General features: G+C 72.1%; 92 protein-coding genes and 1 pseudogene. 40 read left to right on the top strand and 53 right to left on the bottom strand.

What is annotated here, in order from left to right:
* Positions 1-375 precede the first annotated feature (375 nt).
* Complete coding sequence (locus AB0N03_RS38220; RefSeq protein ID WP_364382713.1) at positions 376-1,425, top strand: glycoside hydrolase family 43 protein; 1,050 nt, start codon at positions 376-378, stop codon at positions 1,423-1,425.
* An 18-nt stretch (positions 1,426-1,443) separates the two neighbouring features.
* Here AB0N03_RS38220 and AB0N03_RS38215 read toward each other — a convergent pair whose 3' ends face one another.
* The 5 genes from AB0N03_RS38215 to AB0N03_RS38195 all read right to left on the bottom strand — a co-directional run bounded on the left by AB0N03_RS38215 (position 1,444) and on the right by AB0N03_RS38195 (position 7,023).
* Positions 1,444-2,037: an LUD domain-containing protein gene (locus AB0N03_RS38215; protein ID WP_364382710.1), complete on the bottom strand. Its 594-nt coding sequence runs from the start codon at positions 2,035-2,037 to the stop codon at positions 1,444-1,446.
* Positions 2,034-3,485: a lactate utilization protein B gene (locus tag AB0N03_RS38210; RefSeq protein ID WP_364382725.1), complete on the bottom strand. Its 1,452-nt coding sequence runs from the start codon at positions 3,483-3,485 to the stop codon at positions 2,034-2,036. Before AB0N03_RS38210 ends, AB0N03_RS38215 begins: the two co-directional genes overlap by 4 nt.
* Before the next feature lie 17 nt (positions 3,486-3,502).
* Positions 3,503-4,228 carry a (Fe-S)-binding protein gene (locus AB0N03_RS38205; protein WP_364382707.1) on the bottom strand — a complete coding sequence of 242 codons (726 nt, stop codon included), beginning with the start codon at positions 4,226-4,228 and terminating at the stop codon, positions 3,503-3,505.
* Positions 4,229-4,375: 147 nt separating this feature from the next.
* Positions 4,376-5,725, bottom strand: a complete 1,350-nt coding sequence (locus AB0N03_RS38200; protein ID WP_364382704.1) for an alpha/beta hydrolase — start codon at positions 5,723-5,725, stop codon at positions 4,376-4,378.
* Positions 5,722-7,023, bottom strand: a complete 1,302-nt coding sequence (locus AB0N03_RS38195; RefSeq protein ID WP_364382701.1) for an MFS transporter — start codon at positions 7,021-7,023, stop codon at positions 5,722-5,724. Before AB0N03_RS38195 ends, AB0N03_RS38200 begins: the two co-directional genes overlap by 4 nt.
* A gap of 136 nt (positions 7,024-7,159) precedes the next feature.
* On the opposite strand from AB0N03_RS38195, the gene AB0N03_RS38190 reads away from it, so the two are divergent.
* Positions 7,160-8,017, top strand: a complete 858-nt coding sequence (locus tag AB0N03_RS38190; RefSeq protein ID WP_364382698.1) for a PaaX family transcriptional regulator C-terminal domain-containing protein — start codon at positions 7,160-7,162, stop codon at positions 8,015-8,017.
* A 16-nt stretch (positions 8,018-8,033) separates the two neighbouring features.
* On the opposite strand, the gene AB0N03_RS38185 is transcribed toward AB0N03_RS38190, so the two are convergent.
* Together AB0N03_RS38185 and AB0N03_RS38180 are read right to left on the bottom strand one after the other, a co-directional pair.
* A complete protein-coding gene (locus AB0N03_RS38185; RefSeq protein ID WP_364382695.1) occupies positions 8,034-9,161 on the bottom strand; it encodes an FHA domain-containing serine/threonine-protein kinase in 1,128 nt (375 codons plus the stop codon).
* Position 9,162: 1 nt separating this feature from the next.
* Entirely contained in the window at positions 9,163-9,807 is a 645-nt protein-coding gene (locus tag AB0N03_RS38180) for an SAVMC3_10250 family protein (RefSeq protein ID WP_364382692.1), read from the bottom strand.
* A gap of 133 nt (positions 9,808-9,940) precedes the next feature.
* Here AB0N03_RS38180 and AB0N03_RS38175 point away from each other — a divergent pair, with 133 nt between their 5' ends.
* From AB0N03_RS38175 to AB0N03_RS38160, 4 genes are all read left to right on the top strand, one after another.
* The gene (locus AB0N03_RS38175) at positions 9,941-10,573 is read left to right on the top strand and encodes a hypothetical protein (protein ID WP_364382689.1); all 633 of its coding nucleotides are present in this window, start codon (positions 9,941-9,943) and stop codon (positions 10,571-10,573) included.
* A 3-nt stretch (positions 10,574-10,576) separates the two neighbouring features.
* Entirely contained in the window at positions 10,577-13,858 is a 3,282-nt protein-coding gene (locus AB0N03_RS38170) for a protein kinase (RefSeq protein ID WP_364382686.1), read from the top strand.
* Positions 13,855-14,214: a hypothetical protein gene (locus AB0N03_RS38165; protein ID WP_364382683.1), complete on the top strand. Its 360-nt coding sequence runs from the start codon at positions 13,855-13,857 to the stop codon at positions 14,212-14,214. The genes AB0N03_RS38170 and AB0N03_RS38165 overlap by 4 nt, the downstream gene beginning before the upstream one ends.
* A 114-nt stretch (positions 14,215-14,328) precedes the next feature.
* On the top strand, positions 14,329-14,511 hold the full coding sequence (locus tag AB0N03_RS38160) for a DUF1508 domain-containing protein (RefSeq protein WP_364382680.1): 183 nt from the start codon (positions 14,329-14,331) through the stop codon (positions 14,509-14,511).
* Between the two features lie 64 nt (positions 14,512-14,575).
* Here the strand turns inward: AB0N03_RS38160 and AB0N03_RS38155 are convergent, their stop codons facing one another.
* The 3 genes from AB0N03_RS38155 to AB0N03_RS38145 form a co-directional block, all read right to left on the bottom strand.
* The gene (locus AB0N03_RS38155) at positions 14,576-15,769 is read right to left on the bottom strand and encodes a cysteine desulfurase family protein (RefSeq protein WP_364382677.1); all 1,194 of its coding nucleotides are present in this window, start codon (positions 15,767-15,769) and stop codon (positions 14,576-14,578) included.
* Positions 15,754-16,725, bottom strand: a complete 972-nt coding sequence (locus tag AB0N03_RS38150) for an RNA polymerase subunit sigma-70 (protein ID WP_364382674.1) — start codon at positions 16,723-16,725, stop codon at positions 15,754-15,756. The genes AB0N03_RS38155 and AB0N03_RS38150 overlap by 16 nt, the downstream gene beginning before the upstream one ends.
* A gap of 76 nt (positions 16,726-16,801) precedes the next feature.
* Positions 16,802-17,389: an isoprenylcysteine carboxylmethyltransferase family protein gene (locus tag AB0N03_RS38145; RefSeq protein WP_364382671.1), complete on the bottom strand. Its 588-nt coding sequence runs from the start codon at positions 17,387-17,389 to the stop codon at positions 16,802-16,804.
* Between the two features lie 61 nt (positions 17,390-17,450).
* On the opposite strand from AB0N03_RS38145, the gene AB0N03_RS38140 reads away from it, so the two are divergent.
* Positions 17,451-18,278, top strand: coding sequence for a phosphatase PAP2 family protein (locus AB0N03_RS38140; RefSeq protein WP_364382668.1), 828 nt, complete (start codon positions 17,451-17,453; stop codon positions 18,276-18,278).
* 4 nt (positions 18,279-18,282) lie between these two features.
* Here AB0N03_RS38140 and AB0N03_RS38135 read toward each other — a convergent pair whose 3' ends face one another.
* The 7 genes from AB0N03_RS38135 to AB0N03_RS38105 all read right to left on the bottom strand — a co-directional run bounded on the left by AB0N03_RS38135 (position 18,283) and on the right by AB0N03_RS38105 (position 27,325).
* Positions 18,283-20,661, bottom strand: a complete 2,379-nt coding sequence (locus tag AB0N03_RS38135; protein WP_364382666.1) for a penicillin acylase family protein — start codon at positions 20,659-20,661, stop codon at positions 18,283-18,285.
* A gap of 106 nt (positions 20,662-20,767) precedes the next feature.
* Positions 20,768-22,477: an ABC transporter ATP-binding protein gene (locus tag AB0N03_RS38130; RefSeq protein WP_364382663.1), complete on the bottom strand. Its 1,710-nt coding sequence runs from the start codon at positions 22,475-22,477 to the stop codon at positions 20,768-20,770.
* Positions 22,474-24,156 carry an ABC transporter substrate-binding protein gene (locus tag AB0N03_RS38125; protein ID WP_364382661.1) on the bottom strand — a complete coding sequence of 561 codons (1,683 nt, stop codon included), beginning with the start codon at positions 24,154-24,156 and terminating at the stop codon, positions 22,474-22,476. Before AB0N03_RS38125 ends, AB0N03_RS38130 begins: the two co-directional genes overlap by 4 nt.
* Positions 24,157-24,166: 10 nt before the next feature.
* Positions 24,167-25,162, bottom strand: a complete 996-nt coding sequence (locus AB0N03_RS38120) for an ABC transporter permease (protein WP_364382658.1) — start codon at positions 25,160-25,162, stop codon at positions 24,167-24,169.
* Positions 25,162-26,085, bottom strand: a complete 924-nt coding sequence (locus tag AB0N03_RS38115) for an ABC transporter permease (protein ID WP_364382655.1) — start codon at positions 26,083-26,085, stop codon at positions 25,162-25,164. The genes AB0N03_RS38120 and AB0N03_RS38115 overlap by 1 nt, the downstream gene beginning before the upstream one ends.
* Before the next feature lie 167 nt (positions 26,086-26,252).
* A complete protein-coding gene (locus tag AB0N03_RS38110) occupies positions 26,253-26,903 on the bottom strand; it encodes a hypothetical protein (RefSeq protein WP_364382652.1) in 651 nt (216 codons plus the stop codon).
* Entirely contained in the window at positions 26,792-27,325 is a 534-nt protein-coding gene (locus tag AB0N03_RS38105; RefSeq protein WP_364382649.1) for a hypothetical protein, read from the bottom strand. The genes AB0N03_RS38110 and AB0N03_RS38105 overlap by 112 nt, the downstream gene beginning before the upstream one ends.
* Before the next feature lie 109 nt (positions 27,326-27,434).
* Between AB0N03_RS38105 and AB0N03_RS38100 the strand changes: the two genes are divergently transcribed.
* On the top strand, positions 27,435-27,806 hold the full coding sequence (locus AB0N03_RS38100; protein WP_364382646.1) for a MerR family transcriptional regulator: 372 nt from the start codon (positions 27,435-27,437) through the stop codon (positions 27,804-27,806).
* A 4-nt stretch (positions 27,807-27,810) separates the two neighbouring features.
* Here AB0N03_RS38100 and AB0N03_RS38095 read toward each other — a convergent pair whose 3' ends face one another.
* The 5 genes from AB0N03_RS38095 to AB0N03_RS38075 all read right to left on the bottom strand — a co-directional run bounded on the left by AB0N03_RS38095 (position 27,811) and on the right by AB0N03_RS38075 (position 31,715).
* Positions 27,811-28,410 (bottom strand): TetR/AcrR family transcriptional regulator, encoded by a 600-nt coding sequence (locus AB0N03_RS38095; RefSeq protein WP_364382644.1) that lies wholly within the window; start codon positions 28,408-28,410, stop codon positions 27,811-27,813.
* Between the two features lie 28 nt (positions 28,411-28,438).
* Positions 28,439-29,473: a hypothetical protein gene (locus AB0N03_RS38090; protein ID WP_364382641.1), complete on the bottom strand. Its 1,035-nt coding sequence runs from the start codon at positions 29,471-29,473 to the stop codon at positions 28,439-28,441.
* Entirely contained in the window at positions 29,470-30,921 is a 1,452-nt protein-coding gene (locus tag AB0N03_RS38085) for an FAD-dependent monooxygenase (RefSeq protein WP_364382638.1), read from the bottom strand. Before AB0N03_RS38085 ends, AB0N03_RS38090 begins: the two co-directional genes overlap by 4 nt.
* Positions 30,922-31,012: 91 nt before the next feature.
* Complete coding sequence (locus AB0N03_RS38080; protein ID WP_364382635.1) at positions 31,013-31,153, bottom strand: hypothetical protein; 141 nt, start codon at positions 31,151-31,153, stop codon at positions 31,013-31,015.
* A gap of 58 nt (positions 31,154-31,211) precedes the next feature.
* Positions 31,212-31,715: a hypothetical protein gene (locus tag AB0N03_RS38075; RefSeq protein WP_364382632.1), complete on the bottom strand. Its 504-nt coding sequence runs from the start codon at positions 31,713-31,715 to the stop codon at positions 31,212-31,214.
* Between the two features lie 738 nt (positions 31,716-32,453).
* On the opposite strand from AB0N03_RS38075, the gene AB0N03_RS38070 reads away from it, so the two are divergent.
* On the top strand, positions 32,454-32,786 hold the full coding sequence (locus AB0N03_RS38070) for a MerR family transcriptional regulator (RefSeq protein WP_364382629.1): 333 nt from the start codon (positions 32,454-32,456) through the stop codon (positions 32,784-32,786).
* A 215-nt stretch (positions 32,787-33,001) separates the two neighbouring features.
* Here the strand turns inward: AB0N03_RS38070 and AB0N03_RS38065 are convergent, their stop codons facing one another.
* Positions 33,002-33,217 (bottom strand): hypothetical protein, encoded by a 216-nt coding sequence (locus tag AB0N03_RS38065; protein WP_364382626.1) that lies wholly within the window; start codon positions 33,215-33,217, stop codon positions 33,002-33,004.
* 56 nt (positions 33,218-33,273) lie between these two features.
* Positions 33,274-33,744 (bottom strand): DUF5994 family protein, encoded by a 471-nt coding sequence (locus AB0N03_RS38060; protein WP_364382623.1) that lies wholly within the window; start codon positions 33,742-33,744, stop codon positions 33,274-33,276.
* Positions 33,745-33,903: 159 nt separating this feature from the next.
* Here AB0N03_RS38060 and AB0N03_RS38055 point away from each other — a divergent pair, with 159 nt between their 5' ends.
* Positions 33,904-35,055 carry a N(5)-(carboxyethyl)ornithine synthase gene (locus AB0N03_RS38055; protein ID WP_364382620.1) on the top strand — a complete coding sequence of 384 codons (1,152 nt, stop codon included), beginning with the start codon at positions 33,904-33,906 and terminating at the stop codon, positions 35,053-35,055.
* A 49-nt stretch (positions 35,056-35,104) separates the two neighbouring features.
* Positions 35,105-36,493: a PLP-dependent aminotransferase family protein gene (locus tag AB0N03_RS38050; RefSeq protein ID WP_364382617.1), complete on the top strand. Its 1,389-nt coding sequence runs from the start codon at positions 35,105-35,107 to the stop codon at positions 36,491-36,493.
* 85 nt (positions 36,494-36,578) lie between these two features.
* Here the strand turns inward: AB0N03_RS38050 and AB0N03_RS38045 are convergent, their stop codons facing one another.
* Both AB0N03_RS38045 and AB0N03_RS38040 read right to left on the bottom strand, forming a co-directional pair.
* Positions 36,579-37,430, bottom strand: a complete 852-nt coding sequence (locus AB0N03_RS38045; RefSeq protein ID WP_364382614.1) for an NAD(P)-dependent oxidoreductase — start codon at positions 37,428-37,430, stop codon at positions 36,579-36,581.
* A 14-nt stretch (positions 37,431-37,444) separates the two neighbouring features.
* Positions 37,445-37,846: a cupin domain-containing protein gene (locus tag AB0N03_RS38040; RefSeq protein WP_364382611.1), complete on the bottom strand. Its 402-nt coding sequence runs from the start codon at positions 37,844-37,846 to the stop codon at positions 37,445-37,447.
* A gap of 150 nt (positions 37,847-37,996) precedes the next feature.
* Between AB0N03_RS38040 and AB0N03_RS38035 the strand changes: the two genes are divergently transcribed.
* From AB0N03_RS38035 to AB0N03_RS38025, 3 genes are all read left to right on the top strand, one after another.
* Positions 37,997-38,728 carry an NmrA family transcriptional regulator gene (locus AB0N03_RS38035; RefSeq protein WP_364382608.1) on the top strand — a complete coding sequence of 244 codons (732 nt, stop codon included), beginning with the start codon at positions 37,997-37,999 and terminating at the stop codon, positions 38,726-38,728.
* A 139-nt stretch (positions 38,729-38,867) separates the two neighbouring features.
* Complete coding sequence (locus AB0N03_RS38030) at positions 38,868-39,287, top strand: hypothetical protein (protein WP_364382605.1); 420 nt, start codon at positions 38,868-38,870, stop codon at positions 39,285-39,287.
* Complete coding sequence (locus AB0N03_RS38025) at positions 39,280-40,404, top strand: hypothetical protein (protein WP_364382602.1); 1,125 nt, start codon at positions 39,280-39,282, stop codon at positions 40,402-40,404. Before AB0N03_RS38030 ends, AB0N03_RS38025 begins: the two co-directional genes overlap by 8 nt.
* A 33-nt stretch (positions 40,405-40,437) precedes the next feature.
* Here the strand turns inward: AB0N03_RS38025 and AB0N03_RS38020 are convergent, their stop codons facing one another.
* From AB0N03_RS38020 to AB0N03_RS38000, 5 genes are all read right to left on the bottom strand, one after another.
* On the bottom strand, positions 40,438-42,879 hold the full coding sequence (locus AB0N03_RS38020) for a beta-L-arabinofuranosidase domain-containing protein (protein WP_364382599.1): 2,442 nt from the start codon (positions 42,877-42,879) through the stop codon (positions 40,438-40,440).
* The gene (locus tag AB0N03_RS38015; RefSeq protein ID WP_364382596.1) at positions 42,876-45,788 is read right to left on the bottom strand and encodes a glycosyl hydrolase; all 2,913 of its coding nucleotides are present in this window, start codon (positions 45,786-45,788) and stop codon (positions 42,876-42,878) included. The genes AB0N03_RS38020 and AB0N03_RS38015 overlap by 4 nt, the downstream gene beginning before the upstream one ends.
* The gene (locus tag AB0N03_RS38010; RefSeq protein WP_364382593.1) at positions 45,785-49,120 is read right to left on the bottom strand and encodes a glycosylhydrolase-like jelly roll fold domain-containing protein; all 3,336 of its coding nucleotides are present in this window, start codon (positions 49,118-49,120) and stop codon (positions 45,785-45,787) included. Before AB0N03_RS38010 ends, AB0N03_RS38015 begins: the two co-directional genes overlap by 4 nt.
* Before the next feature lie 11 nt (positions 49,121-49,131).
* On the bottom strand, positions 49,132-52,332 hold the full coding sequence (locus tag AB0N03_RS38005; protein WP_364382590.1) for a family 78 glycoside hydrolase catalytic domain: 3,201 nt from the start codon (positions 52,330-52,332) through the stop codon (positions 49,132-49,134).
* Between the two features lie 562 nt (positions 52,333-52,894).
* Positions 52,895-53,281 (bottom strand): STAS domain-containing protein, encoded by a 387-nt coding sequence (locus AB0N03_RS38000; RefSeq protein ID WP_364382588.1) that lies wholly within the window; start codon positions 53,279-53,281, stop codon positions 52,895-52,897.
* 152 nt (positions 53,282-53,433) lie between these two features.
* Here AB0N03_RS38000 and AB0N03_RS37995 point away from each other — a divergent pair, with 152 nt between their 5' ends.
* Together AB0N03_RS37995 and AB0N03_RS37990 are read left to right on the top strand one after the other, a co-directional pair.
* Entirely contained in the window at positions 53,434-53,811 is a 378-nt protein-coding gene (locus AB0N03_RS37995; protein WP_364382585.1) for a hypothetical protein, read from the top strand.
* Between the two features lie 82 nt (positions 53,812-53,893).
* The gene (locus tag AB0N03_RS37990; protein WP_364382582.1) at positions 53,894-54,568 is read left to right on the top strand and encodes a DUF6766 family protein; all 675 of its coding nucleotides are present in this window, start codon (positions 53,894-53,896) and stop codon (positions 54,566-54,568) included.
* 80 nt (positions 54,569-54,648) lie between these two features.
* Here the strand turns inward: AB0N03_RS37990 and AB0N03_RS37985 are convergent, their stop codons facing one another.
* Entirely contained in the window at positions 54,649-55,440 is a 792-nt protein-coding gene (locus tag AB0N03_RS37985; protein ID WP_364382722.1) for an SDR family oxidoreductase, read from the bottom strand.
* Between the two features lie 243 nt (positions 55,441-55,683).
* On the opposite strand from AB0N03_RS37985, the gene AB0N03_RS37980 reads away from it, so the two are divergent.
* The 3 genes from AB0N03_RS37980 to AB0N03_RS37970 all read left to right on the top strand — a co-directional run bounded on the left by AB0N03_RS37980 (position 55,684) and on the right by AB0N03_RS37970 (position 58,433).
* Positions 55,684-56,550 (top strand): hypothetical protein, encoded by an 867-nt coding sequence (locus AB0N03_RS37980; RefSeq protein WP_364382579.1) that lies wholly within the window; start codon positions 55,684-55,686, stop codon positions 56,548-56,550.
* Between the two features lie 26 nt (positions 56,551-56,576).
* Entirely contained in the window at positions 56,577-57,323 is a 747-nt protein-coding gene (locus AB0N03_RS37975; protein WP_364382576.1) for an SDR family NAD(P)-dependent oxidoreductase, read from the top strand.
* A gap of 117 nt (positions 57,324-57,440) precedes the next feature.
* Entirely contained in the window at positions 57,441-58,433 is a 993-nt protein-coding gene (locus tag AB0N03_RS37970) for a LuxR C-terminal-related transcriptional regulator (RefSeq protein WP_364382573.1), read from the top strand.
* Between the two features lie 130 nt (positions 58,434-58,563).
* Here the strand turns inward: AB0N03_RS37970 and AB0N03_RS37965 are convergent, their stop codons facing one another.
* The 3 genes from AB0N03_RS37965 to AB0N03_RS37955 all read right to left on the bottom strand — a co-directional run bounded on the left by AB0N03_RS37965 (position 58,564) and on the right by AB0N03_RS37955 (position 62,526).
* Positions 58,564-59,820: a protein kinase gene (locus AB0N03_RS37965; RefSeq protein ID WP_364382570.1), complete on the bottom strand. Its 1,257-nt coding sequence runs from the start codon at positions 59,818-59,820 to the stop codon at positions 58,564-58,566.
* A gap of 79 nt (positions 59,821-59,899) precedes the next feature.
* Entirely contained in the window at positions 59,900-61,084 is a 1,185-nt protein-coding gene (locus AB0N03_RS37960) for a cytochrome P450 (RefSeq protein WP_364382568.1), read from the bottom strand.
* Positions 61,081-62,526, bottom strand: a complete 1,446-nt coding sequence (locus AB0N03_RS37955; RefSeq protein WP_364382565.1) for an MFS transporter — start codon at positions 62,524-62,526, stop codon at positions 61,081-61,083. The genes AB0N03_RS37960 and AB0N03_RS37955 overlap by 4 nt, the downstream gene beginning before the upstream one ends.
* 151 nt (positions 62,527-62,677) lie before the next feature.
* Between AB0N03_RS37955 and AB0N03_RS37950 the strand changes: the two genes are divergently transcribed.
* Positions 62,678-63,247 carry a TetR family transcriptional regulator gene (locus AB0N03_RS37950; RefSeq protein WP_364382562.1) on the top strand — a complete coding sequence of 190 codons (570 nt, stop codon included), beginning with the start codon at positions 62,678-62,680 and terminating at the stop codon, positions 63,245-63,247.
* A 99-nt stretch (positions 63,248-63,346) separates the two neighbouring features.
* Complete coding sequence (locus AB0N03_RS37945; RefSeq protein WP_364382559.1) at positions 63,347-64,081, top strand: hypothetical protein; 735 nt, start codon at positions 63,347-63,349, stop codon at positions 64,079-64,081.
* Here the strand turns inward: AB0N03_RS37945 and AB0N03_RS37940 are convergent.
* The 4 genes from AB0N03_RS37940 to AB0N03_RS37925 all read right to left on the bottom strand — a co-directional run bounded on the left by AB0N03_RS37940 (position 64,060) and on the right by AB0N03_RS37925 (position 67,279).
* The gene (locus AB0N03_RS37940) at positions 64,060-64,440 is read right to left on the bottom strand and encodes a nuclear transport factor 2 family protein (protein WP_364382556.1); all 381 of its coding nucleotides are present in this window, start codon (positions 64,438-64,440) and stop codon (positions 64,060-64,062) included. The two genes, AB0N03_RS37945 and AB0N03_RS37940, sit on opposite strands and share 22 nt — an antisense overlap.
* Complete coding sequence (locus AB0N03_RS37935; protein WP_364382553.1) at positions 64,437-64,886, bottom strand: cupin domain-containing protein; 450 nt, start codon at positions 64,884-64,886, stop codon at positions 64,437-64,439. Before AB0N03_RS37935 ends, AB0N03_RS37940 begins: the two co-directional genes overlap by 4 nt.
* 14 nt (positions 64,887-64,900) lie before the next feature.
* Positions 64,901-66,400: an NAD(P)/FAD-dependent oxidoreductase gene (locus AB0N03_RS37930; RefSeq protein WP_364382550.1), complete on the bottom strand. Its 1,500-nt coding sequence runs from the start codon at positions 66,398-66,400 to the stop codon at positions 64,901-64,903.
* 99 nt (positions 66,401-66,499) lie between these two features.
* The gene (locus tag AB0N03_RS37925) at positions 66,500-67,279 is read right to left on the bottom strand and encodes an IclR family transcriptional regulator (RefSeq protein ID WP_364382547.1); all 780 of its coding nucleotides are present in this window, start codon (positions 67,277-67,279) and stop codon (positions 66,500-66,502) included.
* A 69-nt stretch (positions 67,280-67,348) separates the two neighbouring features.
* Here AB0N03_RS37925 and AB0N03_RS37920 point away from each other — a divergent pair, with 69 nt between their 5' ends.
* The 4 genes from AB0N03_RS37920 to AB0N03_RS37905 are packed head-to-tail and all read left to right on the top strand — an operon-like array spanning position 67,349 to position 70,480.
* Positions 67,349-68,140, top strand: a complete 792-nt coding sequence (locus AB0N03_RS37920) for an SDR family oxidoreductase (protein ID WP_364382544.1) — start codon at positions 67,349-67,351, stop codon at positions 68,138-68,140.
* Between the two features lie 14 nt (positions 68,141-68,154).
* Positions 68,155-68,661 (top strand): cupin domain-containing protein, encoded by a 507-nt coding sequence (locus tag AB0N03_RS37915; protein ID WP_364382541.1) that lies wholly within the window; start codon positions 68,155-68,157, stop codon positions 68,659-68,661.
* Complete coding sequence (locus AB0N03_RS37910; protein WP_364382538.1) at positions 68,658-69,551, top strand: alpha/beta fold hydrolase; 894 nt, start codon at positions 68,658-68,660, stop codon at positions 69,549-69,551. The genes AB0N03_RS37915 and AB0N03_RS37910 overlap by 4 nt, the downstream gene beginning before the upstream one ends.
* Positions 69,551-70,480 carry a 2,3-dihydroxyphenylpropionate 1,2-dioxygenase gene (locus AB0N03_RS37905; RefSeq protein ID WP_364382535.1) on the top strand — a complete coding sequence of 310 codons (930 nt, stop codon included), beginning with the start codon at positions 69,551-69,553 and terminating at the stop codon, positions 70,478-70,480. Before AB0N03_RS37910 ends, AB0N03_RS37905 begins: the two co-directional genes overlap by 1 nt.
* 72 nt (positions 70,481-70,552) lie before the next feature.
* On the opposite strand, the gene AB0N03_RS37900 is transcribed toward AB0N03_RS37905, so the two are convergent.
* The gene (locus AB0N03_RS37900) at positions 70,553-71,161 is read right to left on the bottom strand and encodes a hypothetical protein (protein WP_364382532.1); all 609 of its coding nucleotides are present in this window, start codon (positions 71,159-71,161) and stop codon (positions 70,553-70,555) included.
* Positions 71,162-71,782: 621 nt separating this feature from the next.
* On the opposite strand from AB0N03_RS37900, the gene AB0N03_RS37895 reads away from it, so the two are divergent.
* Both AB0N03_RS37895 and AB0N03_RS37890 read left to right on the top strand, forming a co-directional pair.
* Positions 71,783-72,628 (top strand): serine/threonine-protein kinase, encoded by an 846-nt coding sequence (locus AB0N03_RS37895; RefSeq protein WP_364382529.1) that lies wholly within the window; start codon positions 71,783-71,785, stop codon positions 72,626-72,628.
* A gap of 150 nt (positions 72,629-72,778) precedes the next feature.
* Complete coding sequence (locus AB0N03_RS37890; RefSeq protein ID WP_364382526.1) at positions 72,779-73,576, top strand: glycoside hydrolase family protein; 798 nt, start codon at positions 72,779-72,781, stop codon at positions 73,574-73,576.
* Here AB0N03_RS37890 and AB0N03_RS37885 read toward each other — a convergent pair.
* The 3 genes from AB0N03_RS37885 to AB0N03_RS37875 all read right to left on the bottom strand — a co-directional run bounded on the left by AB0N03_RS37885 (position 73,561) and on the right by AB0N03_RS37875 (position 75,702).
* The gene (locus tag AB0N03_RS37885) at positions 73,561-73,989 is read right to left on the bottom strand and encodes a VOC family protein (protein ID WP_364382524.1); all 429 of its coding nucleotides are present in this window, start codon (positions 73,987-73,989) and stop codon (positions 73,561-73,563) included. The genes AB0N03_RS37890 and AB0N03_RS37885 overlap by 16 nt on opposite strands.
* A 128-nt stretch (positions 73,990-74,117) precedes the next feature.
* A complete protein-coding gene (locus AB0N03_RS37880; protein ID WP_364382521.1) occupies positions 74,118-74,831 on the bottom strand; it encodes an SDR family oxidoreductase in 714 nt (237 codons plus the stop codon).
* A 1-nt stretch (position 74,832) separates the two neighbouring features.
* Positions 74,833-75,702 (bottom strand): DUF427 domain-containing protein, encoded by an 870-nt coding sequence (locus AB0N03_RS37875; RefSeq protein WP_364382518.1) that lies wholly within the window; start codon positions 75,700-75,702, stop codon positions 74,833-74,835.
* A 93-nt stretch (positions 75,703-75,795) separates the two neighbouring features.
* Between AB0N03_RS37875 and AB0N03_RS37870 the strand changes: the two genes are divergently transcribed.
* Both AB0N03_RS37870 and AB0N03_RS37865 read left to right on the top strand, forming a co-directional pair.
* Positions 75,796-76,296 (top strand): CGNR zinc finger domain-containing protein, encoded by a 501-nt coding sequence (locus tag AB0N03_RS37870; RefSeq protein WP_364382515.1) that lies wholly within the window; start codon positions 75,796-75,798, stop codon positions 76,294-76,296.
* Between the two features lie 13 nt (positions 76,297-76,309).
* A complete protein-coding gene (locus AB0N03_RS37865; protein ID WP_364382512.1) occupies positions 76,310-77,986 on the top strand; it encodes an MOSC and FAD-binding oxidoreductase domain-containing protein in 1,677 nt (558 codons plus the stop codon).
* A gap of 99 nt (positions 77,987-78,085) precedes the next feature.
* Here AB0N03_RS37865 and AB0N03_RS37860 read toward each other — a convergent pair whose 3' ends face one another.
* Entirely contained in the window at positions 78,086-78,565 is a 480-nt protein-coding gene (locus AB0N03_RS37860; protein ID WP_364382510.1) for a hypothetical protein, read from the bottom strand.
* A gap of 173 nt (positions 78,566-78,738) precedes the next feature.
* Here AB0N03_RS37860 and AB0N03_RS37855 point away from each other — a divergent pair, with 173 nt between their 5' ends.
* Entirely contained in the window at positions 78,739-81,843 is a 3,105-nt protein-coding gene (locus AB0N03_RS37855) for an AAA family ATPase (protein ID WP_364382507.1), read from the top strand.
* 5 nt (positions 81,844-81,848) lie between these two features.
* Here the strand turns inward: AB0N03_RS37855 and AB0N03_RS37850 are convergent, their stop codons facing one another.
* A complete protein-coding gene (locus AB0N03_RS37850) occupies positions 81,849-82,418 on the bottom strand; it encodes a GNAT family N-acetyltransferase (protein WP_364382504.1) in 570 nt (189 codons plus the stop codon).
* A 54-nt stretch (positions 82,419-82,472) separates the two neighbouring features.
* On the opposite strand from AB0N03_RS37850, the gene AB0N03_RS37845 reads away from it, so the two are divergent.
* Both AB0N03_RS37845 and AB0N03_RS37840 read left to right on the top strand, forming a co-directional pair.
* Positions 82,473-82,862, top strand: coding sequence for an HTH domain-containing protein (locus AB0N03_RS37845; RefSeq protein WP_364382501.1), 390 nt, complete (start codon positions 82,473-82,475; stop codon positions 82,860-82,862).
* A 51-nt stretch (positions 82,863-82,913) separates the two neighbouring features.
* Positions 82,914-83,375: a hypothetical protein gene (locus AB0N03_RS37840; RefSeq protein WP_364382498.1), complete on the top strand. Its 462-nt coding sequence runs from the start codon at positions 82,914-82,916 to the stop codon at positions 83,373-83,375.
* Here the strand turns inward: AB0N03_RS37840 and AB0N03_RS37835 are convergent.
* The 4 genes and pseudogenes from AB0N03_RS37835 to AB0N03_RS37820 all read right to left on the bottom strand — a co-directional run bounded on the left by AB0N03_RS37835 (position 83,338) and on the right by AB0N03_RS37820 (position 85,273).
* Entirely contained in the window at positions 83,338-83,733 is a 396-nt protein-coding gene (locus AB0N03_RS37835) for an NAD(P)H-dependent oxidoreductase (protein ID WP_364382719.1), read from the bottom strand. The genes AB0N03_RS37840 and AB0N03_RS37835 overlap by 38 nt on opposite strands.
* 142 nt (positions 83,734-83,875) lie before the next feature.
* Positions 83,876-83,986: pseudogene (locus tag AB0N03_RS37830) on the bottom strand (FMN-dependent NADH-azoreductase); the annotation flags it as partial.
* Between the two features lie 38 nt (positions 83,987-84,024).
* Positions 84,025-84,690, bottom strand: coding sequence for a nitroreductase (locus AB0N03_RS37825; protein WP_364382716.1), 666 nt, complete (start codon positions 84,688-84,690; stop codon positions 84,025-84,027).
* A 106-nt stretch (positions 84,691-84,796) separates the two neighbouring features.
* Positions 84,797-85,273: a MarR family transcriptional regulator gene (locus AB0N03_RS37820; RefSeq protein WP_364382495.1), complete on the bottom strand. Its 477-nt coding sequence runs from the start codon at positions 85,271-85,273 to the stop codon at positions 84,797-84,799.
* 505 nt (positions 85,274-85,778) lie between these two features.
* On the opposite strand from AB0N03_RS37820, the gene AB0N03_RS37815 reads away from it, so the two are divergent.
* The 3 genes from AB0N03_RS37815 to AB0N03_RS37805 are packed head-to-tail and all read left to right on the top strand — an operon-like array spanning position 85,779 to position 87,810.
* Positions 85,779-86,216 carry a helix-turn-helix domain-containing protein gene (locus tag AB0N03_RS37815; RefSeq protein ID WP_285481003.1) on the top strand — a complete coding sequence of 146 codons (438 nt, stop codon included), beginning with the start codon at positions 85,779-85,781 and terminating at the stop codon, positions 86,214-86,216.
* A complete protein-coding gene (locus AB0N03_RS37810; RefSeq protein ID WP_364382492.1) occupies positions 86,213-86,719 on the top strand; it encodes a hypothetical protein in 507 nt (168 codons plus the stop codon). Before AB0N03_RS37815 ends, AB0N03_RS37810 begins: the two co-directional genes overlap by 4 nt.
* A gap of 47 nt (positions 86,720-86,766) precedes the next feature.
* Entirely contained in the window at positions 86,767-87,810 is a 1,044-nt protein-coding gene (locus AB0N03_RS37805; RefSeq protein WP_364382489.1) for an MAB_1171c family putative transporter, read from the top strand.
* Here the strand turns inward: AB0N03_RS37805 and AB0N03_RS37800 are convergent, their stop codons facing one another.
* From AB0N03_RS37800 to AB0N03_RS37785, 4 genes are all read right to left on the bottom strand, one after another.
* Positions 87,811-88,767: a catechol 2,3-dioxygenase gene (locus AB0N03_RS37800; RefSeq protein WP_364382486.1), complete on the bottom strand. Its 957-nt coding sequence runs from the start codon at positions 88,765-88,767 to the stop codon at positions 87,811-87,813.
* 10 nt (positions 88,768-88,777) lie between these two features.
* The gene (locus tag AB0N03_RS37795) at positions 88,778-89,830 is read right to left on the bottom strand and encodes a 4-oxalomesaconate tautomerase (protein ID WP_364382484.1); all 1,053 of its coding nucleotides are present in this window, start codon (positions 89,828-89,830) and stop codon (positions 88,778-88,780) included.
* Positions 89,827-90,531 (bottom strand): 4-carboxy-4-hydroxy-2-oxoadipate aldolase/oxaloacetate decarboxylase, encoded by a 705-nt coding sequence (locus AB0N03_RS37790; protein WP_364382481.1) that lies wholly within the window; start codon positions 90,529-90,531, stop codon positions 89,827-89,829. The genes AB0N03_RS37795 and AB0N03_RS37790 overlap by 4 nt, the downstream gene beginning before the upstream one ends.
* Positions 90,532-90,904: 373 nt before the next feature.
* Entirely contained in the window at positions 90,905-91,582 is a 678-nt protein-coding gene (locus AB0N03_RS37785) for a GntR family transcriptional regulator (RefSeq protein WP_364382478.1), read from the bottom strand.
* A 93-nt stretch (positions 91,583-91,675) separates the two neighbouring features.
* Between AB0N03_RS37785 and AB0N03_RS37780 the strand changes: the two genes are divergently transcribed.
* The 5 genes from AB0N03_RS37780 to AB0N03_RS37760 all read left to right on the top strand — a co-directional run bounded on the left by AB0N03_RS37780 (position 91,676) and on the right by AB0N03_RS37760 (position 97,466).
* Entirely contained in the window at positions 91,676-92,461 is a 786-nt protein-coding gene (locus AB0N03_RS37780) for a DUF1932 domain-containing protein (protein WP_364382475.1), read from the top strand.
* Between the two features lie 74 nt (positions 92,462-92,535).
* On the top strand, positions 92,536-93,876 hold the full coding sequence (locus AB0N03_RS37775; RefSeq protein WP_364382472.1) for an aromatic acid/H+ symport family MFS transporter: 1,341 nt from the start codon (positions 92,536-92,538) through the stop codon (positions 93,874-93,876).
* 259 nt (positions 93,877-94,135) lie between these two features.
* Complete coding sequence (locus AB0N03_RS37770) at positions 94,136-95,161, top strand: amidohydrolase family protein (protein WP_364382469.1); 1,026 nt, start codon at positions 94,136-94,138, stop codon at positions 95,159-95,161.
* Positions 95,158-96,078: an amidohydrolase family protein gene (locus AB0N03_RS37765; RefSeq protein ID WP_364382466.1), complete on the top strand. Its 921-nt coding sequence runs from the start codon at positions 95,158-95,160 to the stop codon at positions 96,076-96,078. Before AB0N03_RS37770 ends, AB0N03_RS37765 begins: the two co-directional genes overlap by 4 nt.
* A gap of 29 nt (positions 96,079-96,107) precedes the next feature.
* Positions 96,108-97,466 carry an MFS transporter gene (locus AB0N03_RS37760; protein WP_364382463.1) on the top strand — a complete coding sequence of 453 codons (1,359 nt, stop codon included), beginning with the start codon at positions 96,108-96,110 and terminating at the stop codon, positions 97,464-97,466.
* Positions 97,467-97,609: the final 143 nt, after the last annotated feature.

The raw sequence follows: 97,609 nt of genomic DNA, 5'->3' as shown, positions 1-97,609 counted from the left end.
CCACCGCCGGGCCACCACCGACCCGCTGAGACCCCGTCCCGACGACCGGAGAACATGTGGACACGCTGGAGCGGCCAGCACGGTCCAGCACGCCCGCAACCACCACCAAGATCAACAAACCTAGGGCAAGATCACCCGAATTCACATCGGTGGATCCCGGCCAGACGCCATGAACGACCCTTTCATGACGTCCCGCCCGGCAACGCGACTTTGCCGGGCGTCGCCGAACCTCCGGATCCGCGGCCGGAAACTCACCGGTTCAGACCAATTTCACCCCGTCTGGATCGAGCAAGCCCCCGCGGCCCTACCGGCCGCGCCCGGCCGCGGGTGATCCTGCTGTCGGCACCCGGCCGTGATCGACCGAGGGACGTGGTCATGAAGCTCTCCCGGTTCTTCTTCCTCGTCGTCGTTTTCGCCCTGTTCGCCGCGGTGCCCGCGCCGGCCGCGCAGGCCGGGCAGACCGCTTTGCGGGCGGCCGATCCCAGCGTGCTCCGGGTCGGCTCGACCTACGTCGCCGTCCAGTCGTCCGGGGGCGGGATCGTGGTGCGCCAGGCCGCGTCGACCGACGGCCTGGCGAGCGCGCCCGCCCGGCGGATCTGGTCGGACAGCCGCGGTCTCGGCGAAGTCTGGGCCCCGGAGATCGTCACCGACGGCGGGCGCTTCTACGTCTACTTCTCGGCCGGAACCGGTGCGGCGCACCGGATGTACGTGATCAGCTCCGCCGTCGCCGACAGCGGCTACACGGCGGAGACCCAGCTCGCACTGCCCGACGGCAAGTGGGCCATCGACGGCACGATGTTCACCTTCGGCGGGCAGCGGTGGTTCGTCTGGTCGGGCTGGGCCGGGGACACCAACGTCGAGCAGAACCTCTACATCGCCCGGATGAGCACCCCGACGGCCCCGGCCGGCGCGAGGTACGTCATCTCCCAGCCGCGCGAAAGCTGGGAACGGGTCGTCGGAAACCCGTACATCAACGAAGCACCGGAAGCCGTCAAGGATCCGAACGGGCAGCTGCACGTCGTCTACTCGGCCAACGGCAGCTGGAGCGACCAGTACTGCGTCGCCGAGCTCCGCCTGCGCGCCGGCGGCGACCCGACGTACGTGTGGGACTGGTACAAGTCCAACGGGTGCCTGTTCGGGTCGAACCGCGCCACGATGATGACGGGCTGGGACCCGACGCTGCACGTCGACGGCCCGGGACACCACAGCTTCGTCCTGCTGAACGGCGACATCGCGACCAGCCCGCCCGCCGGGCCGAAGTTCCCGCTGATGTTCCACGCCGTCCCCAAGGGCACGCCGTACTCGTGGGCCAACCGCTACTGGTACACCGGAACGTTCTGCTGGTGGGGCGCGACGACCTACCGCCGCGCCAACGTCCCGGGCGCGACCACCGACACCGGCTGGAGCCTCAAGTTCTTCGAATGAACGACGGCGGGAACCGGTTCACCCCGCGACGACGATGACGTGCAGGGTTCTGGGCCCGTGCACGCCTTCCACCCGGGTCAGCTCGATGTCGCTGGTGGCGCTCGGCCCGCTGATCCACGTCTGCGGGCGCGCCGGGTCGAGGGCGGCGACGGCCTGCGGCACGCCCGCCACGATCCGGCTCTCGCGCAGCACGCACACGTGCACGTCGGGCACCAGGCTCAGCGCGCGCCGCCCCTGGCCGGGGCCGTGGTCGAGTACCAGGGTGCCGGTGGTCGCGATGCCCAGCGCGGCCGTGGTGACGACGGCCTCGAACCCGGCGAGGTCCGCCGTGGTCCCGGCCTGCGCGGCCCTCGCGCCGCCGACGTCGATCGGAAACCCTTCGGGCACCAGGACTTTCCGCGCCGGCCCCAGCGCGGCGCGAACGGCGCCGGGCAGTTCCGCGTCGGTGCACCGGGTGAGCGCCGCGCGGTAGTCGACCACGCGCTCGGCGAACAGCTCGACGACGTCCGCGGCCTCCACCGAGCGATATCCGCGCGGAACCACGACTTCGGCCGGGTTCGCGTCCCGCAGCGCACCCCGCACCGCGGCCAGGATCTCCTCGCGCGCCGTCATCGCCGGCCTTCCCGCCGCCACCACGCGCGGAACGACTCCCGCGGCGGCGCCGGCAGATCACCGGCGTTCGTCCACACCGAACCGGGCCAGGGCAGGCGAGACACCCCACGACGACCACCGGGCAGCACCCGCCGCCCGAACCGGGTCAGCGCCCGGCTCGCGAGCCCCAGCCCCCGTTCGGCGAACCCCAGCCGCCGGGCATCCGACAGCACCCAGGACGCCGATTTCATCGCCACCGCCTCGGGTTTCGGTGCGCCGCCGCGATGCGCGTCGACCACCCGCGCACGCAGGTGCACCAGCACCTCGGGAATGTCGATGCGCACCGGACAGGCCTCGAAGCACGCACCACACAGGCTGGAGGCGTAGGGCAGCGAGTCGGTCTGCTCGTCGACGCCGACACCCTTGAGCAGCGGGTTGAGGATCGCCCCGATCGGCCCGGGATACACCGACCCGTACGCGTGCCCGCCGGTCCGCTCGTACACCGGGCAGACGTTCAGGCACGCCGAACAGCGGATGCACCGCAACGCCTGCCGGCCGACCTCGTCGGCCAACGCCCGGCTGCGGCCGTTGTCCAGCAACACCACGTGCATCTCCCGCGGCCCGTCCCCGGCGGTGACACCCGACCACGTCGAGGTGTACGGGTTCATCCGCTCCCCCGTGCTGGACCGCGGCAGAAGCTGGAGGAACACGTCCAAATCGGTCCACGTCGGCACGACCTTTTCGATACCCACCACCGAAACGAGCACCTCGGGCAAGGTCAGGCACATGCGGCCGTTGCCTTCGGACTCGACGACCACCAGGGTGCCGCTCTCGGCGACGGCGAAGTTCGCCCCCGAGACGGCCATCTTCGCCCGCAGGAACTTCTCCCGCAGGTGCAACCGGGCCGCGCCGGCCAGCTCGGCCGGGTCGTCGGTCAAACCCTCGGGCGCCGGACGCCCCGCCGCGGCCATCTCGCGGCGGAAGATCTCCCGGATCTCCGCGCGGTTGCGGTGGATCGCCGGCACCAGGATGTGGCTGGGCAGATCGTCACCCAGCTGCACGATCAGCTCGGCCAGATCGGTCTCCCACGCCGTGACACCGTGCTCGGCGAGCGCCTCGTTGAGCCCGATCTCCTGCGTCGCCATCGACTTGACCTTCACGACCTCGTCCACGCCGTGCTCGCGCGCGATCCGGGCGACGATGTCGCAGGCCTCACGCGCGTCGCGGGCCCAGTGCACGATCGTGCCCTGCGCTTGCAGGGCAGCTTCGAGCGTCAGCAGGTGCTCGTCGAGGCGGCGCAACGTGTTGTCCTTGATCGCCGCGCCCGCCAAGCGCAGTTCCTCCCACTCGGCCACCTCGCCGACGACCGCCGCGCGCTTGGCGCGGATCGTGCCGGTGGCGTGGGCCAGGTTGCGGCGCAGCTGCGTGTCGGCGAGCGCTTCCCGCGCCGCCGCCGGGAACGCCGGCATGCCGACGAACGTGGCGCTCACGCGTCCTCCTCGGTCGAAGCCAGCACGTCGGCCAGGTGCAGCACGCGGACACCACTGCGTTGCCGCGAGAGCAGGCCGCCGACGTGCAGCAGGCACGAGTTGTCGCCCGCGACGAGCACCTCCGCCCCGGTGTCCCGGACGTGGCGGGCCTTGTCCGCGCCCATGGCGGTGGACGTGTCCGCGTTCTTGACCGCGAAGGTGCCGCCGAAGCCGCAGCATTCGTCGGCGGCGGGCAGCTCGACGAGGTCGAGCCCGCGTACTTCGCGCAGCAGCCGCAGCGGCTTGTCGCCGACGCCGAGCATGCGCAGCGAATGGCAGGTCGGGTGGTAGGTGACGCGGTGCGGGAAGTAGGCGCCGACGTCGGTGACGCCGAGGACGTCGACGAGGAACTCGCTCAGCTCATGGACCTTCGGGCCGCTCTCGGCCAGGCGGGGATCCCCCGCCCGCCGGGCGACGAGGCCGTGCTGGTGGCGCGCCGAACCCGCGCAGGAACCGGACGGCGTGACGATGTGGTCGTAGCCCGCGAACGCATGCGCGAAGGCGCGGACGACGGGCACGGCCTCGTCGAGGTAGCCGGTGTTGACCATCGGCTGGCCGCAGCAGGTCTGGGCTTCCGGGAAGTCCGCGTCCACGCCGAGGCGGCGCAGCAGCCGGAACACCGCCTTGCCCGTGTCCGGGAAGAGGGAGTCGTTGATGCAGGTGACGAGCACGGCGACCTTCATGCGTGCCCTCCGGATCAAAACGTTTCAACGCCTCGTCCCGCGACGCTACTACGGCGTGGTTGGTCGAGTCAACGCTAGACCGACACGGTGGATTTCTACGTTTCAACACCACGCGACCGCCCGGCCGGCGCGACTGACCTCGGCCGTTCAGCCTCCCCCGGCTCCGCGGCCCGCACTGATCGCGCCCACCAAATGGGGAACGGCGAACCGCAGGTAGCGTCCGGTGCCGGCGGCCGCGTTGAGCCGCTCGGGTTCGGCGGCGTCGCCCCAGCGGCCGGTCGAGACGCGGGCCTCGACGGCGTGCAGGGCGGCGATCGACTCCGCGGGCTGGAAGGCACAGTGCCCGGTGCCCTTGACGAAGGCCTGCCGCAGCAGGTGCCCCGCGCCCGCGGCGGCCACGCGCCGCGAGTACCAGTTCTCCTGCTCCACCGGCACGAGCTGGTCGGCGATGGTGTGGATGTCCAGTTCGGGCACCCGCAGGCGTCCCGTGGGTGTGGAGGTCCGGGCGAGCGCGGCGACCGCACCCGGGTCGGCCGTGATGTCCGCGTCACGGCCGAGCTTCGCCAGGTCGGCGCCGAGGTTCAGGCCCGCTTGCCGGTAGAGCGCCCGGACCTGCGCGGCGTGGCTGCTGTCGCCGAGCAGGGCCCGGTAGTCGGTGCCGCGGGTGGACGCGCTGTTGCCGCCCGCGGCGAGTTCGATCTGGTAGCGGCCCGTCATGACGAAGCCGAGCACGAACCCGGTGAGGGTCTGTTCCTGGTGCGCCTCTTGGGTTTCGTAGTCGCGAGGCGCGGGCGGTGCGGCGCCGGTGTACCAGGTGGGGACGTTCATCAGCGCGGCGGCGAGCGCGATGCGCGCCCGCCCGGCCGGCGTCGCCTGGGCGTCGCCCGTGACCTTCGTCAGGGTGGCGGCCGCGGCGGCGGCCTCGTCCTGGCTGCCGTAGCGGACCAGCTTGACCGCCTGCCCGGGGGCGAGCAGGTGCGCCAGGGCGTACTCGCCGTCGAGCTGGTACTCGTTGAGGTTCAGCGCACCCGCGACCAGGCCGCAGGTCGTCAGCGCGCCGTCGATGCGGCGGTGCGGGTCCTCCGCCTCCCGGGCGCTGACCAGCCCGCCCATCGACGTCCCCCACGCGATGGTGCGCTTCGCCGCGCCGATCTTCGCCTCGAGCGCGGCCAGCGCGGCGAACTGGTCGCCGACCGCGGATTCCAGCGCCCACCAGGACGGCCCCGAGTAGGACGAGCCGACGAGGGCGTAACCGTCGGCGAGCAGCGCCCCCGCCGTCGCCGCGTCCGGTGCGTCCTGCGGGACGAGCGGGCCAAAACCGTGGCTGTAGAGGATGATCGTGCCGTTCCACGACTCCGGCACGTCCGCCACCCAGGTCGCGCCGTCGGGCAGCTGCCCGGTGTGGTGCCCGGCTTCGGCGGCTTCCGCGGCCGGCACGAGGCCGGCCGCCAGGAGCGTCGTGATCGTCAGCAAAACCAGACCGGAACGCCACTTCATCGTTCGACCCCCACTACTCGCGTCTCGGCCGGATCCGTCAGATCGACCTGGTGGCTTTCGCGCAGGACGAGCACGCACAGCACGGTGACGAGGCAGCAGGCCGCGATCACCGCGGAGATCACGCCCGTGCCCGCGCCGGCGACGGCCGCGAACACCACCGGCGCGACCCCCGCGCCGAGCCCGGCGACCTGGTAGCCGAGCGACGCGCCGGTGTAGCGGGTCCGGGTGGCGAACAGCTCCGTGTACAGCGCCGCCAGCGGCCCGTACATCGCCGGGTGCGCGACCGACTGGCCCAGCACGACCGCCAGCGTCAACAGCACCGCCGAGCCGCTGTCGATCAGCGGGAACAGCAGGAATCCGACGACGGCGGTGGCCAGCGCCCCGGCCAGGACGACGGGACGGCGTCCGACGCGGTCGGACAGCGCCGAATAACCGATGATGGCGATCACCGCGCCGACCGACGACACGGTGATCGCGTTGAGCACGGTCTGGCGCGGGAAACCCGCGTGCACGGCGTAGGAAAGGAGGTACGTGGTGAGGGTGCCCTGCGCGACGAAGGCACCGAAGCCGACGCCGATCGCCAGCAGCAGGTCCTTCGGGTGGCGGCGCAGCACCTCCAGCAGCGGGGCGCCGGCGGACCGGCCGGCCGCGGCGAACACCGGCGTCTCGTCGACCTTCAACCGGATGAACAGGCCGATGGCCAGCAGCACGACGCTGAGCAGGAACGGCACCCGCCAGCCCCACGCGAGGAACTGCGCGTCGGTGGTCACCGCGCCCATGAACGTGAGCAGCAGCGTGGAAACCACCATCCCGCTGGGTGCCCCGGCGTTGGTGAAGCTCGCCCACAGCCCGCGGCGGCTGGTCGCGTGCTCGGCCGACATCAGTACCGCGCCGCCCCACTCCCCGCCGACGGCGATGCCCTGCAGCACGCGCAGCAGGATGAGCAGCGCCGGTGCCCACACCCCGATCTGCGCGTAGGTGGGCAAGACACCGATCAGCGTGCTCGCGATGCCCATCATCGACATCGTGATCACGAGCATCCGCTTGCGTCCCAGCAGATCGCCGAAGTGCCCGAAGACGATCCCCCCGATCGGCCGCGCCAGGTACCCGGTGGTGAACGTGCCCAGGCTGGCGATCGTGCCGAGCACCGGATCCAGGTTCGAGAAGAAGACCTTGTTGAACACCACCGCCGACGCGGTGGCGTAGAGCAGGAAGTCGTAGTACTCGATCACGCTGCCGAAGTAGCTGGACAGCACCGCGCGGCGCAGCTGCGCCCGCGATCGGAGGTTCTCTGCCATCGCGTCCTGCCTCGTCGCCGACCCCGCGTGACCCGCGTCACGCCGCGACGAACGTTAAGCACTCTGATGACTGCGGTCAAGACTCTGCCCAATAACAGACGTCGGCCCACCATCAGAGCGGGCTTATGCTCGCGGAGTGACCGACTTGGCCGTACCCGCCGCCGCCGAAGGCGTCGGCGCCGACACCCCGCGTCCCCAGACGCTGCTGATCGCGTTCCTCGGCGGTCACGTCCTCGACCGCGGGATCCACGTCGCCACCGCGAGCGTGCTCGACGTGCTGGAACGCGCCGGCGTCTCCGAGCACGCGACCCGCTCCACGCTGAGCCGCATGGCCCGGCGCGGCCTGCTGCACCGGGTGCGCCGCGGCCGCCACGTCTACGTCGGCCTCACCGAGCGGTCGCGGGCGATCCTGCACGACGGCGAGCGGCGCATCTGGCGGGCCGGCGCGGTCAACCGGCAGTGGGACGGCACCTGGACGCTGCTCGGCTTCTCGATGCCCGAGTCGTGGCAGCGCCAGCGCCACGCCCTGCGCTCACGGCTGCTGTGGGGCGGCTTCGGCAGCCTGCAGGGCGGCCTGTGGATCGCCCCGGGGCAGGTCGACACGATCCCGCTGCTCGAGGGCCTCGGCGCCGACGGCCACATCAAGGTCTTCCAGGCCCGCACGCTGGCGCCCACCGAGGTCGCCGAGATCGTCCGTGAGGCCTGGGACATCGACGGGCTGGCCGAGCACTACCGGGCGTTCCTGACCCGCTGGCAGGACCCGGCGGCGCAGGCGTCGGACAGCCTCGCCCGTGATCTGCTCCTGGAGTCCGACTGGCTGCAGACCATCCGCACCGACCCGCGGCTGCCCCGCGAACACCTGCCCGCCGACTGGCCGGCCGAGCCCGCCCAGGAGCTGTTCTACGCCCTCAGCGCCGAACTGAAGCCGGCGGCCCGCACCACGGCGGCCGGCCTCCTCGACACGATCACCGACGAACAAGCCGACGAGCGCTGAGCTCCCCCGCGCCCGCTCACCCCGCCGGTCCTGGCCCGACCGCGCCGAGCGTGGCCGCGAACTCCCCGGCGGACACCGGCGTCTCGTCGGCCAGGATCTCGTCGATCACCTCGGCCAGCGGGCCCGGTACCGCCGGCTCGCGCACCCGGATCGGGACCGGGTCCTCGCGCAGCACGACCGCGACCGGATCGGCACCCGGCGGGAAGTCCCGGGGCGCCCGGCCCGTCAGCATCCAGTACAGCGTCGCCGCCGCGGCCCAGACGTCCACCCACGGCGGGGCGTGGCGGTAGTTCAGCACCTGGGCGCGCGGAAGGAACTCCAGGCTGCCGCCCACCTCGCCGGTCCGGGTGTGCCCCGAAAGGCCCGCCAGGGCGAACGCCTTCGCCAGCCCGAAGTCCGCGACCCGCGCGACACCGCCGTCGAGCAGCACGTTGCGCGGCGTGACGTCCCGGTGCACGAGGCCGCGCGCGGTCGTCGTCGTGCGGTCGGCCAGCCGCACCTCCGGCAGCTCCGCGGCGTGGGCGTAGGCCAGGCCGGCGAGGACTCCGAGGGTGATCGGCACCGCTTCGCCGGCGGTCAGCCGGCCCCGGCGGTCGACGCTGCCGCCCGGGCAGTACGCGTTCACCAGGAACGGCACGGGATCACCGCCGGAACCGCGGAACTCCACGATGTTCGGGTGCCGCAGCGCGCGCACGTTCGCGATCTCGCGCAGGACCAGCTCGGTGGCGTCCGGCCGGATGTCGTGCAGCACCTTGAGCGCGACCGGTTCGCCGGTCGTGGTGTCCCGCGCCAGGAAAACCACCCCCTGGGCGCCGCGGCCGAGTTCGTGGCCGAGCGCGTAGCCGGGGAACTCGGCCGGCGCCACGGTGATCCGCAGGGTCGTCGAGCCGACGCGGACCTCGTCGCCGTCGGCCAGCTCGCGTTCGTCCACCACGACGCCGTTGACGCGGGTTCCGTTGCGGCTGCCCAGATCCCGCACCCCGACGTGCGGCGGCTCGATCGTGAACCGGCAGTGCGCGCGCGAGGCGTCCGGGTCGCGCACGCGCAGCCCGCACTCCTCGCCGCGCCCGGCCACCAGGGACCGAGCGTCGGTGAAGACGTGGCCCACGGCGTCGCCGGCGGTGATGCGGACGGCCCAGCGCACGTCAGTCCACGAGCGCCACGTAGAGCGGCGAACCCAGCAGCACGCTCTCGCCGTCCGCGGTTTTCCCGTGCAGCAACCGCTTCGCGATGAACTCCATGTTCTGCGCGGGCCCGCGCAGGTCCGTCGTGGCCCGGCGGACGTCCTGGCACGCCTCGGCGTCACCGTCGCCGTCGCCGGTGACCGCGGTGGCGATCCCGGGGCCCCGCGCGATCCCGTCGAGCAGGGACGGCAGCAACGACCGGCTCAGCGGCGGGTCGAGATCACCGGCGGGAAGGGCCCCGAAGACATGGCGGCGAGAGCCCCCGAGCCCGAGCACCGTCCGCTCGTCGCGCCCGCCGAAGTACACGAGCGAGAGCCCGTCCGCGCCGACGAGCGGCCCCCACCGCAACGGCAGCAGGCCCCAGAAGAACTGCCCCGGCTCGTCGACCGAGCCGAGGTCGCCGAAGTCGGTCAGGTACCGGACGACGCGCTCGAGCCGCTCGGTCCGGTCCGCGCCGACGGCGGCCTCCACGCCCCGTTTGCCCTTGAGCACCTTGAGGTCGACGCTCACCTCGGCCGTGCGCTTGCGCGTCGCGCCGGGATCGATCTGCTGCAGCAGCAGGTCGACCTTGCTGTCGCTGATGTAGACGAAGTACCGGAACGACATCCGCCCCCCTCGTGGCCCGCGGTGATCCTCCCACGAACCCGCCGATCTTTCACCCGCCTGGCCCATGCCCCGCGTCCGGGTGGTCGGGTAATCGTTGATCCGTGGCGCGCGACGACCGGGGAGGGAGGCCGCCGTGGTTCAGCTGACGCCGTCCGGGATCGCCGGCCTCCGCGCGGAGGTGACGAACCTGATGCGGGCCGGCGCCATCCTGCTCCCGGTCATGGACGAGGACGCCTCGACGCGGTTCGGCCGGGTGTGCGCCGCCCAGCTCGTCGACCTGGCCCTCCGGCGCCACCTGTGGTTCTCCTACGACGGCGAGCACGGTGGCGTCCCCGGGCTCCTGGCCCACCGCCGGCCGGACCCGGCGGACGCGGCGGATCCCGACGAGCAGCGCCTGCTGGACGTCGTGTTCGGCGGCGAGGACGTCGCGCGCATCGCGCGGCCGCAGCCCTGGGCGCGCTGGCGGGACATGGCCACGCTGGTGCGCAAAGGCGCGAAGGCGGACGGATTCGGCTGGCTCGGCCGCGAACGGTACCGCGTGCAGCGGCGGATGACCGACCTCCGGGCGGCGATGTCCGTCCACGCCCGGCGCACGCAGCGGAACTGGAGCGACGCGCCCGCGCTGTACCGCGCGGGGTGCTCCTTCGCCGTCCTCTTCAACCTCGACACCGCGGTCCCCCACTGGCCGATGCCGCCCGAAGAAGACCTCTTCGTGCCCTCGCGCCTCGCCGCGGCCTGCCACCTGGCCCACGTCGACGCGACCTGAACGATGCCGGACGACGCCACCCTCGACGGGTCCGCACCGGCCACGCCCGGGTGGCGCGTGGGCGACCGGATCGCCGGCCGGTACGAGATCACCGCGATCCACCGCGGCGGCATGGGCGTGGTCCACCGCGCCCACCACCTGGGCTGGGACGCCGACGTGGCGATCAAACGGCCGCGGCCCGAGCTGTTCCGCACCGACGCCGACCGCGAGCGGTTCGTCCGCGAGGCCCGGACCTGGATCGACCTGGGGCTGCACCCGCACGTGTGCAACTGCCACTACGTGCGCACGCTCGACGGCGTCCCCCACGTCGTCGCGGAGTACGTGCCGGGCGGCAGTCTCGCGGACCGGATCCGCGACCGGCGGCTGTACGCCGGTTCCGGGCGCGAGGTGCTCGCCCGGATCCTGGACGTCGCGGTCCAGGCCGCGTGGGGGCTGGCGCACGCCCACGCGCTCGGCGTGGTCCACCGCGATGTGAAGCCGGCCAACCTCCTCGTCGGCGACGACGTGAAGGTCACCGACTTCGGGCTGGCGGGCGCGGCCGCCGGCCCGTACCGCGGGACCCGCCACTACGCCTCCCCGGAACAGGCCGCCGGTGAGCACACCGGACCCGCCGGTGACGTCTGGAGCTTCGCCGTCAGCGTGCTCGAGATGCTGACCGGCGAGGTGACCTGGCTGGCCGGGCCGGCGGCGGGCGGGGCCTTGGCGGGCGCCGTCGCGACGGCGCCGCTCGACGGCGTGCCCCGCGACCTCGGCGAGCTGCTGGCCCGGTGCCTGGCGTGGGAACCCGCGGACCGGCCCGGCAGCATGGCCGGCGTCGCGACCGCGTTGATCGGCCTGTACGAGGCCGGGTTCGGGCCGTACCCGCGGGATCCGCCGGCCGCCGCCCGGCCGCGGGCCGCCGAGCTGAACAACCGCGCGCTGTCGCTGCTCGACCTCGGCCGGCACGACGAAGCCACGCGGCTCCTGGCCGAGGCGCTCGCCGCCGACCCGCGCCACCTCGAAGCGTCGTTCAACGCCGGGGTGCTGCGCTGGCGCGCCGGCGAGCTCACCGACGACGCGGTGCTCACCACCCTGGAATCGGCCCGGGAGAACCACGAGGAACCCGCGCGCGCCGATCGCCTGCTCGACCTGGTCCGCGTCGAACGCGGAGCCGCGGCACCCGCCTTCGTGCTCCCTGTCGGGCAACGCCGGACGGCGGCTCCCGTGTGCGTGACCCCGGACGGCGAACACCTGCTGGCCGCCGACGCCACGGGTGCGGTGCACGTCGTCGAGACGGCGACCGGCCGGAGCGTGCGCGTGCTGTCCGGCCACCGGGACGCCGTCGACGCGATCGCGGTCGGCTCCGACGGCCGGCGCGCGCTCACCGTCGGCGGAAGCGGGAAGTCGGTGCTGTGGGACCTGCGCACCGGTCGTCCGCTGCGCCGCCGGGCCGGCCGCGGTGACGTCTTCCTCATCGGCCTCGCCGCCGACGCCGGGCTGGTCCTCACGACGGCGCTGCTCGGGAACCCCGGCACCGTGCGGGTGTGGCGGCCGGGCCGGTGGCGCGGCCGCCGGCTCCGCGCGGGTGGGGAGGTGACGACGATCTGCGTGGCCGCGGACGGGCAGCGCGCGCTGATCGGCGACGCGCGCGGACAGGTGGGGCTGTGGAACCCGGCCACCGGCGCCGCGCTGCGCTCCTTCACCGGGCACACCCGCGCGCTCGGGGCGATGGCCATGGACTCCGCCGGGCGGCGCGCGGTCACCGTCGCCACGGATTTCGAAGACTTCGCTCCCCGGGTGCGGGACCTGGACACCGGCCGCCTCCTGAACCGGCTCGACGGCCACACCGGCCCGCTCACCTCGGTCCACGTGTCGCCGGACGGGCGGCGGGCGCTGACCGGGAGCGGCGACCGCACCGCGCGTCTCTGGGACCTGGACACCGGGCGGTGCCTGCGCGTCCTGTCCGGGCACACGCAGATCGTCCAGTCGGTCGCCTTCGCCGGCGAAGTCGCCGTGACCACCGAGCTGACCGGCGCGGTGCGGATCTGGGACCTGGCCGGCGGCCGGTGCCTGCGCACGATCACCGAAGACGCCGAATTCGGCGACACCGCGTGGCTCACCCCGGACGGCCGGACACTCGTGCACGCCGGCCGGACCGCGGTCCGGCTGTGGCCGGTGCCGGCTCCGGCACCCGCCCCGCTGCAGATCTCCCGGTCCCGCACGGCCGTCGAGCTGCTGTCGGCGAACGCGCGCGTGGACGACCTGCTGGCCCGCGCGGCCGAAAGCCCCGGCGAGGCCCTCGAGCTGGTGCGCCGGGCCCGCACCGTGCCGGGCCACGAACGGTCTCGCGAAGTCATGGACGCCTGGCGCCGCCTGGCGGCCGCCTCGGCGCACGGCGAGCTGAAAACCGTGTGGCTGAGCCAGGTTCTGGACGGCGGACCCCCGGGTTTGACGGCCGTGTGCGCGACCCCGGACGGCCACGTGCTGTCCGGCGGCCACGAGGACGGCACCGTGGGGAGGTGGGACCTCGCGTCCGGCCGGCGCGGCGCGGCGCTCACCGGCCACACCACCCCGGTGCTGTCGGTCGGCGCGACCGGGCAGGTCGCCGTGGCGGGAGCCGCGGACGGGACCACGAGGGTGTGGGCCCTCCCCGCCGGCCGTCCGATGTGGACACTGCGCGGACACGACGGCCCGGTGCGCGCGGTGGCCACGACGCCCGACGGCCGGTACGCCGTCACGGGCTCCGCGGACGGCACGGCCCGGGTCTGGGACCTGTCGTCCGGGCGTCCGGTGGCGGTGCTCACCGGCCACACCGGCGCGATCGGCGCCGTGGCGACGGACGGACGCTCCTGCTTCACCGTCGCCGACGGTTCGGTGCGGCAGTGGGACCTGCACAGCGGCCGCTGGACCGGCGTTCCGGAAACCACCACCGGAGCCGGCCTGACTTCGCTGTGCCTGACGCCGGACGGCCTCCTGCTGACCGTCGGCTTCCCGGCCCGGCACGGGGTCCGCGTCCGCGACGTGGCGACCGGCCGGTTCGTCCGGACCCTCGATCCCGAAGGCGCGCCGGGCAAGCAGTCCGTGTGCACCACGCCGGACGGCCGGATCGCGCTGGTCACCGAGCCGGCCGGGAGGGTGGGGCTCTGGGAGGTGGCCACCGGGCGGCCGCTCGGTCACCTCGAAGGACTCACCGGCGGGGTCGCCGGCGTCTGCGTGACCCCGGACGGCAACCACGTCGTCGTGGCGGGCCGCGACGGCGCGATCCGGATCTGGGACATCGACCGGGAATTGGGGGAACCGAGGTGATCGCTTTCCGGAAGACGTCGCTGATCCTGGCCGGCCTGGCGTTCTGGACCGGCGAGATCATGTCGCTCTTCGCGGCGACACCCGCGGTGCTGGGCTGGGGCGTCGGCCTGATCGTGGCCGCTCTCGTGGTGCTCCTGCTGATCACCGGCCGGGCGGCCACCTTCGCCGGAGTCGTCGCGGGGGTGCTCGCGGTGGTGCTGGGCAGGTCCCAGGGCAGCGACTTCGTGGCGTGGGTCTCCAGCGAGCGCTGGGTGGTCCTGCCGCCGGTCGTCGCGTTCGTCCTGCTGATGCGGACGGCGTTCTGGGCCATCGAACGCGGCGAGGACCGGTGGCGCATCGAGCACCGGCACGGGTGACCGGAACCGGCTTCTACACCACAGCTGATCGAAATGCCGCACTGAAACGGCAGAGACACCACCATCGGGTTAACGTCGGTCGACACTGAACGCTCGCGGGACAAGGAGGTCACCGTGGCCGGAAAGTTCGAGGTCTACACCGACAAGGGCGGCAAGTACCGATTCCGCCTCAAGGCCGCCAACGGCGAAGTCGTCGCCGGCGGCGAAGCCTACGAAAGCAAAGCAGGAGCGAAGGCGGGCTGCGAAGCCGTCCAGCGTGCCGCGGACGGCGCGGCGATCGTCGAAGCGGACTCCTGACCTATCCGTTTTTTCGCGCCCGGCGGATCGTTGCGCCGGGCGCGACCCGGCGGCACCGCGCGCGTCACCGCTGAACAGCCGCGGAGACGAGTGCGCGCACAGCGGCGGCGATGTCGTCCTCGGTACTCCAGCGCCCCAGGGACAGCCGGATCGCCGCCAGCGCCCGGCCGGCGTCGAAACCCATGGCCGTCAGCACCGGCGATGGCGCGTGCACACCGCTGTGGCAGGCGGAACCGGTGGAAGCGGCGACGGCGAGCGCGTTTTCCAGGACGTGGTGGCCGCGAACGCCGTCGATGCTGATGTTGAGCGTGTTCGGCAACCGCCGCTCGGCCGGGCCGTTGAGGCGGACGCGGCCCGGCAGCGCCGCGACCAGCTGCTCGTGCAACGCGTCGCGCAAGGCGGCGATCCGGTTCGCGGCGCCCGCTTCAAGGTCGTCGGCGGCGAGCTGGGCGGCCGTCCCCAGCGCGACCGCCAGCGCGACGTTCTCCGTGCCCGCGCGCAGCCCGCGCTCCTGCCCGCCGCCGTAGACGACGGGCTCCAGCGCCACGCCGTCGCGCACGAACAGCGCGGCCGCCCCGCGCGGCGCGTACATCTTGTGCCCGGCCACCGTCAGGAGGTCGACGCCGAGCCGCTCGACGTCGACCGGAATCTTCCCGCACGCCTGCGCGGCGTCGCAGTGCACGAGCGCCCCGTGCTCGTGCGCCAGCCCGGCGATCTCCGTGATCGGCTGCACCGCGCCGGTCTCGTTGTTCGCCGCCATGATCGACACGACCGTGCGGTCCGCGGTGGTCCGCAACGCCGCGTCCAGGGTGTCGAGAGCGACCAATCCGTGCTGGTCGACCGGCAACACCGTGACGCGGGCGCCGTGCAGCCGATCGAGCGCGCGGGCCGTTTCGAGGACGGCGGGGTGTTCGGTCGCCTGGACGATCAGGTGCGCCCGCCGGCCGCCCGGGGCGAGCACGGCACCGCGCAGAGCCAGCAGGTTCGCCTCCGACCCGGATCCGGTGAAGACGATCTCCCCCGCCCGCGCCGCGATCAGGTCCGCCACCCGCGCACGCGCGTCAGCCAGCGCACGGCGCGGCTCGACGGCGTAGGAGTGATCGCTGGAGGGGTTGCCGAAGAAGTCCGTCCAGTACGGCATGGCGGCCTCGGTGACCCGCGGGTCGACGGGCGTGGTGGCGTTGTAGTCGAGGTAAACGGGCCCGGCGCGCAGGCCGGCCGGTACGGGGAGGGCCGCTTCGGTCACGCTGTCGCCCACTCGAGGCGCTCCGGCAGCCCGAGCCGCGGGAACCGGTCGTCGTGGAACGTGACGATCTCCGTGATCACCCCGCCGGTGACGCGCAGGACGTCGATCGTCAGCGGCAAGTACGCGCCCTCCCCCTTCCGCCAGAGGTAGAAGGCGACGGCGGGCTGCCGGTTCACGGAGGTCACGACGGCGCGCAGCTTTTCCATGCTCTCGAAGCCGTCCTCGACCCAGTTGTTCACCACCGCGTCGCGGCCGACGTGCAGGCCCGGCGTGGGCGGCATCGAGCACCGGACGTCGTCACGCAGCAGCGCGGCCAGCGCGCCGACATCCGTGGCCACGCTGGCCTCGGTGAAGCGGCGCACCAGCTCGCGCGTCCCGGCGTCCTCCTCGCCGCCGGTCCAGTCCTGCCGCTCGGCGGGCAGGTGCTCCCGCATGCCGGCGCGGGCCCGCTGCAGCGCGCTGTTCACGGAGTTGACGGAGTCCCCGAGGAGCTCCCCGACGTCCTTCGCCGGCCAGCCGAGCACGTCCCGCAGGATCAGCACGGCCCGCGGGCGCGGCGCGAGGTGCTGGACGGCGACCAGGTACGCCAGCTCGATCGTCTCCCGCGCGACGGCGACGGTTTCCGGCTCGTCCGCGTCACCCGCGGGCAGCTCGTCGAGCAGCCGGTCCGGGTAGGGCTGCAACCACCGCACCTCGCCGCCGGTCGCCGGCTCCGGGCGGCACTTGGCCAGCAGGTCCAGGCAGGCGTTGGTGGCGATCCGGTACAGCCAGGCCCGCAACGTCGACCGCCCCGCGAAGGTCTCCCGCCGCCGCCAGGCACGCAGGAACGTCTCCTGCACGGTGTCCTCGGCGTCCTCGAACGATCCGAGCATCCGGTAGCAGTGCACGTGCAGCTCCCGCCGGTGCCGCTCTGCCAGCCCCGAAAACGCCGATCGGCCGACCTCGCCCAGCTCCGTGTCCGCACTCATGACGTCATCCTTCCGCCTCGTCGTGTCCCGTCACAGGTGAGACGGGTGCGGGCGCGACAACTCATCACCAGCGAGGTCACCACACGTACGGGATGAGCCGGGCGCGGTTCGCCGCGAACTGCCGGTAACGGCTGCCCAGCGCTTCCTCGAGGGCACGCTCCTCGATGCGGAGACGGTGGATCAGGGCGATCAGCAAGACAGCGACGGCGCCCGCCGCGCTGACCCAGTTCGCCGCGATCAGGCCGCCCCCGGTGAAGGCGAGCAGCAGGCCGGTGTAGCTCGGATGGCGCAGGACCCGGTAGGGGCCGCGGTCGACAACGGGCTGATCTTCGCTGGTCCGGACCGTCACCGTGAAGTACTTTCCCAGGCTGGCGACGGACCACCAGCGCAGCAGCAGGCCGAGCCACCCGAGCACGATCCCGAGCGTGAACAGCCCGGCACCTCCGCCCGTGCCGGCGGCCGGGACGACGGCCCGGCCGACCGGCCACAGCAGGATCGCGCCGAGGAACATCGCCCTGAAGACGACCTCCGCGCGCACGTCGACGAGTTTCGCGCCGCGGCGCATGCGGAACGTCTGGACGAGTTCGCCCGCCGCGAAGGCGCCGACGCTGATGACCAGGACGACACGGGCCGCGTTCGACGACTCTCCGAAAGGCGTGAGCACACCGCCATCATCCCGGCTTCGGCGACCGTCCCCGCCCGCCGTGGTCGGCTAGGGTGACCGCGTGCATCCGCCGCCGGACCGCGAACAGCCGCTCACCGAGGTCGGCGAGCACCCCGCGGCGGCCGCGCGCACCCGGGTGAGCGCGCTCTTCCGGGGTGTGGGCGGGCGTCCCGGCGTGCTCGTCGAACTGGTCTTCCTGCTGCTCTGGTTTCTGCTCTTCGCGCGTCTCGACGCCGCGGTCGGCAAAGACTTCGCGGCCGCCACCGCCAACGCGCTGACCCTCCAGTCCGCCGAACACGCGGTGCACCTCGACATCGAGCGGAGCGCGAACGAATGGCTGGCCGGGAATCCGGTCCTCGCTCACCTGGCGGTGTACCTGTACCGGCTGTACTACGTGGTGGTCGCCGGCACGCTGCTGTGGGTGTTCGTCCGGCACGCCGAGGTCTACCGCCGGGTCCGCCGGACGATGGTCGCGATGATGGTCCTCGTCCTGCCGGTCTACTGGGCGGTGCCGATGTCGCCACCGCGGTTCGCCCTGCCGGGTGCCGTCGACCTCGTGGCCAGGTACGACCTCCTGGACCAGGCGAGCTGGACGAGCCCCACCCACTACACGGCCATGCCCAGCATGCACGTGGGCTGGTCGCTGTGGTGCGCGTACGCCGCGTGGTCCGCGCTCCGGGGCGCGCGTCCCCGCCTGGCGCTGGCGTCGTGGTCGTTCCCGCTGCTCATGGTGGCGGTCGTGCTCACCACGGCGAACCACTACGTCCTCGACATCGCGGGCAGCGTCGCGCTGCTGGCCGTCGCCATCGTCACCGCGTCGCTGTGCGCCCGCCTCGCCGCGGGCCGGCGCCACGCCGGCGCCGGCCGTCCCGCACGCGCGGTCGGCTGAGTCCTCACCCGCCGGCCGGCTCCAGCCGGATCCGGACGTCGAGGTTCCGTTCGACCTCGCCGCGGCTGTACAGCAGGGGGAACGAGCCGCCCGAAGCCCACAGGGCGTTGAGGTCGCTGTAGTGCGGGCTGCGCGGGTCGCCGGACTGCCCCGGTGCGTTGATCGCCGCCGAGCCGTTCCAGTTGCCGACGTCCAGGGCCATCTTGAACGTCGCCCCGATGATCTGCGCGTAGGTCAGCGGGTGGAAGAACGACGGGTGGATCGTGTGGTACGAACCGCCGACCGGGTTCGGGCCGACGTTCGGGCTGCCCAGCGGGTGCTTGAACTCCTGGTGGTGCAGCGAACCCCAGCGCCACGTCGACGTGTCGGTGCCGAGCAGGCCGGCGACGTCGCGGAACGCCACCGGGAGCGTGTCCAGGATCAGCTTGTCGCGCACCGCCGCGCCGTCCGGGCCGAGCCACTTCGCCGGGTCCGCGAAGGAGGCGATGAGCAGGCTGACGTCGGGGTTGACGTTGCTCGCCAGCGCGTCCGCCGCGGCCTGCGGCAGCACCGTGTGCGCCCACGCGTTGTGCAGGTACTTCATGAGCCACGTCTCGAACAGCGGGGCCCCCGGCGAATCCACCGACGCGACGCCGTCGTAGCCGCGAAGCAGCTCCAGCGCCCGCGCGGTGTCCGGGTCCGACGAGGACAGACCCCGCACGAACTCCAGCAGCTGCGTGGCCACCAGCGACTTCTCGTCCTTCTGCAGTGCGAGCGAGTCGGCGACGGTCGCGCCCGGGTGGGATTCGATCAGCTCGTCGATGCGCTGCTTGCGGTAGGGCATCTGCCATTCGTAGTTGGACACCACCGGGTGGCCCGGCGGGATGTTGAAGTCGTTGGCCGAGGCGAAGTAGCCGGACGCCGGGTTGTACTGGCCCGGCAGCTCGCTGTTCGCGTAGAAGCCGTTCCACTCGTAGCGCCCGTCACCGGGGACGGGCAGCAGGCCGTCGTAGCCGGCGCCGGTGCGGCGCGGCGTCAACCCCGCCGGGACGTAGCCGATGTTGCCGCGCACGTCGGCGTAGATGAGGTTCGAGCCCGGCGCGCCCCACGTCCGCATGCCCGCGGTGAACTCGCGGAAGTTCGTGGCCCGCTGGAAGTTCAGGCTGCCCAGGTACGCCGCGCTGCCCGGCTGCGTCCACGCCGTGCGGATCGCGAACGCACGGTGCGCCGCCTCGTCGACCTGGACGACCGGGCCGTGCCGGGTGAAGGACAGCTTCCCGGCGGCCGGTGCGCCGCCGCGCACCGGGATGGACTCGGTGATCGTGGTCATCCGCTCCCAGCCGGAGCCGTAGCGGTAGCGGGTGGGGTCGTTCGGGTCGAGTTCGTAGACGTAGAGGTCGGTCTGGTCGATCGGCAGGTTGGTCAGGCCGAACGCGATGTCGTCGTTGTGCCCGATGGCGATCCCCGGGTTCCACGGCTCGCCGGCGCCGGCGAGGTTCAGCCCGGGCGCCGACAGCTGCGCGACGTACCGGCCCGAGGGCAGGGCGTCCGCGAAGCGGTGCGGGTCGTTGGCCAGGATCGGCCGGCCCGACGCGGTCCGGCCCGGCCCGATCGCCCAGGCGTTGCTGCCGGACGTCGCGTCGCCGATGGCCCGGGTCGTGTCCTGGGTCTGGAAGCCGCTGCCGGTGAATTTCACCGCGGCGGTCGCGAGGTAGTACACCTTGAGCACGTCGTCGGTCACCGAGCACGGGTCGAGCCCGGCGGGCACCGCCGCTTCGTGGTCCGGCTGGAGGGTGCGCAGGTAGCGGCTCGCGCCGGCGCCGGCCAGGCAGACCAGCTTCGCGCGGGAGACCTCCCACGCCAGGTTCTCCCCGATGGCGTGCGAGCGGATCCGCACCAGGTCCTGCGGGCGCCAGTGACCGGGCTGGTAGCCGAGCTTGCCGAACTCCGGCGGGACCGCGGAGGGGTTGCGGCCCAGCCAGTCGACGTAGGAGTTGATGCCTTCGGCGAACCGGGTGGCGGCCAGCTTGCTCTCCGGACCGTAGGACGCCCATTCGGCGTCCACGTCGCCGCGGTAGAGGAACAGCCGCGCGGCCCGGTCCTGCTCCACGTAGGACGGACCGAGCACCTCGCTGAGCGTCCCGAGCCCGCGGCGGCGCCACGTGTCGATCTGGAACAGCCGGTCACGCGCGATGTTGAAGCCCTGGGCGAAGAAGAGGTCGCTGGTGTCGGCCGCGTAGATGTGCGGCACGCCCCACTTGTCGACGAGCAGCTCGGCCGGCCGGTGCAGGCCGGCGACGGCGTACTTCGGGCCGGTCGCCGCCGCCACGGCCGGAACCGGCGCCAGGCAGAGCACGACCAGTGCGAAGATCAGGCCGCGGAAGACCTTCCGGCGTGTGGCCATGGTGCTCTCCTCGTTCGGGGCTCGGGACCGGGTTCGTCCGATATGTCTACCGGCCGCCGGTGCGGTTCCACGAGCCCCTTAAGGGGTGCCTGCCGGCCTCACGCCGTCACCGCAGCTGCCGCCAGGCTTCGCGGCGCCTGCGCTGCGCCGCCGGGTCCGCCACCGGCGCCGCCGACAGCAGCCGCCGGGTGTAGGGGTGGGCCGGGGCCGTCAGCACCTCCTTCGTCGGGCCCTGCTCGACGACGTGACCGCGGTGCATCACCGCCACCCGGTCGGCCAGCTGCTCGATCACCGCCAGGTCGTGGCTGATGAACAGGCACGCGAACCCGAACTCGCGCCGCAGGTCGCGGAGCAGGTCGAGGATCCGGGCCTGGATCGTGACGTCGAGCGCGCTCGTCGGCTCGTCGGCCACCAGCAGGTCCGGGCGCAGCGCCAGGGCGCGCGCGATGCACGCGCGCTGACGCTGGCCGCCCGACAGCTCGTGCGGGTAGCGCCCGGCCAGCGAAGGCGAGAGCTGGACCGCCGACAGCAGCTCGGCCACCCGGCCGTCCACTTCGGACGATCGCACGGCCTTGTGCAGCCGCAGCGGGGTCGCGACGCTCTCCCCCACCGTCGTGCGCGGGTTCAGCGAGGACAGCGGATCCTGGAACACCACGCCGATCCGGCGCCTCAGCGCCTTCGCCGCCCGGCCCCGCACGCGGGTGATGTCGGCGTCTCCGATGTGGACCGCACCCGCCGTGGGCGCGAGCAACCCCGTGACGGCCCGCGCGACGGTGCTCTTGCCCGACCCGGACTCCCCGACGAGCCCGAGCACCTCCCCCGCGTCGACGTGCAGGTTCACCCCTTCGGCGGCGCGGACGGCGATCGCGCGGAACCGCCCGCGGTAGGTCACGGACAGGTCGGCCACGCGCAGCAAGGGCGCCGCCGCGGGAACGTCCGGAACCGACGCCGTGGCGGGGTGTTCGGCCGCCGCGACGTGGCCCGGGGCCACCTCGATGTCCGCGGACAGCGCGCGTTCGAGCCCGGTCGTGGCCGTACCGGACAGCGAGACGACCGAGCCGAGCAGCTGCCGCGTGTAGTCCTCGGTGGGCGCCGAAAAGATCGAGCCGGCGGTGCCCTGCTCGACGACCCGGCCGTCGTGCATCACCACCACGCGGTCGGCCAGGTCGGCGACCACACCCATGTCGTGCGTGATGAGCAGGATCGCCGTGCCCAGCCGCGAGCGCAGGTCCCGCAGGAGCTCGAGGATCTCCGCCTGGACCGTGACGTCCAGTGCGGTGGTCGGCTCGTCGGCGATGAGCAGCTTCGGCTCGTTCGCCACCGCCATGGCGATCACGACGCGCTGCAGCTGCCCGCCGGACAGCTCGTGCGGGTACGCCCGGAAGCGGTCGCGGGACGCGGGCAGCCCGACCAGGCCGAGCAGCTCGATCGCCCGCTCGCGCGCCGCGGCCGCGGTCAGCTCCCGGTGGGTCCGGATCGCCTCGACGAGCTGGTCGCCGACCGTGAACACCGGGTTCAGCGCGCTCATCGGCTCCTGGAACACCATGCCGACCTCGCCGCCGCGGACCGCGCGCAGCTCGGCCGGGTTCATCGCGTAGAGGTCCCGCCCGGCCAGCTCCGCGCGTCCGGACACCTTCGCCGTGGACGGGAGCAGGCCGAGCAGGGACATCGCGGTGACCGTCTTGCCCGAGCCGGACTCCCCGACCACCGCGACGACCTCGCCCGCGCGGACCTCGTAGCCGACCCCGCGGACGGCTTCGACGTCCCCGAACGAGACCGCCACGTCGTGCAGCCGCAGGAGTCCGGCTCCGGTCACTGGACGATCCCGAACTGGCGGTAGTCGACGTAGGCCGGGAACCGCCCGATCCGGACGTCACCCACCTGCGACCCGTGCAGGAACGAGTTGCGGTTGTAGAGCAGCGGGACCACCGGCGAGTCGGCGAGGATCTTCTTGTCCAGCGCCGCCCACTTCTTGCCGGCCTCGGCCGGGTCGATGGTGGCCTGTGCCTCGGCGATCAGCCGGTCGACGTCGGGGTTGCTGTAGCGCGACTCGTTGTACCCGCCGTTGCCGATCTCGGTCGACTGGAACAGCGGCTGGATGTTCGCGTTGGCCGACGGGATGTCCGGCTGCCACGAGGTGAGCGTCAGGTCGTAGTCCGACAGGCCCTTGGTGTCCACTTCGGACGTGTAGGTGTCCTCGTCGAGCGGCTTGATCGTCACCTTGATGCCGGCCCGCGCCAGCGAGGCCTGGATCGCCGCGGCCTTCTCCGGGTAGCCGTTCTCGTTGTGCGTGGCCAGGACCAGGCCGTCGAGCCCGTTGGGCAGGCCCGCCTCGGCGAGCAGCTGCTTGGCCTTCGCCGGGTCACCCGACGGCGGCGCCGGGTAGAGGTCGTACTGTTCGCGGCCCTGCAGGCCGGGCGTGATCAGCGTCGTGGCGACGTCCCCGGCGAGCTGGGCGTTGCCCGCGCTGGCCACCTGGTAGGCGGCCTTGTCCACGGCGTACTGGAACGCCTGGCGCACCTTCGGGTCCACCAGCTTGCCGCGCTGGGTGTTGAGCGAAAGGTACGACAGCGCCCCGGATTCCGACGTGACCAGCCGGGCCTTGGCCGACGGGCTGCCCTGGATCTGCGCCAGCTGCGCGGGCGAGGCGAACGACATGCCGAAGGCGTCGCGGTCCTTGCCCGTGTCGTCGATCAGGCGCTTGGAGATGACGCTGGTGTCCTGGCCGAGCTCGAAGTCGATGGTGTCCGCGTACGCCTTGCGCGTGGTGTCCTCGTCGCGGCTCCAGTTCGGGTTGCGGACCAGCTTCGCCGACTTGCCGCGCTCGTAGCTCTGCAGCTGGTACGGCCCCGACGCGACCGGGTGGTCGTTGTAGTTCGCTTCGGCGCCCTTGCCCTTGGGCACCGGGGAGAACGCCGGGGTGCTGGCGACCCAGTTGAAGTCGCCGTACGCGCGGGCGAGGTGGAAGACGATCGTCTTCGCGTCGGGCGTCTGGATGGTGTCGAGTTCCTTGCCGCCGTCGAACGGGCCCTTGTACGCGAGCCCCGGCGAAAGGAGGTCCTTGTGGTAGGCCAGGCCGCCGGAGAACGCGGGCGCGAACGAGCGCTCCAGGCCCCACTTGACGTCCTCGCTCTTGATCGGCGTGCCGTCGGCGTACTTCAGGCCGTCCTTGAGGGTGAACGTCCAGGTCTTGCCGCCGTCGCTCGGCCGGCCGGTGTCGGTGGCCAGGTCGGGCACGATCGTGGTGTCCTTGCCCGGCGCGACGTCCCACGACGTCAGCCGCCGGTGGATCAGGCCCAGGGTGGTGACGACGAGGTTGGAGCTCTTCGCCGGGTCCCAGGTGATCGACGGCGCGTCGTCGAGCAGGACGAGGTTCCCGCCCGGCTTGACGGTGCCGCCCTGCCCGGCCGGTGTGTCGTTGGCGCCGCACGCCGTCAGCAGCAGGACGGCGGCCGACGTCCCGGCGGCCAGCCTCAGCCAGTGTCCCCGTTTCATCATTTCCCCTTCAGACGAGGCGAGCCCGCGGATCGAGCGCGCCATAACAAAGATCGACCAGGAAGTTCAGGACCGTGACCAGCAGGGCCGAGAACAGCGTCACGCCCAGCAGCACGGGCAGGTTGAGCGAGGAGATCGCGTCGATGAGCAGCCGGCCCACCCCGGCCATGCCGAAGATCCGCTCGGTGATCACCGTCCCCGCCAGCAGGCCGCCGAGGTCGACGCCGAAGACCGTGATCACCGGCAGCAGGACGTTGCGCAGGGCGTGGCGGCCCACCACTTTCCGCTCGGTGAGCCCCTTGGCCCGCGCGGTGCGGATGTAGTCCTCGCCGAGGGTTTCGAGCATCTGGCCACGCGTCAGCCGCGCGTAGATCGCCGCGTGCAGGAACGCCAGCACGAACCACGGCAGCACGAGGTGCCACGCCCACTGCGCGGGATCCTCGGTCAGCGGCACGTACCCGTTCTTCGGCACGACGTCGAGGGCGAACGCGAAGATCGTGATCCCGATCATCCCGGCCAGGTAGGCGGGCATGGACACCCCGGCCATCGCGGCGGCCATCGTGACCCGGTCGACAGCCGTGCCGCGGCGCAGCGCGGAGAGCACGCCGAGGCCGACGCCGGCGACGATCCAGATCGCCGCCGCGCCGAGCGCGACGGAGAAGCTGACCCCGACGCGGTCGCCGATTTCGCTCAGCACGTCGACGTTGTTCTGGAAGTCGTAGCCGAAGCACGGTGCGGTGCAGTGGATCGCGGCGGCGCCGGTGCCGAACGTGCGGCCGCCGAAGATCCCGCCGAGGAAGTCCAGGAACTGGTGGTACCACGGCACGTCGTAGCCCATGAACTCCCGCGCCAGCGCGAGGCTTTCCGGCGAGCACGGGCGGCCGCAGGCCATCCGTGCCGGGTCGGCGGGCAGGACGTAGAACACCACGAACGTCACGAAGGCGACGACGAGCAGGACCAGCAGCATCCCGGCGAAGCGGGTCGCGACGAAGCGGGCGGTGCGCATCAGGCGGCACTCCCCGACCGCGGGTCGAGCGTGTCGCGGATCGCGTCGCCGACGACGTTGAACGCGAGGGTGATCAGGAACAGCATCAGCCCGGGGAAGACCAGGTACATCGGGTCCGTCTCGAAGAAGTCGATGGCCGCGCTGATCGTGCGGCCCCAGCTGGGCGTCGGCGGCAGGACGCCGACGCCGAGGAAGGACAGCGCGGCCTCGTTGCCGATCATCGACGGGATGGACAGGCTGGCGACGACGATGATCGGCGCCCACAGGTTCGGCAGCAGCTCCTTCGTGAACACGTGCCACGGCCCGCCGCCGATGGCCCGGGCGGCGGCGACGAAGTCGCGCTTGGCCAGCGTCAGGGCCTGGGCCCGCACGATGCGGGCGACGCGCGGCCAGCCGAAGAGCCCGAGGACGACGATCAGCGTGATCTGCCGCGGGAAGTCCACCGGCAGGACCGCGCCGAGCGCGATCATGAAGATCAGGTACGGGAAGCCGAGGATGACGTCGGCGGTCCAGGTGACCAGGCGGTCCCACCAGCCGCCGAGGTAGCCGGCGCTCACCCCGATCACCACGCCGAGCGCGGTCGACAGCACGGTGGCGCCGAGCCCGACCAGCAGCGACGTCCGGGCGCCGTGGGCGACGAGCGCGAAGAGGTCGACGCCGGTGAGGGGCTCGACGCCGAACCAGTGCGCGCCGCTCACCCCGCCGAGCGTGCCCGCGGGCAGCCCGGTCGGGCCGAGCGTGGCGATGTCCGGGGCGAGGCTCTGCCCCTCGGCCAGCGCGAACAGGTCGGCACCGGCGGCGAGGAGCAGGATCAGGACGGCCAGCAGCGCGCAGGCGGACGTCCACCACCCGGACCGGACGGCGCGCCAGACGGCGGCGGGCAGGGAGCGCGCCGCGAGTGGCGGGAGGGAGGGGACGGTCACAGCACCTTCATGGTTCGGCCGATCGAGTGACGACCGGACCTTATGGAGTTTTCCGGTGATCGATCCACTGTCTCATCATGTGGACGGTAAGTACCAGCCAAGGCGGTACATTCATCCCGTTCGCCCCGGGTTTCCCCCAAAATGCGGACGCCCGCGCCGAGACGCACTCACGCCGTGTGCTGGTACGCCGGATAGGTCACGTAGCCGGCGTCGCCGCCCTGGTAGTACGTCGCCTCCTCGACCGGGGCGAGCGGAAGCCCGGTGCGCAGCCGCTCGACGAGGTCGGGGTTGGCGATGAAGGCCCGGCCGAAGCTGACGAGGTCCGCGCCGAGCCCGAGCCAGTGATCGGCCTCGGTGCGCCCGGTCTGCTTCGGCCCCATCGGGACCGTCGGGTTGACGACGAGCGTTCCCGGCCAGCGCCGGCGCAGCTCGAGCAGCACCTCTTCGTCCACAGTGGCCTCCAGGTGGACGTACGCCAGGTCGAGACCGGCCAGCTCGCGCAGCAGGGCCGTGTAGAGCTCGAGGACGCCGGTCTCCTCGACGCCCCAGAAGGTACCGCCCGGGGAAAGCCGGATGCCCGTCTTCGCGCCGCCGATCGCGTCCGCCGTCGCGGCGGTCGCCTCGACGGCGAACCGGATCCGGCCGGCCACCGGGCCGCCGTAGCGGTCGGAGCGCAGGTTCGCGTTCGACGACAGGAACTGCGAGATCAGGTACCCGTTGGCGCCGTGCAGTTCCACCCCGTCGAACCCGGCGTCGACCGCGCGGCGGGCGGCGGCGGCGTAGGACCGCGCGTGCTCGGGCACCTCGGCCGTCGCCAAGGCCCGCGGCACCGGCGCGGGCCGCGGGCCGGCCGGGGTGAACACGTCCCCGACCGCCGGCACCGCCGACGGGCCGACCGCCGGACACCGGTGGTGTCGGGGTGCGAAACCCGCCCGCCGTGCATGATCTGCGCGAAGACGCGGCCGCCGTTGGCGTGCACCGCGGCCGTCACCGGGCGCCACGCGGCGACCTGCTCGTCGGTGTGCAGCCCCGGCGTCCCCGGGTTCGACTGTCCGACCAGGCTCGGCTGCACCCCCTCGGTGACGATCAAGCCGGCCGTCGCGCGCTGGGCGTAGTAGGTCGCCATCGACGGCGTCGCCAGGCCGCCCGCGCCGGCGCGGACCCGGGTCATCGGGGCCATCACCACGCGGTTGGGCAGGACCAGGCCACCGACTTCGGGGCGGTCGAAGAGAGAAGTCACGTCAAGCTCCTTCGGAAGGATGCGCCCGCACCGGACGTGCCTCCTAAGCTAAAATCTGACATCAGTGTCAGGGGAAAGCCTTCGTGGCACGGGTCACAGAGGAGGCGGCATGCGGATCGGGGAACTGGCGGCACGGACCGAGGTGAGCGTCCGGTCCCTGCGCTACTACGAGCAGCAGGGCTTGCTGAGCAGCACGCGCAGCGCCGCCGGGCAGCGGCACTACACCACCGCGGAGATCGAGCGCGTCGGCATCATCCAGCGCATGTTCGCCGCCGGTCTCACCAGCCGCACGATCGCCGAGCTGCTTCCCTGCGTCGACTCCCCCGGGGAGGACACCTCCGACGCGGCCGTGGAACGGATGCTGCGGGAACGCGACCGGCTGACCGGCCACATCACGGACCTGATCCGCACCCGCGACTCCCTCGACGAGCTCATCGCCACCAACCGGGCCCACCGCGCCACCCTCCAGCCGGCGGACTGACTCCTCACCCGCGCAGGGCGGGTCCGATCCAGCGGCGGACGAGCGTCCGGATCCCGTCGTCGCTGAGCGCCGGGGTCGACGGGTACTGCAGGTACGACAGGAAGAGGCGCATCAGGACTTCGGCGAGCCCCTCGAAGTCGGCGTCGGTGGTCAAGCCGACGGCGGCCCAGTCCACCGGGACATTGCGCAGAATCCTTGCGCCGTAAGAGAAAGCCAACGGCGAGATGACGCCGACCGTGAAGAAGTCGGCTTCGCCCGCCCGCAGGAGCAGCCCCAGGTGCGGCTCGCCGGGCAACGTCCGGACCGCGAACACGACGGACTCCACGGCGACTTCGCCGGCACTGCCGAACGACGTCAGGTGGCGTTCCATTCGCCCCGCGAACTCCTCGACGCCGGCCAGGGCGACGGCGCGCAGGATGTCGTTCAGGCTCGGGAAGTAGCGGTAGACGGTCTGGCGCGTCACCCCGGCCTCGGCGGCGACGTCGGACAGGCTGGTCTTCGCGAGCCCGACGCGGTCGAGGCACGCCGTCGTCGCTTCGACGATCCGGCGGCGTGCCTCGTCTTCCGTGCCGGGCGGGTTGCCCCGCCATCCGTGGTGCCCCATGCGTCCCATCTTCCCCGACCGGGCGGGTTCAGACCGGGGCAGGGGCCCGCGCCTTCCGGTACAGCGCCACCAGCACCAGGCCGGCCGCGGCGAAGCAGGCGAGCGCGTAAGGCACGCTCCCGGGCGGGCCGCCGCCGTCCGCGGCGAGCCAGAACACCGCCAGCGCCCCCAGGTAGACGGCCGGGTAGATCCGCGCGAAGGCGGAAGGAGGTGGCCGGTCCGCCCGGTTCGTGCCGATGATCCACGCGCCCGCCACCCAGACCAGGGCCAGTTCGACGCCGAGGATCCACGCCTGGGCGGCGGTGTGGCCGTCGAAGAAGCTCGACGGGATGCCGGCCACCGCCATCGCCGGCGGGGTGAGCACCCCGGCGACCAGCGTCCGCCAGATCAGCGACCACCCGCGGCGCGGACCATTCGCGAGCCGCAAGACCAGGCAGGTCAGCGCCCCGAACGAAACGGACGCGAACAGCAGCATGCTCGTCATCGGCACCGACGCCAGCGCCGGGTGGTTGACGATCCGGTTGCCCGGGTTCCACGCCCACCACTTCAGCCGCGGGCCGAGCTGGTCGAAGACCTCGTAGAACACCTGGCAGACGAAGGCGACGGCCACCGAGCCGGCGAACAGGCCCCTCCCCCGGAAGATCCCGAGCGACCGCACGACCTCGTAGGCGAGCTGGCTGAACGCCGGGTAGAACGCCACGATGTAGAGCGGCAGCCGATCCGCCATGAACTGCACGGTGAACTGGTTGTGGGCGAAGATGAAGCCGTAGATGCGGTCGAGGCCGAACCACTCCGGGAAGTACAGCGGGGGCTCGGTGACGAAGAGGTAGACCAGCGAAGCCCACCACAGCGCCAGGTTGACCGGATCGCCTGCGCGGTACCGGCGGACGGCGTGGACCAGAGCGAAGACGGCCCCGCCGACGATGAGCAGTTCGAGCAGCGGCATCGTCCAGTGCGCGAGGACCCAGGGGAAACGGACCGACACGACCGGGGCGACGTCGTGGCAGTCGAAGCCGAGACCGCGGGCGAGGGCGTCGGCGTCGGGCCCACAGACCGCGGTCATCGCGCGGTCGCCGTCGAATAGTCCGTGGCCGGCGGCTCGGCCTGCGGGTCGAACCCGAACGGCACCCGGTGCCGGCCCAGCGCGGCGCGGACGCGGTAGCGCACGAGCCCCGCGAGCACCCGCGGGTTGCGCAGCATGTCCCCCAGCGACTCGTCGAGGTTGAACACCTTGGCGAAGTGCTCGTCGACGACCTCGTCCTCCCGGGCGGCGCCGACGATGAGACTGAACGCGGGCGCGGAGACGGCCGCGAGGATCCGGCGCTTCCACTCGCGTGGCTTCTCGGTGCCTTCCGCGCACTCGTACCCCTGGTCGCGGGCCATCGCCAGGCTCCACGGGACGTTGAGCAGCTTGCGTTGCGCGGCAAGGAACTTCGCGGAGAACCGAGCGTCGAGCCGCCGGGCGCGGGCGAGGTGCTCGCGCAGCAGCAAGGCCGAACCGGCCGCGGAGCTGATCCCCTGCGCGTAGAACGGGTTGAACGCGCAGATCGAGTCGCCGACGAAGACCAGGCCCGCCGGCGGGGTGCGCAGGCGGTCGTAGCGCCGCCACTTGTTGCCGGTCGAGCGGGTCAGGTGGACTTCCGAAGTGGGTTCGCACCGGTCCATCGCGGCGGCGAACATCGGCGTCCGCACGCGGCGGGCGGTCTCGACGAACGCGTCGGTCGTGCGCGGCATGTCCAGGCCCCACGAGCCCATGCAGGCGATGGCCCGGTTGCCTTCGACGGGGAAGAAGTTGACCAGGTACTCGTGTTCGGCGGGGTGCTCGCCCTTGTCCGGGGTCGGCATGATCACCAGGTGCCGCCACCACCAGGTCGCGGGCCGCGGCGCCGGCAGGTCGTACCAGCGCGAGGTGTAGGTGACCTTGGCGTCGAGCGTCTTCACCTCCGGCTCGGGCCAGCCCGCCGCGACCAGCCAGCCGCCGACGGAGGAGCCGCGGCCCATGGCGTCCACGACGAGGTCGGCGTCGACGTGCTCGGCGCCGTCCGCCGTGGTGAAGCCGACGCCGGTGATCCCGCCGTCCCGCGTGGTCAGGCCGGTGACCGCGGCGCCTTCGCGGATGACGACGCCGGCCAGCTCGCGCACCTGGTCGCGCAGGACGCGTTCGATGAGGATCCGCGAGCTGTAGACCATGGTCATCGCGCTGCGCTTGCGGGCCGACCAGCCTTCGCCGTCGAGGTAGGCGGCGTCCATGGACGGCATCAGGTGCAGCCCGCCGGCGGCGATCAGGTCGTCCTCGAAGCCGTCGAACAGCGCTCCGATCGCGCGCCGGCCGGAGTTGAGGAGGAAGTGGGGGTGCTTGCTCTGCGGCACGCCGCGGCGGTGCCCGGCTTCGGCGGGGAGCTCGTCGCGTTCGAGGACGAGGACCCGGTCGAAGTGCGGAGCGAGCGCACCGGCGGAGCACAGGCCGGCGGCGCTGCCCCCGAGGACGACGGCGGTCTTGCCGAGCCGCATGCGGATCAACTCCCCACGTCGAATCATACAAAGTGACGACGAATGTATGAATGAGTGGACGCGGGTGTCAAGGGGCCGATCGCGCGGCCGGTTACCGGGGCGCCGGGGTCGCCCCGCGCCAGTCGTCGGCCGGCAGGCCGAACAGGAAGTCGTCCGTCCACTCCCCCTTGAGCCAGGTGTGCCGGCGGCGATTCTCCGGCACCGGCGCGTCCCACCCCTGGTACCGGGCCACCTCGGGATCCGAGCGGTACGCGGCGAACGCGTCGACGTCCCCGGCGGCGGGGCGGCGCTCAGCCGGTGCGAGCCGAGCCGTGGGAGCCGCGGATCCGCAGGCCGTCCGACTCGATGATCAGCTCCGGCGGGTAGCCGTTCACGCCGACGCCGGCGAACCTGATCGGCGCGCGGCCGGCGCCGACCAGCGTGGTGGTGCCGTTCTTCTCCTCGAGCCGCACCGTCCGGGGACCGGACCGGGTGTCGAACACCTGCAGGCTCCCGAAGGACGCCTCGAGGTCCGGCCAGGCCGTCGCCTGGCGGGGACCGCCGTCCAGGACGACCGACGGCAGCGGTTGCGGTTCCCCGTCGAGGAAAACCTCCATCTTGCCGGACTCACCGGCGTCGATCCGCAGGCCGGTCTGTTCCTCGCTGTCGACCGTGAGCTCGACGTACCCGCCGCGCGGAGCCGTCTCGCGGATCTCGAGCTCACCGCCCGGCCGCACCAGGAATTCCACCGGATACCGGGCCACGACCGCCAGGAGCGGGTGGCGCAGGCCGTTGACGATGCGGATCGACTTCACCCGCTGCACTGTCGATTCGGTCAACGGAAAGGCCCTTCGGAGTAGCTGGGAACGGCCGATGCTACCGCCGCCGGTAAGGGCATCCCCGCTGCCCCGGGGTGCCCGAAAGGGGGATGGCCGGCCGCGTCGACCGGCGGGTCGCGCCCCCGGCCGCCAAGGCCAGAAAATCTATGTCAGCTGGAGTAGACATTCGGCGGCGAGTGTGTGTAGTGTTCTTCTCGTAGCAAGAGAGACAACGTCAAGCAGGCGCGGGAGAGAGCGCAACTACCCGCGAGCAGGACCGTGCAGAGAGCGGGCGGAGCGGCTGCGCCCGTGAAGATCAGCAGTAGTCGTTCGAGTAGTTGCAAGTGCAGGACCGGTCAGGTGGCCGGAGCCGATCGGTGAACGGGGCTCCGGGCAGTGACCAGCGGCGTCAGCGTGCTGGGACCGATCAGTGAAGGGGTCCCAGCGGTGACGCTCGCAGCAGTACCGGGTAAGTGGAAAACGCAGGAAAGAAGGGAACGGCACCATCATTGGATCGCCCGCAGCGGCTGGGTAACGCCGCGCGGGTGCCGCAGTCCCATCGAGTTCGGAGGTGGTGCTCGGTCACGAATGAGCGATCCCCGCACAGTCCGGCTTCCGGCCGGACGCGGGTGCAGGAAGCCGGCGGCCACGCCGGTCGACAATGGTGAAACCCAACCCTCGAGGACCCCGGGTGCCGTGAACGGCACCCGGGGTCCTTCGTGACGTGGAGGTGGAATGATCCCTGACCAAGAAGGACCGGCCACGCCGAGCGAGGCCGGCAAGTTCGACGACGAGCACTACCCCGCGTACACCATGGGCCGGGCCGCGGACATGCTCGGCACGACCCAAGGTTTCTTGCGCAGCCTCGGCGAAGCCGGCTTGATCACGCCGCAACGCTCCACCGGCGGGCACCGCCGGTACTCCCGGTACCAGCTGCGCCTGGCCACCCGGGCGCGGGAACTGGTCGACCAGGGCACCGCGGTCGACGCCGCCTGCCGCATCGTCAGCCTCGAGGACCAGCTCCACGAAGCCCAGCGCCTCAACACCGAACTCCGCGCGCCCGACTGAGCCAGCACCCGGCAGCGGCCGGTGCCGCGTTCGACGTCACCGGCCGTGAGTGGCTACCGCATTCGTTCCGGCGTGTGGTCCAGGGCCGCGGGGCCGGGTGCAATCACCGGCGGGGCGCAACGTCCGGACGGGTCGGGCGCCCACCTGCTCGCCGGACCGGCCTGGCGTTGCGGGGCCGGTTCGGGCGCGTCGTCGGAGTGCGGCGCCGGGCGCGATCACCGGCGGGCGCGACGTCCGGACGGGTCGGATGCCCACGTACTCGCCGGACCGGCCTGGCGTTGCAGGGCCGGTTCGGGCGCGTCGTCGGAGTGCGGCGCCGGGGTGTACGCCGGCTGGCGGAACAGGTTCCCGTACCGGTCGCCCTGGGGCGCGGTGAGCGCTTCCGGGCGGGGTTCCTCGGCGACGGGGTGGCTGAACAGCGAACTGTCCATTGTGGAAGCAGTGATCGGAAGATCCTTTCGTGGACGCCGGCGGAAGTGGCGTGGTTTCAGGCAGGCAGCGGTACGCGGCCTTCGGCTGCGGTGCCGCGTGCGGCGAGCAAGTGCCCGCTGTCGTCGGTGTTGTCCCGGTTCGCGGCGGTCTCGAGGACCTGCTCCGCGGCCTCGGGGCCGGTTTCCGGCGGCACGACCAGCAAGGTCAGCCGGTTCCGGTTCCAGCCGATCACCGTCAGCGTGCCGGCGTGCTGTGACCGGAAACCCTCCAGCCGCACGGCTTCGCCGCCGAAGGAGACCCGGCGGGGCGACGCCGGCCACTCACCGAGGTGGTAGGTGACCCGGTCGATCCGGCCCAGCCGATCGGTCAGCGCCGCGAGCAGCGCGGGCAGTTCGGCGGACAGGTCACGGGCGTGAGGCCACCACGCGCCGTCGACGTGCCCCGTGGTGGGCGTCGCCGGCTTCAGCCGCAGGCGTGACCCGGTGGCCGGTGGTGTGGAGCGGGTGGTGTTCGAGCCCGACGGCATGTCGGCGCTCCCGTCCCCGGCTGTCGATATCGGCCGGATTGGGGCCGAGGACGGCGCAGGTTCGATCACTCGCGCACGAAATGCTCTCGGACACCACCCAGCGTACACGACGCCTTCGCGGAGTGTGTTAAGACTGGCACCTAGCCAAAAGGGGCCACTGTGCACCAGCTCAATCTCGGCGTCATCGCGCGTTCACGGAAAGAGAACGAACGGCGGTTGCCGATCCACCCGCACCACCTCGACCGGATCGACGCCGATCTCCGGCGGTCCATCTACCTCGAACACGGCTACGGCGAACCCTTCGGCGTGCCCGATGAACAGCTGGCGGCCGCCGTCGCGGGGCTGCGCACGCGCGAAGAGCTCATCGCCGAGTGCGACGTCGTCCTGCTGGCCAAGCCGCTCCGGGAGGACGTCGCCGAGCTGCGGCCCGGCCAGGTGCTGTGGGGCTGGCCGCACTGCGTGCAGGACGTCGAGCTGACCCAGCTGGCGATCGACCGGAAGCTGACCGTCATCGCCTTCGAGGCGATGAACCACTGGCGGCGCGACGGCTCGTTCGGCCTGCACGTCTTCCACAAGAACAACGAGCTGGCCGGCTACTGCTCGGTGCTGCACGCCCTGCAGCTGATCGGGTCGACCGGCGACTACGGCCGCCGGCTGCGGGCCGTGGTGATCGGCTTCGGCGCGACCGCGCGCGGCTCGGTGACCGCGCTGAACGCCCACGGGATCCACGACGTCGACGTCCTCACCGCGCGCGGTCTCAGCGCGGTCGGCTCGCCGATCCACTCCGCGACGATGGTGCACATCGACCACGACGCGAACAACCCGGGCGACCTCCGCCGCAGCCACGCGATCACCGACCACGGCCGGGTACCGCTGGCCGGGTTCCTCGCCGAACATGACATCGTCGTCAACTGCGTGCTTCAGGACACCGGCGCACCGCTGACCTTCCTCATCGAGGACGACCTCGCCGCCTTCACCCCCGGGAGCCTCATCGTCGACGTCTCCTGCGACGAAGGGATGGGCTTCAGCTGGGCGCGGCCCACGAGTTTCACCGAGCCGACGTTCCCGATCGGCGACGGCCTCACCTACTACGGCGTCGACCACAGTCCCTCCTACCTGTGGAACTCGGCGACCTGGGAGATCAGCGAAGCCCTGCTGCCGCACCTGCGCGCCGTCCTTTCCGGACAGTCCGCTTGGGACGAAGACGAAACCGTCCGGCGCGCCGTGGAGATCGGCGACGGCACGATCCGCAACCCCGCGATCCTGTCCTTCCAGCACCGCGCGCCGGACTACCCGCACCGGCGCTGCTGATCGCCGGCCTCCCGTCGTGCCGCAGAATGGCCCGCGGAGGTGGACCACGGTGGGCAAGCTGGGCATCGACCTGCACCTCGACGTCAGCGGCGGCGGACCGCGAGCGCGGTCGATCGAAGCGGCGCTGCGCGAGGCGGTGACCAGCGGCCGGCTGCCCGCCGGAACCCGCCTGCCCGGCACCCGCGGCCTGGCCGACGACCTGGGGATCGCCCGGGGAACCGTCGTCGCGGCCTACGCCCAGCTCGTCGCCGAGGGGTGGCTGGTGAGCGCGACCGGGTCCGGCACGCGGGTCGCCGACGTCGCGCTCCCGCCCGCCGCGCGCGCCGTCCCGGTGCGCCCGGTCATCGATCTGCGTCCCGGCCGGCCGGACCTCAGTCTCTTCCCGCACGCCCGGTGGTCGGCCGCGGTCAAGCGCTCGCTGGCCGCGGCGACCGCCGGCAGCCTGGACTACGGCGATCCGGCGGGCTCGCGGGCGCTGCGCGAGGCGGTCGCGACGTACGTCTCGCGGGCCCGCGGCGTGCGTGCCGAGCCCGAAGCCGTGGTGATCACGAGCGGCTTCACCCACGCCCTCGCGGTGCTGTCCCGGGCGCTGCGGGACGCCGGGGCGCACACGATCGCCACCGAGGACCCCGGGCTCGCACACCACCGGCGGCTGATCCACGGCGCCGGGCTGAGCACCGCACCGCTGCGCGTCGGACCGGACGGCGCCGACCCGGCCGACCTCCCGTCGCGGGCCGGGGCCGTGCTGCTGACGCCCGCCCACCAGCACCCCCGGGGCGTCGTGCTGAGCCGCGAGGCGCGCACCGCGTTCCTCGCCTGGGCGGACGAGCACGACGGGTTCGTCGTCGAGGACGACTACGACGGAGAATTCCGCTACGACCGGCACGCCGCCGGCGCCCTGCAGGCCCTCGATCCCGAGCGGGTGGTCTTCGCGGGGAGCGCCAGCAAGGCGCTGGCTCCCGGGCTGCGGCTCGGCTGGCTGGTCGTGCCGCCCCGGCTGCGCATCCCGGTGCTGGACGCGCTGGCGGCGACCGGTGCCACGGTCGGCGCGCCCGGCCAGCTCGCCCTGGCCGACCTGCTCGACCGCGGCGACTACGACCGGCACGTCCGCCGCACCCGCCAGCTCTACCGGAAGCGCCGGACGGAGCTGGCGACCCGCTTGGCCGAGCTGACCGACGTCCCCCTCGACGGCGTCCCGGCCGGGCTGCACGCGCTCCTCCCGCTCGCTTCCGCGCAGGAGGAGCGCCGGATCGTCGACGCGGGCCTCGGCGCCGGCCTCCAGCTGGCGAGCCTGCACGCGGCGGGCTACTGGCACTCCGCGGCGCGGGCGAAGGCGGGGTTGATCATCGGCTACGGGACGCCCCCGCAGCACGCGTGGCGGCCGGCCCTGGACGCACTCACTGAAGTGCTCCGCGGCGCGGCGATCAGGCCTTGGTGAAGTCGGGCCGGCAGGGAACGCAGCGCACGGGCGCTGTGCGCACTGGGCCTTGTCCCCGCCACAGGGCCGACCGCGGGGCCGACCGTCACAACCCCGCGAAGCCCTCCCGCCACGACAAGCGGCTCGGCACCCAGCCCAGCTCCTTGCGCGCCACCGTGTTGTCCGCTCCGCGGGCCCAGCCCGTGCGCTCGGTGCCGACCCGGGCCGGTTCCGGCGCGCCGACCGCCGCGCAGAACACCGGGACCCACTGGTGGCCCGCCGCGGGCTCGTCGTCGCAGATGTTGACCGCTCCTCGCGGCCAGTCCAGTGCCGCGAGCGCGGCCGAGGCCGCGTCGTCGACGTGCACGAAGCTCGAGATGTCCGCGTTCGCCGGCAGGGTGCCCGCCCGGGCCAGGTCCGCCATCAGCGCGCCGGGTTCGTACCACGTTCCGGGGCCGTACAACGTGCCGTAGCGCAGCACGACCCACTCGGGCAACTCCGCGACGGCCGACTCGAGCGACTCGATGCCGGCGACCGTCGCGAGCCGGTCGGGCGCGCCGTGGTGGTCCAGGGGCGTGTCCTCGGTGGCCGGCCCGGTGCCCGGCTCGTAGGCCCACGAGATGCTCTGCGCGACGATCCGGCGCACCCCCGCCGCCTTCGCCGCGTCGACCAGGTTGCGCGTCCCCACCACCCGGACCTTCGCGTTGGCCGCCCGGTCGCCCGCGCCGAGGTCGGTGAGCTGGTGCAGGACCACGTCCGGCCGCGCGGCCGCCACGGCGTGAGCGAGCGCGGCCGCGTCGTACACGTCACCCAGCACCGCCGTCGCGCCGGAAGCCTCGATCCGGCCGGCCGACGACCGGTTCCGGGTCAAGCCGACCACCGAGTGGCCCTGGCCGGTCAGCGCGGGCACCACCCGGCGGCCGACGGCGCCGGACGCGCCGGCGAGGAAGATCCGCATGGTCGTTCTCCCGTTCAGTCCCGCGGCGCGCGGCGGCCGGCGCGCGCCGCCAGCTCGTCCGCGCCGACGAAGGTCAGCATCTCCTGTCCCGGCGCGCAGAGCATCACCACGACGAACCGCGTCCACGCGCCGGCCAGGTTGTTGGCCGCCTGGTAGTGGATCACGTCTCCGCCGGGCTCCCAGAACGCTTCCCCGGCCTTGATCACCCGTTCGGGTTCGCCTTCGAGCTCGAAGATCATTTCGCCTTCGAGCACGTACCCGAACACGGGCCCGGAGTGCCGGTGCGGCGGGGTGCCCGGGTCGCCGGGCGGCAGTTCCACCGTGGCCGTCATGACGTGCGCACCGTCCGGAATGGACGGAGTCTGCGAGGCGAGCGTGGTGAGGACGGAGTTCGTCCTCGGCTGTGCGTGGGTCATGGTTCCACGCTAGGCAGAACGCGCCGCGGGCGAATGGTCCACTTGCGACCGGGTGCGGTGGACCGCTTCCGGTGACGAGCGCCGCACCCTGTCACGTCCCGCGAGGCCACGTCGTCCGGTGGGGGACGTCAACACGGGAAGGGGACAACGATGCGAGTGGCCGTCGCCGGCGGGACCGGCATGATCGGCAGGCTGGTGGTCCGGGAGCTGGCCGGAACCGGGCACGAACCCGTCGTCCTCGCGCGATCGCGCGGGGTCGACCTCACCACGGGCGAAGGGCTGGCCCCGGCGCTGACCGGGTGCGCGGAGATCGTCGACGTGTCCAACGTAGTCACCCTCCGGAAGAAGCGGGCGATCGACTTCTTCGGCCGGGTGGCACGCCACCTGGCCGGCGCCGACGTCCGGCACGTCATCACGCTGTCGATCGTCGGGATCGACGACATCGGTCTCGGGTACTACCTCGGCAAGCGCGAGCAGGAGCGGGTGGTCCGGGAAGGACCGGCGCCGTGGACGATCCTGCGGGCCACGCAGTTCCAGGAGTTCCCCGAGCCGCTGATCGACGGCGCGCGCGGGCCGTTCGTGCCGGTGCCGCGCCAGCTGTCCCAGCCGGTCGCCGCGATCGACGTGGCCCGCGCCCTGGTGGCTCGCGTCGGGCAGGCCCCGGCCGGCTACCTGCCGCCGCTGGCCGGACCCGAGCGGCTGCGGATGGTGGACATGGCGCGGCAGCTGGTGCAGGCCCGCGGGGAACGCAGGATCGTCGTCCCGGTCCGCCTGCCCGGCGCGGTCGGCAAGGCGATGGCGGAAGGCGGTCTGCTGCCCCCGGCCGGCCACGTCGAGGGCACGCGCACGTTTGCCGAGTACCTCCGCCAGGTAAGGCGATAGCCCGGCCACTTGGTTTCGGCTGCCGCCGAAACGTCGGGCGGTGGGCGGTTTCCCGGGAACAGGACCACCGCCGGCCACGTCGTAGCCGGCGGAAGATCGTCGTGGAGGGAGTCCCGTGGTGGCAGCAGAGTGGCGAGTGGTGTCCGAACCGACCCCCGGCGTGACCCCGCCACCGCCGTCCCCGGGCGACGACGACGCGAAGCCCGAACCCGGGCCCACTCCGTCGCCCTCCCCCGGGCCGCCGCCGAAGCGGGTGGCGCCCTGGGGGCCGGACATCGGCGTGACGCCGTCCTGGCTGCGGCAGCGTGCGGACGCCTGCGACGAGACCGCCGTCGCCGTGGACGCCTTGCGCGGCGCGGCCGACGACACCTTCGGTCCGCTGGGACGCGCCGCGCCGGGCTGGGACTTCGTCGGCAGCATCGACGACCTGCAGTCCCGCTGGGACGGGCTCAACGACCTCCTGCACCGCCGCCTCGCCGAAGGCGCGGAGAACTTCCGGCTGAGCGCCGACGCGTACACGAAGACCGACTCGGCGGGCGGGGAGCGGCTCCGTGGTTGACTTCCGGCAGCTCAGCGAACTCGACGTCGCCGGGCTGGAGACGTTCGCCGAGCACTGGGCGCTGGTCCACCAGAAGCTCCACCGGATCCGCGACGCCTACGAATCCGCCGTCGTGACACCGCTGGAAGACGGCGAGTGGGCCGGCAAGGGCGGCGAAGCCGCGACGAAGTACTGCGCCCGCATCCGCTGGGACTTCGACGCCGTCGACGCCGAAGTGAAAGCACTGCGCAAGTACATCGACGTCGAAGCCGACGGCAGCGAGGGCACCGCGGGTCTCAAAGGCCTCGAAGGCCACCAGCGCGCCGTGCTCGACCTGCAGCGGCAGGCGCACGAACAGGGCATGACCGTCACCGCCGCCGGCAAGGTCACCTGGGACGACACGCCGGGCGTGTCGCCGGGATACTTCGACGCGCTCGGCGAGCAGGCCGACCTCGCGGGCGGCCTGGAGAAGCAGATCCAGGCGCATCTCAAGCAGGCCACGGAAATCGACGAAGAACTCGCCCGCAACCTCAAAGTCGTCTTCGGCACGCAGGACAACTTCGAGACCGAAGACCGCCGCTACGGCGTCCTCCCGCCCACCGAGCACGACCGCCGGGTGTGGAACCAGCTGCACAACGTCGTCCTGCTGGGACTGGTGAAGCAGGGCAACGACCACGCGGCCTGGCTGCTGCAGCACTACCTCGACGGCGACGGCAAGACCGTCGAGGCGCCGGTGCAGGACATGCTCGACGACCTGCCGTCGTTCCAGGAGCAGGTCGACAAGTCCGTCGCCGACGCCGGGAAGGGCCCGGACGGTCCGTTCACCACCGGGTGGACGACGACCGCGCCGGACCTCGCCCGCGACGGCAAGGGCGGCCAGGACTGGTACTACTCGTTCAACCACTTCCAGTACCGGCTGGTCGGCGAGAAGCACGGCGACCAGGTCGACTACCACGTCGAAATCCAGAAGCGCTACGACTGGGGCATCCCCAGCGAGCACCGGCGCGACCTCGAGAAGGACTCGCCGGTGCTGGACGTCGACTTCGAGCAGGCCGACATCGCGCACCTCAACACGACGGGCAAGGCACGCGACTTCGACGTCATCGGCAGTTCGGGGCAGAAGACCGCGACCGTCTAGCGTCGCGTCCGAGGTTACTTGCCACGCGCGACACTAGGAGCCCGCCAGCGCCCGTACCTCCGCCTCCCCCAGCGCCCGGCCGTACAGGCGGAAGTCCGCGACCGCGCCCTTCAGGTACGGGTGCTTCGGGTTCTGCGACCGTCCCAGGTAGTTCAGCTGGGTGGCGCCCAGCAGGAGCGGGCTCATCAGCGGCGCCGGGTTCACCCCGGTCAGCTCGCCGCCGAAGTACAGCCGCAGCCCGGCGCCCGCCGTCACCGCGACGTGCGTCCACACCCCCGCCGGGAGCGCGACCGCCGCGTCCACGAAGTCCTCCGCCTCCATGCCGCCCAGCTTCATCGCGCAGCGGGCCACGCCGAGACCCGTGCGTGGCGTCAGGAACAGGTACGACTGCGCGTTGAACCCGAGGTCGAACACCCGCGCCGAGTTGACGATCGTGTCCGGCCGGACCCACATCGACACCGTCAGCTCGGTCAGGTTCGCCGGCAACCCGGGGGCCAGCCGCACGTGCCCGCCGAGGCCGTCCAGCTCGATGCCCCGCTCCCCCGCCACCGCGCCGCCGGCCAGCACCGCGGACGGCCAGTGGTGCGTCGACTCCGCCAGGTTCCCGCCGAGCGGGTACACCGCCACGGTCTTCGGTGCCGGCCGGTCCGGCGGCGAAGCGAGGTAGACGCTGTAGTGCTCGTGGTGCACGTCCAGGAACGGGCTCAGCCGCAGCCGTTCCGAGCCCGCCCGGACGCTGAACTCCGCCCGCCCGGGCTCGCGCCGCAGCGTGCGCGGGTCCACGGCCGGGATGACCGGCGGTACCGAGGAGCCGTGCCGGGCCGCGAGGACCAACGGTCCGTACGTCAGCGCCGACACCGCGGGGTTGTCCGGCGCGGGCAGCCACTTCGCGGTCATCGGCAGGTGCAGCTCGACGACGTCGCCCCTGCGCCACCGCCGCCGGATCGTGGCGAACCGTCCCGGGGTCGCGGCCACCGGCTCACGGTTGACGGTCAAGCGGGGATGGGAAACCCACGACGGGATCCGGACGCGCAGCGCGAACTCGCCGGAGCCGTCGACGCGCAGTCGGACCGTCTCATCGTACGGGTACTCGGTCTCCAGCCGCACCGGGGCGCCTAGGAAGTCCACTGTGGACGGAATGAACAGGTTGACGGACAGCGTGTCACCCGAAGCGAAGTAGATGTTCTCCGCGTACTTGACGTGGGTTTCCAGGCCGGTGCCGTGGTCGCAGGTGAAGTTGCCGTAATCGCTGCTGTACGTGCCGGGATCGGACGTCACGCCCTGCTTGCCCTGGCGCTGGGCGCCCGGCGTCAGGCCGGTGTAGTAGGTGACGAACCCGTGCGCCGAGTCCGGGTCCTGCTCGCCCAGCAGCTGGTTGAGCAGCGTCCACTCGTAGTGGTCGAGGTATTCGGTCCGGCTCGGGTCCTGCAGGAACAGCAGCCGGCCGAGCTTGAGCATGTTGTAGCTGTTGCAGTTCTCGCAGGTGTTCTCGCCGAGCTGGCTGACGACCTGATCGGGCGGTCCGAAGAACTCCGCGTTGGCGTTGCCGCCGATCACGTAGCTGTGGTGGTGCACGACCTGGTCCCAGAAGAACGTCGCGATCGTGCGGTACCGCTGCTCGCCCGTCACGCCGTACTCCGCCGCCGCGCCGACGATCTTCGCGATGTCGGTGTTGGCGTGCCGGCCGGCGAGGGTGTCCTGACGCGCGGCCAGCGGGGTGAAGATCTCGTCGTGGTCGAAGCGGCGGGCCAGCGTGAGGTGCAGCGGGTCCCGGGTGATGGCGTACAGGTTGGCCAGGGCCTCGTTCATCCCGCCGAACTCGGTGTGCAGGACCTTCTGCATGGCGTCGTGGGACAGCGGTGCCGTGCGCGCGTCGATCCAGCGCGCGATGCCGCGGGCGACGTCGAGAGCGCCCGCGGTCCCGAGGAGGCGGTGCTGGTCCAGGAGCCCGGCGAGGATCTTGTGGATCGTGTAGTACGGCGCCCACACGGATTTCCCGGCTTCGAGGTCGACGAAGTCCGACTCCGGGAACGCCGACAGGTAGCCCGCGGTGAACCCGGCGGCCGGCGAAGCCTCCTGGCACTCGGCCAGGGCCGCGACCAGCCGCGTGCTCTTCGCGACCAGCTCGGGGTCCCCGGTGTTCGACGCCGCGAGCGCCAGGCCGGAGAGCAGGTGCCCGGTGGTGTGCCCGCGCAGCTGGATGTCCGGTGCCTCCCAGCCGCCGCACGGCTCGGCCGACGTCGGCAGGCCGACGGTCAGCCGGAACGTGTGCAGCAGCCGGTCGAGGTCGACGAACTTCAGGTACGCCACGGTCCGGCGCATGTTCGCCAGGTACCGGCTCTCCAGCAGCCGGACGCCGCCGAGCGCGACGGGCCGCACCGACGCCCCCGAAGAAGCCGAAGCCTCCCAAGGGATCACCGCCGCCAGGCCGAGTGCGGCACCGAGGCTGATCGCGGTGCGCCGGGTGACCTTCATCGGATCTCCTCCTGGCGGTAGGGCAGCAGGCGCACCGGCCCGACCAGCCCGTACGCCTGCCGTGCCGCGATCGCGAACACTTCCGGACGGCTCACCCGGAGCCGGTTGTTGAGCGTGGTGGCGACTTCCACCTCGATGCTGTTGCGCCCGGACCGCAGCCAGGGCCCGACGTCGACGACGGTGTCGAGCACGTCGGCCGGCGGCAGCGCGGTGCCGTTGATCCGGACGCGGTAGGTGTCGAACACCTCCCCGAGGTCCAAGTAGGCACCGAGCCCGCGGTCCCACCGGCCGAGGTCGACGGTGGTCCGGTAGCGGCCGACACCCGAGACGTCCTCGAGTCCGGGGATCGACGGCCAGGCCGCGAGCGCCGTCAGCGAGAGCCGCCGTTTCGGCTTGAGCGTGGCCGTCGGGGTCGCGCCCGGCTGCCAGTCCTCGACTTCGAGGTCCCAAGTGGACAGAGCGATCGGCGCGGGCGGGGCGGTGACCGAAGTCCGCGCGACCCGGCCGGTCGACAACGTCGTCGAGTAGGTGCCCGCGGCCGAAGACCGCACCACGAGCTTGCCGTCGAGGTAGCGCACCTCGGGCGCGTCCGTGGACACCGCACTCGGACCACGGTCGCCGCGGCCGAGCGCGACGATCACCGGCTGACCGGGGTTCAGCGACACGGAGACCCGGATCTTGGTGCCGGCGCGCGAGAACACACCCAGTCGCTCGGTCTCGCCGGTCCACGCATCGAGCACGAACGGCTGCGCGTCCCGGCTCTGGGCGGTGAGCCAGACGTCCTGGGTGACGGCGGTGATCTTGCGGTTCTCGGCGTGCCGCGCGTTGCAGATGTAGTAGTAGTCGGTGTCGCCGTCGATGCGGTGCACCGTCATCACGGTGGACGGGGCGTGCTCCACATCGCGCGTGACGCCGAGTTCGGCGAGCGCGGCCGGGATGCCGGTGGCGTCGGCGACCACGCGGACGGTGCGCTGCGCGAGCAACGCCGTGACCAGCGCTTTGAGCCGGTCGTTCTCCCCCGGCTGGGCGATGCCTTCGGCGTGGACGTCGGTCCAGGTGCCGATGATGATCGTGGGCAGGCCCGCCCGCGCGAAGTCCAGGAGCTTTTGCGCCGCCGGCGCGGACAGCGTGTGCTCGCTGCCGTGGAACTGGTCGCCGCCGAGGATCATCGCCTTGTACGCGGGCCCGTCCGGGGCCAGCCGGCCGTGCCGCACGACCGCGGTGGGCAGTTCCAGCACGGCCTCGCTGAGGAAGCCGTGGGTCCAGCCGGCCGGGATGCCGTCGTTGGTCGCCCACGGCGCGCCGATGCCGGTGGACGTCCAGCCCTTCTGCCGGAAGAACGCGATGTCGACTTGGGGCTTTCCGGTGCGCAGCACGAGCTGGGTGCGGGCGAACCAGCCGGCGATGTCGGGCACGTGCCCCCACGTCGGCTGGCGCGGGCCCCACGCCTCGGCGTACCCGATGCCGTTGCCGTTGTAGGGCGAGAAGGCCGCGAAGCCGGGCCACTGCGCGCCCGGCGCCATGGCGTAGGCGAACCCGTGCAGGACGGCCTGGTTGACGCCGCCCGCGAACACGCTGCCCATGGTCTGCAGCACCTTGTCCCAGGTGGTGTTGTACGCGCCGTTCGCGTAGGCCGCCGACTCGCACGACAGCAGCTTTCGCCCGCCCATGTCGCGCCCGGACGCGAGGACGCGGTAGTCGTCGAGGTTCTTGAAGCCGAGCGACTCGCTCTCCGGCACGTCCAGGAGCGCGGCACTGCGGATGGCGTCGGTCTGCAGGCCGTACGGCTGCACGCGCAGGGTCATGCCGAGCCGGTGCGCGAAGTCCCGGACCGGGATCAGGTGGTTCTCGTGGTAGAGGTCCGAGAGCACCTGGTTGTAGTCGTCACGCACGTGGTTCGCCGTGTCGGAGTCGAACGCGAACAGGTACTTGCCCTTGCGCTGCACGACGACCGGCAGGTACGGCCGCAGGTCGTACCCGGCGCGCTTCCGGAATTCGGCGAGGAACGCCGGCGTCCAGATCGTCGCGTCGGTCTCGATCTCCAGGGAATCTTCGAACAGGTCGCCGCCGACGTCCTTCAGCAGGCTTCGGATGGCACGGGTGAGGATCGTCGAGTTCCACTCGTCCAGCACGACTTTCGTGCCGGCCGCACTGAAATGGTCGACGACGTAGGCGAGCGGGGCCGTGTGCGGGCCCGCCTCCGGCTGCTGCGCCGAGCCGCGAGCCCAGTACGCGAACAGCATCCACGTGCCTTCCGGCGCGGTCCAGTCGATCTGTCCGTTGTGGACGTCCACGGTGCGCACCGACGTCGGGTCCAGTGTCACCGTGGCGGCGGTGGGTGAACCGACCACCAAAGCGGCCTGAACGGCGATCAGGTCCTGACTTCCCACTGTCGATTCGGCGGGCACCAGCGCGGCCGGGGGCGGGCCGGTGTAGCTGCCGTCGACCGTGACGACGCCGTGCGCGAGTTCCTTGCTCGCCGCGACGTCGTCGGGCGTGATGGTCGGGACCGCGGTGGGCCAGCACGGGCCCATCGCGAGGTCGACGGTCAGGCCGCGGGCCTTCGCCCGGCGCAGCGCTGTCTCGACCGCAGCGAGCCACGCCGGTGTCCCCCAGCCGTAGTGCTCGGGATCCATGACGGTCTGGACGCTGTGGTGGACGTCCTGGATCTCGACGCCGCCGAAGCCGGCGTCGGCGATCTGGTCGACCTCGCGGGCGATCTCGGCGAGGTCGACGAGCCCGTGCGGCCACCACCAGCGGAACTTGGCGGCGGTCGACGCGTCCGGCTCGGCGAACTGCTTCAGGAACGGCTTCCCGGCCGAGGCGAGGGCGGGCGGGGCCCACGAGAGGGTGGCGCCCACGCCGAGCGCGGCGCCGATCGTGAGCACCGTGCGTCTGCTGACGGTCATCGGGTGGCCTCCAAACGGGCGGTGACGGCGGCCTGCGGGCGCAGCGCGACCGGGCCGACGAGGCCCGACGGCAGGATCTTGTTGCGCGAGTTGGCCAGGGTGTTGGTGACGCGGACGCTGATCGTGTTGACGCCCGGACGCAGCGTCTTCGTCGCGTCCACTGTGTACGGATGCCAGAGCGCGGCGGGCAGTTCGGTGCCGTTGACCGTCGCCGTGGCGAGGTCGTGCACCTCGCCGAGGTCGAGCACCAGCTTGCGCTTCGCCAGATCTTCAGCCCGCAGCGTCACCGTCGTCGTGTAGACGGCGCTGCCGGAGAACGTCGGGGCGAAGGTGGTCCAGGAGCCGAGCGGGCGTTCGGTGGCGACCGCGCCGTCCTGCTCCAGCCGGACGGTCCACGGCCCGTTCAGCGCGATCGGCGCCAGCGGATCGGTGACCTGCACGGTGCCGCGGTAGGTGCGGCCGTTCGCCTGCCCGGTGAGCGCGTAGCTGCCGGGGGCCGTCGCGGTGACTGCCGCCTGGAGGTCCCGCCCGGCGGTGGAAACCGCGGTGGCGGGCAGGGTGCCGTCAATCAGGTGCGCGGCGTCGTGGACGCCCTTGCGGAACACCACGCCGAGGGTCTCGTACGGCTGGAGCGTGACCGGGACGCCGGTGGTGGCCCGGCCGGTCGTGTACGCCGTGGCGACCTTCGCCGTGCCGGTGCGCGGGTCCCAGATCTCGGGCGTGCCGTCGACCGGGACCGTCACGGTGGTGGTGACCACCGCGTCGCTTTCGTTGTTCACCAGGAAGGCCGTGTCGGCGCCACGGCCGGTGCGCTGCACCCGGACGGCGTCCGCCGCCGGCTGCAGCCGGGCCGCGCCGAACCCGGCGTTCTGCGCCAGGCCCGCGATCGCGTTCACGTCGGTGACGAGGGCGACCGCGCCGGCGCCGCGCCGGGTCCAGGTCGAGCCGCCGGACAGGTTTCGCAGCTCACGGGCCAGCTCGGCGTCCCGGCCGGTCGCCTCCCGCGTGGGCAGCGCACCGACCACGACGAGGTGTCCCCCGCTCTGCACGAACTTCGTCAGGGTGCGCGCGGTCGCGAGGTCGAGCACCGGCGTGCGCGGCAGCACCGCGAGCTGGTAGTCCGCCTGGCCGACCCGCAGGGTCCCGCCTCGCGGCTGAGCCTGGAAGCGCGCGGCCGGGTCACCGGACAGTGACGAGTCGCTCAGCAGATCGAAGTCGACCTGGCCGCGTTCCAGTGCGTACGCCGTGTCGGAGAAGTCCTTGTCGAGCTGGTGGCTCGCATCGGCCACCCGGGTCTGCTCGGCGGCCCGCTGCGGCTGCACGAGCGCGGTCTTCGCGAGGTTCTCCCCCCGGCCCAGCTCCATCACGCGGCCGATCCACGCGTCGATGTCGGGCATGTCCTCCCAGAACGTGCTGCGCGGCCCGAACGGCGGCGCGAACGTCACCGACGTCTCGTCGGTGTACATCGCGTGCAGGAACGTGAGGTTGACACCGCGGGTGGCCAGCGCGCCGACGGTGGCGTGCAGGTAGTCCGGCGCCACCTGCCAGCCCGCGTTGCCGAACGTCTCCATCAGCGTCCGCGGCGCCCCGCTCTGGTGCGCGGCCGAGGCAGCGTTGCGCCCCAGCGTGGTTTGCCGGCCGGCGGTGTAGTCGGTCGTGATCATGTCACTGCCCGGGACCTGCGCCCACTGGTTGTCCTTCGACAGGTCACCGGTGGAGTTCATCCGCGACTGTGGGCTCTGCTCGTCGAGCAGCGGGTTGGAGATCAGCTTCAGGTGGTGCTGGGCCATCCAGTCGGCTTCGCGCTTGTAGTAACTGGTGGAGAACAGGTTGTCGACGGCCCGCCAGTACGTCCCGGCGGCCTGGTCGGCGACGGCGTCGAGGCCGTCCGCCGCCGCGGTGTAGGCGACGCCGGGGGTGCCGCCGGCCGCGCGGACGGCGTCGGCGAGCCCGGGTGAGGACGGCAGGCGCTTGAACGGGTGCGGCTGCGCGGAGGCGAGGAACGGTTCGTCGTCCCAGAAGCCGGGCACGACCGTGCCCATCGCCCACGGGAAGCGACGCGCGTACTCCTCGGGCGCGATGCTCAGGAAGGCGTCCGTCGCGTTCGGGTCCAGGAGGTCGAGGTAGCCGCGCGTGTAGCCGCTGGAGTCGTCCTTCAGGAGGACCTGCGAGTAGACGTCGACCTGCCAGCGTCCCGCGGGAACCTGCCAGGTCGTGCCCTTCAGCTCGACGGCGGCGTTCGTGCCCACCGGCCGCGCGGCCGCCGCCGTGACCCCGGCGAGGTTCACGCGGTTCTGCGGGAAGTCCGCGAGCGCGGTGGCGTTGTCGAAGGTCGAGGACCACAGCTTGGTGCCGTCCGGGGCCGTGACGGTCAGGTCGTCCCACAGCGAGCGCTGCGTGCCCTCGGCCGACACCGCCGCCGCGCCGGTCGGGTAGCTCGCGTCGGTGGCGGCGGGCTGCACGGTGTTGTTGATCTTCGGGGTGATCGTGTTCCCGGAGACCGTGACGCTCACCGTCTGCACGTGGGTCGGTGTGAAACCCGGGGTGGTGACGCCGGTGCTCAGCCGGGTCCGGTTCGCCCCGTCCACTTTGTACACGCTGGCCGCGCCCTTCGGGTCCACGTCCACGAGGTAGCCGTGGGTGCCGTCCGAGCGCACCGCCAGCTGGACGCCGCCGGTGTTCAGCGTGACCTTGCCGCTCACGGTGTAGTCGGTCCAGCCGGTGCCGGGCGTGAGCGGTGCGGCGCCCGGTTTCGTGGCCGGGTCGACGACCAGCTTGCCGGTGTCCACGCTGAGCCCCGACGTCTCGGCCAGCGGCAGCGTCGACGGCCCGTCGACGATCCGGGTCGAGCGCAGCAGGCCCTTCAGCCGCAGGTCCGGGCGCGCAGCAATGGTGCGGTTGCCGAGCGTGCCGCCGTTGACGACGTAGTTCGCGCCGCGGCCGCTCGGGAAGTTGTTGTCGTTGAACAGCCACATCTTCATGCCGGTGCGCTGCGCCTCGCGCAGCACGTGCCCGACGAGCGTGAACCAGTCTTCGGAGAGGAAGACCGGCTTCATCGAGTCGCCGCCGAGCGGGAAGATCACCGCCTCGGACACGCCCTTGGCACGCATCTCGGCCATCTGCTGATCGGTGATCGCGCTGGTGATGGTGTTGTTCCAGTACCAGTAGATCGCCGGGCTGCTGTCCTTCGGCGGGTTCGCGAAGGCGGCCGGGTCGAAGTGGGCCAGGGTGGTCGTCTCGGCCGGGCCGCGGTCGTGCCCGGCGGTGGCCGGAGTGGCCGCGGCGACCGCCATGGCCGCCGCGAGCACCACGGACGTCAGTGTCCTGCGCATGGGATTGCCCTTCAGCCGCGCGGAATGGAGGAACGGAAGGTGTGGGTGCCCGAGCCGACGCGGTAGACGGCGTCGTCCCCGCCGCGGAACCGCGGGACGTGCACTTCGGCGGTGCTGCCCGGCGGGACGGTGACGGTCAGCCGGTACTCGCGATCGGACTTCGTCCACGCCGTGCCGACCCGGCCTTGGGGACTCTCGTAGCTGCCGGACGCGGACGTCAGGTCGCCGACGACCGCCGGGTCGATCACCAGAGTTTTGAAACCCGCCGATCCGGGGACCTGCCCGATGCCGGTCAGCCGCGTGGTGAGCCAGCCGTCCATCGCGCCGAGCATGAAGTGGTCCTGCGACTGGCCGCTGCCGCCGTCCCAGGTCTCGCCGAGCGCGGTCAGCCCGGCCGCGACCTGGTGCCCCAGGCTGGGGCTGGTGGTCAGCGTGGCGATCCGGTAGACGACGTCGTCGCGGCCCGCGTCCGACAGCACCCGCAGCACGGACGGGAACGAGATCTCCCCCATCACGAGGTGCCGGTCGGCGGCCTCGATCGTGTCGACCAGGTGCTGGGTCTGGCCGCCGCGCGACTCGGCGGGCACCGCGCCCATGTCGAGGGCGAGCGCTGTCGCGCCTTGACCGCCGCCGCCGAACAGCCCGGTGGTGGCGTTGTAGTACTTGGTCCACACGGCTTTCGCCAGCGCGTCGGCCTGCGTGCGGTACGGCGTCGCGTCCCGGCCGAGCGCCGTCGCGACCTTCGCCAGGCCGTCCTCGACCGCCCAGACGCCGAAGCTGCTGGGGATCGCGCGCGGCATCGCCGGGGACTCGGTGGTGATCCAGTCTCCGAGGCCGTAGTCGTAGACGCCGTCGACCCAGCGCGTGGTCTGGCCGGTCAGGTAGCCGAGGTAGCGCTGCATCGCCGGGTAGTACCGGTTGAGGAGTTCCTTGTCGCCGTAGGTCTGGTACGCCTTGAGCGGCACCTGGACCAGCGCGCCGCCCCAGTTCGGGTCGTCGCGGTAGGAGCCGGCGAGCGTCACGTGGTCCGGCACGGTGCTGGGCACCAGTCCGCTCGTCTCCTGGCCGTCGGCCATGTCCTGCACGATCTTGCCGAGGTAGGCCTCGACGTCGTAGTTGCGGGCGAGCGCGTCGAACGCGAGGTGGTCCTGCTCCAGCCAGCCGAGCTTCTCACGGCTCGGGCAGTCGGTGAGGATGCTCTGCATGTTGTTCCCGACGGCGGCCCGGGTGAGCCGGTGGATGCCGTCGAGGGTCGCGTCGGAGGAGTCGAAGTCCCCGGCGGAGTCGTTGTCCGCCATCGTGCGCAGGCCGGCGACCGAGAGCTGCGCGCCGTCCGGCACGCCGACCACCTCGAGGTAGCGGAAGCCGTGGTAGGTGAAGTCGGGGTGCCAGGTCTGCCGGCCACCGTTGCTCGTGAAGCTGTCCCAGATCGGCGCGCCGACGTTGCTGATGGACTGGTCCACGTGCCCGTCCCGCAGCGCTTCGGCGGGATAGATGCGTACAGCCGTGCCCTTGGGCGCGGTGAGCGTCACCTCGGGCAGGCCGGCGACGTTGCGGCCGAGATCGTAGACGCGCACGCCGGCCGCCGGACGCGAGATTTCCTTACCGGGCAACTGTTCCACGACCCGGACGGGCTCGCTCCGGCGGGCGGTCGGCTTCGCCGTGCTCGTCGCGGGCACCACCGGAGACCAGGTCTTGCGGTCGGTGCCGGGCTTGTCCCAGCCGGGGATCTCGCGGCGGGCGTCGTAGTCCTCACCGCCGTACCACTGGGACACGGTGGTGGCGCCGAGCGTGGTGCGCCAGCTGGAATCGGTGCCGATCCGCTGCACGGTCCCGTCTGTTAGCGTTAACTCCAGCTGCGCGATGACTTGTGGATCACTGGCTGTGCGCGCGAACTTCCGGTAGCGGCCGGACGTGTGCAGCGCGTCCGCCGTGCCGTTCCCGACCGCGATGCCGATGGTGTTCGCCCCACCGCGGACTTGGTTCGTGACGTCGTAAGCGGCGTAGGTGACGCGGTCGGCGTAGTCGCTGTCGCCGGGCTCCAGCACGGCGTCGCCGACACGGTTTCCGTTGAGGCTGGGCACGTAGACGCCGAGGCCGCTGACGTACAGCCGGGCGCTCGCGACGCGGCTGCGCACGGAGAAGTCCTTCGCGAACAACGGCAACGCGGGCGGCAGCCAGGTGGCGGGCGTCGCCTGGTTCGTCACGGTCTTCGCGACGGTGAACGGGCCATCGGTCGCCGTCTGCACCGTGTAGTCGACGGGGAAGTTCGCGGTCTTGCCGTCGGCGGTGAGGGTGTCGGTGCGCGGGTAGAGCACGACCTGGTCGAAGGTGCGGGTGGCGCCGAGGTCGATCGTGAGCGAGACGTCGGCGTCCGCGCCGGTGTGCGCGGCGCTCTGGTAGCCGGCGTTCCCGGCGTCCTCGGGGTTGGACGTCGTGAGGCCGTCGGCGACCAGCCCGGGCTCCCACTCCTTGCGCACGGTCTGGGTTTCCGAGGCGGTGACGTACTTCTGGCGGCCGTCAGCGAAGTTCACGCTCGCGTTCGCCGAGTCACGCACCTGAATCTCGGCCAGCTGCAGGCGGTAGGTCAGGTCGGGGAAGCGGCGGGTGTCGCCGGTGGTGACCATGCGGTTCTGGCTGTCGAGGGGCTGTTCGGCCAGGGGCAGGCCGAGCTTGGTGACGTCGAGCTTCACGAACCGCGCGGTCTGTGCGGGCAGCGAGACGACCACCGGCTGGGCGGGCTTGGCGCTCAACTGCCACCGGCTGTTCGTGACCCAGCCCGCGGACCAGTCGTTTTGGCCGGTCAGGCCGGTTTCGAACCAGGTCGGCGTGCTCCAGGTCGACGGGACGTTCCCGGACCAGACGCGGACCCGCCAGTAGACGCGCTGGCGGCTGCCGAGGACGCGGCCGGCGTAGTCGAGGTCGGCGGCGGCGCTCGTGGCGCGGCCGGTGTCCCACAGGTCGGGGCGCGCCAGGCGCGCTTCCGAGGTGGCGGCCTGGACTTCGTAGGCGGTCTGGTCGCGGGCGGTGGTCCGCCAGCTCAGCTCGGGGGTGGTGTCGTCCGTTCCCAGTGGCCGGTCGAGGTGGTTCGCGCGGAGGTCGGTGGCGCCGAAAGCGTGACTTCCGGTTTCGGGCGCGGCTTCGGCCGGGACCGCGGTGCCGGCGGCGAGCAGGGAGACGAGGGCGAGGAGACGGCGGGATCTGTGGCGCACGGCAGCTCCTGGGGACGGCCGGTGGGGTGCGGCCCGGATTCGACGGTGAATCGTTTCAAGTCAGCGGGAGGGTTTTGCGGCTTCGGCCACCAGGGGAAGTACTCGAATTCAGCCGGGGCAGCGCGGTCCCAGCCGGGCGTACACACTCAAACTGGCGGGTAACAACGCTGGGGATCGGAATGTGGGACCAGAAGGGGCGCGCGGCCCAGCCTCTGTCGCTTCATCGCGATCTCCATATTGAAAGGTTTCATAAGCCCGACGCGGTGACGTTACCTTGCGGCCGAAGAGGAAGTCAATGACGAGCGGACGACCTGGCGCAGCTGAACAACCGCTGGGCGGCATCCTCCGCTCCGGGAAGGCGGTCACAGACCTCTGGCGCCGTATCTTTGCCTGACGGTCACATTCGTCGACGCGGTCACCTACTGGTGGGCGGACGCGGTGCCGCTGACGATCCGGACATCACGGGTGTTCGGGTGCGACTCCGGGCGGTGGCTGCAGGTCCACCACCACGGCAGCCTCGACCACCCCGAAGGGCTCGCGGAGTACCAGAGGCGGTGCGGGGCTAGTCCGCAGTGGACAGTCCGGCGGCCGCCCGGGTGGCGACGACACCCAGCGCCTCGGTCAGCCCCGTCAGCTCCAGCGCACGCCCCACCGTGCTGCGCTCGGGGGCCACGACCCGGAACCGGGTCGTGCTCCCGGCGTCGCGGTGGGCCTTCAGCAGCACCGTCATCCCGACCGAGGCGAGGAAGGAGACGCCCGTCAGGTCGATCACCAGCAGCGCCGGTTCGCGGCCGGTCGCCGCGGTGAGCGCTTCCTCCAGGACCCGGGCGCTGAACAGGTCCACCTCGCCGGACACCTCCAGCAACTCCGCGCCGGGCGCCCCGCCGGGACGGTGTGCCGTCACCTGCAGCAGATCCTGGGGCCGGACCCGGCCCCCGTCAGCGGTCACCTTCACCTCCGGTCTCGCAACGTCCGGCGGCCCCGGCCCGGCCGGGCGCACAACAGGGCCCGGCTCGGCCGAAACCGCTCCACCGGCCGCGTACCCACCTTTTCCGCGCTCGAAACGTGTGAAGGCCGGACCGCCTGGGTACCCCGCCCGGCGTGTACAAGATCATCGCCTCATTCGGCGCCGCGGCGGCCGTCCTCTGCGGATGTTCGTCGGCGGACACGTCCTCCGCCCAAGAGGCCGCGCAGCGGTTCGAAGCGGCGGTGGCCGACGGCGGCGGGACCGCGTGCGCGTTGCTCGCTCCGCGGGCCCGCGACGGCCTGGGACCGGTCGGGTGCGGCACGGGTTCGCCGGTCGCCACGCTCCCCCGCGCGCAGGTGGCCTCGACCGTCGTCTGGGGCGACGAAGCCGAGGCCCGGTCCACCGCGGACACCTTGTTCCTGCACGAGTTCCCCGACGGCTGGCGGATCACCGGCGCCGGCTGCCACCCCCGCAACGAGCAGGTCTACGACTGCGCGGTCGGTGGCCGGTGAAAGCCCGCGCCGTCTACATCGGCTACCTCGTCGTCGTCCTCGGCGGCCTGGCCTACTTCCTCCTGATCGGGGTGCTCGGCCGATGAAGAGGTTCATTCGCGACAACGGCCTCTCCCTGGCGTTCGGCGCGCTGTTCCTGGTGAGCCTGGTCGGCCAGGCCCTGTCCGGGCTGGCCGACTTCAACGACCGGCAGGTCGCCCACGGCGTCGACCCGATCGGCCTGGGCAGCTACCTGACGTCCTCGTCGTTCGCGGTGGACGTGGCGGAGAACTGGCAGTCGGAGTACCTGCAGTTCTTCTTGTACGTCTTCGCGACCGTGTGGCTGGTCCAGCGTGGTTCGCCGGAGTCGAAGCCGCTGAGCCGGATCGGGACCGAAAGCGACCAGGACCAGCTGGTCGGCCGGTACGTCAAGGCGGGCTCTCCGCCGTGGGCGAAGGCGGGCGGCTGGCGGACCGCGGTCTTCGCCCGCTCGCTGGCGCTGCTGATGGGCGGCATCTTCCTGCTGTCGTGGCTCGCGCAGTCGGTCGCGGGGGTCGCCGCCTACAACGCCGAGCAGCTGAGCGGCTTCGGTGACCCGGTGTCCTGGGCGGACTACCTCGTGTCGGCGGACTTCTGGAACCGCACGCTGCAGAACTGGCAGTCGGAGTTCCTGGCCATCGGCTCGATGGCGGTGTTCAGCGTGTACCTGCGCCGGCGGGGCTCACCCGAGTCGAAACCGGTGGGTGCACCTCACGGCGTCACCGACGAATCCGGCTGACCCTCCCTGCCGCCGGGCGGAGTAGCCCGAGCGGCAGGGAGCCGGAGACCGAGCCCGGCGGTGGCCGGGCTCGGCTCCGCTCAGAGGATCGGCTTGCCGCCCGTCACCGCGACCCGCGCGCCGGACACGTAACTGCCGTCGTCGGAGGCGAGCAGCACGTACACCGGTGCGAGCTCGGCCGGCTGGCCCGCACGACCCAGCGGCACCTGCTCCCCAAACGACTTCACCGCCTCCTCGGGCATCGTCGACGGGATCAGCGGGGTCCAAATCGGCCCCGGCGCCACGCTGTTCGCGCGAATCCCCCGGGGCCCCAGCAGCTGCGCCAGCGCCGCGGTCATGTTCGCGATGCCCGCCTTCGTCACGTCGTAGGGCAGCAGCTGCGGCGTCGGCTCGTCCGAATTCACCGACGAGCTGCCGATGATCGACGCCCCCGGCTTCAGGTGCGGCAAGGCCGCCTTGACCAAGTGGAAGAACGCACTCAGGTTGATCGCGAGCGTGCGATCCCACTCCTCGTCCGCGATCTCCTCCAACGTTTCGTGACTCATCTGGAAAGCCGCGTTGTTCACCAGGACGTCCAGCCGGCCGAACTCCTCCACCGCCCGGGCGACCAGCGCCCGGCAGTGCGCCGGGTCGGCGACGTCACCCGGCACGACGACCGCCTTGCGCCCGGCCTCCTCCACCCAGTACCGCGTCTCCTCGGCGTCGTCGTGCTCGTCCAGGAAGGAGATCAGGACGTCGGCGCCCTCCCGCGCGTACGCGATTGCGACCGCACGGCCGATCCCGCTGTCGGCGCCGGTGATCAGCGCCGCCTTCCCGGTCAGCTTGCCGGAACCGCGGTAGGTGTGTTCCCCGTGGTCGGGCCGCGGCGTCATCTCCGCGGTCGATCCGGGCGGGCGTTGCTGCTGAGCGGGCTGGGACACGGCTGACTCCTTGCCGGCGGGGACTCGAACCGTCCCGTGGTACCCCGGCACACCCGTTTCACGCATTTCCGCCGCACTCCGGGTTCGCCACGGCGGGCACGGCGTTTCCCGCGGTCGCGACCTGGGGGAATTCCTTTCCCCGGCCTCCCCTGATCGGCGGAGTCCGCGAGGAACGCGTGATTTCATACTGAGTCGATGGACGCGGGCGAATTGGCCGGAAAGGCCGTCGACGCGGTCGCGCGGCGGCTCGCGACCGGCGCCGGGCGGGCCGGCGACGTGGCCGTCGACCAGCTCTACCGGGTGGTCGCGAACCGCCTGCGCCGCACGCCGTGGGGCGCTCGTGTGCTGGCCGGGCTCGAGCAGCGCCCCCAGGACCCGGAGCGGCGCCAGCACGCCCGCGAAGCCGTGGCCGCCGAAATGCGGCGGGATCCGGGATTCGAATCCGCACTGGGCACCGCGGCCCGGCAAGCGGGAATCTTCGTCGTCCAGGGTCCGGGAGCACGGTATTCGCAGCGGACGACGCACGTCGACAACAGCAGGCGCACGGACAACAGCGGCGACGTCAGCGGCAGCACCTTCGGAGACAATGCCCGCGTCAACGTGAAGAAGTTCCACATCGGCAATCTGCACTTCGGGCTGGGCGGACTGGTCAGCGGGATCGGGGTGCTGGTCGTCGCGCTGGGCGGCGGCACGACCGCGATCGTCGCGAGCCAGGAGGAGACCGTTTCCGTCGATCAGGTCGTCGGCACGTGGCGCAAGGCGGGCGGCGCCGCCGGGGCCGGGATCACCGAAGACCCCACCGTCCTCACGATCGACGCCGCCGGCGCGTTCAAGCTCACCGGTGGCGCGACCCTCTCGATGCCGGGCGTCCCGGATGCTTCCTTCCCGGACACGCACTTCACCTGCGAAGGCAAAGCGGAGGCGGCCAAGGGCCACGTCTCGCTCCAGGTCGCCTCCGGGAACTGCGCGGACCTGACGGTGGCTCCCGTTCAGGACGGCCAGGCGGTGCAGCTCGGCGGCGTCGCCGAGGACGGTCAGCAGCTGACGCTCCCGCGGAGCTGACGTCCAGCGCGCGTAGCCTCGGTGCGGTGGCACGGATTCTCGTCACCGGCTCCACCCAGGGCCTCGGCCGCCTCGCCGCCGAAGCCCTCCTGGCGGACGGCCACCGCGTGGTCGCCCACGGGCGGGACGCCGGCCGCCTCGACGACCTGGCCGCGCGCGGCGCTGACGTCGTCGCCGGAGATCTCGCGGACCTCGAGCAGACCCGGGACGTCGCCGCGGGGGTGAACCGGCTCGGGCGGATGGACGCCGTGATCCACAACGCCGGGATCATGACCGGCCCCACGATCCTCCCGGTCAACGTGGTCGCGCCCTACCTGCTGACCGCGCTCGTCACCCCGCCCGCCCGCCTGGTCTACCTCAGCAGCGGCATGCACCGCGGGGGCCGGGCCGAGCTCGCCGGCCTCGACTGGTCCGGCACCCGTCCCACCGCTTCCTACTCCGACAGCAAGCTGCTGCTCACCACCCTCGCGGCCGCGGTCGCCCGGCGGTGGCCCGAGGTGCCCACCCACGCCGTCGACCCCGGCTGGGTCCCCACCCGCATGGGCGGCGCGGACGCCCCCGACGACCTGCGCCTGGGCACGCTGACCCAGACCTGGCTCGCGACCACCGACGCCCCGGACGTGCTCACGACCGACGGCTACTGGCACCACCGGCACCGGGTCCGCCGGCACCCCGCGGCCGGCGACCACGCCTTCCAGGAGCGGCTCCTCGACGCCCTCGCCGGCCACACCGGGACCCCGCTCGCCGAAGGCGTCAGGAGTGGGTCTCCATGAGCGCTCCTCCGTTTCCCGCCGCGGCAGCTGGTTGCGGCGTCAACCGTCGCAGCCCGACGGGCCGGTCGCCATCGCTCGCGGAGTGACGGAATCGCGCCCGGGCCTCATCATGGGACGGTGCCCTCCGACGACTCGGACAAACCGGCCCGGCTCCGGGTCGACGCCGAGACGACGCTGATCCTGCGCGAGGCGTTCCACAAGATCGACGCCAACTACCGCAACGACCACTACGGCCTCTACGACTACGCCCGGGCCGTCATGAGCAAGATCGTTCCCCTCGACCACTTCTACATCGGCTTCTTCCACGGCGCGAACCGCGTCCGCTACCCCTACGGTTACGACGGCGGCATGTACACCGATCCGGCGTCGCACATCTACGGGCCGCACGGCCAAGCCGCCTGGCTGCTGAAGCACCGCCAGACCTACCGGATGCAGTACGACAACGGCGCCGCGCTCAACGCCGGCGTCGCTTCCGGGGACACGAGCCGCGCTTCCGCCGACGCCGTCACCACTCCCCTCTTCCGCCGCGGCCGCGACGGCGAGCCGGCGGTGTTCGGCATGATGTCCATGCAGAGCTACCGGCCGGGCACCTTCGACGACAACGCGGTGCGCGCGTTCGAGTGGCTGGCCGACCTGGTGGCCCGCGTGCTGACGACCGAAGCCGAAGACGTCGACGCACTCCGCCGCCTGCCGGCCGACGTCGACGACGCACCGCAGCTGGTCACCGCGGACCACATCGTCGAGCTGCTCTCGTCTCGCGTGGCCGACATCCGGCAGCGGGCCCAGGACGCCCTCGCGGTACCCGACGCGGGTTCGCTGCGCGAGGCCCTGCAGCGCATCGTCACCGACTGCCAGCAGCTCCAGTCGGACCTCGTCGAGCTCACGCTCGACATCGACAACGGCCCCGAGGAACGCTTCCGCTCGCTCACCGCCGCCGAACAGGGGGTCGCGGTCCTCCTCGGCAGCGACATGCCCAACGAGCAGATCGCCCGTGAGCTGGGCATCAGCCCGCACACCGTCAAGACCCACGTCCGCAACATCCTGGCCAAGTACCACCTGAGCGGACGCGCGGCGGTCGCCGACGACGTCCGGAAGCACCTGGCCCGCTGACCGGTCAGGCCGGCGAGCCGTCACCACCACCGACGGCACGCGGGGCAGGCCGGCTTCCCGCAAGCCGCGGGACAGCTCGGTGATGCCGCGGACCGCGCGATCGAGCACCGGCTCGGGTGAGCACGGGCGCTCACGGCTCGTTGCGGCCCTTGCCCTTTCCCTTGTCCTGGCCCTTGGCCTTCCCGTTGGTCTTGCCGCTTTCGACGTCCACCCCGCCGGGCGAGCTTCCGGTGGCGACGCTCGGCGGTACCGCGGTGACCAGGCTCGGCGCCGAGGGATCCGCGGCCCGCGGTGACGCCGCCACGACGTCGGAAGCGGGATGTGCCGGGGAGACCGCGGGCCCGGAAGTGGACGTGACCGGCGGCTCGGCCGCGGGCAGCCGGGCCGGGGAGTTCGCGGGGACGTCCGGTCTCGCCACCACCACCGCCAGCACGACGGCCGCCGCCGCGGTCGTGAGGCCGCCGGCCGCCATCAGCGCCCACCGGCGTCGCGTGGGCGCGGCCGCGACGATGTCCACCGACTCGCGCAGCAACCGCGGTACCTGCTCGGCGGCGGGCCGGTCGGCGGGCTCGCGGGCCGTCATCCGGCTGAGCGTGTGCGCGAGCGGAGCCGGGAGCCCGGCCGGGATCCGCGGGGACCGGTGCAGCCGCGCCGTCGCCGACTCGGCCAGGGTCCCGGGGTACTCCCGCTCTCCGGTCAGGCACTCCAGCAGGATCAGGCCGAGCGCGTAGATGTCGGCGGCCGGCTCGGCCGGCTCGCCCACGATCTGTTCCGGCGCCAGGTAGGCCGCCGTACCGGTCACCAGGCCGGTGCCGGTGATGTGCGTGGCGTCCAGCTCGTGCGCGATGCCGAAGTCGCTGATCAGCGGGCCGTCCGGACCGAGGAGGATGTTGGCGGGCTTGAGGTCGCGGTGCACGACGCGCTGGGCGTGCACGTGGGCGAGCGCTTCGGCGAGCTTCGACGCCAACTCGGCGACGTCGTCCGCGCCGAGGGGTCCGGCGAGCAGGCGCTCGGCGAGGTCCTCGCCGTCGACCAGCTGCATCACCAGGTACGGCCGGCCGCCTTCGGCGCCGCTGTCGAACAGCGCGACCACCCGCGGGTGGTCGATGCGGGCCTGCACGGTCCGCTCCCGCACCCGGCGCAGCTGCTCCACCGCCACCGCGTGACGCTCGTAGACCTTGATGGCGACCTCTCGCCGCAGCAGCCGGTCGACGGCCCGGTAGACCCGGGCGGTGCCCCCGCTGCCGATCAGCCTCGCGACCTCGTAGCGCCCCGCTATCAGGTCCGGCGGGTCGTTGTCGGTCCAGTACGACGGCACACCGGCGACGTCCAGCGAAAACCGCGGCGACGTCGCGTCGGCGCCGTCGTCTCCTCGCTCGTTCCCCATCGGCAGGCAGTCCCATCTGGTCGGCGACCCTCCCGGATACCGCGAAGGACCGCCGGGCAAACGAAATCCCGGCGTGAAGTCAGTCCCAGAGCACCGGCAGGCGCAGCGGACCGCGGGTCGACAGCCCGGCCTTCCAGCCGATGCCGTCCTCGTCGGCCAGCCTGAGGCCCGGCAGCCGGCGCAGCACCGTCTCCAGCGCCACCTGCAGCTCCATCCGGGCCAGCGGCGCGCCCAGGCAGTGGTGCGCGCCGTGGCCGAAGCCGATGTGCGTCGCCTCCGCGCGCAGCAGGTCGAGCTCGCCGGGGTCGGTGTACACCGAGTCGTCGCGGTTCGCCGACGCCAGGGCCGGCAGCACCGGCTCCCCCGCCTTCACCGTCACGCCGCCCAGTTCCACGTCCTCCAGCGCGTAGCGCGCGATGCCCGCCCCGATGCCGAGCGGGACGTACCGCATCAGCTCCTCGACCGCCTTCGGGATCAGGCCGGGCTCCGCGCGCAGCAGCGCCAGCTGCTCGGGGTGCGTGAGCAGCACGTACACGAAGTTCGGGATCTGGGACGCCGTCGTCTCGTGCCCGGCCACCAGCAGCGTCTCGGCCAGCGACAGCAGCTCCTCCTCCGAGAGCCGGTCGTCCTCGTCGCGGGCCGCGACCAGCGCGCCGAGCAGGTCCTCGTGCGGCGTCTCGCGCCGCTGGGCGAGCAGGCCCGCCATGTACTCGCGCATGCTCGTGTGCGCCGCGCGGACCTCGTCCGGCGTGAACTTCGTCGTCGAGAGGAACGCGTCGGACCACCCGCGGAAGTCGCCGCGGTCCTCGAACGGGACGCCCAGCAGCTCGCAGATCACCGTCACCGGCAGGGGGAGCGCGAAGCCGTCCACGAGATCGGCAGGCGGGCCTTCGGCGAGCATCGCGTCGACGAGCTCATCGGCGATCTCCTGCGCCCGCGCCCGCAGCGCTTCGATCCGGCGCACGGTGAACGCCTTCATCACCAGCCGCCGCAGCCGGCTGTGCTCCGGCGGGTCCAGGGCGAGGATGTTGCCCGGCGGCGTCAGGTGCGGGCGCAGCCGGGGCTCGTCGCGCCCGGTCGCCGCCGCGCGGCTGAACCGCGGGTCGCCGAGCACCGTCTTGACGTCCTCGTACCGCGTGGCCAGCCAGGCCGGTTCGCCGTAGGGCAGGGTGACACGGCTGAGCGGTTCTTCGGTGCGCAGCCGCGCGAACAGCGGCTCGATGTCGAGCTTTTCCGGCTCGCTGAACGGGTAGGCCCTCGTCATGACGACTCCTTCGCGGCCGAGCGGTGGCGGTACGGGACGAACAGCGCGGCGACGACCGCGAGCACGCAGATCGCGCCGGACACGGCGAACGCCGTCGTGTAGGCGTCCACTGTGGGCAGGGGGAGGCGCGGCAGCAGGTCCGCGGCCAGGATCGCCGAGGCCACCGCCGTGCCGATGGACCCGCCGATCGAGCGCAGCGTCTGGTTGACGCTGTTGGCGACACTGGTCTGCTCCGGGGTGACGCCGCTGTTGAGCAACGTCGGGATCGCGCCGAACGCGAGCCCCAGCCCGAGGCCGAGCAGGCCGGTCGCGACGTAGAAGTGCCAGTGCTGCCCGTGGAAGGCGAGCAGGAAGCCGAACGTCGCGGTCGCGACGACCGTGCCGATCACCATCGGGACCTTGGGGCCGACGCGCCGGATCAGCATCGACACGGCGCCGGCGGCGAGCAGCGTGCCCGCGGTCATCGGCAGCAGCGTCAGGCCCGCGCCGAGCGCGTCGGACCCGAAGCCGTAGCCGACGGCACCCGGCGTCTGCACGAACTGGATCACCAGGATGAACGCGCCGTACATGCCGGCGCCGGTGAGGAACGTGGCGAAGTTGGTGCCCAGCACGACCGGGGTGCGCATCATCGCGATGTCCACCAGCGGCTCGCGCACCCGCCGCTCGACGACGACCCAGGCGGCCAGCAGCACGAGCGCGCCGGCGAACAGGCCGAGCACCGTCGCCGAGCCCCAGCCCCAGCTCGGCCCGCGGTTGATGCCGAGCACCAAGCAGACCAGGGCGCCGGCGAGCGTCAGCAGGCCGAGGACGTCGACGTAGAACTTGCCCGCGGTTTCGGGCAGCCGGATCAGCACGGCGGTGCCGAGCAGGCCCAGCGCCGTGACCCCCGCCGAAATCCAGAACATGCCCTGCGCCGACACGCCCGCCTGCACCAGCAGCCCCGACACGAGCAGGCCGGCGCCGGCGCCGATGCCGGTCAGCGCGCTCAGCAGCGCGATGCTCGAGGGGACGCGCTCGGGCGGGAAGATCGACCGGACGATCCCGATGGCCAGTGGCATCGCCGCGAACCCCATGCCCTGCAGGGCGCGGCCGGCCAGGACGACCCCCATCGACGTCGACACCGCGACCAGCACCGAACCGAGGGTGGTCAGCGCGAGCGTCGCCATGAGGACGCGCTTGCGGCCCAGCTTGTCGCCCAGCGAACCCAGCAGCGGGGTGAACACCGCGGCGGAGAGCATGTTGACCGTCACGACCCAGGAGACGTCGGCCATCGACACGCTCAGGGACTGCGCGAGGCCGGACAGGATCGGCATGACCATGCTCTGCATGACGACGATCGCGAACGTCGAGAGCGCCAGCACCAGCAGCACCGCCGTCGGGTGCGACTCCGCGCGCCGGGCGGGCGGCGCGGGTGACGGCGGGGCCGTCAGGGTTTCGGACACCGGAACCTCCGTTGTAGTCAACTGACGACTTCACGGTAGGACCGTCCCGGGAACTAAGTCAACGAGCGACTACTTATCCGCCCGGTGATCACGGTCACAAGGCATTTGCCCTGGTCTACACTGCGGAAACCCGATCGGGAGGAGGCCCGCCATGGACACCGCGGAACCGCGCGCCCGCCGTCGTGACGCCGCTGCCACCCGTGAAGCGCTCTTGAACGCGGCCCGGACGTTGCTGTCCGAGCACGGCGTCGAAGGCACGAGCACCCGGGACGTCGCCGCGCTGGCCGGGGTCAACCAGGCGCTGGTCTACCGGTACTTCGGGTCGAAGGAGAAGCTGTTCGCGGAGGCGGCGGGCCGCGGCCTGGACGCCGCCGACACGATGACCGCGGACACGCCGCTGGCCGACCTCCCCCGCGAACTGCTCGACCGGGCCCTCGACGTCGGCGCGGAGCACCCGAGCCACCTGTCCGGGCTCGTGACGGCGGCCAACGACGACATGATCCGCGCGGTGGTCCGCGAGCGCATCGAACGCGCGTTCGACGAGCAGCTCGCGCCCCGGCTGTCGGGCGCGGATCGCGAACTGCGCGCGGAGCTCCTGGCCGCGGTGATCACCGGGATCGCCGTGCTGCGCGGCAAGGTGGGCACGCGCGCGCTGACCACGGCCGACCGGGACGCGATCGCCGGGTACGTCGACCGCATCGCCGCGACGCTGCTCCACTGAGGACGGTCCACGAGCGACCGGCCGTAACGGATCACCCGATTGGTCGATATCCCGTTCGTATCCGGATCATCCGGACCTTCACGAGGGGACCTTCCGACCATGTTTCGTGTTCACCTGGGAGCGCTCATCGCCGCCGGGGCCGCCGCGGCCCTGATCTGCGCCGGCTGCTCGACCACCGCCGGGACGCCGTCGCCGGCCGCGGCGTCCACCGCCGCCACGACGTCCGCGAGCGCCGCGGCCGCCTCGCTCGAGGGGTCGAAGGCGGGCTCCGCCGTCGCCGCCGCCGCGAAGCAGGCCAAGTCGGTCCACGTCCGGGGCACAGTCTCCGAGGGCGGGAACCTCAACCTCGACCTGCAGCTCAACCCGGACAGCGCGAGCGGCACCGTCGTGCAGGACGGGCTCGAGATCCCGGTCCTGCGGGTCGGCGACAAGTACTACTTCCGGTTCAGCCAGTCGCTGATCGACAAGGCCGGCCTCCCGGCGTCGGTGGGCAAGCTCCTCAAGGACAAGTGGGTGCCCTCGACGTCGCAGATCGGCGCCGGGATCGGCACCGCGTTCAAGCAGTTCCTCGACTACCGGACGTTCACCGGCAACACGATCGGCCAGCTCGAGTCGGAGCCGTTCAAAGCCGGCGGGGAGACGACCAGCGGCGGCGTCCCGGCCTTGACGTTCACCAGCGCCGACGGCACCGCGACGGTCGCCGCCGCCGAACCGCACTACCTCCTGCGCATGCAGGAACCGAAGAGCGGCACGCTGGAGTTCTCGGACTGGGACAAGCCGACGACGGTCGCGGCGCCCAAGGCGTCGGAGATCTACTCGGGCCCCGGCGCCTGACCGAAGGCCGGCGTGATGTCCACGTGGACGCGGTAGTCGGTGATCCGGTCCCCCGCCAGCCGGATCACCGTCACGCAGGGCAGGGCCAGCCGCTTGCCGTCCGGGGCCGCCGTCTCGATCGTGAACCGGCAGAACAGCTGGTCCTCCCCCACCGCCGCCACCTGGTCGACGACGTGGTGGACCCACGGCAGCGCGCCCGCCGCACCGGCCGTCGCCGCGGTGATCGCGGCGCGGCCGGTCAGCGGCGCACCATTGGCGAACACATACGTCGCGTCGTCCGCGAACCACGACGCGAACGACTCGGCGTCGCCCGCGTCCACCGCCGCGCACATCTCGCGGACCATGCGCTCGTGGCTCACTTCCGCAGCTCCAGGCCGTAGCGGGTCATCACTTCCGCGACCAGCGTCATGTCCCGCCCGGGCGGCAGCCGCGACAGCTCCCGGTAGTAGTTCTCCAGGCCCGGCGGAGAAACCACGGCGATGACGCGCGTCTCTTCGTCGAACGGGTTGCGGAACACGTGCGGCACCCCGCGCGGCATCAGCAGCGAATCGCCCTGGCCCAGGATGTGCCGCTCGCCGTCGAGCTCGACCTCGACGCGGCCCTGGACGCAGGTGAACAGCTCGTCCTCGCGGGTGTGGACGTGGGTCGGCGGCCCGCCGAGGCCCGGCGGCACGACGTACTCGAACAGGGAGTAGGCGCCGTTCGTGTCGGCGCCGGTCAGGCGGGCGTGGATGCCCAGCCCGATCGCGCCGAGGTTCGTGCCGTCGCCGGGGTGGATGACGTGGTGGCCGGTCGCGGTGCTCATCGGGAACTCCTTCGCTACAGCGGGGTTTTCGCGGGGGTCTTCACGGGTTCGGGGGTGCCCTTCAGCCGGCTCAGGACGGCCGGCGTGAGCGACCGGTAGGCCGCGGGGACGACCGGGTTCAGCCAGTGCGTGAAGCGGGTGAAGCGCCCGATCTGCACGCCGAGGTCGCCGAGCACCTCGTCGACGTTGTGGATGGAGAACGGGATGATCTTGGTGCCGCGGCAGTGGTGCGCGCCGGTCGCGACGTCGAGGAAGGCCAGCTGGGCCACGACGTCCGCGCGCCGGGCCGCCTCGTCGGGCAGGGTGAGCGCGCCCGCGAGGTCGGCGGCGATCCACACCGCCGCCATTTCGGCGTTGAGCGGGCTGAAGAACGACGAGTTGTACCCGTTGAAGTAGAGGCCCGGCGCGGCCAGCGGCTGGATCTGCCGGTACAGCAGGAAGTTCCCGCGCTCGTCGAAGAGCCGCTCCTGGACGGCGGCGGGGAGGAACGGGACGCCCTGGGTGAACCCGGTCGCACAGACGACCAGGTCGGCCGGCAGGACGGTCCCATCGGCCAGCTCCGCCTTCGGTCCGTTGTCGGCGAACAGCCGCTTGATGACCTGGTCGCGGCGGACCCGGATCGAGCCGTCGGCCACCCCCTCGAAGAACCCCTCGGTGGCCAGGCCGATCGCGTTCTTGACGATGTCCTCCATCCGCCCGCGTGGCACCAAGTCGTGCTTCGCGAGCCCGAACTGCCGCACCGACACCGATCCGATCGAGTTGAGCATCGAGCGGCGCAGCCGGTTTCCGGGGCCGTGCAAGAACTTCTCGAAGCCGCGCAGCCGGCGGTAGCGGAACAGCGCCTCGCCCAGCCGGGTCAGCAGCAGCATCTTGAAGTTGACCACGCCGGCGATCTTGCGCGGCACCTTCCACAGCAGCTGCCGGGCGATGACATCGGTCGTCTCGGCGACCTCGCTGAGCGCCACGGTCACGTCGCAGGCGGACTTGCCGTACCCGACGACGAGCGCGTGCTTGCCCCGCGCGTCGGAGACGTCGTGGAAGCCCGAGCCGGCCAGCAGCCGCCCGCCCGCCGCCTCGAACTCCGCGCGGCCCGGGTAGTCCGGCAGCGCCGGCTCACAGAAGACGCCGTTGGCGACGACGACGCGGTCGACCACCGAGGCCCCCTGCGCCCCGGTGGTCACCACCCACCGCGCGCCGTCGGGGACCACCGACTCGACGGTGGTCCCGAGCCGCAGGTGCGGCGTGACGCCGAACTCGTCGGCGTAGCCGGCGAGGTACTCCTGGATCTGCGCGCCGGTCGGCCACTCCGGGAAGTGCCGTGGCATCGGGAAGTCCGAGAACGAGTACTGCGCCTTGGGGCTCTGCGTGGTCAGCCCCGGGTAGCGCCGGGTCCGGCTCCACACCCCGCCGACGTCCGGGGTCTTGTCGAAGACCTCGACGTCGTGGCCGGCCTGCAGCAGCACCTTGGCCGTGGTCAGCCCGGCCAGTCCGGCCCCGATGATCGCGACGCGCATGCCTGGTCCTCCTCGTCCGCACGTCCTGGCCGGTGGCCCGGCTCGGCGTGCGCCACAGCGTGGATCAGCCGGGAGCCCTCGACCAACCGGGAGTCCTGGTCACTGGGACGGCAGCTCGGGCCGGGGCACCGCCCACCGCCGCGCGGAGTAGGCGCGGCTCGCCGCCGCGGCCGCCATCCGCACGGCGGGCCCGATCCGGTCGGGCTGCACCGCGGCGCTGGGTCCGGTGACCGAGAGCGCGGCGGTGACGCCGCCGGTGAAGTCGAAGATCGGGGCCGCGACGCAGCTGATGCCGGCGTTGCCCTCCTCGCGGTCGTAGGCCCAGCCCTGCTCGTGGACGACGGCCAGTTCGCGTTCGAGCGCGTCGGCGCTCGTGATGGTGCGCGGGGTCCGCCGGGTGAGCCCGCCGGCGACGACCGCACCGACCGTTTCGGCGTCCGACCAGGCGAGGATCGCCCGGCCGAGCCCGGAGCAGTGTGCCGGGATGAACCCGCCGACCTGGTCGAGCATGGGCAGTTGCCGGTGCCCGCTGATCTTCTCGACGACGAGCACCCGGGTGCCTTCGAGGACTCCGAGCTGCACGGTCGTCTTGGCCGCGGCGTAGAGGTCCTGCAGGTAGGGCAGCACGGCCTCGCGCAGCTCGTGGCGCACCGGCACCAGGCCGGACAGCTCGAACAGGCGGTTCCCGATCCGGTACTTCTCGCCGGGCTTGTCCAGCCAGCCGAGCTCGATCATCCGCGCCGCGGTGCGGTGCACGGTCGAGCGCGGCAGGCCCGAGCGCTCGACGAGCCGGGACAGCGTGAGCTCGCGGTGGGTCGCGTCGAAGGCGTCCAGCAGGGCGGCGGCGCGTTCGAGGGCGCCCGACACTGCAGCGTCCACGCTGGAGTCCCGGGCAGTGGGACCCGTTCTTGGCCGGCCGGCGGTCATGGCCCGAATGTAGGTCACATCATGGAGAGCAACCAGTCTCATCCGAAACGCCGCCGCGTCGCCCTCGTCGGCGGCGGCGCCGGCGGCATCGGCTCGGCCTGCGCGGCCGCGTTGCTGGCGAGCGGGCACCACGTCGTGCTCGCCGGCCGGACCGAGGCGACGCTGACCGAAACCGCGGCGACGCTCGGCGAGGACGTCGGGCACGTCGTCTGCGACCTCGCCGACCCGGCCGCGGCGGCCGACGCCGTGACCCGGGTGCGCGAACGGCACGGCTCGCTCGACGTCGTCGTGGCCAACGCGGGCGGCCCGGCGCCAGGCCGCGTGTTGGACGTGCCCGCCGACCAGTGGCACCACGACCTCGACCTGCTGGTCCTCGGTCCGCTGTCGCTGATGCGCGCCGCGCTGCCCGCGATGGCCGGACGCGGGTTCGGTCGCGTCGTCGTGCTCAGCTCGACGGCCGTCCGGCAGCCGCAACCGGGGCTCGCCGCCTCGACGGTGCTGCGCTCGGCGACGACGTCGGCGGCGAAACTGGCCGCGCTCGAGTACGCCGATCGCGGCGTCACGGTCAACTGCGTCGCCGTCGGCGCGACGCTCACCCCGCGGCGCCTGGAAATCGTGCACGGCCGGGCGGCCGCGGCGGGCATCGACGTCGCGACCGCGATGGCCGAGGACCTCGCCGCCATCCCCGCCGGGCGGGCCGCTGCGCCCCGGGAGATCGCGGCCGCGGTGGCGTTCCTGGCCTCGCCCGAAGCAGGCTACGTCAACGGAACCGTGCTGACCGTCGACGGCGGCCGCACGGAATGTCCCGCCTGAACGGAAGGTGCGCCATGACCACGTCCGGCCCCGGCTTCGCCATGACCGACTTCCTCGCGAGCATCAGCCACGCCGTCCGCCCCGACGGCCGGCGTCCGCTCGTGGTGCACGACGGCGACCTCGAGGAGATCCCGCCGGGCGCCGTCCCGAACCCGACGTCGCTGCGGATCGCCGGCACGCTGCCGACCGCGACGTTCGAGCTCTTCCGGCAGGTCATCCCGGCCGGCGAGAGCTCGGACCTGCAGCGCCACCACCACGAGACCGTCCACTTCGTCCTGACCGGCGACGGCCACAGCGAGATCGAAGACGAGACCGTGAGCTGGACGACCGGCTCGTTCGTCTACACCCCGCCGTGGACCTGGCACCGCCACCACAACGACTCGGCCGGGCACCCGGTCGAGTTCCTGACCATCGAGAACTCGCGGCTGCTCGGCCCGCTCGGGCTGAACCGCCGCCAAAGCGCGGGACCGGCGACCCTCGCCGAAGCCCGCGCCCGCTTCGACCACCGGGAGGACCAGTGACCGAGCCGATCCCCGACCACGTCGGCATCTGGGGCGAGCTGGGCGAGCTCGACCACACCCTGCGCCACGTCGACGTCCCGCTGGACGGCCGTCCCGTGCGAACGCGGGTCCTGCAGGCGGGCGCCGGGCCCGAGCTGGTCCTGCTGCACGGGACCGGCGGGCACCTCGAGGCCTACGCCCGCGACCTGGCCGGCCTCGCCCGCGACTTCCGCGTCACGGCCTACGACATGGTCGGGCACGGCTGGTCGGACCTGCCCGACCGGCCGTACACGATCGACGTCCTGTCCGCGCACCTCGTGTCCCTTTTGGACACCCTGGGCATCGGGCGGGCGCACCTGTCCGGCGAGTCGCTCGGGGGCTGGGTCGTCGCCTGGACCGCGGCCCACCACCCGGACCGCGTCGAGAAGCTCGTGCTCAACACGCCGGGCAACATCGCGAACAAGCCCGAGGTGATGGCCCGGATGCGGGACAGCACGATGGCGGCGGTGCTCGACCCGAGCGACGAGACCGTGCGGCGTCGTGTCGAGTTCCTGTTCCACCACAAGGAGATGGTGACCGACGAGCTGGTGAACCTGCGCCGGCGGATCTACTCCCGCCCCGGGTTCGTCCAGGCGATCGGCAACACGCTCGTGCTGCAGGACCCCGAGGTGCGCAAGGACTTCGCGTGGGACCCGGCGTGGGTGTCGAAGGTGAAGGCGCCGACGCTGCTGCTGTGGACCAGCCACGACCCCACCGGCGGGCTCGACGAGGCCGATCTCCTGCTCGGCTGGCTGCCCGACGCGCGGCTGCACGTCATCGACGACGCCGGGCACTGGCCGCAGTGGGAGAAGGTCGACGAGTTCCTCGATGTCCACCGCACCTGGCTGCTGACCGGGAAGGACCCGTCCTGATGGCCGAGATCGCCGGGTTCGCCGGCATGTCCCACAGCCCGTTCGCGACGTTGCTGCCGCCGCCGTCCGCCGGTGGCCCGGGCGCGAAGTTCCTGGCCGACGCCGACCGGGTCCGCCGCGCGGTCGAAGCCCTCGCCCCGGACGCGGTCGTCGTGATCGGGCCCGACCACTTCCACGGCAACTTCTACGACGTGATGCCGCCGTTCGTCCTGGGGGTCGAACACGCCGTGGGGTTCGGCGACTTCGGCAGCACCGAAGGGCCGCTGCCGGTCGCGGGTCCGCTCGCCTGGTCCGTCCACAACGGACTGACCGAGGCGGGCTTCGACGTCTCGCTGTCGTATTCGCTCACCGTCGACCACGGCATCGTGCAGACCTACGAGATGCTCACCGGCGGCACCACGCTGCCGATGGTGCCGGTCGTCGTCAACACGGCCGCGCCACCGTTGCCCACGTTGCGGCGGTGCATCGCCTTGGGACAGGCATTGGGGACGGCGCTGCGGTCGGCGGAGTTCCCCGGCCGGGTCCTGGTGGCGGCCAGCGGCGGGCTGTCGCACTGGCTGCCGTCGAACGACCCTCGTCTCGTGGCGGGCGAACGCCGCGAATCGCTGATCCACGGGCGGTCGGACGTCCGTGCCTTCGCGGCGGCTCGCGAACCCCGCGTCCGAGCTATGGGCGGTGACCCCGGAGCGAGGGTGAACACCGAGTGGGACCGGTGGTTCCTCGACCGCCTGAGCACCGGCGACGCCGGATCGGTGGCCGACCTGGGCCACGAGAAGCTCGAGGCCCAGGCGGGCAGTGGTGGCCACGAAGTGCGCTGCTGGCTGATCGGCCAGGTCGCCGCCGGGGCACCGCTCGGGTGGACGAGCTACGAGCCGGTGCCGGAGTGGATCACCGGCATGGGCATCGGCACCACGTTCGCCGTCGCCTGAGCGGGACAGCGGTCTTGCCGTGTGGCCGGTGATCGCGCGCGGCGACGTCGACGTCGTCGATCCGGTGGGCGGTCAGGGGCGAGGCCCGCCGTACGGTGGGTAGGGATAGCCGTAGTAGGGGTAGCCCGGGTAAGAGGGATAGCCGGGAGGCGTGGCAGCGGTCGGTCCCGGGTCCTCGCTCGCCGACGTCGCCGGGGTCGCCGAGTGACGGGGGAACTCCGGTGTGGCCGTCCGTTGGGGGGACGGCTGAGCGGACATGATCACCGCCATCGCCTGGATGCTCGTCGGCGCTGCTGTCCCGCCGGCGATCGAAGAGGCCGCGGTCGCCGGCGGCAGCGGCGCGGCCGGCAGCGAGGCCGGCGCGCACGGCACGTCCTCGGGGACGAGCGCCAGCACGAGCAGGCCGCCCAGCACCACCGCCGTTCCGGAGGAGACCGCGAGCCGCCGGACCCGGGCGCCTGCCCGCCCCGGCTTCGACCAGCGGCCGGTCGCCGCGCGGACGCGCTCCTCCACGCGCGCACGCGCCGCGCTCCTCCCGTCGATCTCTACCGCGAGAGCCTCGAGCCCGGTGACCGGATCACGGGGTACCGCCGGCCCGATGTTCCTCGGTGTCGCCCCGGTCCGCCGGAGCAGTTCCGCCACCGTCACCATTTCCGTGCGCTTCCGCGTCGAGCGCGTCATCGCAGCCTCCCCTTCCCGAAGTGATCATCCGGCCACTTCGCGTGAGACTAGGAATCAGCGGTGGAATTGTAAATGACGTGATCGCGGCGAATCCGTTATCGTTTCGACACAACCGGATCGGCCGTCAGTCCGTAGCCGCCGACGACTCTTGACAGCGCGACTGTTATCGCTAACAATGCGGCCCGTTCACCCCTCCCGGCCGTATCCCCTGGTGAAGATCATGGGAGTGGGGGCAGCGTGGCTTGCGAAGGCGAACTGGCCGTGGCGCGTTACCGGCTTCCGCGCACGATCGGCCGGGGCGCGATGGGCGTCGTCCGGCGCCTGGGACGAACGGCTCGAGCGAGTGGTCGCGGTCGAGCACCTGGTCCACCGGCCTTCGGCCGGCCACACCACCGCGTTCCGGACCATCGTGCGCGCCCTGCGCGAAGCCAGGGACCCACGGCTGAGGCACCCGCACGCGATCACCGTGCACGACATCGTCGAAGGCACCGGTACAGCCGGAATTCGAGGACTTCCCCGGTATTGCCTCACCTGGTTCGAAAGAATTGACCCGGACAGCGAACCGTCCGCCGCTCCTGGCCGTATTCCCGGTCAAGATCGACACGACCGGAGGAATGACGAGTGGGATCGAAGAAAACCACGCTCGGCGGACGGTACCGCCTGCTCGGCTCCGCCGCTCACGGTCCGTCGGGCACCGTGTGGCGGGCGAAGGACGAGCTGCTCGACCGCTTCGTGACCGTCCGGCAGCTCTCCGGGTGCCCGTTCGACGCGGCCCATTCCGACCGCGTCCGCGCGAAGGTGATCCGGGACGCCCGGGTGGCGATCCGCCTGCGTCACCCGAACGCGATCGTCCTGCACGACGTCTTCGAGCTGGACGGGACGCCGTACGTGGTGACGGAACACCTGGCCGCCAGGACACTCTCGGAAGTGCTCGAACAGAACGGAAGTCTCCCGCCCGGGCGCGTCGCCGCGCTCGGCGCCCGGCTGGCCTCGGCCTTGGCCGCCGCGCACGCCGACGGCATCCTGCACCGCGACATCAGCCCGGACAACGTGCTGATCACCGACGACGGGTCGGTCAAGCTCACCGGCTTCGGGCTGAGCACCGGTGACTCCCCCGCGTACCTCGCCCCCGAAACGACCCGGGGCGCCGTTCCGGGCTTCCCCGCGGACGTCTTCTCCCTCGGCGCCACCCTCTACGCCGCCATCGAAGGGCAGCCGCCCTCCGGCGCCGTGCCACCCCGGACGCACGGGCCCGTCATCGACGCCGTCCTCGGCTTGCTGCACCCCGCGCCGGCGGCCCGGCCCACGATGGCCCAAGCCGAACAGCTCCTGACCGGCTTGGCGACGTTCCGGCCCGTCGCCCGTGCCGTAGCCCCGCGGGCCCACGTCCGGGTGGTGGTCGCCGGCACCGTGCTGGTGCTCGTCATCGGCGCGGTGGCGCTGAGCAGGTCCGCGAAGTCCGCCTGACGACGTCTTCCGGGGAGTTTCCGCCGGCCCGATGATCGGGCACGAACGGTTCCTCTTCACACCCTCGGCGTCGTCGCGATCTTGCCGGGGGCCGGGCAGTCGCGCTACTCCGGACTCGGACCAGCGCGACTTCCTCTCCAGGAGCGGCTCGTGAAGAAAATATTCGCCGTCGTGGCCGTCGTTCTTCTCGCTCTCGGCGGCCTCGCCGCGCCCGCCGCCGGAGCGAGCGGCAAGAAAGGCGTCAGCGCCAACCCGTACTCCGGCGCCGCCACCGCGCTGAAGGACGTCGGGGCGAAGTGGTTCTACACCTGGGCCGCCGACCCCCAAGGCATCGCCGCTGCGGCCGGCACCGAGTTCGTGCCCATGATCTGGGGACGGGACTCCGTCACGCAGGACCAGCTCGACCGGGCCAAGGCGGCCGGCCGCACGCTGCTGGCCTTCAACGAGCCGGACCTGGCGGGCCAGGCGAGCATGCCCGTCGAGACCGCGCTCGACCTCTGGCCGCGGCTGCAGTCCACCGGGATGCGGCTCGGCGCGCCCGCCGTGGCCTACGGCGGCGACGTCGCGGGCGGGTGGCTGGACCGGTTCATGAGCGGTGCCGAAGCACGCGGCTACCGCGTCGACTTCATCCCGCTGCACTGGTACGGCGGCGACTTCTCGAGCGCGGCCACCGGACAGCTGCAGTCCTACCTGCAGAAGGTCCACGACCGCTACCACCTCCCGATCTGGCTGACCGAGTACGCCCTCATCGACTTCTCCGGCTCGGCACCGCGCTACCCGTCTTCGGCCCAGCAGACCGACTTCGTGACGCGCTCCACCGCGATGCTCGACGGGCTGTCGTTCGTCGAGCGGTACGCGTGGTTCTCCTTGTCCACGTCGACGTCGCCGACCGGGCTCTACTCCGGCACGACCCCGAACGCGAGCGGCGTGGCCTACCGCGCCGTGTGACCGCGCTCCTGGACGATCCACGTGTTGCCGTCCGGGTCGGCGAAGCCGAAGAAACTCGCGTAGTCACGCCGATCCGGATCGATGCCCGGCGCGAAGTCCCCCTGCCAGTCCGCGGACTTCTTGTGCCGCACCGCACTCACCGGCACGCCGCGCCCGGCCAGCTCTCCGTGGGCGGCCTCGATATCGGCCACCACCAGGTAGTGGTCCTGGGCCGAGCCCGGGGCGACGCCGGTCAAGCCGACCCCGAGCTGGATGGACGCCGCCGAGCCGGGCGGCGTCAGCTGGACGACCCGGAAACCGTCGTGCGGCGCGTAATCGACGTCCAAGGTGAAGCCGGCCCGCACGGTGTAGAACCGGACCGCCCGATCGACGTCGGCGACGGGCAGGGTGAGGACCTCCAAGCGGAACTCCATCACGCACGCCCCTTGCGGACCGGGCGCCGGACGACCCGCCGCGGCACGTAGATCGCCGGGACGAGCCCGACCTCCGGCGTGACCGCGCCGGCCGGGCGCGAAATCTTTCGAGTGATCATGACTGCTCCTCAGACGAGCGGTTCGCCGCCGTCGACGCCGAGCGAGACACCGGTCAGGAAGGTGCTGCCCAGCGCGAAGACGACGGCTTCGGCGATTTCTTCGGGACGTCCGACGCGCCGCGCCGGGCTGGTGGCCACGCGGGACGCGAACAGCGCGGCCTTCTTCTCTTCCCCGAGCGCGTCGTAGGCGCCGGTGTCGATCGTGCCGGGCGAGACCGCGTTCACCCGGAGCGGCGCGAGCTCCACCGCGAGTCCCCGGGTCAGCGCGTCCACCGCGGCGTTCGTCGCGCCGACGGCGAGCATGCCGGCGGCGGGCTTGCGCGCCGACGATCCCGAGAAGAAGACGAACGAACCGTCCTCGGGCATGCGTGGCGCGAAGTGCTTGGCCAGCAGCAGCGGGCCGAGCACCTTGACGTCGAAGGACCGGAGCACGACGTCGTGGGCGAGCTCGCCCACCGCGCCGCGCGCCCGGGCCGACGCCGTCGACACGACGTGGTCGACCCGGCCGAGCCGCTCGGCCAGCGCGGCGACGGAGGCTTCGTCGGTCAGGTCGACGGCGGCCGCGGTGACGTCCGGGTCGTCGTACGCCGTGGCCAGTGCCTCTTCGTCGCGCCCGGCGACCACGACCGTGGCCCCGGCCGCCCGGGCGGCGAGCGTCACCGCCCGGGCGATGCCGCTGCCGCGGCCGACGACGAGCACGCGGCGATCCTTGAGCGAAGTCATCTCAGTTCCCTTTCGAAGTGAGCAGCTCGTCGGGGTCCAGGCCCCGGTCGAGGCCGTGCGGGGTGACGGTCTGGCCGGGTTCGAGGGCCAGCTCGGCGCCGTCGAGGGTGACGTCGACGACGTCCGGCTCGAACGACACGAACCCGGACACCCGCTCGACCTCGGGCCACGCCTCCGGGTACGACCAGGCGGCGCGCTTGCCCGAACCGATGTCGAAGTAGCCGGCCAGCCCCTTGTACGGGCAGAAGGTCTCGCCTTCGACCGGCGTCAGCGCGTTCAGGTCGATGTCCTCGCGCGGCACGTACCAGCGCGGCGCGAAGCCCGACTCGTAGAGCACGACCGGGCGCCGGGACTCGGCGACGACGCGGTCGCCGTCACGCACGACGAGGTGGCGCGAGGTCTGGCGGAGGTCGATGCGGTGGTACGGGTCGGCCGCGTGGCCGACGATCCGCTCGTCTTCCTCGTAGAACGCGTCCATCGCCCGCCAGGCGAAGGCGACGCGGTCGCGCAGGACGTCCGCGTGGCCCGGGAGGCCGGTGTAGCGCCAGGCCGCGCGCGGGGCCTGCTGGTCCGCCGCGCGGACGGTGAACCACTCGGTCGGCCCGAGCTCGCGGTGCTTCGTCGTCCGGTTCTCGGCGACGAGCGCGTCTTCGCGGACGTCGGCGAGCGGGAAGTACGCCACCGGGTAGCGGCCGGGCTCGTGCAGCAGGACGACGTCCTCGCTGTCGGCCACCCACCCCCCGCCGAACCGCACGCGCATCCGCCGCCGCAGCGGCTCGGCGAACAGCATCCGCTCGGGCAGCGGCTGCTCGACCAGGAAGTGCCCCACCGCCCGCGTCGCCAGTGGTCCCTGCTGCCAGGCCAGTCCCATGACATCCTCCTAACCTTTTTAACTTTGTTTGATGGTTAGACATGCAACCACCGGTAGGGTAACCTGTCAAGGGTGAGTTTGGAGGTTAGACAGATGACCGATGAGATGCTGCTCCTGGATCTGCTGAACACCACCCCGGTGCGCGACGGGACGCCCGAGGACGACCTCGCCGAGGCGCCGGCGGCCCGGGCGTGGCTGGCCGCCCACGGCCGGCCGGCCACCGGCGACGAGCACCGCGCGCTGCTCGAGGCGCGGTCCGTGCTGCAGGCGATCGTCCGCGGCGAGGACGCGCCCGCCGCCGCCGCGCGGTTCGTCGACGACGTGACCTACCGCGCCTCCTTCGGCGACGACGGCGTCGAGTGGGTCCTCGACGTCCCGGCCGGCCGGTCCGCCGCCGCGCGGGCCGTGCTCGCCTGGGACGCGCTCGCCAAGTCGAGCCCCGGCCGGCTGCGCCCGTGCGCCAACCCGGAGTGCCGGCTGTTCCTGATCGACCACAGCAAGCCCAACAGCGCCCGCTGGTGTTCGATGGCCGTGTGCGGCAACCGCATGAAGGCCCGGCGGCACTACCAGCGCACCCGGACCGCGGCGGACTGAAGGAGACGTCACCATGGCTCGCTTGGTGTCACTGAACGTCGGGATGCCGAAGGACGTGCCCTGGCAGGGGCGGACCGTCCACACGGGAATCTTCAAGTACCCCGTCGAAGGCAGGCTGCTGGTCCGCCGGCTCAACGTCGACGGCGACGGCCAGGGCGACCTGGGCGGGCACGGCGGCGAGAATCGCGCGGTGCTCGTGTACCAGCGCCAGTCCTACGAGCACTGGCGGCGGTTCCTCGGCCGAGACGACCTCGAGGACGGCCAGTTCGGCGAGAACTTCACCGTCGACGGGCTGCCCGACGACGAAGTGCACGTCGGCGACCGCTACCGGATCGGCGAGGCCGAGTTCGAGGTCACCCAGCCGCGCGTCACGTGCTTCCGCGTCGGGATGCGCCTGGGCGAGCCGCGGATGCCGTCGCTGCTGGTCGCGCACCACCGGCCCGGCTTCTACCTGCGCGTCGTCACCGAAGGCCACGTCGAGGCCGGCGACGAGATCGTCCGCACCCGGACCGGCCGCCACGAGCTGAGCGTCGCGGACATCGACGCCCTCCTCTACCTGCCGGGCCGCGACGAGGGCACCCTCCGCAAGGCCGTCGACATCCCCGCGCTCAGCCCCGGCTGGCAGTCGTCGTTCCGGGACCTGCTGGCTTCGGCGCCCGCTCCCGCACCGACGGCGTGGAGCGGCTTCCGGCCGCTGCGCGTCGCCCGGGTGGTGCCCGAGAGCACGACCGTGTCCTCGATCCACCTGGCCGCCGACGACGGCGCGCCGCTCCCCCGGCCCGAGCCCGGCCAGTACCTCACGCTGCGCGTCCCCGGCGCCGGCGACCCCGCACCGGTCCGCAGCTATTCGCTGTCGGCGGCGCCGTCGGACCACGAGTACCGCATCAGCGTCAAGCGCGACGGCGTGGTCAGCAGCTACCTGCACACGCGGCTGGCGGTGGGCGCCCTGGTGGACGTCGCGGCTCCCCGCGGCGACTTCGTCCTGGCCGGCGACGAGCGTCCCGTGGTGCTGGTGTCCGCGGGCATCGGCGTGACGCCGGTGCTGGCGATGCTGCACGCGCTCGCCGCTCGCCGGACCGCGCGGGAAGTCTGGTGGCTGCACACCACGCGGACCGCCGCGGAGCACGCGTTCGCGGCGGAGGCGCACCGGCTGCTGGCGAGCCTTCCCCACGGCCGCGAACACGTCTACTACACGTCGGAAACCGGCCGGCTGACGCGCGATATTTTGTCCACTTTGGACCTTCCCGTCGACGCCAGCGCGTACCTCTGCGGCCCGGACGCGTTCATGACGGCGATGCAGGAATCCTTGATGTCGCTCGGCTTCGAGGCTTCGCGCGTCCACAGTGAACTGTTCGGCGGCGTGTCCGCGATCAACCCGGGGCTGACCGGCGTCGTCCGGAAGACTCCGCACCTCCCGGCGGGGGTGGCGGGAACCGGTCCGGCGGTGACGTTCGCGCGCAGCGGGCTCACGGTGCCGTGGAGCGAGGAGTACCCGAGCCTCCTCGAGTTCGCCGAGGCGTGCGACGTGCCGACGCGCTGGTCGTGCCGGACCGGGGTCTGCCACACGTGCGTGACGCCGGTGCTCTCGGGCCGCGTGGACTACGACCCCGACCCGCTCGAGCCGCCGGCGGCGGGCGAGGCGCTCGTGTGCTGCGCCCGGCCCCGGGAGGACGTCGTCCTCGACCTCTGAAGTCGGCCGTCAGAGGAGCAGGCTGGCGAGGAAGCCCAGCAGCAGGCACGCGGCGCAGATCTTGGCGATCGAAATCGGCGTGAAGAGGAGTTTCATGATTTACCTCGGATCCGATGTGAAGGGGCCGACAGTGACGACGTAGGTGGCGTGATCGGCGTATTCGTTGGCGCCGATCGCGTTGCTGTAGCCGACGATGGCTTCGCCGACGCACTGGCAGGGAATCTCGAAGCGGCGGTTGATCGCCCCGGTGAAGTTCAGGATCACCAGGTACTGCCCGGCTCCGGCCGACCGCACCGAAACGGTGACCGGTTCCCGCGAGTAGATCGAGAACCCTTGGGCGGGACCGGTGAAGGGGCCGTCCGAAGGCGTGGCGAACGTACGGTCGCTGAACAAGTGGTGATCGGACGAGGCCGTCAGCTCGCCCGGCCCGGACAGCCGGGCGTTCAGGGTGAAGTTCCCGGGGAACCGGCCGCAGAATCCGACGATACCGTCGGGCTGGTTCGAGACGACGGTGAGCCGGTAGGTCCCATCTCCCTGCAACGAAGTGAACAACCGATCGAGATCGGCACAAGTGCCCATGGCGTTTCCCCATCCGGATTCGTGAAGCTTTCGATTTCCCTTACATCCAGCGTGGACAGCTTGCCACCGGCCCCGCACGGGTCTCGAAGAACCGAACGATCCGCGACGCGGGGATAACCTGGACGGACGCCGGTGCGCGTTCGCCGGCGCCCTGGATCGGGGTGGAGGCGGAAATGGTTCAGGCTGATCCCGATGACCGCGTCCGGCGCCGGCTGCGCACCCTGCAGCGCGCGGTCGGCGGTCCGAGCGACGCTGTCCTGGCGCGGCGCGGCGGGTTGTCCGCGGCCACGTTCTCCGAGGTGATGTCGGGGAAGCGGAGCCCGCGCGAGGAGTTCGTCGCCAAGGTGGTCGCCGGGTGCGTCGTGTCCGCCCGGGTGAACGGCCAGGCCCCGATGGACGTGCGGCGGGTCCTGCACGCGTTGCGGCTGCCGGGGCACACCGCGGCCGACAGCGGGCTCCTGGAGCGCGACGACGAATTGGACCGCTGCTCGGCGGTCTTGGAGGCGGTGCGGGACCGGGTCGGCGCGACGGTGCTGATCGAGGGGCCGGCCGGGATCGGCAAGTCGCACCTCGTGGCCCAGGTGTGCACGGAGGCCGCGGTGCGCGGGATCGTGCCGCTGGCCGTGCGCGGCAACCAGCGGGACCAGACGATGGCGTTCGGCGCGGCCCGCACCTTGCTGGCCCGCTGGGTCGCCGGGCGCGGCGAGCGGGAACGGCGTGCGCTGTTCGCCGGGGCGGCCGATTTCGCGCGCGTGCCGCTCGGGGTGCCCCAGGCCCGTCACCGCAGCGCGGATTCGATGATCGGCCTGACCGAGGCGTTGTACTGGCTGGTGGTGAACGCGACGTCCCTCCTCGGCGCCGGCGGTGAGGAAGAAGGCCTCCTGCTCGCGGTCGACGACGCGCACTGGCTCGACGAGGAGTCGTTGCGGTGGCTGGAGTTCCTCGGCGACCGGCTCACCGGGCTGCCCGTCGTGCTGCTGCTGGCGCACCGGCCGCACGAGCGGGCCGCGCTCGCGCGCATCGCGGTGCGGGCCACGGAAGTCGTGCGGCCGCGGCCGCTCGGCCTGGCGGCGGTGCGGACGCTGGTCCACCGCGGCCCGCTCTCGGTCCGGGCGCGGGGCGACGCACCCGACGACCGGTTCTGCGCGGCGCTGCTCGACCGCAGTGGCGGCAACCCGTTCTATCTGCGGTGGATGCTCGACATGGCGAGGGAACGCGACCTGAAGCCGACGGCCTCCGACGCGGAGCTGGTCGGCTCGCTCACTCCGCGACACGTCGTGGGCTACCTGTCCGAACGGCTCGCCCACCTCGGCCCGGCGGCGCAGCAGTTGGCCCACGCCATCGCGGTCCTGGGCCCGGGACACCCGCTCGGGGACAGCGCCCGGCTGGCCGGGCTGGCGACGGCCGACGCGAAACACCAGTACGACCGGCTCTGCGAGGGCGCGATCCTCGTCCCCGGGGCGACGGTGGAGTTCCGCCACCCGATCATCCAGAGCGCCGTCTACGACGACATCGACCCGTCCCGCCGCAGCGATCTCCACCTCGCCGCCGCCCGGCTGCTGCAGGATCAGGACGCCGCGCCCGACGCCGTCGCGGCGCACCTACTCGCCGTCCACGCCGCCGGTGACCCATGGGTGGCCGACCGGATGACCGCCGCCGCCGAGGACGCGCTCGGGTCGGGGCTCGCCGCCACGGCGGCGCGCTACTTCAAACGGGCGATCGACGAACCGCCGCCGGCGCCCCGGCAGGGCCGGGTGCGGCTCCGGCACGGCCAAGCCCTCGCCCTGGAGCAGGTGGCGGCGGCGCTGCCCGAACTGCGCGCGGCCTACCGGCTGGCATCCGACGACCTGCTGCGCACCGACGCGGCCGTGGCACTGGCGAAGACCCACGGTTACGCCGACCAGCTCGGCGACGGCGTGCGCCTGCTCGACGCCGCGCTCGACCGCTGCTCCGACGAGCGGCAGCGGCAACGGCTGCTCGCCGAACAGCTGCTCTGGGCCACCTGGTGGGCTGACGATCCGCTCCGCGCCGACCGGATGGCCCTGCTGGACCGGATCGCGCCCCCGCTGCCCGGCGGCACCGACGTCGAACGGCTCCTGATCGCGCTGCACGCGTGGAGCCTCGTCCTGCGCGGCCGGCCGCGCGCCGAGGCGTTCGCGGCGGTCGAGCGGGTCGTCCGGGCCGGGGTGGTCTTCGCCGACGTGGACCAGGGCATGGAGGTCGCCACCGTGTCCGGCTTCGTGCACCTCTACTCCGGCGCCGCGGACACCTCCCACGCGCTGTTCGACCAGGCGGTCGACGAGTTCGAGCGCAACGGCCGGCGGGGCACGCACCTCGCGTTCGCCTACGCCAACCGCGGGCACTCGGCGCTGCGGCTCGGCCGGCTCCACGACGCCGTCGCCGACACGGACATCGCCCTGCGCCTGGCCATCCGCAGCGGTACCGGGACGCCCGCCGAGTGGTTCGCCACCGGCACGCTCGTGGAAACCCTGTTGGCGCGCGGGGAAACCGCCTCGGCGGCGGCGATTTGCGCGGACCGGGGTTATCGCGACCGCCGGCCGGACGCGGTCGTCATGCCCGTGCCCGAGGCGGTGGCGGGAGAGCTGCTCCTCGCGCAGGGCGACCACGGCCGGGCCGCCGTCGCCCTGCGCGAGGCGGGCCGCCGGCTCGACGCCGCCCCCATGGTCAACCCCGCGGTGTGCGGGTGGCGCTTCGCCCTGGCCGAGGCGTTGCGGCACTCGGCTCCGGAGAAGGCGCACGAGGTGGCCGCCGAAGCGGTGCGGCTGGCCGACGAGTTCGCCGACCCCGCCACTCGTGGCCACGCGCTCCGGACGCTCGCGGCGGTCGACGCGGACAGCTTGGCGCTGCTGGAGGAATCCGCCCGCGTGCTGCGGGATGCGCCGAACCGCTGGGAGTACGTGCGCACTCTCGCGCGGCTCGGTGCGGCCTTCGTCCGGTCCGGGCGCACCGAAGACGCTCGGCGCACGTTCACCGAGGCCGTCGCGCTGGCCGACGCGTGCGGCGCGCTCGCCCTGCGGAAGGACCTCGAGGGGCAGCTCGGCGACCTGGGCGTCACCGCCGGCCGGCCGCCGCGGGTCAACGCCCTGTCACCGCGCTCGCGGCGGGTCGCGGAGCTTGCCGCCGACGGGCACTCCGAAGCCGAGATCGCGCACAAGACCGTGCTGGACCTCGACACCGTCCGCAAGCTCGAACTCGGCGTCCACGAGCTTCTCGGCACCGATTCGCGGGCCGGGCTCCGCCGCGTCTTGAACCGCTGAACCGGTCAGCGCAGATCCAGCCGCATCAGCCAGCGGACCCGGCGGTCGGCCCGCGCCTCGGTGGGCCGGATCCGCTCGAAGCCCGCCGCTTCGAACAGCGTCGTCGTGCCGACGTGCGCCGCGCTCGAAGTGATGCGGGCGCCGTCGGTGTCGACCGGGTAACCCTCCACCGCCGGGGCGCCGTGTGAGCGCGCGTAGTCGACCGCGCCGGCCAGCAGCGCCGCGGACACCCCTTTTCGCCGGTGCGACGAGCGCACCACGAAGCAGACGACGCTCCACACCGGCAGGTCGTCGAGCGGCGGCATGGTCCGCGACCGCTTCAGCCGTTCCATGCTCGACCGCGGCGAGACGCCACACCACCCGACCGGTGTGTCCCCGTCGTAGGCGAGCACGCCCGGCGCGGGCTCGTCCGCGCAGAGCCCGCGGACCCGCGACGCCCGCTCTTCACCGCGCAACGCGCTGTACTCGGCCGAGGTGATCCGGTACGCGAGACACCAGCAGGCGCGCTCGTTGCCGCTGGGGTTGAGGATCGCGGCGACGTCCTCGAAGCGCGAAGCAGGACTGATCGAGAGCATGGGATCACCGTAGAATCGGATTCCCGACAATGCCATGGCGGCTAGGGGGCGCACGTGGATCAGCTCGTCGGCTCCGGCCGCTACCCGGGGATGACCCAGCTGCACCAGGCCGTGCCGCTGGTCGAGCGGCAGCACGCCCTGATCGAGGAGATGCGCGCGCGGGCGCCCCGGTTCGTCACGGGCCGGGTCCTGGCCGAGCGCACCGGGACGACCGTGCGGACCGTCGAGCGCGACGTCACGCGCCTGCGCGCGGCGGGCGTCCCGGTCGAGGTCAAGCGCGGCGCCGGCGGCGGCTACCGGCTCACCATGCCGGCCGTCGTGCCGCCGGTGAGCTTCAGCCCGGGCGAGGTCGCCGCGCTCGTCGCGTCCCTCGTCGCGCTCGGCCCGTACACCTCCGCCACGGCCTGCAGCGCGCTGGGCAAGCTCCTCACCGCCTTCCGCTAGCCGACTTGTCGACTCCGGTCACAGCCGCGCGCGCCGGGCCGTCAGGAGGACATGAGAACCCTCGCGACGGCCACCACCGCGGCGTTCGCCGGAGGCGCGCTGCTGAGCCAGACCGTGCTCGTCCCGTCCTGGCGGGCCGCGCCGCCGCCGACGTTCCTGGCCCGGTTCGCCACCGAAGGGCCCGTCACCGGCCTGACGGTGTTCCCGTTCGAGCTGGCTTCCCTGGTCCTGCTGGGCATCATCACTTATAGGGCCGCGAAGCACCTGCGCCCGGTCCGGCTCTGGGCTTCGGCGACCTTGTGCCTGGCCGGGACCTTCGCGCTGCTGGTCTACTTCGTCCCGGCCAATTCGGCGATGCTCGACCCCGCGTTCCCGCCCCGCGACGTCGCTTCCGCACTGGCGACGTGGAACCTGGTGAACTGGCTCCGCACCGGCCTGGCTCTCGCCGGCGCCGTACTGGCCGTCACGGCCCGGCTCACGCGACTCGTCGCGCGGCCGCCTTGCCCTTGGTGACGGCGTCTTCGAACGCCTTGGCCCGGGACGCCTCGGCCTTCGGGACCAGCCCGGCCATGGCCGGGTGCAGGTGGGCCCGGGTGAGCTCGGGGACGATGAAGTCGACCTCCATGCCCAGGGTGCCGCCGAGGACGGCCGTCAGGTAGTTCCGCACGTAGTCGGTGCCCTCGCGCGGCGTGCCGGGTTCGTAAGAGCCGCCGCGGCTCGCGACGACGTAGACCGGGGTGCCCGCGACCGACGACCCGGGACCGGCGCTGCGGCCCGCGATGATGACGTGGTCCAGCCACGCCTTCAGGGTCGAGGGCACCGTGAGGTTGTACATCGGGGCGGCGATGAGCACGACGTCGGCGTTCTCCAGCTCTTCGAGCAGCTCGACGCGCCGCGCGAAGGGCGGCGGCCTGCTCGGCGGTGTGCGTGGCCGGATCGGCGAACCCGGCGGCGGCGCCGGCCGGCCCGAGGTGGGGCACCGGCTCGGCGACGAGGTCGCGGTACACGACGCGGCCGTCCGGATGCTGTTCCGCCCACGCGGCGCGGAAGGCGGCGGCGACCGGGCGCGACGCGGAGACGGGCTCCGGCCAGACGGACGTGTCCACGTGCAGCAAAGTGGCCATGACGAACTCCAGACTTGGTGACGGGAAAGGAAAACCGGTCAGGCTTCGACGAACGTGACCGTCTCGCCGAGCGGCGCCCGGCCGATGCGGGAGCGGTCCGCCGCGGTGTCTTCGAAGCCGATCGACATGCCGCAGAAGAGAAGCAGCCGCTCCGGCGGCGCCACGATCTCCGCGACGGTCCGGTGGAACTTCGCCCACGCCATCTGCGGGCAGCTGTGCAGCCCTTCGGCACGCAGGAGCAGCATGACGGTCTGCAGGTACATGCCGGCGTCGGACCACTGGGGGCGGCACAGGCCGCGGTCCAGGTAGCAGAACAACGCGGCGGGCGCGCCGAAGCAGTCCCAGTTCGCGGAAGCGGCCCGTTGACGCGCCTCCACGTCTTCGCGGGGGATGCCGAGCGAGCCGTAGCGTTGCTCACCGAAAGCGGCCCGGCGTTCGCGGTACGGGGACTCCAGGGCGGCCGGGTACATCTCGTACTCCGGCTCGTCCCAGGGATCGCCCGCGGCCAGGCGCTCGCCCGTGCGCTTCTTGAGTTCGGCCAGCGGCGCGCCGGTCAGCACGTAGGCGTGCCACGGCTGGAGGTTCGAGCCGGACGGCGCCCAGGCCGCCGCGGACAGCACGCGCTCCAGCACCTCCTCCGGGACCGGCCGGTCGCCGAACGCCCGCACCGCCCGCCGGCCCGTGACCGCCTCGTAGACGTCCATCATCGGGATCACCTCACCCAGTTCGTTACGAATGAGAAAGTATCATTCGATACGTTCTTCGGCCACACGAATGTCGGCGAGGTCTCACAGCAGAGGGACGCCCCGCTTACGCGTCTTCGGGGTACGCGAGCCGGGTCAGCAGATCGGTCAGCTGGGCGGTCTCCCCGGCGTCGAGGTCGGCGATCAGCCGTTCGGCCACCGGCACCGCCTCGACGTGGGCCGCGTCGAAGAGCTCGGCGCCGCGGGGCGTGATCTCCACGGCCCGCACCCGCCGGTCACCCGGCACGGACTTGCGCACGGCCAGCCCCAGCCGCTCGAGGTCGTCGACGACCCGCATGATCCCGGCCTTGTCGGAGCCGGCGGCGTCCGCCAGGTCCCGCTGCATGGTGGGCCCGCGGTCGGCCAGCACGATCAGCACGGCGAAGTGCCGCAACTCGATGCCGAGCGGCCGGAGCGCCTCGGTCATCACCGCGGCCGCGCGCCAGTGCGCCCGGCGCAGCAGCAGGCCGAGCGCGAACGGCGAGACGTCCCCCGGACGGTCGGTCGCCCGGGAGGCGCCGGCCCGGCGGGGAACGTCTGCCACCGGCTCACCGTATCGCCTGAAACGGTATCGCCCGAATCGGCTACCGGCCGGCCCCTGCGCACCGGGCGTCCGACGGCCCCGGGTGCCGGACGGGCACGACGCGCGTCAACGCCACCGGAACCGGCGGACCGGATCCGGCGAGCACCGTCGTATAGACCGTTATACGAGTCAGCTGGACGAGCGGCGCCGTCTCACAGCTCGACGCCGCTACGAGGACGACGTCGGAAGTAGCGTCTTCGCTTCAGGTTCGCTGCCCCGCAGGGCAGCCGGCGCCTCCGATGCAGTGGGCGTAGAGCAGTCCGGCGGCGCCCACCACGGCCAGCCGTCCTGGAATCGTCCTCATGCGGACCGTGTTCCTCGGAATGTGAACCGCCCCCTCGCCCATTCACACCAGTTGGTGAACTCGGCCGCGATCGTAAACTGACGTGACCGACACGGTCAACTGAGGTGGACCGGTGGCCGAGAACCGGCCTCACCGCAGCTGGTGGCGCGGTAGGCTCCGGACATGCCGGAGGAGATCGCCGCGGGGACACTGGCGGCGAAGCTGAACCACCTGTTCGGCGTCGTGCGCCCCGCCGACGGCGACGAGTACACCTTCGACGAGGTCGCCGAGTCGATCCGGACCCAGGGCGGCCCGACCATTTCCGCGACCTACCTGTGGCAGCTGCGCAAAGGCCTGCGCGACAACCCGACCAAACGGCACCTCGAAGCGCTGGCGGGGTTCTTCGGCGTGCCTCCCGCGTACTTCTTCGACGACGCGGAAGCCGAGCGCATCGACGCCGAGCTGACGCTGCTCAGCGCGTTCCGCGACGCCCCGGTCCGCCAGATCGCGCTCCGCGCGCGGGGGTTGTCGGCGAAGAGCCTGGAAGCGATCAGCGACATGGTCGACCGGGTCCGCGAGCTCGAGGGCCTGCCCGAACCGGCGAGCGACGCCGAACGATGAGCTCCCGCGGGCGGCGGCAGCTGCGTCACCGGTTCGCCGCGGTGCTGCGGGACCTGGACCTGCCGGCCTCCTTCGACGTGCCGACGCTGTGCGCGGCGCTGGGCGAGCGGCGGGGCCGGCCGATCCGGCTGCTGCCGCTGCCGGGGCTGTCCGAGGTGTGCGGGCTGTGGATCGCCACCGAAACGACCGACCTGATCGCCTACGAACGCCACACGAGCGCGCCGCACCAGGACCACATCGTGCTGCACGAGATCGGCCACCTGCTGTGCGACCACTACCCGGCGTCCCTCACCCCGGCCGAGCAGATGCGGCTGCTGCTGCCGAGCTTGGATCCGGCGATGGTCCGGCGGGTACTGGGGCGCGCAGGGTATTCGAGCGTGGAGGAGCGGGAGGCGGAGTTCTTCGCGTCGATGCTGGGGCAGCACACGGGATCGGCCCACCGAGGCGACTCGGTCGCGGACCGGCTGCGCTCGGCTTTGGAAGACGGCGGCGACCGTGGGTGAAGTGAGCAGCCGCTTGTCCCCGGCCTCACCGGCGAGCGGAGGCGACCGTGGGTGAGATCCTCCGCCGCTACGGTCCCGCAGCGCTCGCCTGGATCCTCCTGCTGGTCCTGCGCCCCGGCCCCGCCCCCGGCCGCCGGCTCGTGCGGTTCTGCGTGCTGGGCCTCGCCGTCTCCCAGACCGCGCTCACCCCGGCCGTCCGCGACCTCACCCGCACCGTCCACGCGCCCAGCGTCGAACTGCTCGTCGCCCACCTCGCCATGGTCGGCGCGGTCTGGGCCGGCGCCCAGCTCCTCCTCCGCCTGCACGGACTCCGAACGAGCGCGCGCCGCCACACGGCCTGGGCCGTCGCCGGCGGCGCCGCGATGGTCATCACCTTCACCCTCGCCCCCGACGTGCTGCCGCAATCGCCGTTCGTCATGGAGTACTGCATCGCCTACGCCGTGGCACTCCTGCCCGAGTTCGCGGTCATCGCGCGGCTGTGCCTGCAGGACGCGCGCAGGGCGCCGGACCGGATCCTGCGCGCCGGCCTCGGCCTGGTCGTCGCCGGGGTCGTCGCCGCGGCCGCCTACATGGTGATCCGGACCGTCATCGCGATCTCCGCCCGCGCACCGTTCGACTTCGAGTACGGCAAAGTTTTCCTGCTGAGCAAGGCCCTCCCCACGAGCGCGCACCTGCTCGTGCTCGTCGGCGTCGGCGTGCCCGCGGCGGCCGGGTGGCTGCGCCGCCACCGGCAGTACCGCCGGCTCGGCCCGCTCTGGCTGGCGCTCTACCGCGCCGAGCCCGCGATCGCGCTGGAACCGCCGCGCGCCACCGTGTTCCCGACGCGGCTGCAGCTCTACCGGCGCGTCATCGAGATCCGCGACGGCCTGCTCGTCATCCGCCCGTACCGCAGCGGGTCCGGCGCCGGCGAACAGCAGGAGGCCACCGAAATCCTGGCCGCCCTGCGCGCTCGCGAAGACGGCCTGCCCCCGCTTTCGCCCGAGACGACCGTCCAAGGTGGACAGGATTTCGGCAGCGACACCGAATACCTCTGCCGCGTCGCCGACGCCTTCCGGGAGATCAGCCGCAAACCGACGGCGGACGTGTCCTGATCACGCCACCGGCGGCGTGCCGTGCGTGTGGAACGACTCGATCGTCTTCAGCCCCCACGCCTGCCCCTTGGCCCGCTCGGCCTCGGTCCAGGTGACCGGCTCCCAGTCCGGCGCGAAGATCAGCCGCCCGGTGGGGTTGCACAGCTCGATGCGGTTGCCGCCGGGCTCGTAGAGGTAGAGGAAGAACGTCTGCTGGATCGCGTGCTTGTGCGGCCCGGTCTCGATGTGGACGTCGTTGTCGAGCGCGATGTCGGCCGCCCGCAGGACGTCCTCGCGCGTGTCGGTCGCGAACGCGATGTGGTGCAGGCGCCCGTTCGACTTCGTCCAGTCGGTGGTGTAGACGATGTCGTAGGACTTCTGCGCGAAATGCGTCCACTGCCCCGAAATCACGCCGCTGTCGAGCTGGATCTGCTCGGTGACCCGGCCGCCCAGCGCGTCGCAGATGAACCGGCCGTTGACCTCGGCCTCCCGGGCCAGGTAGTTGACGTGGTCGAGGCGCCGGACGCCGACCCCGCGCCCCGGGTAGGCCTGCGCCTGGTTCTTCAGCGCCGGCCGCAGGTGCTCCGGCGGCCGGTAGCGCTCGGTCTCCCAGTAGACCTCGAGTTCGTGGCCGTCCGGGTCGCGGAACAGGTACGTGGGGCCGATCCCGGTGTCGCCGTCGACCCAGCCGACGCCGAGCCCGCGTTCTTCCAGGGCGACCACGCGCCGCTTGAGCGCCTCTTCGCTGGACGCGCGCACCGCCGTCCGGCCGACCCCGGACGTCTTCGCCGCGGTCAGCTTCAGGCTGTGGTGCTCGTAGTCGTCCCAGGTGCGCAGGTAGACGGAGTCGCCTTCGGTGCCGTTCTCGGTCAGCCCGAGCACGCGGACGAAGAAGTCCAGGCTCTTTTCCGGCTCCGGGGTGAACAGCTCGACGTGACCGAGGTGCGCGATTTCGTGGCGGGGCGAGGGCTGGGGCATCGAGGTCTCCTCAGGGGCGGGGGAAGACGGTGCCGTCGAACAGCTTCCGCGCGGTGCGGATCACCGTCGACCGGCGAACACGGGATCCGTCGAACTCGATCGCCACCGCGAGCTTGCCGCTCGGGTGCTCGATCTCGACGGGCTCGCCTTCGGCAGGGGATTCGAGCAGCTCGCGGCCGACGGCGCCGTCGAGCAGCAACGCCGTGACGACGCTGACGCCGCCGAGGACGCCGATCGACGGGTGCGGCTTGACCGGGATGAACGTCCGCGTGCAGATCGCGCCGCCGTCGCGGGGCGCGGCGACGAGCGTGGTCTTGGGGACCGAGCTGCCGCTGACGTCGCCGAGGCCCATCAGCTTCCCGGCTTCGACGCGCAGGGCGTCGATCCGCTCGCCGAGGGCGGAGTCGGCGCCCAGTTCTTCGGCGGACTCGTACCCGGTGATGCCGAGGTCTTCGGCACGCGCGACGACGACCGGCATCCCGTTGTCCACACAGGACACTTCGATGCCGCCGACGTTGTCGCGGACGTGGCCGGTGGGCAGGAGGCTGCCGCAGACGGACCCTTCGGTCTCGGTGAAGTCGAGCTCGACCGGAGCGGCGGTGCCGGGCACCCCGGAGATGGCCGTGTCACCGCTGTAGTCGACTTCGCCGCCCGGGGTGGCGAAGGTCGAGACGGCGATGGTGCCGGTGTTGACCAGCCGCGCGCGCACGGTGGTGCGGTGTTCGCCGGCGGGCACGAGTCCCCGCTCGACGGCGAACTGGCCGACGCCGGCCAGGAGGTTGCCGCAGGTCTGGCGGTCGGAGACGGTGGGCTCTTCGACACCGAGCTGCAGGAACAGGTAGTCGATGTCGTGCCCGGGCTCGGTCGCCTTCGCGACGATCGCGACCTTGCTGGTGACGGGCTGGGCTCCGCCGACGCCGTCGATCTGGCGCGGGTCGGGGGTGCCCATGATGCGCATCAGGAGGTCGTCGCGGGTCCCGGGGTCGGCGGGAAGGTCGTCGGCGAGGAAGTAAGCGCCCTTGGAGGTGCCCCCGCGCAGGAGCATGCAGCGCACGCCGGTCATGCCTGCTCCTTCTCGTACTCCTCGGCGGTGAGGTAGCGGACGCCGAGGGCTTCGAGCTTCTCGCGCAGGCCGTAGCGGTCGAGGCCGAGCTGGCCCTGGGCGAACGCTTCCCGCGCGGCGGCTTCCTTTTCCAGCCGCGCCTGCGAGGCTTCGAGTCCGGTTCGGACATCCTCGCGGCGGACGCGCATGACGCCGTCGTCGTCGGCGAGGATGGCGTCCCCCGGGCGGATGACCTGGCCGCCGATGACGACGGGCACGTTGACGGCACCGGCGGTCGCCTTGACGGTGCCTTGCGCGCTCACGGCGGCCGACCAGACGGGGAAGCCGAGGGCGCGCAGGTCGGTGACGTCGCGAACGCCGGTGTTGATGACCAGGCCCTTGACGCCGCGGTGGCGCAGCGCGGTGGCGAAGAGTTCCCCGAAGAGCCCGTCGCGGCAGGGCGAGGTGGTGGTGACGACGAGGACGTCGCCTTCGCGGCACTGCTCGACGGCGGCGTGGATCATGAGGTTGTCCCCGGGCCAGCAGAGCGCGGTGACGGCGGTGCCGCCGATGCGCGCGCCGTCCTGGATCGGGCGCAGGTCCGGACCGAGCAGCCCGGAGCGGCCGAGAGCCTCGTGAACGGTGGCAACCCCGTAGTCGGCCAGGCGCGCGACCTGCTCGAGGTCGGCACGCGGCGGATCGGTGACGATGACGGGCTTCATACGGCTTACGGTACGGTTCGGTTGACGAAATTGTCAACAATTTTGGTGAGCAGATGGAGTGAGGGTTGAGTGCCGGGGCTGGGCGATGTCATGAACGACTCGTTCATGTCGTCGGACGCGATGAACGGGTCGTTCATGACGTCGCGGCCGGCTCGAAGCGGCGGCGGCCGGCCGGCCCTCGGCGGCGGTGGATCCCGCGCGTCGCGAATGACTCATTCGCGGCGCCAGAGGTCCCGAATGAGTCATTCGCGACCCCACCCGCACTGGGCGGCCGTTCCCCACTCGCTCCGCGGCGCCGACCACCTCGAGTCGGCAGGCTCATGGGCGCAGGTGCGAGACCTCCGCGGCATCGGCACCCCCGACCGCCGGCAAGTCACGGGCGCAGGTGCGAGACCTCCGCGGCATCAGCCGCCTTGAGGGCCTCGATCACGCTCCCCAAATGCGCCCGCGCCGCCTCCGCCGCCCGCTCCGCATGGTGTGCGCAGATCGCGTCGATGATCGCCAGATGCTCCGGCAGCGACACCTGCGGCCGGCCCGGCCGCATCGCCAGCCGGAACTGGTGGCGCACGCTCTGCCCGCGCAGCCTCTCCAGCACCTGCGCCGCCGTGCGCTGGCCGCTGATCTCGCGGACCCGGCGGTGCAGCCGCTGGTTGAGGCCCGAATACCCGACCACGTCCCCGCCGGCGACGGCCTGCTGCATCAGCTCGCCGAGCTCCTTCAACTCGCCCACTTCCGCGTCGGAAACGCGCTCCGCCGCCTTCGCCGCGCACAGCGACTCCAGCATCATGCGGACTTCGGAAATCTCGATGGCCTCTTCCAGCGACACCGCGCGCACCCGGGCTCCCCGGTTCTGCACGCGCTCGACGAGCCCCTCGTTGGTCAGCTCGATCAGCGCCGCGCGCACCGTGGCGCGGCTCGCGGCGAACTGGCCGGAGAGATCCGCCTCCACCAGCCTCTGGTTGGGCACGAACTCGCCGCGGACGATCGCGTCGCGGATGGCCGCCACCACGGAACGCTCCCCCGGCTGCTCGTCCGCAGCACTCTCCGTCATACCCCGGCTCCATCTTTTGAACGAACGCTGTTTGTTGACAATTTTGTCGAGAACATCGTGTACTCGATCGTAGCTTGTAGAGAGGATTTTGCTATGACCGGAACCATCGCGGTACTGGGACTCGGCGAAGCGGGCCGCGCGCTCGCCCTCGACCTGGTCGCGGCCGGAGCCGTCGTGCGCGGCTACGACCCGGCCGTTCCCGGCCCCGAGGGCGTGGTCGCGACCGGCTCCGAGGCCGAAGCCGCCGAAGGCGCCGATCTGGTGCTCAGCGTGAACAGCGCGTCCGCGGCCGTCGACGCGCTCGAAGCCGGCCTGGCCGGCCTGAAGAACGGCGCGGCCTGGGCCGACCTGAACACCGCTTCCCCCGGCACCAAGCGCAAGCTGGCCGGCATTGCCGCCGAGCACGGCGTGCCGTTCGCCGACATCGCGATCATGGCGCCGGTGCCGGGCCGCGGCCTGCGCGTCCCGATGCTCGCCACCGGCGTCGCCGCCGAGATTGTCGCCAATAATCTGAACACGCTCGGCGCCGCGGTCGAGGTCATGACCGGCGAGGCCGGGCTCGCCGCCGAGCGCAAGCTGCTGCGCAGCGTGTTCTTCAAAGGCATGTCGGCCGCCGTGGTCGAAGCACTGACGGCCGCGCGCGCCGCGGGCTGCGAGGACTGGCTCCGGAAGATCATCGTCGACGAGCTCACCGCGGCGAGCGCCGCCACCGTGGACCGGCTCGTCGAGGGCTCGGTCAAGCATGCCGTCCGCCGCACGTCCGAGATGGCGGCGGCCGCGGAGATGCTCGGCGAGCTGGACGTCCGCGCCGACGTCGCCGCCGCCGCTCGTGACCAACTTGCACACATAGCTGATACACAGGATTGTCAACAATTTTGACGCAACTCTTGTGTCCAATATCTCAGCAGATGTAGCTTCGGACTCCTTCGCCACCCCGGACGAAAGGGACGAGGATGTCCACACGAGAACTCGGCGGCATGACCGCCGCCACGGTCCGGCTCTCCATCCGGGTCACCGCGTTGTGCTGGATCCTCGTACTGCTGGACGGGCTGGACCTGTTCGTCTACGGGGCGACGCTGCCGGGTGTGCTGACCGACAAGAGCTTCGGCCTGACCCCGGTCAGCGGCGGGAACATCGGCAGCCTGACGACGTTCGGGATGATGCTCGGCGCGCTCAGCGCCGGCATCCTCACCGACCGCATCGGCCGCCGGAAGATCATCATCACCGGCGTCGTCGTCTTCTCCCTGGCCGCGGGCGCCTGCGCCGCGGCTCCCACGGTGGAGTTCTTCGGCGCGGCGCGGTTCGTCGCCGGGATCGGCCTCGGCGGCCTGCTGCCGTCGGCGATCGCAATGGTCATGGAGTACGCGCCGGCGTGGCGGAAGAACCTCGCCGTCACCACCGTGATGACCGCTCACCAGGCCGGCGGCGCGCTGGCCGGCGCGCTCGGGATGACGCTCGTCCAGTCGATGGGCTGGCGCTCGGTGTACTGGATCGGCGCGCTGCTGCTCGTGGTGGTGCTGCCGGCGGTCGTCTTCCTGCTGCCGGAGTCGATGACGTTCCTGCTGGCCAAGGGCAAGACCGAGCGGGCGCGGGCGATCGCGGACAAGTACGCGGTCTCCCTCGGCACGTTCGCCCCGGAACCGGCCGAAGACCGCCGCGGCGGGCTGCGCGGCCTCTTCACGCCGTCGGTGCGGATGACGACGGTGCTGTTCTGGATCGCCTCGTTCGCCGGGCTGCTGCTGGTCTACGGCGTGAACACCTGGCTGCCGACGATGATGCGCGGCAGCGGCTACAACCTCGGCTCCGCGATCAGCTTCCTGCTGGTGATCAACCTGGGCGGGATCGCGGGCATGCTCGTCGCCGGCCGGCTCGCGGACCGGTTCGGGGCCCGGCCGGTCGCGATCATCTGGTTCGCCCTGACCGCGTGCGGGGTCGGCCTGCTGGCGGTGCACATGCCCCTGGTCGTGACGTACGTCGTCGTGTTCCTCACCGGCGCATGGCTGTTCAGCGCGCAGACGCTCATCTACGCGGCGGTCGGCGCCTACTACCCCGCCGCCAGCCGGGCCACCGCGCTCGGCTGGGTGTCCGGCGTGGGCCGGACGGGCGCGGTGTTCGGGCCGTGGCTGGGCGGCATCCTGGTCGCGGGCGGACTGAACTCGCTCGGCTTCGTGGTGTTCGCGATCGCCGGCCTGCTCGGCGCGGTGATGGTGGCCCTCGTCCGGCGCAACGGCGCCATCACGACGGAGACCGGGCCGGCCGAACGGACTTCGGTCCGGGGTTCGCAGAACGCCTGAGAGCTCGCGGCCCGGAGAGCGGCCGGACGCCCGGGGTCCGCGAACCGCCGACCCCGAGCGCACCGCCGGCCGCCTGGTCCGGGCCCGAAAACCGGCTCACGCACCACCCCCACTGCCCTGCTCCGGTCCACGGAGCAGGGCAGCGCCACGTCCATCACAAACCGGCCTCGACCGGGTCAATCTCGTCGTAGATATTGTCAACAATTTCATCGACGATTAGTGTGCGAGTATCAAGCATGCGGAGCGACGAGGAACTACCTTGATCATCGACTGCCACGGCCACTACACCACCGCGCCCCCCGCCCTCGCGGCGTGGCGCGACCAGCAGATCGCGTCGCTGGACGATCCCGGCGTCGCGCCCTCCCGCGCCGACCTGCGCATCAGCGACGACGAGCTGCGCGAGACCGTCGAGCCGAACCAGCTTCGCCTGATGGACGAACGCGGCATCGACCTCACCATCTTCTCGCCGCGCGCCTCGTTCATGGCCCACCACGTCGGCGGATTCGAAACCTCCGCCGAGTGGGCCGCGATCTGCAACGAGCTCTGCCACCGCGTCAGCACGCTCTACCCGGAACGCTTCGCCCCGGCCGCGATGCTCCCGCAGTCGCCGGGCGTCGACCCGGCAACCTGCCTCCCGGAGCTGACCCGCTGCGTCGAGGAATACGGCGCCGTCGCGCTGAACCTCAACCCCGATCCCAGCGGCGGACACTGGACCGCCCCGCCGCTCACCGACCGGTCGTGGTACCCGATCTACGAAAAGATGGTCGAGTACGACATCCCGGCGATGGTGCACGTCAGCACGAGCGTCAACCCCGCGTTCCACACCACCGGCGCGCACTACCTCAACGCCGACACCACCGCGTTCATGCAGCTCGTCCAGGGCGACCTGTTCACCGACTTCCCCACCCTCCGGCTGGTCATCCCCCACGGCGGCGGCGCGGTCCCCTACCACTGGGGCCGGTTCCGCGGCCTGGCGATGGCGCTGGGCAAGCCGGAGCTGGAAGAGCACGTGCTGGGCAACGTCTTCTTCGACACCTGCGTTTACCACCAGCCGGGTTCGGACCTGCTCTTCGACGTCATCCCGGCGCGCAACATCCTGTTCGCGTCCGAGATGATCGGCGCCGTCCGCAGCGTCGACCCGCGGACCGGCCACCACTTCGACGACACCCGCCGGTACGCCGAAGCCGCGAAACTGTCCGAAGAGGACTGGACCGCGATCCGGGAGCACAACGCCCGCACCGTCTACCCCCGCATGGACGCCCTCCTGAAGGGACAGGGCCGGTGATCGCCCGCGCCCCCAAGACGCCCGGCTGGCTGGACTGGTACGCGAATCCGTCCACACCGGACTTCCAGCTGCCGTACGGCACCGTGGACGCCCACTGCCACGTCTTCGGCCCGCAAAAGGACTTCCCGTTCGCACCGGAGCGCAAGTACACGCCCTGCGACGCGAGCAAGGAGCAGCTCTTCGCGTTGCGGGACCACCTGGGCGTCGCACGCAACGTCATCGTGCAGGCGACCTGCCACGGCGCGGACAACTCCGCCATGCTCGACGCCGTCCGAACCTCCGAAGGCCGGGCTCGCGGCATCGCGACCGTCCGCCCGGACATCGGCGACGCGGAGCTGCGCGAACTCGCCGCCGCCGGTGTGCGCGGCGTGCGGTTCAACTTCGTGAAGCGGCTCGTCGACGCCTCGCCCAAAGAGGACCTGAGCACGATCGCCAAGAAGATCGCCCCGCTCGGCTGGCATGTCGTGCTCTACTTCGAAGCAGCCGACCTGCCCGAGCTCGAGGACTTCTTCGGCGCGCTGCCCGCGCCGCTCGTGATCGACCACATGGGACGCCCCGACGTCACGAAACCCCTGGACGGCCCGGAGTTCGAAAGGTTCCTCGGCTTCGTCGACGAGAACGACGTCCGGGTGAAGGTCAGCTGTCCCGAGCGCCTCACCGTGACGGGCCCACCGGCCCTCGACGGCGAGCGGCACGCTTACACCGACGTCATCCCGTTCGCGCGGCGCGTCGTGACGGAGTTCCCGGACCGGGTGCTCTGGGGTACCGACTGGCCGCACCCGAACCTGAAGGACCACATGCCCGACGACGGGCTGCTCGTCGACTACGTCCCGCGGATCGCCGAAACGGCCGAGCTGCAGCGGAAGCTCCTGGTCGACAACCCGATGCGCCTCTACTGGCCCGGCGATACCGCCTGAAACCCCTGAATCCCCCTGAAGGGCATGCAATGCAGCACGCCAACGCGTTCAACCGGCTGAACCGCCTGCCGATCTCGCGGTTCCACAAGGTCACCCTGCTCGCCGTCTCGTTCGCCTACTTCTTCGAGTTCGCGGACATCAACAGTTTCGCCACCACCGCGCCCAAGCTGATCAAGCTGTGGGGCGTGACGATCAACCAGGTCGCCTACGTGACCTCGCTGTCCTTCGTCGGCATGTTCTTCGGGTCGATCATCGCGAGCAAGCTCGCCGACCGCTGGGGCCGGAAGAACGCTCTCATGTGGACGACCGTGTGGTTCGGCGTCTTCTCCTTCGCGGCGGTGTTCTCCTGGGACATCGTGTCGCTCGGCGTGTTCCGCATCCTGACGTCGGCGGGCCTTTCGGCGATGACGGTCGTCGCGGTCATCTACGTCAGCGAGCTGTACCCGGCGGCGAGCCGCGGCAAGTACCAGGCCTACGCGATCGTGATCGGCATCTGCGGCACGCCGGTGACCAACCTGATCGCGAGCGCCGTGGTGCCGCTCAACTCCTGGTCGTGGCGGCTGGTGTACCTGTGGGGCGCGCTCGGCGTGCTGCTGGTGTTCTTCACGCGGCAGCTGAAGGAGTCGCCGCGCTGGTACGAAAGCCGGGGCGAGCACGCCAAGGCGGACGCGGTGCTGCGGGAGATCGAGGACCGCGTCGCGGCGGAGAAGGGCCCGCTGCCGGAGCCGGCGCCGCCGATCGAGGAGGCCGCGGTCGGCAAGGCGCCGCTGCGGTTGCTGCTGCAGAAGAAGTACCTGATGCCGACGTTGCTGCTGACGGTCCTGTGGGTGACGCAGACGATCGGCTTCTTCGGCTATTCGAGCTGGGCGCCGACGCTGCTGGCCAAGGAGGGCTTCAGCGTCGAGAAGTCGGTGTTCTACGTGGCGCTGACGACGGTCGGCGCGCCGCTGGGGTCGTACCTGGCGGCGCTGGTGACGGACCGCTTCGAGCGCAAGTGGTGCCTGGTCGCGTTCGGCACGGTCATCGCGCTGTGCGGCCTGTTCTACGGGCTGACGTTCAACCCGATCCTCATCGTGGTGTTCGGGTTCCTGGTGAACCTGTTCGAGCGTGGTTACACGGCCCTCGGCTACGCGTACTCGCCGGAGCTGTTCGACACCCGGGGCCGGTCGTTGGGCACTGGCGTGTCCTATGGCCTCGGCCGGTTGTCCAACGCGGCCGGGCCGTTGATCGTGGCCGGGTTGTACAACGGGAGCGGGTACCGGAGCGTGTTCTTCTTCATCGCGGGGACGTGGCTGGTCGGTGCGCTGGTGCTGGCGGCGTTCGGCCCGCGGACACGGGCGGCGCGGCTGCGGGAGACAGCCCCGGAAGCGAAGCCGGCCGGAGTCTGAGCAAAGCTCATGAACGACTCGTTCATGTCGCCGGATGGCATGAACGACCAAGGCCGGGTAGTTAGGGCGGTGGGTGTGGCGTCAACCCCCATGACATAAGGCAACGGAGCTTCCGCTAGAACATCGTCGACCAAGATCAACGT

Source organism: Amycolatopsis sp. NPDC051061 (assembly GCF_040682935.1).
Classification (GTDB): Bacteria; Actinomycetota; Actinomycetes; order Mycobacteriales; family Pseudonocardiaceae; genus Amycolatopsis.
This window is presented reverse-complemented; position numbering and strand designations above follow the sequence as displayed.

Excerpts from the sequence above, each read along its gene's own strand:
- AB0N03_RS37920 (WP_364382544.1), top strand. The coding sequence starts at position 67,349 with ATGGAGAGCAACCAGTCTCATCCGAAACGCCGCCGCGTCGCCCTCGTC.
- AB0N03_RS37780 (WP_364382475.1), top strand. The coding sequence starts at position 91,676 with ATGACCGGAACCATCGCGGTACTGGGACTCGGCGAAGCGGGCCGCGCG.
- AB0N03_RS37935 (WP_364382553.1), bottom strand. The coding sequence starts at position 64,886 with ATGAGCACCGCGACCGGCCACCACGTCATCCACCCCGGCGACGGCACG.
- AB0N03_RS38195 (WP_364382701.1), bottom strand. The coding sequence starts at position 7,023 with ATGGCAGAGAACCTCCGATCGCGGGCGCAGCTGCGCCGCGCGGTGCTG.
- AB0N03_RS38135 (WP_364382666.1), bottom strand. The coding sequence starts at position 20,661 with ATGGCCACACGCCGGAAGGTCTTCCGCGGCCTGATCTTCGCACTGGTC.
- AB0N03_RS38100 (WP_364382646.1), top strand. The coding sequence starts at position 27,435 with ATGCGGATCGGGGAACTGGCGGCACGGACCGAGGTGAGCGTCCGGTCC.
- AB0N03_RS38065 (WP_364382626.1), bottom strand. The coding sequence starts at position 33,217 with ATGGACAGTTCGCTGTTCAGCCACCCCGTCGCCGAGGAACCCCGCCCG.
- AB0N03_RS37760 (WP_364382463.1), top strand. The coding sequence starts at position 96,108 with ATGCAGCACGCCAACGCGTTCAACCGGCTGAACCGCCTGCCGATCTCG.
- AB0N03_RS37800 (WP_364382486.1), bottom strand. The coding sequence starts at position 88,767 with ATGCCCCAGCCCTCGCCCCGCCACGAAATCGCGCACCTCGGTCACGTC.
- AB0N03_RS37885 (WP_364382524.1), bottom strand. The coding sequence starts at position 73,989 with ATGGAGTTCCGCTTGGAGGTCCTCACCCTGCCCGTCGCCGACGTCGAT.
- AB0N03_RS37815 (WP_285481003.1), top strand. The coding sequence starts at position 85,779 with ATGCCGGAGGAGATCGCCGCGGGGACACTGGCGGCGAAGCTGAACCAC.
- AB0N03_RS37775 (WP_364382472.1), top strand. The coding sequence starts at position 92,536 with ATGTCCACACGAGAACTCGGCGGCATGACCGCCGCCACGGTCCGGCTC.
- AB0N03_RS38085 (WP_364382638.1), bottom strand. The coding sequence starts at position 30,921 with ATGCGGCTCGGCAAGACCGCCGTCGTCCTCGGGGGCAGCGCCGCCGGC.
- AB0N03_RS38060 (WP_364382623.1), bottom strand. The coding sequence starts at position 33,744 with ATGCCGTCGGGCTCGAACACCACCCGCTCCACACCACCGGCCACCGGG.
- AB0N03_RS38150 (WP_364382674.1), bottom strand. The coding sequence starts at position 16,725 with ATGAGTGCGGACACGGAGCTGGGCGAGGTCGGCCGATCGGCGTTTTCG.
- AB0N03_RS37880 (WP_364382521.1), bottom strand. The coding sequence starts at position 74,831 with ATGACTTCGCTCAAGGATCGCCGCGTGCTCGTCGTCGGCCGCGGCAGC.
- AB0N03_RS37785 (WP_364382478.1), bottom strand. The coding sequence starts at position 91,582 with ATGACGGAGAGTGCTGCGGACGAGCAGCCGGGGGAGCGTTCCGTGGTG.
- AB0N03_RS37875 (WP_364382518.1), bottom strand. The coding sequence starts at position 75,702 with ATGGGACTGGCCTGGCAGCAGGGACCACTGGCGACGCGGGCGGTGGGG.
- AB0N03_RS38200 (WP_364382704.1), bottom strand. The coding sequence starts at position 5,725 with ATGAAGTGGCGTTCCGGTCTGGTTTTGCTGACGATCACGACGCTCCTG.
- AB0N03_RS37850 (WP_364382504.1), bottom strand. The coding sequence starts at position 82,418 with ATGCTCTCGATCAGTCCTGCTTCGCGCTTCGAGGACGTCGCCGCGATC.
- AB0N03_RS37860 (WP_364382510.1), bottom strand. The coding sequence starts at position 78,565 with ATGGGCACTTGTGCCGATCTCGATCGGTTGTTCACTTCGTTGCAGGGA.
- AB0N03_RS38020 (WP_364382599.1), bottom strand. The coding sequence starts at position 42,879 with ATGAAGGTCACCCGGCGCACCGCGATCAGCCTCGGTGCCGCACTCGGC.
- AB0N03_RS38045 (WP_364382614.1), bottom strand. The coding sequence starts at position 37,430 with ATGCGGATCTTCCTCGCCGGCGCGTCCGGCGCCGTCGGCCGCCGGGTG.
- AB0N03_RS38220 (WP_364382713.1), top strand. The coding sequence starts at position 376 with ATGAAGCTCTCCCGGTTCTTCTTCCTCGTCGTCGTTTTCGCCCTGTTC.
- AB0N03_RS38170 (WP_364382686.1), top strand. The coding sequence starts at position 10,577 with ATGCCGGACGACGCCACCCTCGACGGGTCCGCACCGGCCACGCCCGGG.
- AB0N03_RS37980 (WP_364382579.1), top strand. The coding sequence starts at position 55,684 with ATGGACGCGGGCGAATTGGCCGGAAAGGCCGTCGACGCGGTCGCGCGG.
- AB0N03_RS37945 (WP_364382559.1), top strand. The coding sequence starts at position 63,347 with ATGTTTCGTGTTCACCTGGGAGCGCTCATCGCCGCCGGGGCCGCCGCG.
- AB0N03_RS38180 (WP_364382692.1), bottom strand. The coding sequence starts at position 9,807 with ATGTCGTTCCGGTACTTCGTCTACATCAGCGACAGCAAGGTCGACCTG.
- AB0N03_RS37930 (WP_364382550.1), bottom strand. The coding sequence starts at position 66,400 with ATGCGCGTCGCGATCATCGGGGCCGGACTGGCCGGGCTGACCACGGCC.
- AB0N03_RS37825 (WP_364382716.1), bottom strand. The coding sequence starts at position 84,690 with ATGGACGTCTACGAGGCGGTCACGGGCCGGCGGGCGGTGCGGGCGTTC.
- AB0N03_RS37790 (WP_364382481.1), bottom strand. The coding sequence starts at position 90,531 with ATGAAGCCCGTCATCGTCACCGATCCGCCGCGTGCCGACCTCGAGCAG.
- AB0N03_RS37870 (WP_364382515.1), top strand. The coding sequence starts at position 75,796 with ATGACCGATGAGATGCTGCTCCTGGATCTGCTGAACACCACCCCGGTG.
- AB0N03_RS38205 (WP_364382707.1), bottom strand. The coding sequence starts at position 4,228 with ATGAAGGTCGCCGTGCTCGTCACCTGCATCAACGACTCCCTCTTCCCG.
- AB0N03_RS37965 (WP_364382570.1), bottom strand. The coding sequence starts at position 59,820 with ATGGGGAACGAGCGAGGAGACGACGGCGCCGACGCGACGTCGCCGCGG.
- AB0N03_RS38210 (WP_364382725.1), bottom strand. The coding sequence starts at position 3,485 with ATGCCGGCGTTCCCGGCGGCGGCGCGGGAAGCGCTCGCCGACACGCAG.
- AB0N03_RS37985 (WP_364382722.1), bottom strand. The coding sequence starts at position 55,440 with ATGACGCCGCGGCCCGACCACGGGGAACACACCTACCGCGGTTCCGGC.
- AB0N03_RS38015 (WP_364382596.1), bottom strand. The coding sequence starts at position 45,788 with ATGACCGTCAGCAGACGCACGGTGCTCACGATCGGCGCCGCGCTCGGC.
- AB0N03_RS37865 (WP_364382512.1), top strand. The coding sequence starts at position 76,310 with ATGGCTCGCTTGGTGTCACTGAACGTCGGGATGCCGAAGGACGTGCCC.
- AB0N03_RS37855 (WP_364382507.1), top strand. The coding sequence starts at position 78,739 with ATGGTTCAGGCTGATCCCGATGACCGCGTCCGGCGCCGGCTGCGCACC.
- AB0N03_RS38215 (WP_364382710.1), bottom strand. The coding sequence starts at position 2,037 with ATGACGGCGCGCGAGGAGATCCTGGCCGCGGTGCGGGGTGCGCTGCGG.
- AB0N03_RS37900 (WP_364382532.1), bottom strand. The coding sequence starts at position 71,161 with ATGACGCGCTCGACGCGGAAGCGCACGGAAATGGTGACGGTGGCGGAA.
- AB0N03_RS38040 (WP_364382611.1), bottom strand. The coding sequence starts at position 37,846 with ATGACCCACGCACAGCCGAGGACGAACTCCGTCCTCACCACGCTCGCC.
- AB0N03_RS37960 (WP_364382568.1), bottom strand. The coding sequence starts at position 61,084 with ATGACGAGGGCCTACCCGTTCAGCGAGCCGGAAAAGCTCGACATCGAG.
- AB0N03_RS37915 (WP_364382541.1), top strand. The coding sequence starts at position 68,155 with ATGACCACGTCCGGCCCCGGCTTCGCCATGACCGACTTCCTCGCGAGC.
- AB0N03_RS38120 (WP_364382658.1), bottom strand. The coding sequence starts at position 25,162 with ATGCGCACCGCCCGCTTCGTCGCGACCCGCTTCGCCGGGATGCTGCTG.
- AB0N03_RS38035 (WP_364382608.1), top strand. The coding sequence starts at position 37,997 with ATGCGAGTGGCCGTCGCCGGCGGGACCGGCATGATCGGCAGGCTGGTG.
- AB0N03_RS37810 (WP_364382492.1), top strand. The coding sequence starts at position 86,213 with ATGAGCTCCCGCGGGCGGCGGCAGCTGCGTCACCGGTTCGCCGCGGTG.
- AB0N03_RS37840 (WP_364382498.1), top strand. The coding sequence starts at position 82,914 with ATGAGAACCCTCGCGACGGCCACCACCGCGGCGTTCGCCGGAGGCGCG.
- AB0N03_RS37950 (WP_364382562.1), top strand. The coding sequence starts at position 62,678 with ATGGACACCGCGGAACCGCGCGCCCGCCGTCGTGACGCCGCTGCCACC.
- AB0N03_RS37905 (WP_364382535.1), top strand. The coding sequence starts at position 69,551 with ATGGCCGAGATCGCCGGGTTCGCCGGCATGTCCCACAGCCCGTTCGCG.
- AB0N03_RS37795 (WP_364382484.1), bottom strand. The coding sequence starts at position 89,830 with ATGACCGGCGTGCGCTGCATGCTCCTGCGCGGGGGCACCTCCAAGGGC.
- AB0N03_RS38125 (WP_364382661.1), bottom strand. The coding sequence starts at position 24,156 with ATGAAACGGGGACACTGGCTGAGGCTGGCCGCCGGGACGTCGGCCGCC.
- AB0N03_RS38010 (WP_364382593.1), bottom strand. The coding sequence starts at position 49,120 with ATGCGCAGGACACTGACGTCCGTGGTGCTCGCGGCGGCCATGGCGGTC.
- AB0N03_RS38070 (WP_364382629.1), top strand. The coding sequence starts at position 32,454 with ATGATCCCTGACCAAGAAGGACCGGCCACGCCGAGCGAGGCCGGCAAG.
- AB0N03_RS38090 (WP_364382641.1), bottom strand. The coding sequence starts at position 29,473 with ATGACCGCGGTCTGTGGGCCCGACGCCGACGCCCTCGCCCGCGGTCTC.
- AB0N03_RS37990 (WP_364382582.1), top strand. The coding sequence starts at position 53,894 with ATGAAGAGGTTCATTCGCGACAACGGCCTCTCCCTGGCGTTCGGCGCG.
- AB0N03_RS38095 (WP_364382644.1), bottom strand. The coding sequence starts at position 28,410 with ATGGGGCACCACGGATGGCGGGGCAACCCGCCCGGCACGGAAGACGAG.